Below are 115,343 nucleotides of genomic sequence, written 5' to 3'. Positions count from 1 at the left end.
CTCCGAACGCACGACCGAGCCGAACACCGCGACGTGCAGAACGCCGCGCTCACGAAGTTCTACTTCGTGGGCGCGGAGCTTCGCGAGGATGTTCGTGAGGAGCGACATGAGAAGAACCTACTCCCGAGGGGGCTGGCCTACAACACGCCCACGCGCCAGCTCGGTTCCTTCGAGCGGGAGGCGCGCGGGTGCGCGGCGAAAGCCCTGCGTTCGCGCCATCCGACGTCGCGCCAAAGGCTTCCTATGTGCTTCCTACAAGCAAAACGCCCAGCGAGTGAGTCGCCGGGCGTCTTGTTATAACATCATGTAAATCAACCACTTCCATCAGTCGGGGCGAGAGGATTTGAACCTCCGACCTCCTGCTCCGAAGCAGGGGACGCGTACGCAAGTGCCGGTAACATCGTGAGTTACTCGCAGGCTGGTCAGTTTCTTCCGCAGATTGCCAAGAGGCACCGAGTGCAATCTGTCCCGCTTGTGGGTGCCGTGTGGCCCCGGTCTTACGCGATCACGCCTGCTCGTGCCGAGCGCCTCCTTACGCCGCGAAGCAATGCCGTCACGGTAACTCGGGCACTCTGCCCCGGATCGCGTTGCCCCGAGTTTCTATGCCACCGCAAGCAGAGGGAATCCGGGACATCGGCTCGCTTTGCTCGTCGACCCACGCTCCGCGCGATGCCCGGCGGAAACCGCTACGGCCTGCGCTTCTCTCGGTCGACGATGGTGTGTCTACCGCCGCCGACCTGCCCAGCCTGAGTCCTCGCGCGGAGAGCGATCCGCACGACCTTGCTCGCGTCGACAAGAATCGACACCGTGTCGTCCCTCAACACAATCTGGTCTCCAAGCCGCGTGCAGTATTTCAACTGTTCGGGAATGCTGCTCTCAAACGTGATGCTGGCGTCACGACAAGTCTCAAGCGTGGCGACGGCGGCTTCGTGGCCATACTTCGTCATCGCGGCAGTCTCATGAAGGGCCACGAGAAGCGCCACCGCCACGCCAGCAAAAGCCGCCAGTTGCCGCAAGGCGTGCGTGCCCACGCGCTCCACCTGTATGCGAAGAACCGTGAGCGCGAACGAATGCGTCCCGTGATCTGCTGCTGGTGTTTCTGCCTTGCGTGAGCGCGAGGCGACACGGAAGCCGTCAAGGGCCGACCATACGTTTGTGATGAATGCGGCGAAGACGACAAGGAGCATCCCCTGGAGACCGGTGATGCTCGCGCTCGCAAGCGCTCGCCATGAGGCAATTAGGTAAGCGGCCGTGTCTAGTCGCGGCGCGCCCTCCCGGAACCCAAGTCCGGTGAGATAGCTGTCGTAGTATGCCGCACCCCAGAAATACAGCACGGCGAAGGGAATACTCGTCTTCACGAGAGATCCCCCGAGAGTCGTGACACTTCGGCTCAAGTGAGAGCCAATCGGACGGCGCGATCGCCTGGAGTTGGACTGGCGTTCGGGCTGCGTCGTCTCTGCGATTGCTCGCGGTAGCATATGCATGGGGATTGAATGGAAGCGTCGTGGTCGTGCTGGCGAGTCTGACATCGAGCGCCAGAGTATCACCCCACAGACTGCGGGGAGTCATCACACATCGCTCGACCGCAGGTCAGCCGCCGGGTCCTCTTCGAGCGGCGTCAAGTCGTCGACCGAACTCCGTCCAATCGACCCCGAGTGCTCTGAGCACCCGATCGACGGAGTCCACACGAGGATGACGCCGGTTCTGTTCGACGAGACCCACGAAAGTCCGATGGACCCCGGCGAGATCCGCCAGCGCCTCTTGCGAAAGGCCCGCTTCCACGCGGAGCGCTCGGAGGCAGGGGCCGATGGGTAGGCGACTCGGACGCCGACTGGTCATGCCGATGTATCTCACGGTGTCGCGAATTCGTCTACAGACAAAAGAACGACAGACAAAACACAGCAATTCGGCTTGTCTCGTTGCTGTCTGTCCCTTGTCTGACACCTTCCGCCGAGGGAGGTCCCGTGAGCGACGAGTCGTTTCTCGCGTTGCTGCGAGCGTCGGCAGCAATCGACGCGGAAGCATCGGCGTTCGAGCAGCGCGCGCTGATCGTGGCTGCCGAAGTCATCGTCAGACGCACGCTGCGGCGCTGGGTCGACGGAGTACTGCTCCGTCGGGGCCTACTGGATGATGTTGTGCAGGAGACCCTTCTGCGTCTGTGGGTCAACCGGGCGAAGTGTCGGGCGCAGTCCGATGCCCAGGCTGTAGGCTGGGTCACGGCAATCGCGCGCTGCACTGCGGCGGACGTGCTGCGCCCAGAGAGGCGAATGCCAACCATCTCCGTCGAGATCGAGAACGCGTTGCGCTCGTCGGCGGGTGTCGAGGATGACGACCCCGGGCTTGCGGGACGCATCGCGTGGCTGTCTTGGACGCTGCGCGCACAAGACTCCGCACTCCTGTGGCACCGCCTAGTGCTCAGCCAAGAGTGGTGCGAGGTCGGCGCGAGCCTCGGCATTTCGTGGACGGCTGCGCGCCGACGATATCAGCGGGCCATCGTGCGCCTTCGCGCCCTCGCCGTCCTCGACCCGGAAGTCCAGCGCATGTTCGGCGCTTTGGCGAAGGCCGAGCTCGGCCGGCACGCAGATTGATCAGCCTGGCCGCCAGCCTCGTTCCGGACGTGTGCGCGAACCGACGGGGGTCACGATGGACCATCACGATGCCGAGCGCCTCAATGGTCATCTTGTGGCTTGGTGGGAGACGGGCACGGAGGGCGTCTACTGGTCGTTGGTGACCGACTGGAGCGCCACGGAACGCTCGTACGACAACCTGTACGTCCTGGAGGAGGGCGACGTTCTGACGATCTTCGAGGAAGACGGTTCCGTCGCTTGGCACGGGAGAATCGCGTGGGACTTACACACGCGTCGACTGAGGTCCCCGTACAATCCCGATCGGATCCAACAAGAAGTCGGCGGCCTGTGGGTGCACGGTCTCCAACGCGGCGTCGACGCCGAAAGGTGGGCCGACTTCTTCATGGGACACGAGATGCTGCTGCCAGGCATTAGACAGCGGCTTCGACCAGCGCCGCTTCGAGCGCTTTTATGTCGTTCGAGGCCTGAGGCGAGATAACATCGCCCGACGACGGGAACGCAGGGTCGACCTAGGCTGCGGCCGCAGAAGCACCGCCGACCAAGCTGCGACTGGCCGACACTCGGCACGTCAGCACGCTACAACATTGACATGGACCGTCTTCATGTCGACGTGCGCGTCTCTTGTGACCACTCAGTAAGGCGGCGGGAGAACTGCGGTGACCGTGCGCGGCGGATACCGCCGGTGCGGACGCGCGAGCCCGTACGCTCTTTCCCAGTCCATCGAGGCTGCGGCCAGTGCACCGCATCCGGGTGTCAGGGGAAAGACCAATGAGACAATCGCGCCCGCCAGGGCCCTCCGTCATTGCCGCCGCACCCATCCGCGATCTCGCAAACCGACTTCGTCAGTTGGCCGAGGCGGCGAACGAGCTAAACCCGAGCAACCCGATGGTAGAGACGCTGCAGGGAGTATGTCGCGAGATGGACCGAGCATTCCAGCAGGCAGCCGCCGAAGAGGCCTGGTTGACGGTCGCGGAGGTGGCCGCGAGGCTCGGTGTATCGGACGAGGCTGTGCGCTGGCAGATTCGCCAGAAGAATCTCGAGGCCGAGCGCGCCGGGAAGCAATATCGCGTCAGCATGCCGGCGCTTCAGGCTTTTCTCACGAGCAGCCGATCCCAGCGCGGAAGGACCTCGTGACGCGACGCTTGGGCGTTCGCGCGCGCCGCGCCGCGCGCGCCGCCCCATTCCGCTATTCCTGCGGTGCGCACGGCGCGCGCGTCATCATTGAGGAGCGTGCCGATCGATCCGGGAGACTACAGCTTCGCTACTCCGATCCGCGTCGCAGCGGTCGAGATCGGCGGGTGAAGGTCCGAGTGGCGCTCACGATCCGCGACGCCAAGGGTGAACTGGTGGAAGCGAAGATCGAGCGAGCACGAGAAATCGCGAACGCACAGTCCGCGCGATTGGCGGCGGTTCGGGCGGGGACTTGGAGGGGGCAGGTATTCGCGGCACTCACGCTCCGCGAAGGCGTCGAGATTGCACTCGCTACGGACCCAGGCGGTGTCTACCTCGGCGCTGCGCGACAGCATGCAGACGCTGCGCGCCTCGTGCGCCGCCTCGCCAAGGACTTCCTGCCCGGCGATGCCCTTTGGGACGCTGTACGTTCCGACGACGTGATGGCAGGCGTCACTGCTTGGATTGCAGCGAGCGCCAGACAGCACCAGGCGCGGTTGACCGCTGACGCGGCACCCTCGTCCGTCCCGTCTCCGACACCGAGCCCACGGTCGCTGGAAATCGCAGTGGCCGCGCTGACGAAGATCGCGCGGTGGCTCGTGGAAAGCGGTCGCGTGTCCAGAGACCATGTGCTCGTGCCCGCGGACTGGCATGCCCAGCTCGGCCGCGCGTGGGAAAAGCAATTCAAACAGAAGCATACTCCCCGTCGACCTCGTCACGAAGCTGCCGATATTGCGAAACTGCTTCGCGCCGCGGACGAATACGGCGACCCACGCTTCAAGTTGCTGTTCGACGTTGGTGCTGAACTTCGCTTGGGGCAGCTGCTGGCGTGCAATCGAACCGACCTCAACACCGAGCGGCGGGGTGCGAGTTTCCGCATCACGCTGCACATTCCGCAGCAAGGCAGCAAACCGGGCACGGACATCGAGCTCGACGACGCCCAGGGTGAGCGGATACGCGCGATTCTCGCGTCGGGGTATCTGTGCAAGTTGGAACGAGAGTACCAGATGGCTGGCCGGCGGGACTACCCGCTCTTTCCCGGCGGAAAGCTGCGCGAGGGCGTCATCACCCCGCGAAAGCGATTGTCGCGCTGGAATCGGCGATCCGCGCTTGACGCCTTTCACGAGCTCGAGAAGCACGTGGGAATCACTCCGGTGCCCGGCCGCGGTTGGTACGGTGTGCGCCGCACGATGATAGACGTCGCAGCCCTTCATTACAACGATGACCTGCTCCTCGAGAAGATCGGGGCGAACAGCCGCGAGACACGTGATCGCGTCTATAGAGACCGCGAGAACCGGGAACTTCTCGGGCGAGCAAAGGAGGCACGAAATGCGGTGCGGGCGAAGATGAGTGATGAGAGGACTTCGGAACCGGTTGTCGCATCCGTGCCGAGGCGTTGGCCAGACCGCGCCGCAGCGAGATGAACGCCGATTGCCGGACGCCGACGCCAGCCCCTTCATCGGCGCCTCCAATGGGATGGTTCGTCCTGAGCGACGCGCGACCACGGCGCGGCGAGCCCGGCGCCGATGGTTGGTATGCACCACAGGTTCGCACCGATCGGCTTTACTTGCGTTGCCTGCGGCGCCGCTGCGGAGTCTCCGCCCCTGGCCGGAGGCACCCTGATCGCCTAGCACTACTGCGCCACTCTTCTTCTCGTCGATGGGTTCACTAGAACGGATGTTGAGCGAAGATGGACCGCTCTGGCACGGACGTCGCCCTCGAGGCGTGCCGTTAGTCCGCGTGCTTTCAAGAGATGAGGCCGCGCATGCGAGGCCAGTGCATCGCGGCGTGGTGATCTCGATCCGAGCTCCAGGCATGGAACAGCCGGAGATGCTATCCGGCTGGAAGTCGGTGCTGTCGCTGGAGATCGAGGATGTCGACCTCCACGGCAACTTGGAGCCAGGCGTAGATGTGCGCCTGCCAGCCGCGGCCATCGCCGCCTTTGTGCGAACACACCGACGTGCGCCACAGATGCTCCTCCACTGCCACGCCGGAGTGAGCCGAAGCAGGTCCGTTGCCGCCGCCATCTGCGAGGCATTCGGCTGGCCCTATCGGTGGACGGTTCTACATCAGCCGCTCTACGACGCCGTACTGGCGTGCCTGAGGGAACCGCGCCGTTGAGCGGGACCCTCCGGCAGTGTCGGCGCGGGATGCCGGCGCGCCGCCGCTTCGCCGAAGGAAGTGGCGAAGTCGTGCTAGGTGCTGTCCGCCTTTCCTGCGACGCTTCACCGGTGCACGGCGTTCGCCAGTGCTGACGAGGTGACCTTATCCCGCGACACGTGACGCGACGGGAGCAACAGCGACTCCCAGCGTCAGCACCGCATGCGAGTTGCAAAAAGACTCAACGGTGAAGTGCCACCCAACCCCGTTCACGTCACGCAGTCGCGTCTCGATCTCGAGAATCGGGCCGCGGCGCTGATAGGTCGCGTGCGTCGAGAGAATGCGATACGCGTCGTGCGCCGTGACATGCGAGAACTGAGTTTGGAAGGCAGCCGACCGGATGAAATAGCGCCACGGGTCAGGGCCATCGTGCGCGCCGATCGTGGGGACGTTCGGGTGCACACTGATCATGCCGAACGACGCCCCACTGGGATTCCGCTGCTCTACGAATCGCCACAGGGTGGAGGTGATGGAGTTCGCGTAGCGACCGGCCAACAGATGGACGGAGGAGAACGTCGCGGGCAGGTCTCGTGCTTCACGGCCGAAGCGATCATGCAAGAAGAGGAGCTGACCCGCACCATAGTTCGCTTCTGCTTCGATGGTCGCATGGCACTGCGGATCGAGTGTCGCGGCGATGTCGCCCAATAGGAAATCACGATGCCAGTCCGTCAGGCTGTGCGCGATCTCGTGCCCTTCGATCCATCGATGCTTCGGCTTCGGCGCGCTCTCGTCGATCAAAACGCGCTTACCGTCCGGCACCCAGAACGCTAACAGCTTCGACTGTCGTAGCGTCTGCTGCAGTTTGGCGCCGAGGGCCGGAAGCCGTTTCTTGGCGAACAGCCGGTACTGGTGCGTAAACGCCTTGATGACGCTCCGGTCGGAACCGTCATAGTACTGCAGGTCGAGCGCCAGCAGCTGCCGCACGTCTTCGAGCTTGAGCGGCGGCTCCGGCGTTCCCAGATCCCGAAGGACGCGCGCCACGGCATCTGCAATGGACCGGCGCTCGCGCACACCTACCACGGGCGCGTCGAGGCTCATCGGTGGGTACGTTCGGTGAGAAACCGGACGAAGGCGAATAGGGCTTCGCGACCCTCGTCGTCGACGTCGCTGAGCGTGGCGGATCGCGCCGCGAACTTTAGCGCATTGTCAGCCAGGGTGTGATCCGTCACCCGCGTCGCACCTGCGAGCATGGCAAGTTCGCTCACCGGGAGTTGAAAGTGCTTTGCCACCAAAGAGAGCGTGCGGGGCGGAACGATAAACGCCGGGTCCTCCTCGAGTCCCTTCAGGTCCGCAGGTTCCACATCGAGGCGCTCGGCCAGGGCCTGCACGGTTGCGTGAGATTGGACGCGCAGCGCTTTCACCACACGGGCGAGCGCAAGGCGAAGGGCCCGTGGGTCCTCCGTGGAACTGGAGCGTACGCCCGGCAATCCTTGCGGAGCGACGGCATCGGCGATCAGGCCGTCGAGACGGGCCACGGAAAGCCCCGCGTCGGTTTCCATGTCAGGATCCGACGCGATGCGTCGACGCAGCCACTCCTTCGACACAATCAGTCTCATGCGGTGCCTTCCTCGTCCTCGGCCACGAAGGCCGCGGCTTGGGTTTCCGTCATTTCGAAGTAGCAGAGGTTCGCATAGGCGCGATCCGGACCGAGATCTTCCATGCCGCACACCTCTCGGTACCACGACTCCGCCTGCGGCAAGGCGTGCAATCCCAGACGTCGGTGGAATCCCAATTCATCGCTCAAGCTCATGGCGGCGATCAACAAGATGCGACCGACTCCCTTGTACACCGGCGGTCGTGCGCCACCGAGCCGGTTCCACGGCGCCGTCGCGAGGCGATCAACATAGATGATCTCAAGGCCCATGTTCCCGGGGGCGCGACCAAACGCCGCCGTGGCCACCAGGAGCAGCCCTTGGGTGCTTCCTGCGCACTCAAGGGCAAACGACTCGTAATCAAGCCGTCGGGCGTACTTCTCGACCAAGTCGCGCCAGTCCCAGCGACAATCCTGGAGTTGCTCGGGGATGCCGCGGCCGCCGCGGGTCGCATGAGCTTCGAATCGCCGATCGAACTCCGGCATCCAGCGGGCATCGAAGTCATCGAGATGTGAGCGATCGACCGGCTGGTAGAGTCGAGCTTCCTCAAACGCGCCCGTCTGTCGATTGTAGAGCGGGACGACGTTGATCAACTCCGTCATAGCACGACGAGCTCTGCCTTCTCCTTCGTGTGCGGGTGTTCCATGAAGAGCTTGTCGCCGGAGGCAATGCGCTCGGTGATCGACTGATAAAGCCTCAGCGCCTGACGAACGAGTGCGGTCTTCGACATCCCACGGCGCGCAGAGAGCTCATCGAGCACCGTCATTTCGCGGTCGCTTAGCATCAGCGTCATCTGTCGGCGATCCATACGTCCCCCCCTGTGAGCGACCTGTAAGGTAACAACAAATGGCCCATTACGCAAGACAAATAGTGTGAAAACTGGCCATTGACATATGTATAAACTGGCCATAAACTACAGTACCATCATTTAGCGTCGGAGGTTCCGTGAGCGATCTTGCGCAGTCCCACCTGAACGCGGCGGTCGAGCGGGCCGAGAAGGTGCAGGTCTCGGTTTCCACGACCGCCGGACTCTATCCCGAGGAAGGGTACCAGGAGATTCCGCCGCACCAGAAAGTGTCGGTGGTGCTCAAGGCAGCGGCGCACGCCCTGCACCTCACGAGCACCGACGGGTGGCTCGTCACGGTCTCCGATGATGGCGGCCTGCGTCAGGTGGATCCCACGAGGAGTTACCTCGAGAACCACCTCCAGGGACGGGTGGAGCTGGATTGGGGCCCCCCGGAAGGCGGGGGAGGGTAGCCGTGCACCCCGAAGCTGCCAAAGCCCGCTTTCGCGAGGAGGTCGCGCGCATTCCAGCGTCGCTCCTCGCGCAGCGCGGCTGGATCTTGCATACCCAGGAGTTCCCTGATCTTGATTGTTCCTTTGCGGCCGCTGGGCGCACGACGCTCCGCGTGCGATTGACGTGCGACGATTGGAATGACACGCCCGCGTCCATCGCACTCCTCGACGCGACGGGGACGGCGCTATCGCAACTCCTGCCGAACCCCACCGGCGTGTTCAACAACAGTCCACATCCCACGACCGGTCGACCCTTCGTTTGCATGCGCGGGTCGCGCGAGTACCACTGCCATCCGAGCCATTTGAATGATCCGTGGGAACCGTTGAAAACACTGGACGAATACTCGCTTGGCGGATTACTGACAAAGCTTTGGCACGCCTGGCGAAAAGGAGCCGGCTGATGCGAGTCCGGGTGAACGCGTCGCTGCGCGCGACAACGCTCTCAGTACTTCAGGAGACGGGACGCACGCGCGTGGAGTGCGTGGTGCTTTGGCTTGGTCGACGAGCGGGCGACTCCATCGTGGTCACCGAATGCTATCGGCCAATGCAGGAAGCGCGCGCGGATCTCTTCCGGATTCCGCCAGCGAGCATGCGCGAGCTCAAGGCACATCTTCGACGTGAACGATTGATGGTGGCAGCCCAGGTGCACACGCATCCGCGCGACGCATTCCATTCAGTCGCGGATGATACGTGGGCCATCATTCGCCATGAAGGGGCGCTCTCGCTGGTCCTGCCCCAGTTCGCCCTCAACACCGAGGACCGGACTTTCGCGGACGATGTGAGGGTCTTCCGCCTGAACGCCAGCAATGTTTGGTGTGCGGTGCCCGCACGGGAGGTGGACACATGCCTGGATCTCTCCTGACGCAGGAGGCCCGATCAGAGAATGCTCGCACGCTCGCCCGCGCCGCCGGACTCAGCGTCGATGAGGCTGAGCGCACGCTGGACCGCCATGTGCTGGTCAGCGCTCCAGCGAGCGACGCGACCGCCTTCGCCCTCGCGCAGGACGTGATCGAGTTATTGGCGCGTTCCGTGACCCACGTCAGCATGACGTCTGAGGGCTTCGTGCCGGAGCTTGAGGTCGTTGTGGGAGCGACCACACCGAGGAGCACGGCACCACGCCGATTCGCGGTCCTCGATCGTGCGGGCCTCACGATCGACGACGCGAAGCTCCCCGCGGCTCTCGACGTTCCCGTGTCGCGACCCTACGTGGCGCTCGCGGCGTGTTACATCGCTGCGGCCGCCATCCGCGCGCTTCTGCCCCAAACCATGCCGCAATCGGGTCCGGTGCCGCTGCGCCTGCCGTTTCGTCTGTCGTTCGCCGTGGTAGGGCTCGACGATGTGCAACTTACCACCCCGTTTGATGTGGGGACCGCGTATCTGGCAGGCGCGGGCGCCATCGGAAACGGATTTCTCTGGGCGCTTCGGCATCTCCCGGTGTCCGGAGACTTGGTCATCGCGGACGACGATGTCGTGGCGTCAGGTAACCTGAATCGACAGCTCTATTTCAATCCGCCCAATATCGGCCAAGCGAAGGCTCTGTGTCTCGCCGAGAAGGCGCGCGCGGACTTCGCGCAATTGACGCTTCGGGGCTACAGGGCGCGGCTCCAGAACCTCCCAATGAAGACGAATGGCGCATGGTTACCTCGTCTCATCGTCGCGGTTGATAGTCGTCGCGCGCGACGCGAGCTGCAGAATGAGTGTCCAGGCGAGGTGTTCGACGCCTCGACCACCGGCATTCACGAAGTGGTCATCCATCATCACCGCCAACCGACGACGGCCGCCTGCTTGGCGTGTATCTACCGCGCCGACGAAGCGGAGTATTCGCTTGAACAACATATCGCGGATCATCTCGATGTCACAGTGACGGATGTTCGAGAATCACGCATCAGTTCGCGGGCCGCCGCTCGGATTGCGAAACGTCACCCGCACCTTGTCATCGCCGATATCGAGGGGGCGGCCTACGACACGCTGTTCAAGCAGTTGTGCGCCTCGGGAGCGCTGGCGGCGACGGCGGACGAACGCGTGTTGGCGCCCTTCGCCTTCATCAGTGCGCTCGCCGGCACATTGCTCGCCCTGGAGCTGGCGCGGCGCTTGACGAGTGGCCCTCCTAGAAGCGACAACTACTGGAGCGTCAGCGCCTGGCGGCCGCCTCTCGCGTCTCGCCGTCGGCGACGATTGGCAGACGCAAACTGCGTGTTCTGCGGCAGCGCCAGCATGCGGCAGGTGAATCGGTCACTCTGGGGTTAGCGCTGGCAGTCGCGGTGGTACAGCACACGCAGAGGGTCGTGGTAGCTTCGCGAGCGGCGGACACGGCATCCCGCAGGGAACCCGCGTTGTCTCGTAGGCCGTGGCACTCGGGACCTGTTCCAGGTCGTCGACGAGGTGCGTCAGCGCACGGGCACACGCTGCGAGCGCGTGTCGGTCTCGCGCTGCGCGGTGCAACCGCTCGTCGGCGCAACCTTCCCGATGGGTCGCTCGATATGGCCCAGCAGTCGATACATCATGGTCATCGACTCGTCGACCTTCGAACTCCGGTCCGCGTTGCGGTTGCGGCGGTCGAGCCGTGCCGCCATTCTTGGCACTATCACCCTGAGCCGGAGCGCTCGATGCCGACCAAGATCGAGTGGACCGACGAAACGTGGAACCCGATGACGGGGTGCACGAAGATCTCCGCTGGTTGCGATCACTGTTACGCGCAGGTCGTGGCCTATCGACGCACACGGCAGCTCTACCTACAGCAGCCGCCCGTGCGGGAGTCCTCCGCGAATCGCGACGATCCGTTCGCTCCACGCTTCTGGATCGATCGCCTCGAACTGCCGCGGAAGTGGAAGGAGCCCCGTCGCGTCTTCGTCAACTCGATGAGCGACGTCTTTCACGCGCACTTCTCCCTGGAGCACATCCAGCGGGTCTTCGCGGTGATGAACGAGTGTGGCCAGCATCAGTTCCAACTCCTGACGAAGCGACCGGAGCGCGCGGTGCGCCTTGCCGACCGGCTGAACTGGAGCCCGAATATCTGGATGGGGACGTCGATTGAGAACATGGACGTGGCGCACCGCGCCAACGCGTTGCGCGCGATCCCTGCCGCGGTGCGGTTCATCTCCGCGGAGCCGCTGCTCGGACCGCTCGATGACCTCGACGTCAGCGGGATCGACTGGATCATCGGCGGCGGGGAGAGCGGACCAGGGTATCGCCCGGTCGACATCCGATGGGCGCGTGGGTTGCGCGCGTTGTGTCGCCGACGGAGGATCCGCTTCTTCTGGAAGCAATGGGGCGGTTTTACCCCGAAGGCCGGTGGCCGTGAACTCGATGGCCGCACGTGGGACGAATACCCGCGTGAACGCGCGGTCATCTAGGGCGACGCGCGCTGTACCCTCGTGCGGGATGGAAACTCACCGTGTCGGCGGCGCGTCGAAGGGTCGGCCACGATTTGGCCATCGCGCTCCAGGTCTTTGAGGGCAGTCTTCAGTTGCCCCGGGTGGAAGCGGGTGCGATCTGATCGCAGGTAGATCTCGAGCTCCGCCACCATCGTCCACGCAGGGGAGGGCGGGATCCGTTCGAGCAACTCTCGGCACAGCGCCTCACTCCACGGCCGCGGTCCGAACAGGCTGAGCTGATCCACATCCCCGCGTCCACGAAACTGGAAACGCCCGCTCGGGTCCAGCGTCCAGATCGCCTGCTTCATGCGTTCGCACGCCCGTTCGTGCCGCGACGCGTGAAAGATGGTGTACTTGTAGACGTTGCCGTCGTAAAGATCAAAGCGCAGGACCAGCAGACCCGGCCTCGCCGTGCGCAACTGCCGCTCATACAGGTTCAGCAGCGCCACTCGCTTCTCCGGGTGCGGCAGATCGGTGAAGTCGTGCCAGGCGTGGGTGCCGTAGAGCGCGTCGAGTGCTTGCTCGAAGCTCTCCGTTCCTTCGAAGCGTGTGATGAACGATGCCATCAACGACACGTACAGTTCGCATTTGGGATTCGATATCAGCCAAACCAAATCCGACATCGGCGTGTCCGCGATGCCGAACGGATCAACCATGACAAACGCCGGCTTCAGGTGCAGCCGGCGCTCCGTGAGGTGATCGCGCAGCGAGGCCAGCACCTCGTGGAATGTGCCGTGTTCCACGTCGTACGGCGGAGGAGAGGCCACGCCGTCGAGCGTATGCTTCACCTCCGCTTCCAGCGCGGCAGCCCGATCGCAGTCACCCTCGATAAAGGCGAAGTACGGAGTGCCGGTGAAGTGCGGCCGTGCCCTATGCTCCAGATAAGCACGCAAGGCGATGATGGGTGAGCCTTCCTCTCCGGTCGAGTAGCGACCAGGGCCCGCGAAGCCGTCCACAAAGAGGAACGAATCCTCCGAAAAGGCCGATATCGGCAGCCACGCCTTCAGGTACTCTCGAAGGACGGCGTGCTTCGCGTGCGAATGCTCATCGAGAGCCCATCGAAGGGTTCGCGGCTTCTGACTCATACTCAACCTCCCACACGCGCGGACGCGCGAGTGATGGTGGCGACTTGCTGTGTGCTGCAGGGGAGTAACCGGTGAGACCTTCGCCCTCGCGCTAGACTCGACGAAACGCGGTCGGTTGTCCAGAGGCGGCCAGATCCGGGCCGCATCCTGCGAGGTGACGACGGTTCGGTTCATCCCACACGAACGCCACGCGACGGTGCGGGCAAGAGCTGCGCGCCCGATACTCACCGAGGGAACACTAGTCGTCGATGAGTGGAAGATCGTCCACCCGCTCGTAGGCCGTCTTCTCCCGAGCCTCCATTTCCCCCAGCACGATGCCTAGTACTACAGTTGCGGGTCATGTCTGTGCGGGCGGAAGTGCGCCCGACGGGCGGCTTCTTGATGGCGGCGTTGCCAGCGGGAGCACGCGATGACGCGCTGGGGATCCGGCGGGCGTTGCTGGAAGACGAGGCGGGCCAAGAGGTGCTGAATCGCTGGCACGCTCCGGTCGACGTGCGTAGTGCCGGGCGGAGCCCCCTTTGTCGCGGCGTCTGCCGCGCGCGCCCGGCTGGTCAGACCTGAAACTGTGGTACTAAGCGCCGTCGCTTCGGCGCGCTGCACGGCGAGGTCGGTGACGGACAGGAGGACTCTGGATCGCTACCGAACGACGAGCTCGCCGTTAATACCTGACGGAGACGCCTGTTGGACGACGTGCGCCGGGGCACACGAAGCCGGCTGCGTCGTCTTGGCTGCTGCCGTCGCGCGCAGCCCCCCATGTATCGAACGAGTGGCCTTCCTGTCGCCATAGCCTCTCGAGCACCACGCTACGGCGACAGCTGGTCGCGCAGATGCGTGGTCAGCACCGACAGCACGGCGTACGCCGACGCCGTGATATGCTCTCCTCGAAGCGCGTCGAGTTCGGCCGCGAATGCGCCCAACGCACCGGCCGTCGCCGATGCCTGTCCGCGCGTGAGGGAGGCGTCCATCGCGTTGAGCTTAGCCTGGAGACTCTGACAGATGCCGGACGGTCCGATGGCTGCGAGCGGCCCACAGGCGTAGGCGAGATCTTCGTTCAGGAGATGCAAGGTCTCGACCGGCGTCGACGCCGCACTGGGCGGCCGCCGTGGGCTCAGACTCTGGACCACGGCCCAGCCGCCACGGGTACCGTCGAGTAAATCGATGACCGCGCGTGCCGGCCTGTTCCTGGGGTCACTCGCACATTCGCCGCAAGGCCACACCGCATCGGGGGCATCGCCGATGGCATGTAGCGCGTCAAAGCCCGGCAGGTTCGCACTCTCAAACGTCACCACGAGCGAATCCCCGGGCGATAGTTCCGGTCCGGTGGCCTCGCAGATCCATCGGTCACCCGTGAGTTGCTGCCGTGCCACCGCGTTCCAGGAGCCTTCGCGCGCGCTGAACCCAAGCCCCTGGATGTTGTGGATGACAGCGCTTTCCGGACACGGCACCTCGAAGAACATCAGACGCTGCGTGCTTCCGGCGCGTACCCGCACCAGAAACCGGTACTTCCACGCACCTCCGCCAAGCTTCGTCACCTCAGGGATGACGTCTGCATTGATGCGATCCGCCGGCGTGACCAGCACTTCACCAAACGAGCCATCGTCGAGCAGCACGCTAACGTACACGATGCCGTTTACGGGGTCCCGACGCTGAGATCCGACCTGGGCGGCCAGTAGCGCAGGCATCAAGAGTCCGACAAGGACCGTCCCAGTCGTACCTCCGAAGAGCTTGGCGAGCGTCATTGAAAACTCCGTTCGAAGTCGATATGAAAATGCTGCCCCGGCTGCCTTGGGAGTTCGAGCACGCAACTCAGGGCGCGGCCGTTGTATCGGACCTGCTCGCACAGACGCTTCATGCGCCGCTCCGCAGTGGGCCCTGATTCCGCGCCGCTATCGGTGACGTCATTGAAGTCTACATCGAGACCCTCGCGATGACTCGCATGCGGCGGCGCCCAGGTCGCCTTGTAGTCGTACAGACCGCCTCGCGGCAATCCGAGCGCAGTCAAGAGGAACCTCCCCCGGTCGCCGATGAAGGGATACTGAGTGGCGAACTGCCGGTTGAGCTCCAAGTACCGCGCGAATAGATCCATCGTTGCCTCGATCACGCCAGCTTGAGCGAAACTGTCCGCGGGGAAATGGTTGCTAGTCGGAACGATCAAGTAGTTGCTCCCGCTGCGTCGGACGGGCACAATTCCCGGCATGGCGAGAACCAAGCGAAGGTCGGTTGAATCAGCGCCCTGGGCATTGGCGCGGATGCGTTCCGTCCCACCGACGATAGAGGCGACGTACGTCGCCCGCGCATTCCCATCCGCGCCGGTCACTAGGGAGACGACGGGACCGGCTCCGGCAAAATGGCCTTTCGGTCGCGCGCCGCGCGCCGTTGGCGGGTTAGGATGGTCGTGGGTATGCCCGCCGGATATGGAATCATTAAGAAGCTACAGGATTGGGTCCACATACATCGCGGCCGCTACCTGATCGAAGATCGGTTGCACGGTCATCGTGACTGGGGCTAACGGATATCGGTCTGTTCCTGGGCGAAGAGTGAGCGCACGGAAGGATGCGCGCCAGCGGTCCTTCGTATCGTGAGCTCGTCTGCTGCCGCGCGCCAGAGTAAGAAACGCGCGCTCGTCCGCCTCGATACGACGAGAGAGGATGTCCGCACCCATGCACACAACTCGGTGACTCCAGCCCGCCGCTGAGGCGCGACCACAATCCGTCGAGACATCGCAGGCTGCTGCGATGCTTCGGCGGATCGCCGCGTCTGGCCCGTCCCGCAACGACAACGGAGCCTCTACGGCCGCCGGCAATCGTATCGACGCGCACCGCATAGCCTCATTCTTGCTCCGCGTGCGGAGGCAAGGCGTGGAGTAGCGTCTCAACGCGTAAGTGTTGATGGTCCAAGAGTTTAACCAAAAGAAACTCCGGCACGCTACTCTATCAACAGGAACAGCAATCGCTGCGAACTCCGCATCACGTCGACCGGAGTCACGTCGACGATTCACCAAGAAACACGCGTCTCAAGAAGCATGTCTCTCGGTGCACCGACTATTTCGGATATTCCGAATGCCTGAAGTGGGCTCATCCCAACATTCGAAGGGTCAGCGGCGCCGGAGTCGCCGCGTGACGCTCTTTCCGAAGGACCACAGCGCATTCGGCACCGAGTTCAAGGCCGGGATGTTCCGGGTATGCGGCTCAATCAAACCCGAGAACGTGATGATTACACCGCCGTGGAACCTCAGTGGGTTTCGGGACCTCAGTAGATCTCTCAAGAGCTGGGAGGACGAACTCGAAGCGAAGGCCAAAGGTGTCAAGCAGACGACTGGAGAAACGACTCCACCGGCTCTCGACACTGACTTCGATGCATCGGTGCCTGCGACATCCACCGCTCAATCCCCATCGTCCGGGCTCATTTCGGCACCTGAGCGGTCCCCGTGACACGCTCCCCGTCCCGCGCGGCGTAGCAGCTCCGATGATTGCGATTCTCGCAGACTGCCTTCTCGTCCGCACGCAGTCCACCGCGCTCCGAGGTGCGTTGTCCCTGTTCGCGAGCAGAGATGAGTCAAGTTCACTTGAACCGGAGGAGAGCACCAGCCAATGACGTTCGATCCCTACCTGTCCCAGTCTGTCAATCCGTTCCAGGCCGCTCGTGCATCGATGAACTGGGCGCAGCCCACGGTCGTGGATGATCGCGTGCGCTTGAGGGCGGCGGCAGAGCGCGGCGCGTTCGTGGTCATCCGCCAGAGCAGCCTGACGCAAGCTCGCGAGTCTAAAGGTAGTCCGGAGATGCAACGATCGCAGTGCGTTGGCCAAGTGTTGGACCTCGGTGTCTCTCACGAAGTGGTGACGCTGCTCGAAGCGTTGGGCGAGCAGGCCTCCGCCAGCGAGGGACGTCGACTCTTCACCTATCTGCTGCAGCAGATCCAGGCCAACAAGGTCGGACTGATCGTGACGTCAGCCACGCATCGCCTCTCTCGGCACGTTGGCGACATGGAGGAGCTCCTTCGCCTGGCCAAGCGGCACGGCGTCATCTTCATGATGGGCGCTCGGCTGTTGGATCCGGCCAATCCCGATCATGAGTACGAACTGACGACTGGCAGTGCGGAGGCGCGGCGGGAACTGCGGGTGGCCGTGTCGTGGCGCATGAAGTCCCGGCGCACCCTCGCCCGGAATTTGGCTGCCCGCATTCCGCTTCCGTCGGGACTGGTCTGGGCCGATCCCCACAATCGCGAGTATCTCCATGCATTGGAGAAGCACGGACTCCGCGACTGGGTACGGGACTTGTCCCGGCATCGCGAAGGCAGCGTGCTCGACGCGCGAACCCTGCGGATCTTGCCGTTTCCGGACGCTGAGGTGAGTGCGACCGTTGAGTTGCGGATGAAGTGGCTCCTGGAGCTTCAGGATGTCCAAGCGGTCGTCGCGCGCATTCGAGCGGGCGAGCTGGGGTGGCCGAAGGCACGGAGAGGGCTTGTGCCGTGCACAACGGGAGCGCGCTGGCGTCCGGGTCAGCGGATGCAGTGGCGGAAGGTCAACCGGCAGGCCCTTCGTCGCTGGTTTATGCTGCCCGCCCTATACGGCATCTACGCCTTCTATGCCGAAGGCCTGGTGCACGAGACTCTACGCGCCGATCGCGCCGAGCAGCACAAGGGCGCGCACCTCAACCGCGCCCTGGAGCAGGGAAGGCCTGCTCTGCCGGGCGTCGATGATCTGCTTGCTGGGGATATGATGTAATGCGAATCGTGCGAGTTGACGGGCGCGAGGAGGATCTCGGCAATCCGAAGATCGACGAGGAACCTGAGACGGGCGCTGGAGACGGCGGCGTCGTGGGCACGTCCGTTGACGTTCTGACACCATTGGGTCGTCGCGATCGCGATCCGCACCGGCACGGCGTGGCGGATCCGCGCGCGCTCGTGTGGAAGATGGACGCCTTTCCGTCATTTGCGCCTTCCTCGTCATACGAACTCATGCGGCGTCTACTGAGCCAGGGGACGCGCCGCGGCGCGCGTCGCGCGAGAGCGCCGTTGGATCCGAAACTGCCGGCCATGCGGTGTGGCTGGCTGGACGCGTCGCACCATCGTTGCGGGATCACGGTGCGCGCGCGACGTCGTGCCGGAACGACGTATGAGTATCGGTCCACACATTGCATTGAGAGTCTGGAGCCGCATGCGGCGAGGTTCTCTCCCGTTGTCGAAGGACCGATCCTGTCGGCCATCGCCACGGCCTATCGCGCGGTGCCCCTCGAAGAACTCGGACACCTGGTCGAGGGTCTCGAACGTGAGAAGATCCGCCAGCTGGCGGGACTGCAGGACAAACTCGCCGACGTGGAGCAACGTATTCGACTGATGGTGCACGCGAATCTCGAAACGCGCGACAGGCTGCGGGAGGCGCTTGTCCTGACGATGGAACATGATCTCAACGAGCGCGAAGCCCTTCGTGCGGCACTCATGGAGGCGCGTGAGGCGCAGATGTCGACAGGCGATCCCGTGTTGCGGCGACGCGTTCTCAACGCGTTACGTTCCTTGGCCGGTCGTGTGGAGCAGCTCTTCGTCCTCGCCGCCCCGGTGCCTGGTGCCACGCGCCGACTCGTTCGCTTGTTGACGACCACGATCGCGCTCCGGCGCATCGCGCCGAAATTGGCCCTGGCGGAGATCACGTTCCCGCACGGCGTTACGACGGAACTGCTGATCCTCACGGGACCCGTCTGGACCACGCAGCCGCAACGCTTGTGGGCGTACACGCAGCGGCAACGTGGTCGCGAACGGAAGGCAATCGCCCGAGAGTTGGCGGCGGGCCGACTCAAGATCATCGGTTCCCGCGAGTTCACGCCGGATGAGGTCGACTCGGTGGCCCTCTTGCACAGGTACTTCGAAGAGGTGCCAGCGATCGTCAGCGGTCAAGGCGAAACGATCAGTGTGTTGGCTCATCGCACGGGCGCTGACGAGCGGGAACTGTGGCACCGGGTGATGCAGGGCGTCCTCGGACCGGCCCGAGTCGACGCGGACGGTGCGCTGGTCGTGGCGCCGGACGAGGCGTGTCTCGAGAAGGCGTTCCCGGAGTATGCGCGACAGCAGACGGCGCGACGTGCGGGATGGGCGTATGAGGATACCCGGGCGGCCGAGCAGCAGCCGGTACTCAGCACGTCGCAAACGCGCGTGATTGAACGGTTGATTCGACAGCGGACACCGATCGTAGCTTACGATCTTGTCGGGCGCCGCTATCTCAACTGGCCCACGGTCGCGCAGGAGATGGAACGGGCGGGTGTGCCCGTTACACAGGCGTCACGGCAGGAGGCACAGGATCGCGCGTTCGCCAATGCCGTGCTTGCCGCGGGATTCCCCGCAACGTGGATTCCTCACTTCCACTCGGCGCGAGACTTGGTGGAGCACTTCCGGAAGCAGACCCCAACGTTGCGAGGCCCACTGATGCAGCGATCCGCCACCGATCGCCGGCTGCTGATCATCCCGTGCCGAGCGCCTCGACTGTCGCGGCACGGTCGCGCCACACACCAGCTGATCTACTGTCCGCCGGAGGTCTTCTCGTCGGTCGATGTGTCGGTGGTGAGATCGTGGATGCGGGGGGAGTATCCGATTCCGGAGCCACCAGGGACACGCAGCTCGGGAGGGGGCCCGGCTCAAACGACCCGCTGAGCGCGTGAGTGAGCCCTGCGCAGCAAGAAGTTGGCGCCACGCGATGGCGAGGACGCGGTGGCCAGAGCGTCCGAGCGTCGAGGCGCAGGTGGTGTTTGCCTTCTGAGGTGCCGCGCGAGCGGCTGCAGGACATCGTCACCAACGCGGGCGTGACTGCGATGCGCTTTCGCATTATGCGTGAGCAGGCGCTGCACCGTGACGCCACGCCGGGCGTACCAGCGGACGGCGCGAGCAAAAAAGCCGCGGCAGTCTCCGCCGGCTTCATCGGGCAGGAGTGATTGCCATGCATCTGATTGATTGTCCGGGGCATCCAGGTCGAGCACGATCTCGCCGGGGCACGGGATGTCCCGGCAGAAAGACGTCCCCGAGCAGCCGGTCGACCGCTGCACAGCAAACGCTGCGCAGCGGCAGACCAGTCTACTTGTGATAGAAGCGCTCGCGGATGATCCTCCCATCCTTCCAGCGACGGACAGCAACCTGAGCGATCGTGAGCGGACCCATACCCTCGATCACCATGCGGAACTCCCACTCGGAAAAGGAGATGTCACCATTCGACCCGTGTGCGAGGACACGTGCCTCGAAGGACGTGATGTTCTTCTCCATCTCCTGGCGGGCGCGCAGCCATGCGTCGCGGCCAACGCGTTCTGGCTCGTCGTTCTCTTGCGCGATGACGTCCTCGGCGTAGAACCGCTGGAACGCGTCCACGGATTTGCCATCGACAATCATCGTGTTCAATTGCTGATCCAACGCGAGCGTGTCCATATGCTGCTCCTTGAGGGGGGGGAATTCACCGCATCGTGGGCGGCGCCGGGGACTGCACGCGCCAATTACGGTTTCGTTTGTCGCTGTCCGAGAGCGTCAGTGTGCGATGCAAGGAATGATCGCACGCTCATCGGTGTCGAGCCGGTCAACTCCTGGACAGCGCCCGATACTGTCGCGAAGAGGCCGCGCTGCATGCCGGCGTCGAACGAAGCCATGAGGCGGGCCACCGGCGCCGGCAGTCCGCTCCCGACCATGCCGGCAATGAGTGCGTCTGTGTCAACGGGGACAAAGACGACGTCCGTGCCGGACAACTCGCTTGCGAGCGCGGCGAGTTCGGCATAACTGACCGCCTCTGGGCCCGTGATCTCGAGCTGCCGCGTGCCATCGAACCGCGAACGGAGCGCCGCAGCGGCGGCGTGCGCGCAATCCTCACGGGTGACATAGGCCGCACGTCCGTCTCCTGCCGCAGCGAACAGCCGCCCTGACGCAATCGCCGCCGACAAGCTCATGGGCAGAAAGTCGGTGTACAGGTTGTTGCGCAGCGCGGTGTACCCCACGCCGCTCGCCGCCAGCGCGTGTTCCGTTTTCGCGTGATCAGGCGCGATGAGGACCGGCGAATCCTCCACATGACCCGCCAGCGAGGTGTAGACGATGTGCCGCACGCCCGCGAGGGCGGCGGCCTCCACGGCCCGGTTGGCTTGCTCGTAACGGCGACCGGGCCGATCCAAGGCGTCGGTGCTGATCAGCAGCATCCGATCGGCGCCCCGGAAGGCTGCGGCCAACTGGCGCGGAGCCTGCTCAAAGTCGGCCTGACGCACCTCCACCCGGCTACCAGAAAGGCCGGCCAGTGAGTCTGGATTGCGGGTCGTCGCGATGATCGCGTTATCGCCGTGCGCGAGTAGAAGTTCGAGCACTCGGCGGCCGAGACGGCCGGATCCGCCGGTCACGAGTAACGTGGGGCTTGCGTGTCGACTCAATGGACTACCTCAAGAATTGGGGATTCGTGCATTGCGCTCAAACGGCGGCGTGGTTCATCGAGCATCATCCATACATCGATGCGATTGGCCAGCCTACCCGATCCTTCTGCCGTGCTCCGTCGCCTGCTCTTCCTAGATCAGGACTTTTTCCAGCAAACGGCTGCTCAGGGCCTCAAGGTACTTCTCGAATGTCGCCTGACCGGGCGAGAAGTACCCGAACTGCCCCTCACGCCGCACACGTACCAGGCCCGCTTCTGTCAGCAACCGGAGATGATGCGATATCGTCGACTGGCTGACCGGGAACCGATCGGCCACCTGGCCGCACGAGATCTCGCCGGCACCGATGATCACCTTTAGAATCTCAAACCGCCTCGGATCAGCCAGTGCCTTGGCGATCCGACTGAACTCGGCGTCCTTCATGAGCACTTTGCGGAAAGCATTCGATATATCTACGTATATCGAAGTGCTCTGTCAAGGTCCGTTGGCATAAGGTCGTTGGGCGAGCCGCCGAGTGAGTGCGAACGCGTGGTCACGTGGATCGGTTTTCCGCGATTGAACGACAGGATAGGGGGAGTGTCCATGGGCCTGCCGGGCCGCGTGATGCCGTGGCGGTGCCGCCGGTCTTCTCAATCACGCGCGACCATCGGCCGTCGGTGTGCAGGGTGGATTGGGTTGGCCATCGCTGGGCGGGTCACCCAGGAGCTGCTTGCTTCCCGAGATATGCGCTTGCGTACGCTCGTCGACGCTGCGTAGCCACAGCCGAGGAACGTTCCCGGCCACATCGCCAACACCCGAATCGTCAGGAGAGTGTTCGCTTAGCAACGTCGCGCTCGAAGTCAGCGGTCGTTAGTTGATGGGCCGCCGAACGCCAGCCGGAGTACACACGCACGAAGTCGGCCAGTATCCGTTTCAGCGGGACGTCGTTGAAACTGCCATGATGACGCAGGTACTCCATGTGACGCTGGCCACTGCGGTCGAACAGATGGTAGAGCGAGTCATTCATGCCGTTGAACTCCAGTGGGACCAAGCCGAACTTCTCGCACAGGTCGGTGTTGAACGCGGGGGTGGCCTTGCGCCACGCACTGTCCAGCCAGATCTCCGAGAACCCGTGCCACACGAACACGTCCGTCTGCATGGCTTGGCGCAAGCGTTTGGTGGACAGGTGATTGCGTACGTCGGCGAATCCTAGCCGAGCCGGGATGCCCACGGCGCGACAAGCCGCCGTCAGCAGCGTGGCCTTCGTCACGCACCAGCCCGCTCCCACGGCGAGCACGGTACTGGCGCGCATGCCATGGACGGTCAGGTCTGCGGCACGATACGGGTCGTAGCGAAACCCGTCACGCACGGCGTTGAAGAGCGACACCGCGCGCTCGCGGTCGTTCGCCCCCCGCGCGTACTCATGCGCAAAGCCCTGCACGGCCGGATGGTCGCAATCCACCACCGCGGTGGGCAGCAGCGAACCCTCCGACGGACCTGCGTCGGGCGGCAGGGGCGGGGCGTCGTCGGTTTCTGTGCTCATGATACATCTCCCTGATGAAGAACCGTGGTACGCGAGTTCATGATCCCGGACTTCGGCGCACTGGCGGCCCGTCCGCGACGACCGACGTATCCGATGTGGAGTGCGCGACGAACGCATGTGTCGGTCCCAACGCACGAAACACCGCTAGGCCACAGGCCGAGCCCGCCCGACTGAACAGCACGCCCTTAAAGAGGGACGTCGTGCCGGAGCCGCCGGACAGAAAGGGCCCGGTGGGCAGGAGCCTCCGTGTGCCTTCATAAGAATTTCGTTCGTCCAGCACCATTCCGATGTCACGGACATGCGGCATGTGTTGATCGAACAGGCGGGCCAGTTCCTCGACTGAAATAGGGTGCTGGGAGTCCTTCATGATGCGCCAGTTCTGGTGGGACGCAGGTGTGCGTCCTGGTGATTCTTCGGCTCGATTGGAACTCATCGGGCGAGCAGTGTTACTTCTTATGGATAGTACTCCAACCCAAGATGGGTGATCTGCTCCTCCCCCATCAGGTGGCGGAGCGTGTTCTTGAGCTTCGTCTGCTGAATGAAAAGATCGTGCTCGGGGAGAAGTCCTGCGGCAGCCATGGGTGACTTGTAATAGAAACTCAGCCATTCCTGGATCCCATTCATCCCGGCACGCGAGGCCAGGTCGCTGAACAACGCGAGGTCGAGCACAATGGGCGCCGCGAGAATCGAGTCACGGCAGAGGAAGTTCACCTTGATCTGCATCGGATAGCCCATCCATCCGACGATGTCGATGTTGTCCCAGCCTTCCTTGTTGTCGCCGCGCGGCGGGTAGTAGTTGATGCGCACAACGTGCGAGAAGCCCTCGTACAAGTCGGGGTACAGCTCCGGTTGCAGGATGGTGTGCAGCACGCTGAGCTTCGAGGCCTCCTTCGTCTTGAAGGACGCGGGGTCGTCGAGCACCTCACCGTCGCGATTGCCGAGGATGTTGGTGGAATACCAGCCCTCAAGGCCGAGCATGCGCGCCTTGATCGCAGGGGCGATGACCGTCTTCATCCACGTCTGGCCGGTCTTGAAGTCCTTGCCGGAGACCGGCACACCCTCGCGCTGGGCGAGGGCCAACAGCGCTGGCGTGTCGACGGCAAGGTTCGGCGCCCCGTTGTTGTACGGGACGTGCTCCATGATGCAGGCCCACGCATACAGCATCGACGGGGCAATCTCGGGAGCGTTCTCATCCATCCCGGCCTCAAAGGCCTCGATGCTGGCATGCACCGCCGACGGGGCGATGTAGATCTCGGTCGAGCCGCACCAGACGGCCACGAGCCGGTCGCAGCCATTGGCCACGCGAAAGTTGCGGATATCCTGCCGGATCTGCTCGGCGAGGTCGCGCTTGGTCTTGCCGGTCTTGACGTGCGTGCCGTGGATGCGCGTGACATAGTGCTGATCGAAGACCGCCGTTATCGGCGTGATCGCCTGTAGGAAATCCTTCAGCGGCTCGAGGTGCCTGCCCTCGAGCACGCCGGCCTTCTTTGCCGAGGTGTACGCGTCATCGGGAATCGGATCCCACGCGCCGAACACGAGGTCCTCGAGGCTGGCGAGCGGCGCGAAATCGCGAATTAAGGGCGCCCGATGCTCGGTCCGCTTGCCAAGCCGAATCGTGGACATCTGGGTCAGCGACCCGATGGGCTTTGAGAGCCCTCGACGCACGCTCTCGACACCGGCGATGAAAGTGGTGGCGACAGCGCCCAATCCGGGCGTGAGAATGCCCAGCTTCCCTTGGGCGCTGCGAATGGCCTTTTTGGGCGGCTGGCTCATTGGTTCACTTGGTGGTGTCGGGAGGCGAGAACAGGGCTGGCCCGAGCAAAGCGTAGTCCACGGTGTGGGCGGAGGACGGCGCCAGCCCCTGCGCGGCCAGGTAGTCGTGCGCAAGTTGCCTGACGGACCTCGCAATAGCTGCGGCCGCGAACAGCACGAAGACGAAGCGAAGCAGCAGCCCGTCGAACGCCAGCCCGAAGAATGCCTGCGGCAGTGCCAACAGGAGCAAGCGAGCCGGACGCTCCAGGACGCCGATTTCTTCCATGGAAACTCCGACAAACTCGGCGCGAGCTCCCGCGTACGTCGATATCAGCGTCGCAAGCAATCCCGCAAGACCGACCGCAACCATGGGCAGATAGCGGTGCCATGCATCGGCGGCAAAGAAGAACGTCAGGCCTCCGAACAGGAAGCCATCGGCGATGCTGTCCATCGCAGTGCCGTGAACCATCGCAGTGCCGGGTACACCGCTGTCCGTCTGCGTTGGATTGATGCTGCGCGCCAACAGGCGACCGATCAGGCCAAGGACCGCCGAAGCCCCGAGCAGCCACGCCGCAAGGCGGATGGTTCCAGCGGCGAACAGCGCGCCAGCCACGCATGAGCCCACGACGCGGATCGTCGCGATGAGACGCGCACCGATCAAACGCCGCGCCAGGAACTCGGCCACGGGTTTCGGCAGGAACATGAGAACCGGTTTTGCGGACGCCAATGACGAACGAATCAGAGGTGGAATGAACTGGAAAACGACCAAGAGACTCTATGCCGAGGTGCAAGTCGAGCTCGATGCAACCCATTGGCGGTAGCACGGCCGAGCGACTGCTTCCGGAGCGCCTCTTCGTCATTGCGGCACTGAGGAGTGAACGTTAAGATAGTTCTAAACGATCTTAAGCAACAGCCTTCGGGAGCGCGATTCGTGAATGCCGCGACAAGCCGTATCATCGAGCAGTTCGGCGTCATCCTCCACCTCGAGGGCTATTCGCGTGTCGCCGGACGCGTCTTCGGCCTGCTCCTGCTGAGCGAGGCTCCTCGAGCGCTGGGCGAACTGGCAGACGAGCTCGCGGTCAGCAAAGCGAGCGTGAGCGTAAACGCGCGGCTGCTTGAGCAACAGGGTATCGTCGAGCGCGTCGGACAGTCCGGCGACCGCCAGGACTATTACATCATCTCACCAGACATCCTGACGCGGACCGTCGAACAGCGAATCGCACGGTGGCAGCGCCTGCTCGACGTCATCAGCGCCACGAAGGAGACAGTCGCTAGCCAGAGCGACGTGCTCCGTGCGCGACTCGAAAATCTAGAAGCAGCGCACAGGTTCCAGCTGGCTTCCATGACCGATGCGCTGGAGCAGTGGCGGTGTAGGCCGCGTCACACGTCAGCCGTGAAGCAGGCGGAATATGCATAGCCTGTGCTCGCGGGGTGTCGCGCCCTATGCCCGGCGTCGCGGCTGCCGCCGCCTCTTCGATCGAAGCGGCAATGTGGGCGTCACCCTGGGGGTCGAATAGGGCATGAATCGCACGCATTCGTTTCTGCTCACCTGTGCTGCCTTCCTCGTGGCTGGCGCCACGCTGCCGGCGCGAGCGCAGCCGCCTGTCACTATCAAGATGGCCACGCTGGTGCCGGAGAATTCGGCCTGGTTCCTGGTGTTGAAAGACGTCGCCGACCAGTGGGGACGGATCTCGAACGGCAAGGTGCGGGTACTGTTGTATCCCGGCGGACGCCAGGGCGACGATCCTGATGTGGTGCGCAAGATGACGTTGGGTACGCTTAACGCGGGATTGCTGACGTCGGTGGGGATCGCGGAAATCGACCGTTCGGTGTACGCCATGGGCATCCCGATGGCCTTCGATGGGTACGATGAGGTCTATGCGGTGCTCGAGAAAATGCGCCCCAGGCTCGAGTCTGCGCTCGAGGCGAAGGGCTACGTCGTCCTCAACTGGGCCGACGGCGGCTGGACCCAGATCTTCGCGAAGCAGCCCGTCGCGCAGCCAGACGACCTGAAGAAGCTGAAGCTGTTCAGTTGGGCCGGAGACCAGAAGACCACCGAGATCTGGAAGCGACTCGGGTTCGATCCAAGACCGGCACCATCGACGGAACTGACCACCGGGCTGCAGACGGGGCTTTTCGAGGCGTTTCTCGCGCCGCCGCAGGTGTCGGTCATCACACGCTATTACGAGCATGCACAGTTCATGACCGACCTGCAATGGCAGCTGCTTCTGGGTGCCACGGTGATCAAGAAGGACGCTTGGGAGCGAATCCCCGTCGACCTCCGGCCGCAACTACTCGCGGTCGCTCGTCATGCCGGAGCGAAGCTTCAGCAGTCGATCCGTAGCAGCGGTCAGCGTGACATTGAAGCCATGAAGAGGGCCGGCTTAACCGTCGTGCCGGTCGACGCGAGGAAGCTCGAGCTATGGCGACGCGCGGCAGAATCGGCGTACCCGCTGATTCGCGGCGGCGTCGTGCCCGCGGACGCGTTTGACGACGCGTTGCGCTATCGTGACGAGTATCGCAAGCAACGGGGCGCCGCCAGGAAGTGAACAGCGAACGAACGCAAAATGGGCAGTTCAGTCGGCGCGCCCCGAGCACCCGCTTCATCTCGCTGACTGGGACTGCTGCCCCGATCACGCCCCACCCGCGCGTCGGCCGGTCGACCGCGTGCCGTTTTCGATGAGACATTCATGCCGTCTCCCCACCGTGCTAAGCGGCCGGCCAACTTGGTAAGCGGCGGAACCGGCGCTGCATGCGGCGGTGCAGCCAGCGCCATGTTGTCCAGGCTCGCCTGATTCGCGATGCGCCAAGTCGGGAGAATTCTAGTCTACCTGCGGACTCGAAGGCTTGCAGCCGCTGCATGTAAGCCTCAACCTGATCCGCTTGCAGCCATCGTGCGTCGATCCGTCCGTATTCGCTCACGAGTTGGTTGAAGAGCGTTCGCAGGCGGCGCGCGGGGGGGGAAAGGAGGCTCTCCTCGGCGTGCTCGGTAAACAGCCGGGCGATTTCCTGGCCGCGATTGATGAGACGGCGGAGTTCATGCGCGGAGTAGCGATCACTGAAACACCCGATCGTTCCGGCCGGCAGTCGTGCGTAGGTTGCCAGTAGGCGCCGCAGGTCTGCCAAAAGGGCTCTTTCCAAGTTTCGGTCTGGTCGGTCAAGGACGAACGGATCGTCGAGTCCGGAGGTCGACCCGCGCGCACGCAAGTCCTCGACCACGAGCCGGCGGTCGCCGAGATACGCGGTGATCTGTCTGGTCACCGCTTCTTCGAGCGGATCGCGAGGCGCTTCGCTCAACACCCGCGCCATGGAGCGCAAGGGTTGCCCGAGCGAGAGTGGAAACCGGGAGAACCGATAGCTGGCCCGCGATCCGGGCACCAGTCGGTACGCCACGAGATCCACCCGCAAGGACACGTCTTCCTCGAACCGCGCTCGCGCTCGCTCGAAGAGGTCCAGCGGCATGGCAGGCAGTGCCAGCCGGTCAAACAGCGAGTGGACACCATAGCCGCCAGCCTCAAGGATCCGCGCGACGACGTGCGCACAGTTGAACTCGCGCCTGTCCCACTGGACGGAGCCATCCCGGAACCGTTCCTCGATGCGGGTCGCTTCGGCAGCCATGGCCGCCGTGCAATCTGCCGGGATATCCGCCACCCTGAGCGCGAGCGTTTCCCGGCCATACGCCACACCGTAGGTACTGACATGCACCTGCGAGCCCGACGGACGCCGAACGCCATAGAGGTAATCCGCGAGGCTCAGGTGCTGCAGGAGTTTCGCGTCGATGGAGCGGTCGGCGACGTGGTTGGCGCTATACACGGTGTCGCCGACACGGATGGCCACATGCCCGAACGGGTTCTCGCGCACGATGCGCTGCGGCGACTGAGAGGTCGAGTACGAGAGCAGCAGTTCGACCTCGGCCGGAGCGTCGACGTCGAGCTGCGCCAGGACCTGATCGATATCGAGGGCAGGCAAGCCGTCTTCCATCCCAAAATCGGCGGACGGGTCGGCCGGAGTGAACGATGCGTCGAGTGCGAATTGCGCGATGCTGGCGATATGGGCATCGTCGCGGAACTCACGCTGGGCATTGAGCATGCCCTCCCTGATCTGCGGATTCGCGAGGAAATCCGCCACCAGCTCGCCCACCAACGACGTGTCCGCCGCAAGCTCGGCCAAACCCAGCCGGACAAAAAGCGCGGCGTTTTCCCGTTCGTGCCCGCTCACCACGTCGAGGAGAATCGTCGGTGTGCCCATGGCGAATGCTTCAGCCAAGGTCATGCCGCCGGCCTTGGTGATCAGCAGGTCGGCGGCGCGCATGCACGATACCATTTCGTGCTGGGGAAGGAGCCCCAGCACCCTCAGCGCCACCCGCGGCGATAAGTGTTCCTGCAAGTCTGCAAGCAAGGCCTGCTGTCTGGCGTTTGTCCCGCAGACGGCGATGATCTGCACGTAACGCTGGCAATGGCGGACGACGCTCTGCACCACTTCGCGATAGTCACCCGCGCCCTCCCGACCGCCGGTGAGCAACAGCGTGGGAATGTCCGGGTTCAAACCGAACCGCTCGAGCGTGAGCTGTCGAGCCCCGGGTTCGTCCGCCGGAATGCGCACCGGCATGCCGCTGGTGACAATCCGGTCGCGCGGCACGCCGGCAGCCAGCCAGCGCGATTCGAGCTCGGCGTGGGCGAGAAAGGTGCGGTCGATCCGCTGTGAGATGCGCGGAAAGTACCCCTCAAAGAAGTCCGTATGCAGCCAGCCGATCCTCAGTTTCGGCAGCAGCCCCCGCTGCCGCAGCGTGCCGAGCACCTGCGCCGCCCCGTAATGCGTAGCAAGCACCGCATCCGGCGCCTGCAACGCCAGATACGCGAACACTTTGTCTTCCGGATAGTCGTTGGGCAGCAGGGCGAGCAAGGCGGTGCGGTTGCCGCGCGCTTGCATCGAGCGAAAGAGACTCTCGAAACTTTCCGGGAGGTGGTTGGCAACGAACCAGTACAACCTCTCGTCGACTCGGCGCCACAGCGGATGCATGAACGCACGGATGTCCTGCAGGGCCACCTCGGCGGCCGGGGACTGCCTCTCGATCTCTTCCTGGATGGCGTGCGCGGCGCTGATGTGTCCGTAGCCGATGGAAGAATAGAAGACGATGATCTTCGTGGACCGAGGCGATCGAATATCGCGCGTCGGTGACGCGCATGTCCCCTGGCACCGAGTCCGGCCCCGTCGCCTCCACACGGCAATGGCAAAGACGACGATGGCGGTGACGGTCACGAGTATGCACGCCACGACTGCGCCGGAAACGGACAGCGCATGCATCGGTACCCAGCTGGTCAAGTGCTGACCGACCAGAATCGGCCGATCGTTTGGAGATTCGCGTTTGGCGCGATCATTCCCTCCCCCCGCTGCGCCAGATGGAGGTCAAAAGCCATATGCCGCCGACCACCGCGCCGAGGAACCCCAGCAGGCCGAACGAAGGCAGGCCCAGCATCTTGGGGCCTCCGGGCACCGTCATGACGATGGAGGAACCGATGATGAGCGCCGCAACGACGATGCCGACCACCAGCCGACTGGCGGCGCGATCGAGTTGATTGCCGACGCGTTTCAAGTGCGTGACATCAACGTGAACTTCGAGCCGACCGCGCCGCGCGGCACGGAGTAGCCGGGAAAGATCCTGGGGCAGACCGTCCATCAGCGAGAGCGCCTCGCTCGCGCTCCACCAGCCGCGCTTGATGAGGGCGGCCGGGGAATAGCGGGCGCGCATCGCCTGTTCCAGCAGAGGCATGGCTTCGCCGACCAGGTCGAAGTCCGGATCAAGCTCGCGCCCCATGCCCTCGAGTGTGACGAACGCCTTGACCAGGAGCGCCAAGTCCGGTGGCAGCGCTAGCCGGTGCTGTCGGAGGATCGCAACGAGGTCGGCGAGCATGGTGCCGATCTTGAGCCGCTTCAACGGCACGCCGTGGTATTGATCGACGAAGACCTGGATTTCCAACGTCAGATCGTCCTCGTTGACCTCGCCGTCGCCGGTCCAGTCGAGCAACACCTCGACGACGCGTGCGGGTTCCTGCTGCACCAGTCCCAGCAGCAGGCGAATCAGCTGACCGCGGCGTTGCTCCGTAAGCCGCCCAATCATGCCGAAGTCGATAAAGGCGATACGGCTGCCGGGCAGATAGAAGATGTTGCCGGGATGCGGGTCGGCATGGAAGAAGCCGTCCTCGATCATCATCTTCAACACCGCGTGCGCACCACGCCGGGCAAGTATCTGGCGGTCGAGGCCCGCAGCCTCAGCTGCGGCCAGATTGCGTCCGGGAATGCCGTCGATGAATTCCTGCACACACACGCGCTCCCCCGTCCATGGCCAGTAGACGCGGGGGATGACGATGGGCGCAGTCGCTGGGTGTGGTTCGACTGGGGTGTCAGCGATGGCACTGCCGGTGGGCACATCGCGCGGGGAGTCAGCGTCGGAATACTCCGCAAAATTCGTAGCGATGCGCTCGGCATTGCGACATTCGACGCCGAAATCAAGCTCGCGCAGCAGCGATTCGGTGAACTGACGCACCACTTCTCGCGGACGGTAGCGGCGCAGTTCCGGGCTTCCCGTCTCGGCCAGTTCCGCCAGTCTTGAGAGCCAGCGCAGGTCGGCCTCAATGATCGGCCGGATGCCCGGCCGACGCACCTTGACCACGACCTCACTGCCGTCGGCAAGCCGCGCGCGATGCACCTGCGCGATGGAGGCGGCGGCTAGCGGCTGGGGATCGAAGGCGACGAAGATCTCCTCGGGCGGCGCGCCCAGGTCATCGGAGAGCTGCTGACGTATCTCGGCGTACGGAGCGCTGGGGGCACTGTCCTGCAGCTTGCTGAATTCGGCGATCCACTCGGGTTCAAACAGATCCACACGGGTAGCGAGCACTTGCCCGAGCTTGACGAAGGCCGGTCCCATCTCCTCGAGCGCCCGCCGCGCCCGTGCAGGCGGGAGCATGTGCGCGCTATCCGACGAACTGCTCAACCGTAATGACTGACCGGCTCGTTCCAGCGCATTGGCGAGTCCCATCCGGCGTACCATGTCGCCGAACCCGTAGCGAATCAGAATCGAGGCGATCTCGCGCAGTCGTCCAAGATCGCGTGCCGCCGTCAGCGCCTGCCAGAACATCAGTCGCTCTCGCTCGCAGGCCGGTGGGAGGGCTTGACGCGATCGGCCAGTCCGCTGAGCACGCCGGCAGTGATTTGGCGCAACAGGTCGGAAGTAGCTTCTGCCAGATGCAGACCCGCCCCTGCCTGCGTCCGTCCCGCCTCGTAGCCCTGCTTCCCGACTACGACCAAGGCTTCCTTCAACTGCGCTCCGACGGCAGAACCATGGATGCGCGCGTGCGCTGCAAGGTCGGCGAGAATTTCCTCCGCCACATCCTTGCCACTCGATGCCGAGCGTTGCAGGCTGTCCAGGAACAGCGCCTCCAGGGCTCCCAAGTCAGTATAGGCGCGGGTCAGATCCTCATGGGAAAATTGCCGAGCCCGGCCTGCTGCCTCTTTCAGCGCCAGTGTCGACGCTGCGACGAACTGCGCCAACGCCGCGTCCAGCCCGGCGACTGCCTGGGTGAGACGTCCTCGCGTGATTTCGATCTGTGCGGCGGACTGGTGCAACTCCTGTTGCGCACCCGCCCGCGCGCCGCGCAGCACGGCACGAATGATCAGCCCAAGGGAGGCGCTATCGAGCGAATGCGCGCTGATCGCGCGCAAGGTGAGCCGCTTCACCAATTCCTGCACATCATCACCCGCTCCGACAGCGCTGCTCACTTCAGCTTCGAACTCGACGGTATCGTTGCCGTCGCCCGTCGTGTTGCCTGTTTGGTCTTGCATGATGGTGATTCTCCAAGTGGGATAACCTCAGCAACTGCGCGAAGACCGTGAGAGACGGCGGCCCCGGATCTTACCTCACCCTCGCCTCCGCCGCAGGCAACTCGTCCGCCCCCATTGCGCGGAGGAAAGCAGACCGAGCCAGCCAGTAGTCCACCCGCGCGTCGGTCTGCCGGTCCAGCGCCTGACGGTGTAGGACCTGCGCCTCAAGAAGGTCGGACAGCGTAGCGAGTCCTCCCGCCGAGCGGTCGGATGCCTCCTTCAAGTTCACCGTGGCCTGCCGCACGCCGAGATCCGCGACCCGCGAGGCCAGCCAGGCGGACATGACGTCGTCGTGTCGCTTCGAAATCTCGAGCGCCACGAGATCCCGAGCCTCGGACAATTGCAGCGCGGCCATGCGCTCTCGCGCCTGAAGCCCACGCACCTCATGCGCCGTCTTCCACGCGCCGCTGAGCGGGACGCTGACGGTGGCAAAGACCAGCGCATCCCCGCGTGTTCCGAGGCCGCCAAGATCGTAGCGCAGCAACTGCGCTCCCACCGAGACCGCAGGCAATGCGCTTCCGATCGCCATCGAAGTCTTTAGCGCCTCCGCGCGAACAGCCAGTCCCAGCAATCGAAGCTCCGGGCGTCGCACCAGTATGTCCAATCCCGAATCGCCGAGCGAGGCTTCGTCGGCCGCGGGTTCCGGGACGGTATCCGTTACCTCTGTCGGCGCCGACTCCGACAATCCCAAGTGCAATCGAAGATCGCGAGTTGCCAACCGGCGGCCGCTCTCCAGCCGCGAACGATCGACATCGGCTTCCTGCAGCTTCAGCCGCACCTTGAGGAGGTCGTTGGAAGTCACCAGTCCAGCCGCCACGGCATCGCTCGCCTGCCGTTCCAGATCAGTGAGCAGCGCCTTGTAAGCACGCAGCGTCTGGCCTTTCTGGCCCAGCGTCACCAGCCGCCAATATTTCTCCTCCGCCTGGGCGACCGCGTCGCGTCGAGCGAGGGCGGCCTTGTCATCGGCCACCGCCACGCCCAGCGCGGCCAGTCGATTGCCATTGACGACTCGCCCGCCGACGTAGAGTGGCTGCACCGCGGTCAACGAGAGCACGCGAACACGGTCAGCCAGCGCCATGCTGACTCCCGGGAAGTCGGTAACGTTCCCCGTGGATGCACCCCTGGCATCGTTTACGGGCAAGTTGCCGCCAGGAATGTTCACGTCAACAAGCGGCGTGCGCGCCGCCACAGCCACGGCGGCGGATGACACCGAAGGGAAGAAATTCGTAAATGCAGCGCGACGTGTCTGAACGGCTGCCGTCGTTTCCTCCAAAGCCTGCCGAACCTTGGGCGCATTTCGCGCGGCCAAACGTCGCACCTGGTCAAGCGTCAGCGTTCCCGATTGCGCCCCCGCCGTGATGGGAAATGCGCACAGTGACACCAACAAGAGGACGCCGCTCGCGGCCGCGGTCGAGGCATGCCGGATCGGGACACTCCGCGCCATCAACCAGTACGCAACCGGCAGCACGATCAAGGTCAGGAGCGTCGAGAAGATCAGGCCAAAGAAGGTCACGGCGCCGAGCGGACCCCAGAGCGTGGAACCACTCAGGATCATCGGCACCACGCCGACGGCGGCCGCTGCCGCCGTCAGCACGATGGGCCGCATACGACGCATACCAGCGGCCAGGGCAGCGTCCCGACTAGACATTCCCTGCGCGCGAAGCTCCTCGGCGAATCCCACGAGGATGATTCCGTTTCGGACGACGATGCCCATGAGGCCGATGACGCCCAGAAACGACGTGAATCCGAAGGCGTTTCCCGTGAGCATCAGTCCAAGTACGGCGCCGAACAGCGCGAGTGGCATCGTGACCATCACGAGCAGAACCAGCCGATGCCGTCCGAACTCGAAGAGCAGGATCAGGTAGATGATGGCCACGCTCGCGGCCATTGAGACTGACATGGGTGTGTAGTTCTCCACGGTGCCCTCCCGTTCGCCGCCCCAGCCGATCCGGATACCGGGCGTCGGCTCCATCAGCTTGAGGGCACGGTCCAGCTTGCGCTCGACGTCCGACGCCAGGATCCCGGGTCCGACATCGACACGCACGGTCAGCGTGCGCACCCCGTTGCGGTGCACGATCGCCTCCTCGTTCCAATCCGGCCGAATGTGAGCCACCTCTTCGATGGGCACGGCGGCGCCGAGCAGCAGCGACGAAACGTACTGCCGGCGGAACCCCTGCATGGTCTGGGACTCGCGCGGATCCTCGCCGAGGATGACCCGTATCGGATCCGCGTGCTCCCAGAGGGTGGCGATCGGCAGGCCGAGACTGCTTCCTGCCATGAGCGAGGCCTGGAGGCTGGCGGACGACACTCCGAGGCGCGCGGCGTTGTCCGCGTCTGGCAGCACGCTCACTCCCTGTCGCGGCTCGCCGAAGTCGTTGCGGATCCACGTGACGCCGGGGATCGCGCGGGCTGCTGTTTCGAGGCGCAGCGCCAGCTGCCGCAACTGCGGAATGTCGCTGCCGGAGAGGCGGACTTCGATCGGCGCACTTGTGGCCTGGAGGTCGAGCTGCTTCCAGCGCACCCAGCCTTCCGGGAAACTATTCCGGTGGCGTTGTTCGTATTCGTGCAGAACTTCGACCGTCGCTTCGTCACTCACCGTGCACACCAGGAGCTGGGCGAAATTCCGCGACGGCATGTTGGGTATGTACGTGGTATGGAAGCGCGGCGAACTCGTGCCGATAAACGACGTGACGTGCGTCACGCGCGGGTCTCGGAGCAACTCCCGTTCCACGCGGCGGGCGACGTCATCCGTCTGTGCCAGCGGACGACCACTGGGCAGATAGATCTCGACCGCGAACTGGTTGCGGTCGACCTTCGGGAAGAGTTGCCGCGGCATGAAGAAGCCGAGCAACGCCGCGGCGAGCACCGAGGCAACGCCGGTCCCGATTGCGAGACGTGGCCGGCGGAAGGCCAGCTCGAGACTCCGACCGTAGATCCCTCTCAGGCGATCCAGAACGGTTGCGCGTTCATCTCCATCAGGCCGGTGGAGCCCGTGACGAATGAACCGGAGGTTGAGAATGGGAAGGAGGAAGACGGAGACCAGCAGGCTGGCGCCGAGTGCCACGGCGATGGTGACGGGCAGGCTCCCGACGAACTCGCCACCCATTCCCTTCAGAAACCACGCCAGCGGCACGTACGCCATGATGATGGCCAACGTGGCACTGAAGACAGGGCCGGCCAGGCTGGTCGCGCTTTCCCTCGCCGCGGTCCACACGTCGGCGCCATGGTCGAGCCGTTCGACATGATCGTCGATGATGACGATCGCATTGTCCACCACCATGCCGAGGACGACGATGAGGCCCGCCAACGACACCGTCTGCAACTGCACGCCGAGGGCATTGAGCACGCCCAGGGTGATCAGGATGGAGATCGGGATCGAGACGGCCGCCACCATCGCGACGCGCAGCGGCAGGAGGAGCATGGTCATGGCGATGACCGCCATGATCGCCAGGCCAAAATCACGCAGGAAGTGGCCCACTGCGACCGCCACGACCTGTGGCTGATCCACCACTCGGGCGATCCTGACCGTCGGCGGAAGCTCTCGGCGCGCCTCGGTCAACGCCTCGTCTACCTCCCGGCCGAAGGTGGCGATGTTGTGCCCCTTTTGCATCTCGACCGACAAGACCACCGCCTGTTTACCATCAAAGCGGACGAACGCGTCGTCGTGCCCGTATTCGCGGCGAATGCTGGCGACGTCAGCCAGTCGCACGTGCGAGCCTGTTGGAGACGAGAATACGATGGTCTGTGCAAGCTTGTCCTCGGATCGCAGCACCGCGCCCACATGCACCGACAGTTCGAGTGTCTTGGTGTCGAGGCGGGCGGGCGCCGGCTGGCCCGCCGTTCCCTGTAGTGCCAGCCAGACCGTCGCTGGGCGCACGCCGTAGTGTGAAAGGCGTTCGCTCGAAAGGGTGACGCGAATCACCTCGCGCTGCATGCCGAAGCGGCGGAGCTTCGAGGTTCCGGGAAGCCGACGCAATTGCGCCTCGACAACCTCCAGCTGGGTCTGCAGGTCGCGTGCGCTGTGCCCCTCCGAGGTCAGCGTGAGCAGCAGCGCGCTCGTGTCTCCGAAGTCGTTGTTACCCACGAGCGCCACGACCTGGGGCGGCAGGCTCTGCTCCCGCAGTTCGGTGAGGCCGAGGCGCAGCTTTGCCCAAAAAGCGTCCGCAGCCAGCCCGGCCACCCGGTCATTCAGTTCGACAAAGACGATGAGCTGCCCTTCCTTGGACAGCGAGTACGTCTTCAGCTTGTTCACCTCTGCGAAGCTGAACAGGAACGCCTCCACCGGCTTGGCGAGGCGTTCCTCGACCTCGGCGGAGGTGGCCCCCGGCATGATCCCCACCACGAGTCCCTGTCGGACGGTGAACTCGGGAAACTCCTGCCGCGGCATGGTCAGGAACGAGATGGTACCGAACATCGCCAGACCGGCGACGAGCGTGACTACGATGCGCCATTCGATCATGGCGCGCTCGACGAGGTTGTGGGCCTTCATCGGGCGCGCGCTCCACTGTCTGGCGTGGCAGCCACGCGAATCTTGATGCCGTCCGCCAGCATCGGCGTGCCCGACGTGACCACGCGATCGCCAGCGAAGAGCCCCCGCGAGATGGCGATGTACTCGCCGCGGTAACCGGCGACCTCGACGGGCTGGTACCGAACCACGTCCCCACGAACGACGTAGACGACGGGCTCTCCACTGCCGTCCACCCGCACTGCCTCACGCGGAACCACCACCGCGCTCGCGGCTCCCGCAATCCGCACTCGGAGCTTGGCTACCATGCCGACGCGCAAGGCGCCATCAGTGTTGGGAAGGCGTACCTTCACGGGGTAGGTCCTCGTCAACGGATCGGCGACCACTCCGATCTCGACGATTTCCCCCGATCGCTCCGTGCCGACCGCATCCACGAGGACCGAGACGACCTGGCCCATCCGGAGGCGGGCGACTTTCCCTGATGGCACCGGCGCGGTCGCACGGACGACCCGAGTGGAGACAAGGACGAGCACCGGTCGCCCAGGCATGGTGGTCATGCCGGGCTCCGCGCTCCGGCTGGTGACCGTGCCATCGACCGGCGCGCGCAAGACGCAGTCATCCAGGTTCTTCTGGGCCAGTGAGCGAGCGTGCCTGGCTTGCTGCACCCCCGTCTGGACCTCGACCCACTTCACGTCGGCGATCGTGCGATTGCGATGCATGGGTTCCAGCCGCCGAAGCGCATCCTCAGCCTGATCCGCCTTAGCGACGGCGATCGCGAGGGCATCCTCGTATGCGCGCGTCTTGAGCCGTCCCAGCACCTGACCGCGTTGGACAACCTGGCCTTCGTGAACCGCAAGCTCCTCGATGGTTCCAATGACGCCAAAATCAAGCGGCGTCGTCCGTTCGGCTTCGATGGTACCGCTCAGGACAATATCTTCGCCTGAGCCGTCAACCACCGCCGTTGCCAACTCCACGAGTGGCAGCGGCGGTGCGGCGGACTGCTCCCCGCGGCAGGCGGCCGCTCCGGCCACGGCCACGGCGAGAAAGACCGACCGAGTGGTCAAGTGCCTCCGGCAGGGGATTCGCGTGTCGCCGACGCATGCGGGCACTGTCTTTTCCTCTCTGGATTTCATCATTCGTCCTTGTGCAGCTTCCCGGGTGGGTGGTAGCGGGGGGGTAGGTACCATGGTGACTGAATGGTCCTATCGGGTTTTTTGGTCAATCTCAGGCGCAATATTGAGTTCGCGCCGCCTACCTGTGATTTACCTCATGCTCGGTCGGGAATCAGACCTGCACTCGAGGTAATTCCGCGGACCAACACGTCCAGGAGATCGTCGATGGCCCGGCGAAACTCGGGGCCATTCTGCGGGTCGATCATCGACCGCTCCAGCCCACGCACCACGGTTTGCATGGCGAGTGCCAGGGCGTGAGGATGTCGCACAACGAAGGTGTTGGACGCGTTCCCCTCGACGAGGATGCCCTCGAGCAACGCTCGCTCCGCTTCCCAAAGCTCCTTGAGATAAGGAGCGGCCGCCTCCTGCAACTCAAGGGCGAGGTCATGCTGGACCTTCAAGTCCTTGGTCACACGGATCAGCTGATGGGCGCGACCTCGCATGTACGCTCGGAGCTTCGCCTCCGGCGTCCGGGCACGTTTCACGGCTGCGGTTAGTTCGCGCAATACGTTTCCCCAGATCTGGTGCGCGATTTCGCCGAACAGCTCTTCCTTGCTCGCGAAGTAGAGGTAGATCGTGCCCTTTCCAATACGCACACGCTTCGCGACGTCCTCGATGGACGTCTTCCGGTAGCCGAAACGAGCGAAGAGCTGCGCCGCGGCCGAGAGAATTGCTTCACGCTGATTAGTAGAACTCATTGTCCGAATATAGTACTATAGTCATCTCGGCCACGCTAGTGCCAAGTTCCGACGAGTCGCACCAATCCCTCGTGAAGGGGCGCATCGCGCCGTGTCGGATTCTCCTCGTTGACCTCCGATCGCCTTTCGTTGCGTCCGAAGCTCGACTCGCTGTCGGTTGTACAGCCGGTGGTCCGCCAAGCCGGGTGGCCACCGAAACTCCCTCACCAGAACCTCGATTGAGTGGAGAAAGAGTGTGCTCCTCGACGTGCCGTCCCGGTCAAACGTGCATTTCCTCGGGTGGACAAGGAAACTGACGCGCTCGGTGGCAGTCGGACTTTGAGGGCTAGCTTCTGCCTGCACGGCCGCTGCCGTCCGAATAAGCATGGACAATCTGGCGGTCTTGGGGAAGTACGCCCGCCGATACCAACCGGCGAGGGCTAGCTGAAGACCTTCGCTGTCCAGCCAGTGGCTGCTTGGACCGCGTACGCTCGCTCGAAGGTGTGTCGATCGTGGGCAGCACCGCTTACGTGCCGGGCCGTCGAACCAGGTCACGCGGCTTGATACAGAGGCTGATTCGGAAACGGGTCGGTCAGGGGGCCAACAACTTGCGGACTCGCGTCGGCAACAGCGCGGAGGTCCCAACTTCTCTTCTTCGTCATCTTCAGTTCATCAGGCGCTGGCAACGGAACGCGGGTCGGAGTAGCTGGCGGCATGGTCATCAGAGGGCACCGGCCACCGTTGACACGCAATTTCAGCCCTTCAAAGTGGCCACGAAGTGGCCCCGGAAGTTGCAGCTTCTCGGGTGAAAATGAAGAACGCAACCCCTTATCACATAAGGGGTTGCGTTCCAGTCGGGGCGAGAGGATTTGAACCTCCGACCTCCTGCTCCCGAAGCAGGCGCTCTACCGGGCTAAGCTACGCCCCGATTCGGTAAAGTCTCGTTCTGTCTTACTCTGTCTTACTCTGCCCCACATGCGCCCGGAGAGACTCGAACTCCCAACCTTCTGATCCGTAGTCAGATGCTCTATCCAATTGAGCTACGAGCGCAAACCGATCGCGTCTGTCGTTCTCTGTCCTAATCTGTCGTTCTCTGCCCCTCACGACACCGACGCCGGCGCAACCACGCGCCGGCGAGACTCACAATATACCCGGCCAAGAGCCGCGGGTCAATCAGGTCGACAACAGCGCCGAGACCTTTTCCAGCAACTCTTCCCGCCCGAACGGCTTGGCCAGGATCGCGTCGGCGCCGAGCGTCCGCGCCGAGTTGAGATAGGCGTCCGGTCCCACCCGCCCGCCCCCCGAAATCGCCATCACCTTCACGGGGCGGCCACTGTGCCGCAGCTGCATCAGCGTCTCGAGCCCCTCCTGCTCCGGCATCACCACATCGGTGATCACCAGGGCAGAAGGTTGCTCGTGAAACCGCCGCATCCCGGCACGCCCGTCTTCCGCCGAATCCACGTCGTACCCGGCGCGCTGCAGCATCTCCACCAGCATGCCGCGCACCACCGGGTCGTCATCGATCACCAGAATCCGGGCGTTCATCGGGACGCCGTCGCCCTTACTTGAGCGAGTAGCGCCAAGCCGCAATCTTCGCCTTGTCCGACTTGACCTCGAAGGCGCTCGTGGCATTGGGACCCACGTTCTCCACCTTCGCCACCTGCGTGTCCACCACGGCGCCGGCGAGGTCCAGCAGCTCGAACGTGACCTCGAACGACTTCGCGGCCTTCGTCCGATTCTCGATCTCGGCCTTCACCACGGCGCGGTCGGCGTAGCGCACGAACTCCACGACCACCAGGCGCTGCGGCATGTCGTCGTTGATCTTCATGTACTTGGCCACGGAGTCGGCGAACGGGCTCGGCGGCGGCGGCGGCGGGGCGACCGGCCGAACACCGGGCTTCGTCGGGGCCGGCGCCGGCGGCGGCTCGGCCGGCTTCGACTGGTCGTTGAGCACGTTGTACGCGTAGGCGTAGAGCGCGACGTTGTCCGGGTTGCCCGGGTCGATCGAGACGAGCTTGTTCACCACCGGGATCATCTCGCGGCCCTTGCGCAGCTCGTACATCAGCGCGGCCGCGTTGTAGAGCGCGTCACGCGAGTTCGGGTTCTTCGCCAGCGTCGCCTCGAACAGCTTCACGGCTTCCGTCGTCTTGCCCATGCGGTTGGCGCAGATGGCCGCCTGCAGCACCGACATGTCGCTGTACTTGTCGAGATGCTTGTCGACCAGTTCGTAGCACGTCTGGAACAGCGACGAATCCTTGAGCGACGTCGCGGCCATGCCGAGGCCCGACAGCGCGTACGGCGTCGACTCGGCGTCCGGCATCTCCGTGGCGAGGCGCAGCAGCACCTCGGCGGCGCGCTTCAGCGTCTTCGTGCGGTTCGGCTCCGGCTGGATCTCGGCGTACTCCAGCCCGACCTGGCCGATCTGGAACAGCACGGCGCGGCGGTCCTCGGCGTACGTCGTGTCGTTCTCGGTCAGCTTGAGCGCCTCTTCGAGGTGCTTCATCATGTCGGCCTGCGACCCGCGCACCTGCGCGATCGCGGCGAAGACGCGCGGCGCATACGGCGACCAGCGGTCGAGCACCTGCGACGACTTGGCGTAGAACTCCGCCGAATCGACTTCATTGGCGGCCATGAACTTGAAGGCGGCGTTGATGCGGTCCTGCCACGGCTTCGCCTGGCGGAACGGGCGCGTCTCCGAATGGCACGCCGGGCCCATCGCTTCCACCGTCGTGAACAGCGAGTCGGCCATCTTGGCGAGGTCGACCACCTGCTCCTTGGGCGTGCCCCAGTTCAGGTCGGCGCGCGTGGCGGTGGCGGTGGCGTTCGGCTGCATCGCCCACAGGATCAGCATCTGCCCGGCGATGAGGTTGGCCCCCTGCGGGTTCGCTGACGCGACCTTGGGGTTGCCCACCGTCTTCATGATGTCCTTGATGGCCTTCGCGCGCTCATCGCCCGGCGCCAGCTGCAGGGCGCGCATGCGGGTGATGTTGTAGAGGGTGACCAGTTCCTTCGGCTGCGTGAAGTCGACGGGGCAGGTCGCGGCCGCCGGCTCCTGCGCGGCCAATGGGGCCGCAACGAGGGCGGCGAGAAGCGTAAGACGAGGAATAAGCGTCATTGTTCGCTCGGAAATGGCCGGAGACCCGGCAGGTGACGCGGGGAAGTTAACAAAAAGCCCCACGAGGCGCACTCGTGAGGCAATGGGCGGTACAAGACTCGAACTTGTGACCTCCACGATGTCAACGTGGCGCTCTAACCAACTGAGCTAACCGCCCGAAACCAGCGGGATGACACCGGAAGGCGCACAGACCAGTCCCCACATTGGCGCTGCCTTCCCTACGTACCCCGCCGCAGAACCGCTGTGCCGCAGGTGCGGTGCCTGTTGTCTCTCTGTTGTCTGTCTGTTCCTTCGCTGTTGTCTCTCTGCTTCAGAGCGGGAAACGGGACTCGAACCCGCGACCCCAACCTTGGCAAGGTTGTGCTCTACCAACTGAGCTATTCCCGCATGTCCCGGATCGGGTTCCGGCAATGGGCCCGCCGATGCGCCGACGGCCCCCCGAGTGGAGGCGAGGGGAATCGAACCCCTGACCTCTTGAATGCCATTCAAGCGCTCTCCCAACTGAGCTACGCCCCCTCGTCCGTCCGGCGCCGCGCGGTCTCCCAAGCGTTCCGTCAGGAACCAAAAAAGCTATCCAGACGTATCACGTGGGTCAAGCGGTCTCTCTAGCGTAAATCGCCAATCGCGCTATTTTTAGCTCCCTCACACATCGCTCAGCATTGGCGGCGCCGCCAGCGTTACTCTGTGGCGAGCGCGCCGTGGTTGCACCGGGTCAGGCCCGCCTCCGGGTCCCCCGCCTTAACGATTCACGTTCGAGCCCCCTGGCTCGTCGAGGCATAGTCCATGGCCACTGAAGTCAAGCGCCGCCGTCGCCGCGCGGTCCCCGCAGGGATCGCGCCCAGCGAGCCCGAGCGCGACATCCTCGACCAGTACCTGTACGAGGTCAGCACCTACCCGTTGCTCAAGGGCAACGAGGAGATCGAGGTCGCGCGCAAGATCCGCGCGGGCGACCAGGATGCATTGCAGGAACTCGTCAAGCGCAACCTGCGCTTCGTCATCTCCGTCGCGAAGAAGTACCAGAACCGCGGCCTCCCCCTCATCGATCTCATCGGCGAAGGGAACGTCGGCCTCCTGACCGCCGCGCGAAAGTTCGATCCCGACCAGGGCGTGAAGTTCATCTCGTACGCCGTCTGGTGGATCCGGCAGGCCATCCTGTCCTCGCTCGCGCGGCAGGGACGCACCGTCCGCGTGCCGCTCAACCGCACCGCCGACCTGTCGCGCATCATCAAGGCCTCGGAGATCCTGCGCCAGAAGATGCGCCGGGAACCCACCCCCGAGGAATTGGCCAAGGTAACGGGCCTCTCGGTGGACGTCGTCTCGTCACTCGCCGCGCTCAACAGCGGCGACGTGCGCCTCGACGCCCCCATGGATCCCGACGGCGACCGCTCCCTCATCGAACGCTTCGTCGCCGACGAGATGCCCGACACCGAGGAAGAGGCGATGAACCGCTTCCTCACCGACGAGATTGAGCAGGCGCTCGGCACGCTCCCGCCGCGCGATGCCAAGGTGCTGCGCCTCTACTTCGGCCTCGAGGGCGGACGCGAGCACACGCTCGAGGAAATCGGCTCGATGCTCGGCGTCACCCGAGAGCGGGTGCGGCAACTACGAGACCGGGCGCTTAAGAGGCTGCGTGAGGGCGACGTAGGCCGGGCGCTTCAGTCGTTCAGCGCTTAAGAGAGACAACAGAGAGACAACAGAGAAACAACAGAGAAACAACAGAGAGACAACAGCGAAACGACAGCGGCCGGGAGAGCTTGTGCTCCTCGGCCGCGCTCCTTTCTTGGGGGCGCACGGGGCGAGTTTGAACGCCAAACGCTGACAGTCGTCCAGCGAGAAGCGTACAGCCGCTGGACGACGCGGCGACCGAGAAGGTCCGCCGCTTCGTACGGGAATCCCGCATCGCCGTCCGCGATCGATGTTCGCGTCAGGCACCGGACGAATGCCCCTCGCCGCACATGGGGTGGCGCTTCATATTCTCCCGCACCCGCCCTCCTCCTTCGATTATTTGTGATCTCCCTCCAAGGCATCCACAAGGCCTTCGGCGCCAAGCAAGTGCTCAAGGGCTTCACCCTCGAGGTGCCCGAGGGCGAATCCGTGGCGATCATCGGGTACTCCGGGTCGGGAAAGTCGGTGGCGATCAAGCACATCGTGGGGCTGCTCGAGCCGGACCAGGGGACCGTTTTCGTGGACGGGCTCGAGGTTCCCACCCTCGACCGGCCGGCGCTCTTTCGCCTCCGCGCGAGGATCGGATATGTCTTTCAATTCGCGGCGCTCTTCGATTCGCTCACCGTCGGGGAGAACGTCGCGATGGGGCTGCGCCGCCAGGAGGCCCTGACCGGACGCGACATCGCCGCGCGGGTGCGCGAGGTGCTGGCGCTCGTCGACCTCCCCGACGCGGCCGAGGTCATGCCCAGCGAGCTCTCGGGCGGCATGCGCAAGCGCGTCGGCATCGCGCGCGCCATCGCGCTTCGCCCCAAGTACCTGCTGTACGACGAGCCGACCACCGGCCTCGATCCAGTGACGAGCGCCGTGATCAATGACCTGATGCTGCGCACGCAGCGCACGCTGGGGGTCACGTCCATCGTCATCACGCACGACATGAAGTCGGCCTACGCGGTGGCGTCGCGCATCGCGATGCTGCACGAGGGACGCGTGCGACAGGTGGGGACGGTGGAGGAAATTCGGCAGACCGCCGATCCGGTCGTTCGCGGCTTCATCGAAGGGCGCGCGGACCTCGACACCGGACGCGCCGCGTGAAGCGCCAGCCGCGGGCGCCGCGAGAGGAAGTCTCGGCCGGCGGCGTCGTCTTTCGCCGTTCCCCCGACGGCGTGCGATTCCTGCTCATCCGCGACAGCTACCGGAACTGGGGCTTTCCCAAGGGGCACCTGGAGGCCGACGAGTCGCCCGACGCGGCGGCGGTGCGCGAGGTGCGCGAGGAGACGGGACTGTCGGCGGTCGCGCTCAAGGCGCCCATCGACGTGATCGACTGGAGCTTCCGGTTTCGGGGCCGGGTCGTCCACAAGATCTGCCACTTCTACCTGATTGAAGCCGAGAGCCACCGCGCGCGTCCGTTGCGCCGCGAGGGGATCACCGCCTGCCGCTGGCTCCGCTTCGACGAAGCCGTCGCGCTCGTGTCGTACGAGAATGCGCGGGCGGTGCTGGCGCGCGCCAAGGCACTGCTCGAATCGGAGCCGCACGCATGACCGGCGCGGCGCCCGTCTTCCTGCCCACGGTGCTGGCGTACACCACACGCGATCGCAGCCGCGACTTGCTGCGGCGCGCCTTCACGCGCCGCCGCGCGCGGCTGCAGCTGGTCCGCACCGCTGAGGCCGTCGACAGCGCCCTGCGCGGCGCGCTCGTGGATGCCGTCGTGGTGGACCTCGGAGTCGGCGGCGACGACGCGTGGGCCGCGGCCGCGATGGCCCGCGAGTTCCCGAGCATCCCGTTCGTGGCGCTCGTTGCCCCGCGGCTGGCCGACGCCGGCGTGCTGGGCCGCAGCGCCGCGCTCGAGATGGCCGACCTGCTCATCGAGGGGGTGGACGACGGCGCGCTGCGCGAACTGATGGCGCCGCTGGCCTTCACGACGCGGTTCGCCGCCGCACTGCGGGACGCGCATGTCGCGCTGGGGCTCGACACCCCGCTGCAGCAGGCGGCGTGGAACTGTCTGGTTGCGGGCGGGGGCCGTCCGGTGCGCACGGAGGCCATCGCCGAGACGCTCGGCGTGACGCGTGAGCACCTCAGCCGCGCCTTCGCGGCCGCCGGGGCGCCCAACCTGAAGCGCGTCATCGACCTCGTGCGGCTGATTGCCGCCGCCGAGTTGGCGAAGAATCCCGGTTATGACCTGGCTGATGTGGCCACCGTGCTCGGCTTCGCCTCGCCGTCGCACCTGGCCAGCACGGCGCAGCGGGTTGCGGGCATCCGGGCCGCGTCGCTCACCCGCCTCCGGACGAGGGATCTGCTGACGCGGTTCTGTCAGGGCCGGTCGCGCAGCAGGGTCTAGCGCCGTCAGGGTCTACCCTACAGAATAGGCGTGGGTACCCTGATGTCCGGGAATGCGAGCCGGTTCGCATACTCAGTACCCATAACCCATTACGAGGTTGCGGCAAATCCGGGAGCCCTTTTCGGTGACGCCGTGGCGTCTCGCGGGGTTGTTGTGGTTGTAGGCGTAATGCGTCCTTTTTCCGCCCCTCTCTTAGGAGGATACAGAATGAACATCCGACAGGCCCGCGCATGGTTCGCGGGCGTGGTCGGTCTGGGCATGCTCTTCGGTGTCAGCACCGTTGCGCAGGCCCAGGCGTCCACCACCATCAAGGGACGTGTGGTGTCAGAAGCCGGCGCGCCCCTCGCCGGCACCAGCGTCTTCATTGACGCGATCAAGGCCGGCGCCCAGACGGGCGAAGATGGCCGCTACACCATCACGGTTCCGAGCCGCAACCGCGGTCCGGCGGTGCTTGTCGCCCGCCGCATCGGGTATCGGCGCGCGCAGAGCAACATCGACCTGAACGGCACCACGCTGACGGTGGACTTCACGCTGCAGGCGCAGGCCGTGCAGCTCACCGGCATGATGGTGACGGCGCTCAGCGTGCAGCGCGAGAAGTCGACGCTTGGCACTTCGCAGCAGGCGCTCGACAACACGAGCCTCACCGCGACGCGCCAGCAGAACCTGATCACGGCGATGTCCGGCAAGGCCTCGGGTCTCGCGATCCAGTCGACCGGTTCATTCGGCGGCTCGACCCGCATCGTGATCCGCGGCGCCGGCTCGATCACCGGCAACAACCAGCCGCTCTTCGTTGTCGACGGCATCCCGGTCTCGAACGCGGGCTTCTCGACCGTCGGCGCGTACAGCGGCCGTGACTACGGCAGCGCCATCTCCGACCTGAACCCCGACGACATCGCCAGCATCACGGTGCTCAAGGGCCCGAACGCCGCGGCGCTGTACGGCTCGCGCGCGTCGAACGGCGCGGTCGTCATCACGACCAAGACCGGCCGCGGCTCGGCCGAGGGCGTGCAGGTGCAGATCCGCAGCTACGCCACCGCCGACGTCTTCTCGGTGCTGCCCAAGTACCAGAACGCGTACGGCCAGGGCTTCGGCGGCGAGTTCTCGTACGTGGACGGCGCGGGCAGCGGCGTCAATGACGGCGCGGACGAGTCGTGGGGTCCCAAGCTCGACGGCCGGCTCATCGACCAGTTCACCGGTCCGAAGATGCCGTGGGTCGCGCACTCGAACAACGTGAAGGACTTCTTCCAGACGGGGACGACGGTCTCGAACAGCGTCGCGGTCACCGCGAACGGCTCCAAGACCTCGGCCCGCCTGTCGCTGACGAAGGACAACGTCAAGGGCATCGTGCCGAACTCGGCGCTCGCCAAGCTCGCCGCGTCGCTCTCCGCCACCGCGGCCGTCACCGAGAAGTTCAACGTGTCGGGCTCGCTGCAGGTGGTGCAGAACCAGGCGTTCAACCGCCCGGAAGTCGGCTACGCGGAAGGCAATCCGTTCATGGGCTTCTCGTGGTTCGGCCGCCAGGTCGACATCGAGGCGTTGCGCCGCAAGTACTACAACGCCGATGGCAGCCTGTTCAACTGGAACACGAACTACCACAACAATCCGTTCTGGCAGGCGTACGAGAACGACAACTTCGACACGCGTGACCGCGTCATCGCGCAGACGACGCTGAACTACCAGGCGGCGTCGTGGCTGAAGGGCATGGTCCGCATGGGCCAGGACTTCTTCCGCTACACGGCGACGGAGAACTACGCCGCGGGCCAGATCGACCACACCGACCCGGCCGGCAACGGCGCGTTCACCAACAACAACAACCGCGCGTCGGAGTCGAACGTCGAAGGGTTGCTGACGGCCAACAAGTCGTTCGGCCGGCTCGACGTCACGGCGAACGTGGGCGGCAACATCCGCCGCAACAACAGCTACAACAATTATTACGGCACCAGCAACATCGTCGTGCCGAAGATCTACAACCTGTCCAACTCCGGCGTCACGCCGACCGCGACCAACTCCGAGTTCCACTCGGGCGTGAACTCGGTCTACGGCTCGGCCGTCATGACGTGGAACCGCGTGGCCACCGTCGAAGTGACGGGGCGCAACGACTACTCGTCGACGCTGCCGAAGGAGAACAGTTCGTACTTCTATCCGTCGATCAACGGCTCGCTCGTGATCTCGGACCTCTTCCCGGCCATCACGAAGGGCGGATGGATCAGCTACGCCAAGCTGCGCGGCGGTTACGCGCAGGTGGGCGCCGACGCGGGCGCGTACCAGCTGCAGACGACGTTCCAGGGTTCGTCGTCCAAGTTCGGCGGCCGCACGCTGTTCACGCTGCCGAATGCCTCGGCCAACGCGAACCTGAAGCCCGAGCGCACCATCGGCTCCGAGGGCGGCATCGAAGTCTCGCTGTTCGATGACAAGCTCACCGTGGATGCGACGTACTACGAGAAGAAGACGAAGGACCAGATCTTCGCCATGTCGATGGCGCCGGCGATCGGCTACAGCTCGGCGTTCATCAACGCGGGCCAGATGAGCAACAAGGGCATCGAGGCGCTGGTGACCCTCAAGACGCTCGACCTGCGCAACGGCTTCTCGTGGCGCACGACGTTCAACTACACGCGCAACCGCAACAAGGTGGATGACCTGGCGAAGGGCGTGGACAACATCATCCTCGTCAGCCAGTGGAACGCGCGCATCGAGGCGCGCAAGGGACAGCCGTACGGCAGCATCTACGGCCGTGCCTGGCAGCGCGACTCGGCGACGGGCAAGATCCTGACGTCGGGCGGCCTGCCGATTCGCCAGTCCAAGTACACCAAGCTGGGCAACGTCAATCCCGACTGGACGGGCGGCGTGAACAACGAGTTCCGCTACAAGAACTACACGTTCAGCTTCCTGCTCGACATCCGTCAGGGCGGCCAGAACTTCTCGTCCGGCAACTGGTTCGGCAACTACGCGGGCGTGCTGGCCTCGACGCTGCGCGGCCGCGAGCAGGACTGGAACAAGCCGGGCATCGTGGTGGACGGCATCGACAAGGCGTCGGGCAAGCCGAACACCGACAACGTCACGTCGGAAGACTACTTCCACAACTGGTTCTACTCGATCGAGGACGGCATCTACAACACCGGCTTCGTCAAGCTGCGTGACGCCCGCCTCGGCTGGGACGTTCCGGCCAAGTACCTGACCAACCTCAAGATTTCCGCGCTGAACCTGTCCCTCGTGGGCCGCAACCTGCACACGTGGACGAAGTTCCCGAACTACGATCCGGAGAACTCCACGAGCTCTGGAAACACGGGTCAGGGCTTTGACATGGGTGCGCTGCCGACCACCAAGTCGATCGGCATCAACGTCACCATCACTCCGTGACCGTCAACCGGGAGAACCGAATCATGAAAAACACTCGGCTTTCGGTCGCGCTGCTTGCCACGGTCGCCTTCGCGACCACGGCCTGCTCGACCGACCTTACGGGGCTGAACAAGAACCCGAACAGCCCCTCGATCGACACCCCGCCGCCGGCGGGGACGATCTTCACCCAGGCAGTCGCGAACTCGACCGGCTACGTCGGCGGCGCCGGCTACCAGAACTCGGGCGTCTCGCTCCTGGCGCAGCACACCGCGCAGGCGCAGTACGTCGACGAGGACCGGTACGCCTATCGCTCCACGACGGTGGACGGCTGGTTCAATGGCCCGTACACCGGCGACCTGATGGACTACCAGCAGGTCTACGCCGTGGGCCAGGCGAAGAAGGATCCGAACATCTGGGGTCCGGCCCGGGTCATGCAGTCGCTCATGTTCGCGACCCTGACGGACATGTTCGGCGACATCCCCTACAGCGAGGCGCTGCAGGGGACGGCCGGCACGACGCTCAAGCCCAAGTACGATGCCCAGAAGGACATCTACTATGGGATGCTGAAGACGCTGACCGAAGCCAGCGCGGCGATGGGTGCCGGCACTGGGCTCGGCAACGGCGACCCGATCTACGGCGGGAGCGCGGCGAAGTGGAAGAAGTTCGCCAATGCGCTGCGTCTGCGCCTTGCCATGCGCCTGCAGAAGGCGGATGCGGCGAAGGCCTCCGCGGAAATCGCGGCGGCCATCGCGGGATCGGGCGGGCTGATGACGTCGAACGACGACAACGCGAAGCTGTCGTGGCCGGGCGACGATCAGTTCAACAACCCGTGGGCGAACAACTTCGCCGGGCGTGACGACTACCGGATGAGCAAGACGCTGATGGATGTGCTGGTCGCCAACAACGATCCGCGCACCCCCATCTTCGCCCAGCCGACGGTGGCCGATCCGACGAAGTATGCTGGTGAGCCGAACGGGCTCGACAATGCGTCGGCGAGCAGCTACATGACGGCCGCCTCGCGCATTGGCGCCATCTTCTATCCTGGCAAGACGGTTTACGGCACGTACGGCACGTCGGCGGGCAAGGCGACGCCGACGTACCTCGTCACGTTTGCCGAGCAGAATTTCATCCTCGCCGAAGCGGCCAACCGCGGCATCGGCGGCTTGAATGCCGGGCAGGCGGCGGCGTACTACAACGCCGGCGTCACGGCGTCGATCACGCAGTGGGGTGGCAGCGCGGCCGCGGCCGCGGCGTACCTCGCCCAGCCGGCGATCGCCTATCAGGGCGGCGCGGCGGGACTGACGCAGATCCTGACGCAGAAGTGGATCGCGTTCTTCACGCAGGGTCAGGAAGCGTGGAGTGACTGGCGCCGCACGGGCATCCCGGCGAACATCGTGCCGGGGCCGAAGTCGACGCTCAGCTACATTCCGCGCCGCATGATGTACGCCACCACCGAGCAGACGGTGAACGCTGATGCGCTCGCCGCCGCCATCGCCCGCCAGGGCGCCGACGCATTCAACACGCGCGTGTGGTGGGATAAGTAGTTCTGACGGCTCGTTCGCGTCGCTTGCGGGGCATCCGAAAGGGTGCCCCGCAAGTCTTTTGTGGGGGACGGTGATGGCGGAAGGCTGATGGCAGATGGCCGATGGGGGCGCTGGGGTCCCTCGGGCCACATCTGCCCTCCGCCTTCCGCCATCCGCCATCACTTTCTCCCCAAATGACTCCTTGAAGTCATGGGGGGCATGTGACTAATTTCACAAGCTGTACCAAAACGGCGCCCCGCTTCGCGGCGACGCCGAGTGGGTGTGCCCCCGGCTCCCCGGTTCTCCCGCACCCCGCACCACACCCTGTACTCTTCCCCTGCACCCTGCACTCGATATGTCTACGTCGCTGCGCCCCGGTGAGATCAAGGACATCCTGCTTCGCGAAATCGAAGCCGCCGACCTGAACAAGCTCGACGTCGAAGAGATCGGCACGGTGCTCGAGGTGAAGGACGGCATCGCCCGCATCTACGGCCTCAAGAAGGCGATGGCGGGCGAAATGCTCGAGATCACCGCCGTCGCCACCGGCGAGCGCATCACGGCCCTCGCGCTCAACCTCGAAGAGGACAACATCGGCGCCGTCGTCCTCGGCGACTACCTGCAGATCAAGGAAGGCGACGAAGTGCGCCTGACCGGCCGCGTGCTCGAGGTGCCGGTCGGCCACGAACTCGTCGGCCGCGTCGTCGACCCGCTCGGCCGTCCGATCGACGGCCTCGGCCCGATCCATGCCAAGCACACGCGCAAGGTCGAGTCCATCGCCCCGGGCATCATCGTCCGCCAGCCGGTGAAGGAGCCGCTGCAGACGGGCATCAAGGCCGTCGACTCGATGATCCCGATCGGCCGCGGCCAGCGCGAGCTCATCATCGGCGACCGCGGCACGGGCAAGACCGCCGTCGCGGTCGACACGATCATCAACCAGAAGGGGCAGGGCGTCATCTGCGTCTACGTGGCCATCGGCCAGAAGGCGTCGACCGTCGCCTCCGTGGTGGAGAAGCTGAAGGAGTCGGGCGCGATGGAGTTCACCATCGTCGTCGCGGCCACGGCCTCCGACCCGGCCCCGATGCAGTACATCGCCCCCTACTCGGGCGTGGCGATGGCCGAGTACTTCATGTACAACGAGGGGAAGGCGACGCTCGCGGTCTACGACGACCTGTCGAAGCAGGCCGCGGCCTACCGCCAGATCTCCCTCGTGCTGCGCCGCCCGCCGGGCCGTGAAGCCTACCCGGGCGACGTCTTCTATCTCCATAGCCGCCTGCTCGAGCGCGCCGCGAAGATTTCCAACGACCCGAAGGTCGTGGACGGCGTGCACATCCTCGCCCCGGGCGGATCGCTGACGGCGCTGCCGATCATCGAGACGCAGGCCGGCGACGTGTCGGCGTACATCCCGACGAACGTCATCTCCATCACCGACGGCCAGATCTTCCTCGAGTCCGACCTGTTCTTCTCGGGCGTGCGTCCCGCCATCAACGTCGGCATCTCGGTGTCGCGCGTGGGCGGCTCGGCGCAGATCAAGGCGATGCGGTCGGTCGCCGGCCGCCTGCGCCTCGACCTGGCCCAGTACCGTGAGCTCGAGGCGTTCGCCGCCTTCGCGTCGGACCTCGACGCCGCCACCAAGCGCCAGCTCGACCGCGGCGCCCGCACGGTGGAAGTGCTCAAGCAGGGACAGTACCGGCCGATGCCCGCCGAGCAGCAGGTGATGATCATCTACGCGGTGACCAACGGCTACATCGACGACGTGCCGGTGGCCAAGGTCCGCGAATGGGAGGCGGGCTTCCTCGCCTACATGGCGGCGAAGTTCCCGCAGGTCGGCGACGCGCTGCGCAAGGAGAAGGTGCTGTCGAAGGAAATCGAGGCGCAGCTCAAGCAGGCGATCGACGCGTACAAGAAGTCCCTGGCCTGATGACCCGTTCATCTGCCATCCGCCATCTGCCATCAACCATCTGATCCATGGCCAAGGGACGCGAACTCGTAGGGCGCATCAAGACCACGGAGAATACGCGGAAGATCACGCGTACCATGGAAATGGTGGCGACGTCGAAGCTGAAGCGGTCCTCCGACCGCGTGGCGGCGACGCGCCCGTACGCGCGGGCGCTCGGCGACGTCATCTCGAACCTTTTCAATGCCGAGTTGGCGGAGCGTTTTCCGCTCCTGCGGCAGCCCGTCGCCGAGCGGCGCGCGGTGGTCCTGCTCATCACGGCCAATCGCGGCCTGTGCGGCGGGTTCAACGCCAACCTGATCAAGGAGGCGCGAATGACGGTCAACGCGCTCGAGGATCGGGGCGTGGACGTGGACCTGCACGTCGTCGGCCGCAAGGGCCTCGGCTACTTCAAGTACGTGGGCCGCGAGCTGGCCTCGTCGCGCACGGACATCGGCGACGTGCCGACGCTGCATGACGCGGCGCGGCTCGTGGACCAGCTGATGGCGGACTTCGCCGCCGGCGTGGTGGATTCCGTGTATGTCGTGCACGCGAAGTTCAACTCGGTGTTGTCGACGCCGCCGACGACCGACCGCGTGCTCCCGGTGAAGGCGCCGGAGCGCACGGGCGCGCAGCGCGACTACCTGCTGTTCCCGTCGGCTGACGCGATCCTGACGGAACTGCTTCCCTCGTACGTGCGCAACGCGGTCTACCGCGCGCTCGTCGAGACGGCCGCCGCGGAACAGGCGGCGCGGCGCACCGCCATGAAGAGCGCCACCGACAACGCGGGGGAGATGCTGAACATCCTCCGCCGCACCTACAACCGCGCCCGCCAGGCCAACATCACGCAGGAGATCGCCGAAATCGTCGGCGGCGCTGCGGCACTCCAAGGTTGACCCCTATCATGACGACTGCCACTGACACGCACATCGGGAAGATTGTTCAGATCATCGGTCCCGTGATCGACGTCGAATTTGCGCCGGACCACCTGCCCGACCTGTACAACGCCCTCGAGGTGAAGGTCACGAATGACGCCGGCGAGCACATCCGGGTCGTCGCCGAGGTGCAGCAGCACATCGGCCGCAACCAGGTGCGCGCGGTGGGCATGAGCACCACCGACGGCGTCGTCCGCGGCATGGATGCCGTGGACCTCGGCCACGCGATCTCGGTGCCGGTGGGAAGCGCCGCGCTCGGGCGCATCCTGAACGTGCTCGGCGAGCCGGTGGACAATGGCGCGCCGATCGGCGCCGAGGTCGAGCGCTGGCCGATCCACCGCAAGCGCCCCGACTTCGTGAACCTCGAGCCCAAGACCGAGATCTTCGAGACGGGCATCAAGGTCATCGACCTGATCGCGCCGTTCGTGAAGGGCGGCAAGATTGGCCTCTTCGGCGGCGCCGGCGTGGGCAAGACGGTCGTGATCATGGAGCTCATCAACAACGTGGCCAAGGGCCACGGCGGAAAGTCGGTCTTCTGCGGCGTGGGCGAGCGCACGCGCGAGGGCAACGACCTGTACCTCGAGATGCAGGAATCGGGCGTCATCAACTCGACGGCGCTCATCTACGGCCAGATGAACGAGCCGCCGGGTGCGCGTCTTCGCGTGGGACTGGCCGGCCTGACGGTCGCCGAGTATTTCCGCGATCGCGAGAACGCCGACGTGCTGGTCTTCATCGACAACATCTTCCGCTTCACGCAGGCGGGCTCGGAAGTGTCGGCGCTCCTCGGCCGCATGCCGAGCGCCGTGGGCTACCAGCCGACGCTGGCGACGGAGATGGGCGACCTGCAGGAGCGCATCACCTCGACGCGCGACGGTTCCATCACCTCCGTGCAGGCCATTTACGTGCCGGCCGACGACATCACCGACCCGGCGCCGGCGACGGCCTTCGCGCACCTCGACGCGACGGTCGTGCTCTCGCGCGCCATCACCGAGCTGGGCATCTACCCCGCGGTGGATCCGCTCGCGTCGGGCTCGCGCATCCTGGACCCGCAGTTCATCGGCGAGCGCCACTACAAGGCGGCCACCGAGGTGCAGCGCATCCTCCAGCGCTACAAGGAACTGCAGGACATCATCGCGATCCTCGGCATGGACGAGCTCTCGGAAGACGACAAGAAGGTCGTCGGCCGCGCGCGCCGCATCCAGCGCTTCATGTCGCAGCCCTTCTCGGTGGCCGAGCAGTTCACGGGCATCGCCGGCAAGTACTGCAAGATCGACGAGACCATCTCTTCGTTCGAGCGCCTGTGCGCCGGCGAGTTCGACCACCTGCCGGAGCAGGCCTTCTTCATGGCCGGCGGGATCGAGGACGTGGTGGAAAACGCCAAGAAGCTGCAGGCCTGACCCATGCTCAAGGTCTCGGTGGTCTCGCCGGAAGCGACGCTGTACGAGGGGGACGCCACGTCGGTCGTGGCGCCCGCGTTCGACGGCGAGGTGGGCATCTTGCCGAGCCACGCGCCGATGATCACGGTGCTGGGGCAGGGGACGCTGCGCGTGGAGGGCGCGACGCCGGCGCGGTTTGCGGTGTCAGGCGGCTTCGTGCAGGTGGTGGACAACGTGGTGCGCGTGGTGACGGAGCAGGCAAAAGCCGTCTAGCTGGTCGGTGCGCGAATGCCCGGGGCCGCTCCGATGGGGGCGGCCTTTTGCGTGATAGCCGATGGCTTCATCACCACGGAGGAACGCTGGGCTTCTTCACCACGGAGGCACGGAGGAGAAGCTGAGGGCCACGGAGAACTGCAAACGCCGGGGTAACAGCAGCGCGCCACTAAAGCCCTGCGTGGCGAGGGTTGTTACTCCAAGAAGTTGCAGTTCCTCCGTGGCCCTCAGCAGTTCTCCGTGCCTCCGTGGTGAAAGAGGCCAGCGTGCCTCGGCGGTGAAGAAGTCCGAGGCAATACCGCTGAAATCGGGGGCGCACGCGGCTAAATTGTCCCGATGCGATTCAGCGCATTTCTGCTCGGCGCGGCGATCAGCGCTCACTCGGCTCTTGGGCAATCGGCCCGGCCGTCCGTTGCGATTCCGCGGATCGACGCGCGCGTCACCGTGGATGGCGTGCTCGACGAACCGGCCTGGGCGCAGGCCGCGGTGCTCGACGGCTTCCGCCAGTACATGCCCGTCGACAGCCGCCCGGCGCAGGAACGGACGGAGGTGCGCCTGTGGTACGCCCCCGACGCGCTGATGGTGGGGATCCGCGCGTTCACGGCCGACGCCGCGTCGCTGCGCGCGACACGCGCCGACCGCGACAAGATCGGCAATGACGACCGGGTGCTCCTGTACCTCGACACGTTCAACGACCAGCGGCGGGCGTTCATGTTCGGCGTCAACGCGCTGGGCGTGCAGCTGGACGGCGTGCGCACCGAAGGCGGCTACAGCGCGACGACGATGATGGGCGGCAGCATCGACTACAACCCCGACTTCTACTACGAGTCGCGCGGCCGCCTCACGCCGCAGGGCTATGAAGTGGAGCTGCGGATTCCGTTCAAGAGCCTGCGCCTGCCGGGAACGGGCGCGCAGACGTGGGGCTTCAATGTGCACCGCTTCTCGCCGTCCTCGGGCTACGAGGACACGTGGAGCGGCGTGCGCCGCGCCGGTGCGTCGTTCCTGGCGCAGTCGGGGACGCTGACCGGGCTCCACGACCTCGAGCGCGGCGTGGTCACGGAGGTGCAGCCGTTCGTCACCTCGTCAGCCGCCGGCCAGCGACAGCCGGATGGGTCGTTCACCCGCAGCGATGCCGTCACCAGCGCCGGGGCGAACCTGCGCCTCGGCTTCACGCAACTCTCGCTGGACGCGACCTTCAACCCCGACTTCAGCCAGGTGGAGAGTGACGCCGGGCTGGTGACGATCAACGAGCGCTTCGCGCTGTATGTCCCCGAGAAACGTCCGTTCTTTCTCGAAGGGATCGAGCTCTTCGCCACGCCCAACCAGCTGGTCTACACGCGACAGCTCAAGGATCCATCCGTCGGCGGGAAGGTGACGGGGAAGCTTGGCGCGTACAGCGTGGCGCTGCTCAGCGCGCGGGACCATCAGGGGGCGGGGAACGCGCAGTTCCAGATTGGCCGGCTGCGCCGCGACCTGGGCGCGGGCTCGAATGCCGGCCTCACTGTCACCGACAAGGAGCAGGGCGGGGCGTACAACCGTGTCGCGGCGGCCGACGTCCGCCTCGTCTACCGCAAGCTGTACTTCTTCGAGGCGCAGCTCGGCACTGCGGCGACGCGCACCGATGGGCTGCCCGGCCGGCAGGGCGAAATCTGGAAGGTCGAGAACGACCGCACCGGGCGTCACTGGGGATACAACATCCAGTGGATCGACATCGGACGCGGGTTCGAGAGCCAGGCGGGCTTCGTGCCGCGCAACAACATCACGAGCTTCCACTGGTTCAACCGGCTGTCGTGGTACGGCGAGCCGGGGGCGCGGGTGGAGAGCTTCACGACGTTCTTCAGTCCGACGCGCATCTGGCGTTCGGGCGGCGGCTTCACGAGCGCGCCGCTCGAGGGGAAGGACAACGTCAACTTCATGATCCGGCTGCGCGGCGGCTGGAACGTGAACACGTCGGTGGCGCGGCAGTTCTTCTATGTCGATCCCGCGGCCTACTCCCGATACACGATCGGCGGCGGACCGACGGCGCTGCCGTACCGTCCCGCCACCTGGCAGTCCGGCCTGGCCGACGTCAGCGCCACAGTCTCGTCCCCCGTGCTGCAGCGGGTCAACGCGTCGGTCTCGGTGCAGCGGACCACCTCGCCGATCTTCGCGGAAGGGTCGCGTGGCACCGACCTCCGCCTTTCCGGGTCGCTGACGCTGCGTCCGACGAGCGCGGCCCGCGTCGAGGCCACGCTCGCGTCGTCGCGCATCACGCGGCGCCTCGACGGTTCGGAGTATGCGCGGACGCTGATCCCGCGCGTGAAGGCGGAGTACCAGCTCACGCGAGCCATGTTCGTCCGCGTGGTGGGCGAATACCGCTCGGAGCGCCGTGACGCCCTGCGCTCGGCCGATGATGGACAGACGCTCTGGGTGAACCAATCGGCTTCCGTGCCGACCGCCGCCAGCCGCCTGCGCGTGGACTGGCTCGCCAGCTACCAGCCGACGCCGGGCACGGTCGCGTTCTTCGGGTATGGCACCGGTCTCGACGCGCCGCGCGCCGACGAGTTCTCCGACCTGCGCCGCGCGGACGACGCGTTCTTTGTGAAGCTGGCGTATCAGTTCCGGCGCTAGCTCGGGTGCGCGACGTCCGGGCTTTTTCACCACGGAGGCACGGAGGACTGCTAGAGGGCCACGGAGGACGACAACTTCTTGGGTTACAATGCGCGCCACGCAGAATTCTGCGTGGCGCGATGTCGTTACCCACTTTGTAGCAGTTCTCCGTGGCCCTCAGGCAGTCCTCCGTGCCTCCGTGCTGAAGAAGTCCGCGGACACCCACGAAAGCGAGCGCGTGACCGGACACTTCCGCGTTCGTCTGGGGTAGGAAACCCCGTCCCCAGTCGGAGAATTGATCGTGAAGCGCCTGGTTTTCGCCCTGATGATCCTCCCTGCCGTCGCGCAGGGACAGTCGTATACCTACCCGTCCTTCCAGCTGCCGACGCTCGTCGAGCGCGAGTACAACTTTGCCGCGGCTGATGCCGGGAGGGCGGGGACGTCGCTGCTCTTCCAGTGGCGCGAGGCCGTGTCGCCGCTCTGGCAGTTGGGCGTGGATGCGGGGCTGGCCGATCCAGATGGCAATGCCTCGTCGCGCCTGGTCCTGGGCGGTCACGTGGCGCGGGAACTGACGCGGGCCACGACCGACTTCCCATTTGATGTCGCCCTGACCGGCGGCATCGGATTCTCGGGTGTCGACGGCCACAACGTGCTCCGCATCCCCGTTGGCGCCTCGATCGGTCACCGCTTTCCGCTCGACGGCGACATGAGCGTGACGCCGTTCGTGCACCCGCGGCTCTCGTTCGACCGATGCAACGATTGCCGCGCGGGCAACGCCGACCGCAAGCTCAATGTCGCGATTGATGTCGGCGGCAGCCTGCAGATGACCGAGCAGGTGGCGCTGCGCATCGTGGCCACCGCGGGCGGCAGCGACTATCTCGGCTCAGGCAATGGCCTGGGGCTGAGTGTGGCGTGGACACCAAAAGGGCTGCGGAAATAGCACTGAGGGTCAGGAATTCGGCGTACGATCGAGGAATCCGCATTCGGATTTCGACTGGCGATCAAGAGCGAGAGGCCGGGGAGCGATGCTCACCCGGCCTCTGTTGTTTCTCTGTTGTCTCTCTGTTGTTTCTCTGTTGTCTTTCTAGAGCATCTCCACGACCATCTCATAGGATCTCTCCGCCGCTCCCGTTCCACCCTGCACGAGCGCGCGCGCCCGCTGACCCGCCGCGGAGCGAGCGGCGGCGTTGCTGAACCACTCGATGAGCGACGACTGGAGCGCACGCGCGTCGGGCACAGCGCGTCCGCCCCGCGCCGCCATCAGCAAGCCGGCGTCGCGGCTGCCGACGCAACGCGGGCCAAAGAGGACGGGTGCGCCGAAGGCCGCAGGCTCGATCACCGAGTGCAGCCCCGCTGCATGGAAGCCACCGCCGACGTACGCCACGTCCGCCAGCGCGTACAGGTCGCCCAGGACGCCGACGCGATCGACGATCACCACCTCGGCGCTGCCGACATCGTGCGCGCCGAGTCGCGCGGCCGGCAAACTTTCCCGCGCTGCCCACCCCTGAATCGCGTTCACATGCGTCGGCGTGGGTTCGTGCGGCGCGATGATGAGCCGCGCGGTCGGCACGCGGGCGCGGAGGCCGCGCCAGGCCTCAGCGAGCACCGTCTCATCGGCGGGCCAGGTGGAGCCGGCGACGAGCGTGGGCCGAGCGCTCGCGAGCGGTGCGAGCAGTCCGGAGTCCCGGTCCACGCCCGCGGCGCGCGCCCAGACCTGATCGTACCGGGTGTCACCCGTCACGCGCACGTGCGCCTGGTTCACGCCCAGCGCCACCAGGCGCTCGGCATCGTCGGCGTCGATCGCGCCGATGGCGCCGATGGCGGCGTACGCATCGCGCAGGAAGGCGCGCGCCATCATGCCGCGCCGGCCCGATCCTTCGGCCATCGTGGCGGCGATCATCGCCACGCGCACCCCGGCCCGGGCCGCTTCCTCCACGAGCACCGGCCAGACATCGAGCTTGCTGAACACCAGCGCGGTGGGGCGAAGCGCGTGCACGAGGGCGCGCGCCGCGCGCGCGGTGTCGAACGGGAGGTAGTCGGCGTAATCGGCGCCAACGCGCGCGGCAAAGCTCACTGCGCTGCTCGAGAAGTGCGTGTAGACCACCTGCACGTCCGGCCGATGCGCGCGCAGCAACTCGATGACCGGGCGCGCCTGCAGCCCTTCGCCGACCGACGGGGCGTGGAACCAGACCAGCGGACGGACCGGGTCGCGATGCGCGGCGCCCCACCGGGCGAATCGTTCGATCACGCCGCGCCGTCCCGCCAGCGACGCCATCGTCTTGCCGCCGCCGTGGTGGCGAGCGGCCGACGACGCCCACTCCGCGAGCGTGCCCGCAGTGGCGTAGGCGGCGCGCAGCGCGGGGTTCACGCCGTCGTCAGCCTACTTTGCGGCGGGCTTGGCCGCCGGTTTCGTCGCGAGCGCGGCTTCTATGGCGCCGCGAAATGCCGCCAGCGGCTGCGCCCCGATCATCGGTTGGCCGCCGACGAAGAACGTCGGGGTCGACTGCGCTCCGGCCCGCATGGCGCGATCGATGTCGCCCTGAATGAGCGGGCGCGTGGCCTTGGACGTCACGCAGGCGCGCAGGGTGTCGACGTTCGCGCCGGCATCCCCGGCCAGCTTCTCGAAGAACGGCTGCGCGTCCGCGAGATCCTTCCACGCCTTCTGCGTCCGGAAGATGGCATCCTGCACCGGCCAGAACTTGCCCTGCACGGCGGCGCACATGGCCACCTGGGCCGCGGGCATCGCATTCGGGTGCATCTCGAGCGGCAAGTTCACGTACGCGACGCGAATCCTCCCCGTCTCCACGTACTCCTTGCGGATGGCTTCCCACGACTCCTCGTGCCACTGCCGGCAGTACGGGCACTGGAAGTCGCTGATGATGATCAGCCAGACCGAAGCCTTGGGGTCTCCAAGGATGCGTCCCGCGTCGGCCTTCGCCAGCAGGGCATTGGCGGAGTCGCCCGGGACGACCGACGACGGCTGCAGCGTGGCGGCGTCGGCGGTGCGGGCGGCTCCCGCGCTGTCCCGGTTCGCGCAGGCGAGCAGGGTGAGCGCAAGCAGGGACGAGGTGAGGCGAAAGCGCATCATCGGAGGGGGAAAGCGGAGCGAAAGCGATGCACGGCGGGCGCCGTGCGATCCAGTACATAAGTGTAGTCGCCCTCTTCTCCGAGCGCGACGGCGAAGCCCACCCGGCGCGCGAGGCCCAGCAACGTGCCGCGCGCGGCGCGCGCGTCGAGCAACAAATGGCCCCTCGCCGCGCTCCCGGCCACGTAGCGGCGCGCGCGTGATGCGGGTGATTCACGAAACGCGTCCCGGTCCAGACGCAGCGCTCGCGCGCCGTGGCGGCGCCGTCGAGATCGAACAGCACCAGGCGCGCTCGCCGGTGAGCGCGCAGGCTATCAACGCGGCGCTTTTTCTCCGTCGGGGTCTGGGGCAGGTGACGCCGTTAGATGGCCGTCATTCCATGCAACCGTCGACCGCTAAGTCCAATTGCGGCACGGGCATCCGTGACTTTGCGGCGAGTAGGGGTTTCCCTGAGATTGCGTCTTGCACAAAGATGGCCCCTTCCGTAGGATTTCCGGCTGTGACAGAAGTCACGCTTCCTAGGTAGAGGGGGTGTGCAGCCCTTGGGCCGTAAGGCTCAGGGGTGTGGTGCATTTGTGTGCCGATGCGGTGCGTGCATGCCGCGGCGGCCCGATGACGAATCGGTTGTTCTCGCGGGATCTGGCGGTGATATACGCCGCAGACCCTGCTGAAGTTCCGCTCCGCTCCGGCGGGGCAGCAGTGCGAAGCTCCTGATGTCGGTAGTTCCCAGTTCTTCACCTTTTGTAGAGGGAGTCCGATGACCATGAGTACTCGGTTTCGCTGGATGACGACCGCAGTACTGGCTCTCCTGTTCGGCGTCTCGGCAACTGCGATTGCGCAGAATGCCACCATTACCGGCAAGGTGCTGTCGGACGCCGGTCAGCCGCTGTACGGAGCCAACGTTGTGATCGAAGCGCTCACCATCTCGGTTGGTACGACTGCCCAGGGCACGTACACGATCGTGGTGCCTGGCGCCCGGGCACGCGGCCAGACGGTCGTGCTGCGCGTCCGCGCGATCGGCTATCAGCCGGTGGTGCAGAACGTCGTGCTGAATGCGGGCACGCAGACGTTCAACTTCGAGATGAAGATCGACGTCAACCGCCTGAACCAGGTGGTCATCACGGGCGTGACGGGCGCCACCGAGGTGAAGAAGCTCGCCTTCACCGTGGCGCAGGTGTCGCAGGCGGACGTGCCGGTCGCCGGTTCGAACCCGCTCTCGCAGCTGCAGGGTAAGGTGGCGGGCGCCAACATCGTGTCGGCCAGCGGCCGCCCGGGTTCGGCGCCGTCGATCATCCTGCGTGGCCCGCAGTCGATCAACGGTTCTGGCCGTGGCCAGGAACCGCTGTACATCATCGACGGCGTGGTTTCGCAGGGCGGCCTGCAGGACATCAACCCGCAGGACATCGAGAACGTCGAAGTCGTGAAGGGCGCGGCCGCATCGTCGATGTACGGCTCGCGCGCCGGGAACGGCGTCATCCAGATCACGACGCGCTCGGGCAAGAACTCGCAGGACGGCATCAAGTTCCGCGTCAACGCGGAATACGGCTCGTCGGATGTTGAGCACATCCTCAACATCCCGAAGGCCACGATGATGCTCATGAACGAAGACATGACGCGCTTCTGCGTGGTCACGAGCGGCGCCCCCGATTGCACGCGCACGGCGGACATCTTCGCCGAGGCGTATCGCATCAATGACCAGGGCACGGATTTCTCGCTCCCGCCGCTGAACTTCGTGAATGACGGCGGCATCTCGCGCAACCCGGGGCAGGTGAACCTGCGTGCGCTGTACCTGACCAACCCCTGGCCGAAGGCCGGGACGCCGATGCGCCAGCTGCTGACGCACGGCCAGCAGTACAACAACACGCTGGACGCGACCGGCCGCGTGGGGCGCACGAACTTCTTCGCCTCGGCGAACATGTTCCGCCAGCAGGGGTCGCTGCGCTTCATGGACGGCTACTCGCGCAACTCGATCCGCCTGAACCTTGACCAGCAGATGGCGGGCAACTGGAACTTCGGCGTGCGCACCGCCTTCACGGACGCCATCGACAACGACGGCGGCGTGCAGTGGCTGTACCTCTCGCGCCAGCCGGCCAACGCGCAGCTGCTCAAGCGCGACTCGAAGGGCCGTCTCTATGTCCGCTCGGTGCCGCAGGCGCAGGGCGCGCAGAACTACAACCCGGCGTACTACGCCGAGAATTATCGCCCGCGCAACCGCATCAGCCGTTTCGTGGGCGCCCTGAACGCCAAGTGGCAGCCGCTGACGTGGCTGGACGCCTCGGCCGAGTTCGGGTTTGACTCGCGCAACAACCACCGCGAGTCGCAGGCCGACCGCGGCTTCCGCACGACCGCGGCCAATTCGAACAACTTGGGCTACCTCGACTGGAGCGACAACAAGTCGTACGCGCTCAACACGGCCGCCATGGTGACGGCGCGCCACTCCTGGCTCGACAACGCGCTCGACACGCGCCTCACCCTGCGCACCTCGTACGAGGCGTCGGACGACCGCGGCGGCAGCTACGGCGGCGTGAACCTGGCGGTGCCGGGCCTGGAAGATCCGGACGCGGTGGTGACCGGCCAGTACATCGGCGGCTACTCGCAGCAGGTGCGCGCCCTGGGCATGTTCGCGAACATCGATGTGGACTACAAGGGTCGCTACATCCTCGGCGGCCTCGTCCGTCGTGACGCGGCGTCGCTGTTCGGCGCGGCGCAGCGCTGGCAGACCTACGGCCGCGGCTCGTTCGCGTGGCGCGTCAGTGAAGAGCCCTGGTTCAAGGTCTCCAAGATCTCGGACCTGAAGCTCCGCATCTCGGAAGGGACGGCGGGCAACCGCCCGAACTACAGCGCGCAGTACGAGACGTTCTCGATTGGCGCCGGCGGCGCGCTGTCGCCGTCCAGCCTGGGCAACAAGAACCTGCGCCCGGAAGTGTCGCGCGAGATCGAGACCGGCATTGATATCGAGGTCATGAACAAGTACGGCCTCACGATCACCAATGCCAAGAACGTCATCAACGACCAGATTCTCCCGGTGACCCCGCCGGCCGCGTCGGGCTTCGGCACGCAGTGGCAGAACGCGGGCGAGCTGACCAACAAGACGTGGGAGTTCTCGCTCAACGTCCCGATCATCCAGAAGCGCGACCTCGGCTACTCCGTGCGCTTCAACTATGACGCGACGACGTCCGTGATCACCCGCCTCGACATGCCCGAGACGTTCTACTCGGCCGCCGGCCAGCAGGGCGCCGAGCAGATGTTCAAGATCAAGCAGGGGCAGACGTTCGGGTCGATCTGGGGCCGCAGCTTCGTCAAGAGCTGCTCGCAGCTGCCGGCGGCCTTCCAGGCCAAGTGCGGCAATGGCCTCGACTACGTGAAGAACCAGGACGGCTTCATCGTCTACGTCGGCCAGGGCAACACGGTGAAGGACGGCATCACGAAGAACCTGTGGTTCACGCGCCTTCCGAAGGATCAGGCGCCGTGGGGCATGGACATTCTCCAGTGGGGCGGCCCGATCCTGTACCGCGACTCGACGGGTGCGGTGCCGCTGGTCAACATTGGCCACGCGCTGCCGACCTTCCACTGGTCGTTCAGCCAGAACTTCAGCTTCCACAAGTTCACGGCCTACGCACTGCTCGACGCGACGGTCGGCAAGTCGGTGTGGAACGAGCAGCGCCAGTGGTCGCTGGGCGACTTCCAGGTCTCGGAAGTTGACCAGTCGAAGCACAGCATCGGCGACGCGAAGCCGCTCGGCTACTACTTCCGCGCCGCCTCGACGGGCGGTATCGGCGGCCTGTACGACCTGCTGGCGCCGAACAACAACACGGTGGAAGACGCCAGCTTCATCAAGCTCCGCGAAGTGTCGCTCGGCTACCGTTTCGGCAAGCTCCCCGGCGTGGGCGGCGACTGGACCGTGTCGCTCATCGGGCGCAACCTGAAGACGTGGACGGATTACCGCGGCTACGACCCGGAAGTGGGCCTGGGCGGCGGCAACCTTGGCTCGGGCGCGCTCAACGCGATCGATGCCTTCACGTTCCCGAACCTGCGGCAGCTCACCTTCTCGATCGGCACCAGCTTCTGACGACCCGGGTCGCCGGGGGGACCGCCGAATGGCGGCCCCCCCGGGAGACCGAAATGAGGACTTTCAATGCGCAAGCATTTTCTCTGGATCGGGGCATCGCTGGTGGCGCTGACCGCCTGCGGTAACAACCTCGAAGTAGTCAATCACAACAACCCGGACGTCGCCCGCGCCTACGCCACGCCGGCGGGCGTGGAAGGCGTCGCGGGTGGCCTCGGCGTGCAGCTGAACAACACCCAGCGCGCGTCGGAATCCATCAACACGCAAGCCAAGATTCTCTCGGGCGAACAGTTCGCCACGGTGGCGAACTTCGGCATGGCGGCCCGCGCGATCATTCCGCGCAACCCCATCTCGAACGACCTGGGCAACGACAACTCGGTCGGCAACCGCGCGAACTGGGATACGTTCTCGCGCACCGGCCGGTCGGCCGCGACGGCCATTCAGGCCATCCAGGCCTATCAGGCGAAGGGCCTGACGATGGGAAGCAAGGCGCAGGATGCGCGCGCCAAGGCGTTTGCCTACATGATCCTGGGCAACGCGCTCGGCTACCTGTCCATCGGGTATGACTCGGCGGCCATCGTGACGCCGCTGACGGGGAGCTCCGAAGTGCCGCCGCTCTCCGCCTACAAGGATGTGAACAAGGTGGCGCTGGCCATGCTCGATTCGGCCATCGCCGTCGCCAACTCGGCCGATGCGTCGAACGGGGCGAACGGCTTCCCGCTGCCGAGCACCTGGATGAGCGGTCAGGCCAACCTGTCGGCGGCCAACTTCGTGCGGCTCGTGCGCTCGTACAAGGCGCGCATTCGCGCGGGCGTTGCCCGCACGCCGGCGGAGCGCGCCGCAGTGGATTGGGCGGCCGTCATCAGTGACGCGACGAACGGCATCACGTCGGACTTCACCGTCAGCATCGGTGGCAGCACCGGGTGGACGGCGAACTTCGACGAGAACCAGTCGTACGTGACCGGCGGCTGGCACTCGCTGCCGATGTTCTACTACGGTATGGCGGACGTGTCGGGTGGTTATGATGCCTGGCTGAAGGACGGCCTCAACACCCGCAAGGCGTTCCTGGTGATCACGCCGGACAAGCGCTGGCCGGTGGGTGCCACGCGGGCCGCGCAGGGCGCCAACACGCCGACGGTGGCGCTGCCGGCTGGCCAGTACATCCGCAACCGTCCGCCCGGCGAAGATGTGCCGGTGTCGGGCTGGGGCGACTCGTTCTACGATCACCGCCGCTATGGCGTGGTGAATCAGGCCAGCCACCAGGGTCCGTACGTCGAGATGTCGGCGACGGAAATCGACATGCTGGCGGCCGAAGGCTACATCCGCACCGGCAACCTCGCGGCGGCGGCGGCCCTGATCGACAAGACCCGCATCAAGAACGGTCTCGAGTCGGTCGGCGTGCCAGCCAGCGCCTCGGTGCCGTACTCGACGTCCGCCACGTGCGTGCCGCGCGTGCCGCAGGCGCCGAGCTTCACGTCGACGGCGTGCGGCAGCCTGCTGGAAGCGATGAAGTACGAGAAGCGCATGGAGACGTCGTTCACGGGTTACATGATCTGGTTCGCCGACAGCCGCGGCTGGGGCGACCTGGTTCAGGGAACCGCGATCGAATGGCCGGTGCCGTATCAGGAGATGCAGGCTCGCTACGCGCCGTTCCACAACGGAACGAACGTTGCCGCGAAGGGCACGTACGGGTTCTGAGGCTGACGGAATGACGACCCTTTCGATGAACTCGCGCTTCTGGCGTCGGTTTGTCGGCGGTCTCTCCGCCGTTGCGCTGGCCATGCAAGTCGGGTGCTACAGCTTCCTGCCCTTGCAGACCAGCGTGCCGGCGACGGGGAAGCGGATCGCGGTGGTGCTGAATGACCGCGGCCGCTCCCTCATCAGCGATCGACTAGGGTCTGCGTTGGATAGAGTCGACGGACTGCTGGTCCAGGGTGACGACGCGAATGTCACCCTGGAGGTGTACCGGACGCTCGACCTGAAAGGCAATGCTGCCTCATGGACGGGTGAACGGGTCCAGGTGCCCCGTGATGGCATTACGGGTTACCAGGAGCGCCAGTTCAACAAGCGCCGCACCATCCTGCTGTCCGCCGCAATTGTGGGTGCGATTGCAGCCTCAATGCTCATGGTGAACTTCGACTTGTTCAGCGGCTTCACCCGGGCAGACCCCGGGACGGTGCCGGGTGGCGAGTCCAGGTAGGGGCGGTTGGCCCTCCCTGCTTTCAACGACGTTCTCTTACGGAGTCCCAACTTCATGCGGATCAACAAGGTTCCAATGCTGGTAGCCGCGCTTGCCATTGCGGCCGTCGGATGCTCGACGGACGATGGGCAGCCCACGGCCACCGCTGCAAAGCCGCCGCTCGCGTATGTGCGGTACATCAACGCGCTGCCGGATACCCAGAACACGACGGTTCGTTTCGTGGACTACATCGAGTTCACGCCGCAGACCTTCGTGAACGTGGCGTATCGCGGCGTCGGCCAGGGGCTGTATCAGGGCCTCAAGGCCGGCTCGCGGCAGTTCAAGATCTTCAACGCCGACGCGGTGAACTTCTCCACGGCGGGCAACACCGCCGTGCTGACGGAGCAGACGTTGTCGTTCGAGGCGAACAAGTACTACACCATCCTCTTCACGGGCTATGCCCGCAACGGCTCGAAGAAGATCCTGGTGTTCGAGGACGTGTTCCCGGCCGCCGGGAGCAACGTCGCGGTTCGCGTGCTGAACGCGAACACGGGCCTCGGCTCGGTCGACGCGTACAAGACGGCGGCAGTCGGTGATGCGATCACCGGCGCGCCGTCCATCGCGGCGGTGGGCGAACAGAAGTTTTCGGGTTACATCACTGCGGCACCGGGTGCGTTTGCGATTCGCACGACGAAGGCCGGCGACGCGACGACCATCCTGGCGAGCGGCGCGGCGCCGGCGGGCACGGCCGGAACGACCTCGACTGACCCGATCGGTGGCGCCACTGTGGCGGGCACCGTGATGACCGCGATGGTCTTCCCGGCGTCGGTCAGCGGCTCCATGGCCGCCACGGCGGCGGCGCCCAGCGTCGTCTACGTGGTGGACAAGCAGCCGCCGCGTACGACCTCGCCGTAAGGCAGTAGATTTCGGATTGGCAGGACGACACGACCGCTGGCGTTCCGCCAGCGGTCGTGTCCAACATCCCGGAGCCTTCCGTGAACAAGTCCCCCCGGCTGATCACGTGTCTCGGTGCCGCCGCAGCGTTGCTGCTGGTGACGCCCGCGCACGGCCAGGTCATCCGGGGGGTCTTGCGTTCACAGGTGACGTCGCGCGCCATCGAGCGCGCCCGGGTGACGGCGATGGACCGCAACGGACGCGTGCTTGGCGAGACGATTGCCAGCGATGCCGGGAGCTTCACGTTGCGAGTGGACGCCGGGAACGCGCCGTTCACGCTCACGGTGCGCCGCATCGGCATCGAGCCGTCCACGACGCAGGAGTTTACGCTGGCCCCGCACGACACGGTGGAGTACGAGCTCACCATGCCGGAAACGCCCGTGATGGGCGACACCGTGCGCATCACGGGGCTGCCTTCGTACAACGAAGTGAAGTATCAGGAGGCGGTGCGACGCGGCTGGCTGGTATTCTCGCCGGCGGAAGTGGCCAAGCACCGGGAGATGGTGAACAACGTGTACGACCTGCTGCGCTGGTCGGGCGCCAACAGCCTGGTGATTCCGACGCGGCACACCGACTGTGTGCGCTCGGCGCGCTACGTGGCGGGCGATCGCCGCAACGACCGCTGCATGGTCTGGGTGGTGGACGGTCAGGTGCTCGGCCCGCTTCCCGTGTTGAACCCGCGTGACACCTACTTCATGGCGGTGCTCACCGCGTCGCAGTCGCTGATGCAGTACGGCGACAAGGCACCGTGGGGGGCAATCGTCATCTACACGCGGATGAATGGGGATCAGATTCATCCTTAGAGGGGGAACGGGGACGGGATTGGGGGCAAAGGGACGGGGGACGAGTGCAGGAACGGGAGCGGGGCGCCGGTCTGGTGCCCCCTTTATAGTTGCGGAGGCCTCCGCGCCACTGTCCCATCCGCCTGCGTGGGCACGTAACTTTCTCCTGCCGCGTTACGTATGGCACTGAAGCGCCGTCGGTCGGCGCTATTCCCCACCGGAGATACCCGATGTTCCTGGCGGTGCACGCCGCCCTGTTGTCGACTGCGCTGCTGCTGCAGGATCCCCAGATCCCGGCGCCACGCGGCTACGTGAACGACTTCGCGGGCGTCATTGGCGCCGAGCGGGCGGCGCGTATCGAGCGCATCATCGCGGACGTCCACGACAAATCCGGGGGCGAGATCGCGGTGGTGACGCTCGCCGACATCGGCGACCGTCCAGTCGGTGATGTGGCGCTGCAGATCGGCCGTCAGTGGAAGGTTGGCGCCGCGGCCGCCGTGGGCGACCGCCAGCGGAATGCCGGACTCGTCATTCTCGTGGTGCCCAAGGAAAGCAGCTCCGACGGACGCGGACATATCAGCATCCAGACGGGGAACGGCGTCGAGGGCTTCATCACCGACTCGCGCGCCGGTGACATCCGTCGCGAGGCGCTCCCGTTCCTGCAACGGGCGGACTATGGCGCGGCGCTGGAGCTGATGACGCTGCGCGTGGCGGAGTCGTACGCGCGTGAGTTCGGCTTCGCGCTGGACACCTCATTCGCGGCACCGCGTGCGCCACCGCAACGCCGGTCGCCGGGGATTCCGCCGGGACTGTTCGTCCTTGGCTTCCTTCTCTTCTTCATGTTGCTGGCGGGCGGGCGCCGCCGGGGTGGGAACGGGTTGCTCTGGTTCCTGCTTGGCCAGGCGCTCAGCAGCGGTGGTCGAGGCCGCGGCGGATTTGGCGGCGGTGGGTTCGGCGGCGGCGGGTTCGGCGGGTTTGGTGGCGGCGGCGGTTTCTCTGGCGGCGGATCAAGCGGGAGTTGGTGACATGGCCAAGATGACGCTGGACAACCTGGTGGAGCAGCTGCGCGCGGCGCATGGCGACGCGCTCGAAGCAGTGGTGCTCTACGGCTCGGCGGCCCGGCACTCCGGCCCGCCGACGGGGACCATTGACGTGCTGGTGATCGTGCGGACGCTCGCCGACCAGGCGCTGCCGGCCGCGGGCGCCGCCACGCGCGCGTGGATGCAGGCTGGCCACCCGGCCCCGCTCACGCTGACGTCCGCGGAGTGGCGCACAAGCGCCGACGTCTTCGCCATCGAGTATGCCGATATCCTCTCGGCGCATCGCGTGCTGCACGGCGCGCTGCACACCGAGGGACTGTCGGTGTCACGTCACGACCTGCGGCTGCAGCTCGAGCGGGAAGTGATGGGGAAGCTGATCCAGTTGCGGCGCGAGATGCAGGCGCGGCATGGGGAAGGTGCGGCGCAGCGCCAGCTGCTGGAGGCGGCGCACGGCACCATCTTCGCGATCTTCCGGGCGGCGCTGCGGCTCACGGACGGGCTGTCGGCGCCATACCTCGATTCCGAGCAGGTGGCGCGAGACGTGGCGGCGAAGGCCGGCTTCGATGCGGCGCCGTTCCTGGCGCTCATCGCGCACCGGCGCGGCATGGCGAAGATCGGCGACAAGGCGGCGGCGGGCGTGGTGCGCGGATGCCATGATGGGCTGGAGAGACTGGCCGCCTGGCTCGATGGTGTTCAGGCGGATGGCTGACGGCGGATGGCTGATGGCGGATGGCGGATGGCTGATCGCGGATGGCGGATGGCGGATAGCGGATGTTGACCGGGTGATTTGACGGCGCGGTGCGCCGAGTGAGATATGGTGGCGGAGCGGCTAGCGAGCCGAGCGCTGCCAGGCAGTTCCCCTTTTCCTTTACGGAGTGAGAGACAGATGCTACGTCGCGGTTGGTTACTCCTGCTTCCCTTGTTCCTCGCGGGGTGTGGGTACAACACGATCCAGAGCTACGACGAAGCGGCCGCGAAGGCCAAGCAGGACATCGAAGTGCAGCTGCAGCGTCGCGCCGACCTGGTGCCGAACCTGGTGAACACGGTCAAGGGTTTTGCGCAGCAGGAGCAGGATGTGTTCGTGAAGGTCACGGAAGCGCGGGCCGGGCTGACGGGCGCGATCAAGGGCGGCAACATGGCCCAGATGGCGGACGCCAACCAGGCGCTCACCGGCGCGCTGAGCCGGCTGATGGTGACCGTGGAGGCGTATCCGCAGCTCAAGTCGGACCAGAACTTCCTGCAGCTGCAGGATGAGCTGACCGGCACCGAGAACCGCATCGCGGTGGCCCGCAAGGACTACAACGACGCGGTGGGGACGTACAACGCGTACATCCGGAAGTTCCCGCAGGTGCTGACCGCCAAGGTGACGGGCGCGAAGGCGCGCGATTATTTCGAGGTGACCAGCGCGGCGGCGAAGGAAGCGCCGACGGTGGACTTCACGAAGAAGCCGTAGTCAGACGTCGTGGTGGGAGGGGGCCGCGTCCGCGAGGGCGCGGCCCTCATGCTTTTCTGCTGACCACCAACGGATGACACGGTCGAACACGGCGGAACACGGATACAAGAACGGCAACAGCTCGACTGGGGAGCAACGACGGCGCGCGATGAAATTCGGCGTTCGGGTTTTCTACGGAGCCCGCGTTGCCGGCGTGCGCCGGTGGGCTAAATTGCGCCGATGCCTCGTCGCTGGACCATTCTCATCGTGCCTGACGGCACCGACTCGCCACGAAGCTTCGTGCTGGGCGAGCGACGCCTGCGCGTGTTGGTCGGCGTGGCCGTCGCGCTGCTTCTGCTGATTGGTTCGGCTGCGGCGGTGCTCTTCACGCCGTGGGCGACGCCCTCGGCGCGAATGGCGGCGCGGGAGAACGAACGGCTCAAGCAGGAGTTGGCGTCCATCGATGGGCGACTGCAGGCCCTGGTCGATACGATCGCGCAGATCGAGCAGCAGGATCAGCGCATTCGCACACTGGCCGGCATCGATCCCGACTCGACCGGCGAGGTGGCGCAGAAGGAGCTGGCGACCGCCGACGCGGGAACGATCACGGAGGGCGCGGTGCCGGCAAAGCCAATGGGTCTGGCACCCGAGAAGCCGCAGCGGTTCGCGAGCCGGCCTTTCCTGGGCCGCCTCGGCTTCGGTGGCTCGCGCCCCGATCTCGAAGGAATGATTCGCCGCGCGTCGGAACTGTCGGCCAGCTTCCGTGCAGTGAGCGACACGCTGGTGCTGCACGCCGAGCGCATGGCGAACCTGCCATCGATCATGCCGACGGCCGGGTGGCTCACGAGCCAGTTCTCGAAGAGCCGGTTCCATCCCATTCTGCACGTGTCGCGCGCGCACGAGGGCGTGGACGTGGTGGCGCCAATGGGGGCGCCGATCGTCGCGCCGGCCGCGGGTCGCGTCATCAAGGCCGGACGCGAGCAGGGCTACGGCCTGATGGTGCAGATTGACCACGGCAACGGACTCGTCTCGATCTACGCGCACGCCTCGAAGCTGATGGCGTCGGTCGGACAGCGCGTGGTGCGCGGGCAGATGATCGCGAGGGTCGGCAACTCGGGACTCAGCACCGGACCGCACCTGCACTACGAGATCATGCGCAACGGGAAGCCGATGGATCCGCTGACGTTCGTGATGCCGGCGGGGAAGATTACGGACTGAAGTTCAGAGTACGACAGAGTACGACAGAGTACGACAGAGTACGACAGAGTACGACAGAGTACGACAACGGGGCGCCGAGATGGATCGGCGCCCCTCTGTGGTCCTCCGTGGTACTCTGTCGTACTCCGTCCTATTCTGTTTCTGTGGTACCCTCCGAAACCAACGGTTTCGGAAAGAGCGGTCCTCCCTTCTTCACCTGCCAGCCGTTGACCACGATGGGCTGGTCGAGGCGCACCTGCGTGACGTCACCGGTGCCGCCGAGCTGCTCCCAGAGGGCCTGCATCTTCTGCGGCATCACGGGGGCGAGCCACGCCGCGCACTGCGCGAGCGAGGCAATGAGCGTGGTGAGCACCACATCAAGCGGCGCTGCATTCGCGGGATCCTTGGCGAGCGCCCACGGCTGCGTGCGCTGGATGTACTCGTTGGTGCGGCGCGCGGCGTCCATCAGCGCGCCGATCACCTCGTTTGGGCGATGGCGACGGGCGCCGTCGACGGCGGCGCGCGCCTGCGCGAGCGACGCGTCGTGCGCCGCGAACAGCTCCGCATCCGGCGCGACCGACGGGACGACCCCGCCGCGGTACTTCTCGACCATCGCGATCGAGCGGCTGCCGAGGTTGCCGAGCGTGTTCGCCAGGTCGCTGTTGTAGACCTCCTCGAAGCGCTCCCACGAGAACGAGCCGTCGCCGTCATACGGGACATCGCGCAGCAGGTAATACCGGAACGCATCCACGCCGTACCGGTCGATGGCCTCGCCCAGCGTGAGCTTGACGCCGGCCGACTTGGAGAAACGCTCGCCGCCGAGCGAGATGAACCCGTGCGCCCAGACCTGCGCGGGCAGTGTCTCGCCCGCCGCCATCAGCATGGCCGGCCAGATGACGGTGTGGAACCGCGTGATGTCCTTGCCGATCACGTGCAGGTGGGCCGGCCACGCCGCCTTCTGCTCGAAGCCCGGGAAGAAGCGCGCCGTCCAGTAGTTGGGGAGCGCGTCGAACCAGACATACGTGGTTTGCACGTCGCCGTTGGAGAGCGGACGGGGGAACGGAACGCCCCAGTCGAAGCGAGAACGGCTGGCCGATATGTCGTCGAGCCCCTGCTCGAGCAGCTGCAGGATTTCATTGCGGCGGCTTTCCGGCTCGAGAAACGACGGATTCTCCGCGAACAGCTGCTGCAGGCGTCCGGTGTACGCGGAGAGCCGGAAGAACCAGTTGTGCTCGGTGACTTCCTCCAGCGTGCGCGTGGGATGCGTGGCGCACTTGCCGTCCACGATGTCCGCTGGCTGCTTGAAGCTCTCGCAGCCGACGCAGTACAGCCCGGTATAGGACCGCTCGTAGAAGTTGCGCCTGTCCGCGGGGAGCGACGCGTCGGCGGCGAAGATCTGCTCGATCAGTTTCGTGACGCCGGCCTTGTGCGCGGGCGACGTGGTGCGAATGAACTGATCGTACCGCACCCCCAGCTGCGCCCACATCGCCTGGAACAGGGCGGCAATGTCGTCCACGAACTGCTGCGGCGGCACGCCCTGCTTCTCGGCGGTCTGCGCGACCTTCTGGCCATGCTCGTCCATGCCGATGAGGAAGTGGACGTCATAGCCGAGCTGCCGGTGAAAGCGCGCGATGGCATCGGCGCCGACCTTTTCCAGGGCATGCCCCAGGTGGGGCTCGCCGTTGGCGTAGTCGATGGCGGTGGTCAGGAAGAAGCGGGGCACTGGTCAGTCGTTCGGGTTCGACGACGGCGCGTCGTCAGCGCCGCCGTTGTGGTCATTGCCACCCGGAGTGCCCGGGTTGCGGTCACCGCGATGGCGGCGACCGCCGCGGCGGCCGCGGCGGCGGCGTCCACGGCGCTGGTCGGCGTCCTGCGCGGCGTCCTGGGAGGCCGCGTCGAGTGGCGCGCCGGTTGCGGGACGATCTCCCGCCGGTGCGCCCGTCATTGGTGCAGACCCAGACTGGCCTGGCTCCTGGCGCGCCGGAGTCTGGCGATTCACGTCGCGTCGCGAGGCATCAGGGCGTGCGGCGTCCGGGCGCGCGGCATCAGCGCGCGTGGCATCGGCGCGCGGCGGCTCGGGACGCGCACTGCGCGGGTCGCCTTCACCGCCGGACGGTGTGCGCCGATCGCCGCGTCCATCGAAACGCGTCGGTGACGGCGCGGTCGGACGCTGCGCCTCCCGGCGCGACTCGGGCCGGGCGGCGGGACGTGTCGGGCGCTCAGCGGCGCGCTGCAGCGTCACGGCGCCTTCCAGCGACTCGCGGTCGTCCGATGACTCGTCTTCCGACTCCGGTTCCATGTCCTCCATCGACACGGGCTCCCCGGCGAGTTCGCGCTTGAACTGGGCGAGCGGAATGACGCGCACGTCACCGGCGGGATTGCGCAGCGTCACGAGGTCGCGGAAGATGTCGGTGGCATCCACCTTCTCCTCGCCCTGCAGCGTCTGCACGATCTTCCCCTGCTTGGGGAAGCGCTTGCGCGCCTGCACGTAGAACTCGTGCTCGTAGCGCAGGCAGCACATCAGGCGGCCGCAGGCGCCGGAGATCTGCGTCGGCGTGATGGTGGACAGCCGCTGTTCCTTGGCCAGCGACGTCTTCACCGGGAGCAGTTCGGGGAGCCAGGAGGCGGAGCAGAGCTGCCGCCCGCAGTGGCCAACGCCATCGAGGCGCTTGGCCTCGTCGCGAGGCCCGATGTGCCACATCTGGACGCGGACGCCGAAGTGGGCCTCAAGCTGGCGCACCAGCGTGCGGAAATCGACCCGCTCCTCCGCCGTGAAGTAGAAGGTCAGGCGGCGGCGGTCCCACTGCCACTCCGCATCCGAGATCTTCATCTGCAGGTTCAGCGCGCGCGCCTTCTGCACGGCGAAACGCCGCGCGCTCTCGTCGTCGGCGCGCAGTACATCAGCGCGCGCAATATCATCCGCCGTGGCGAGGCGCAGGGCGGCGCGCAGCGGTTCGCGCTGCTCCTTCCCGTGCGTCGTCCCCGTCTTGCGGCGCTCCGCGAGCTCGCCGGTGGCATGCACGCGGCCGAGGTCCTCGCCGCGCTCCACGTCGACGATGATCGCCGCCCTGACCGGCGGCGGCGCCTCGAACGCCCAGCGGAAGAACTCGCGGCGATTGCCCTTGAAGGCGACTTCGATCAGGTGCTCCACCCTACTCCTCGAACTGGCCCATCTTCATGAACTTCTCGCGCCGGCGGCGGACGAGCTTCTCCGGCTTGAGCTTGCGAAGCTCCTCGAGATTCTCGAGGAGGCGTTCCTTGAGCGTCGCGGCGGCTGCGGCGTGGTCGGCGTGCGCGCCGCCCTCCGGTTCGGGGAGGATCTCGTCGATCACGCCGAGCTCCAGGAGTTCCGGCGCGGTGATGCGCAGGGCGCTGGCCGCCCGCTCCCGCATCTCCGGACTCTTGCCGTCCTTCCAGAGAATGGCGGCGCACCCTTCGACGGTGATCACCGAGTAGACCGAATGCTCGAACATCAGGATGCGATCGGCGACGCCAAGCGCGAGCGCGCCGCCGGACCCGCCCTCGCCGATCACCGTGGCGATGATGGGCACCTGCAGTTCCGACATCACGAACAGGTTGCGCGCGATGGCTTCGCTCTGGCCGCGCTCCTCGGCGCCGAGTCCGGCCCAGGCGCCCGGCGTGTCGATGAAGGTCAGCACCGGCACGTGGAACTTCTCGGCAAGCCGCATCAGGCGCAGCGCCTTGCGATACCCCTCGGGATGGGGCATGCCGAAGTTGCGGTGGATGTTCTCCTTGGTGTCGCGGCCGCGCTGGTGGCCGATGATCATGACCGTCTCGCCCTCGAGCCGCGCCCAGCCGCCGACGATGGCGGCGTCGTCGCGGAAGGCGCGATCGCCGTGCAGTTCGATGAAATCGGTGAAGCAGAGCTTCAGGTAGTCGAGGGTGAACGGCCGGCGCGAGTTGCGCGCGACCATCACCTTCTGGACCGGCGCCAGGTTGCGGTAGACCTCGCGCCGCAGCTCGGAAAGCTTGTGCTCGAGGGGCGCCAGCTCCGCGGTGATGTTGATGCTCTGCTCCGTGGAGCTGCGGCGCATCTCCTCGATCTGTCGCTCCAGCTCGAGGATCGGCTTCTCGAATTCCAGCGCTGAACTGCCCATGTCAGCTCCCGCGCACCAGGCGCACACGCTCCTCACCGAGGAGCGCACGAAGTTCCAGCAGCGACGCACCGGCCGTGGAGACGTGCAGCGACGACGACCGGAACCGCGTCGTCGCGCCATCCGCTCCCCGCCAATGCAATTCCAGCGGCGCCGCGCCCGGATGCGACTCGGCCACGGCCCGCACGTCCTTCATCACCGCGCCAGCCAGGTCGCTGCCGGCGGCCAGTTCGATGGCTACCGCAATCTGGCCCGTCGTCCGCAGTTCGGCGAGGCGGGTGACGCTCTCGACGATAAACGTCGGGTTGTCCACCCCTTGGTCCCGGCGGGAATAGCTCCCCTTGAGGAGGACCGGCACGTCCGTCTGAACCCGCTCGCCAAGGGCGGCCCAAGCCTCGGGGAAAACGAGGACCTCACCCGCCCCCGAGAAGTCCTCCACCACGAGGCGGGCGAACTCAGCGCCCGACTTCTTGCTCACCTGCCGCCGAATGGCGGTGACGACGCAACCAATGGCGACGGGCGCATCGGTCCACTGGCCGAGTGCCGACACCGTGTGGGAGGCGAGCAGCTCCACCTCGGCGCGGAACGGTTCCAGCGGGTGGCCCGAGATGTAGAACCCAAGGATCTCCTTTTCGCGCTGCAGGCGCTCGCTCTCGGAGAGCGGCTTGATCGTCGGCAGGGTCGGGGCGATCTGCTGCTTGGAGTCGGCGGTGGCGCCACCGTTGTCGCCAAAGAGCGATCCCTGTCCCGACGTCCGTTCGTGCTGGACCAGCGACGCCGACTGCATGGCGCCGTCGAGCGCCGCAGCGAGCTGCGCGCGGTGCCCGAGGCCGTCGAGGGCCCCCGCAAAGATCAGCGCCTCGAAGACGCGCTTGTTGCAGGTGCGCAGGTCCACGCGCTCGCACAGCTCGTAGAGCGTGGTGATGGGGTGTTCCCTGCGCGCCGCGATGATCGAGTCAATGGCCGAGCGGCCGACGTTGCGCACCGCGCCAAGACCGAAGCGAATGCGCTTGTCGCCGACCACCGTGAACTTGTAGCCCGACTCGTTGACGTCGGGCGGCAGGATCTGGAGGCCGAGGTCGCGGGCCTCATTGATGTACTTCACCACCGAGTCGGTGTCGCCGATGCACATGGAGAGCAGCGACGCCATGAACTCTTCGGGGAAGTGCGCCTTGAGATACGCCGTCTGGTAGGACAGGACGGAGTAGGCGACCGAGTGCGACTTGTTGAAGCCGTAGCGGCCGAAGGTCTCGATCTGCCCGGCGAGGTCGTCGATGATGCGCTTGTCGTACCCGCGCGCGAGCGACTTCTCGACGAACTTGCCGATCTCCTTCCGGATGAGCTCGGCGTCCTTCTTGCCCACCGCCTTGCGCAGCACGTCGGCTTCGGCGAGCGAAATGCCGGCCAGCCGCTGCGCGATGCGCATCACCTGTTCCTGGTAGGTGATGACGCCGTATGTGGGGGCGAGGATCTCCTCGAGCTCGGGCAGGGCGTACGAGACGGGCTCCTCGCCCTTCTTGCGGCGGCAGTAGACCTTGTGCATCCCCGCGTCGAGCGGACCGGGGCGGAGCAGCGCGTTGGAGGCGACGAGGTCGTCGAACCGGTCGGCGCGCATGGCGCGCACCATGTCGGTAGCGAGCGGCGATTCGAACTGGAAGACGCCGGCGGTGCGGCCCGCGCGCAGCATGCGGTAGGTGGCGTCGTCGTCGTACGGGATGGCGTCGAGGTCGATGACCGTGCCATGGCGCGCCTTGATGGCGGCGAGGGCGTCGTGGATGACGGTGAGCGTGGTGAGGCCGAGGAAGTCCATCTTCAGCATCCCGGCCTTCTCGAGCATGTTCATGTCGTACTGCGTGACGACGACGCGATCGTCGGCGCCGGCGCCGGAGCCCTTGGACTCCTGGGTGCAGACCGGCACGTACTCGTCGAGCGGACCCGGCGCGATGACGATGCCGGCGGCGTGGATGCCGGCGTGGCGCGACAGGCCTTCGAGAGCGATCGCGAAATCGAACAGCTGCTGGTGGCGCTCGTCCTGCTCGTAGAGCTTGTGGACCTCGGGAACCTTGGTGATGGCTTCCTTGACGGTCAGCGAATAGTTGGGCGCGTTGGGGATCAGCTTGGCGATCGCATCGGTCTCACCCGGGGTGAAGCCGAGCACACGGCCGACGTCCTTGATGGCGGCGCGCGACTTGAGCGTCCCGAAGGTGATGATCTGCCCCACGGAGTCGCGGCCGTACTTTTCGCGCACGTACTCGATGACCTCGCCGCGCCGCTCTTCGCAGAAGTCCACGTCGATGTCGGGCATCGAGACGCGTTCCGGATTGAGGAAGCGCTCGAAGAGGAGGTCGTACTTGAGCGGACAGACGTCGGTGATGCGGAGGGCGTAGGCGACGATGGACCCGGCGGCCGAGCCGCGTCCCGGCCCGACGGGAATGCCCCGGTCGCGCGCCGCCTTGATGAAGTCGGCGACGATCAGGAAGTAGCCCGCATAGCCCGTCGTGGTGATGACGTCGAGCTCGTAGTCGAGCCGCTCCTTCACCGGGCTCGGCACCGGGTTGCCGTAGCGCTCCGTGATTCCCGCCGCGGCCAGCCGCACCAGCAGCTCGTTCTCGGTCTTCACGCCCTTGGGGAGCGGGAAGGACGGCACGTGGTACTTCTTGCCGAACTGCACGTCCACCTGATCGGCGACGGCGAGCGTGTTCTCCAGCACGTCGGGGCGCCCGGGGAAGAACTCCTGCACCTCGGGCGCGCTCTTGAAATAGAGCCCGCGGTCATAGCGCATCCGGTCGGCGTCGGTGCGGTCCTTCTTGAGGCCGATGCAGAGCAGGATGTCGTGCGCGTCGTGGTCCTCGGCGCGCAGGAAATGCGCGTCGTTGGTGGCGACCACCGGAAGGTTCAGCGTGCCGGCGAGGGCGAGCACGCGTTCGTTGAGCCGTTTCTGCTCACCCGAGTTGTGCGCCTGCACCTCGAGGTAGTACCGGTCCTTGAAGACGTCGGCGTACCACTCGGCGGCGTGGCGCGCCTCGTCGGCGCGGTCGGCGAGGAGGTGCGTCGCGATCTCGCCGGCCATGCAGGCCGAGGAGACGATGATCCCCTCGTTATACTTGGCGAGGATCTCGCGATCGACACGCGGCTTGCCGTAGAACCCCTCGGTGTAGGCCAGCGAGGACAGCTTCACCAGATTGCGGTAGCCGGTGAGGTTCTGCGCGAGGAGGATGAGGTGGTAGTAGTTGCGTTCGCCGGGACCGCCGCGGGTGCGCGCGCGCCGATCGCCCGACGCCACGTAAGCCTCCATGCCGATGATGGGGCGGAGACTGGCCTTTCGGGCCTTCTCCTGGAACTCCCACGCGGCGTGCAGGTTACCGTGATCGGTGATGGCGAGCGCGGGCTGCTCGAACTCGAGCGCGCGCTCGATCAGGTCGTCAATCCGGTTCGCTCCGTCGAGCAGAGAGAACTCGGAATGGCAGTGCAAGTGGACGAACGACATAGAATTCATAAGGATAGCGCCAGCACACCGTGGCGTCAAAGCAATTCTGGGACTATTGCGGAGCGTGTAATCGCTTGTCAATCAAGGATTTAGTCGGGCACACGCGAGTTCGGGTGGCCGCTTTCGTGGCCTTGGCGCTTGCGGTGGGGTGTTCGCACGATCGTGTTCTCGCGGTCGGGCGTTCCTATTCGCTGCGTGTCGTCGCCGGTGACCAGCAGGTCGCGCCGGCTGGGAGCGTCCTGCCGGTGCCACTGGCGGTCGAGGTACGGGACGTTTCTGGGACCCCGGTGAAGGCGGCGGTGATCATCTTCCGCGTCACGTCGGCGCGCAACGACGGCGCTGTCATACTGGACTCGATCGCGGTGACGGACGACAACGGGCGCGCCGTGGCCGAGTTGCGGCTGGGGGCGAGCGCCGGCGCCGTGGAGGTTCAGGCCCTGCCGCTGGGCGCGCCCGATCGCGCGGTCACCCTGACCGCGACGGCGAGTGGCGGCGCGTCCATCAGCGGCGTGCTCCCGCTGGCCGTGGGGCCCGGTGACACGCTCGCCATCGCGGGGAGCGCACTGGGCGGAGCCGGAACCACCGTGGCCTTTGGCAATGCGCGCGCGAGCGCGGTGAGCGGCTCGGCGACGCTCTTGCGCGTGGTCGTGCCCGACTGCCTGCCGAGTGGCAACGTCGAGGTGCGGATCCTCACCGGTTCGGCGTGGACGGCCGCGCGCACGATCACCTACACGCCGCGCCGGCGGGCGCTGACGCTGGCGCGGTACGCGGCCACGGTGATTGGCGCCGGCGAGCTTTCGACCTGCGCGGCGCTCGCAACCGATGATGGGGCCGAGTATGTGCTAGTCCCGCAGCTCGCGACGCACGGGGCGACGCCCGTCGCGACCGTTGCGCGTGTGACGGCCGGCGGCGTGACGATCGCGTCGCTGCTGGGCGGCGGCACCGATGCGAGGGTTGGCGCGTTGGCGCGGCCGCTGGCCCAGGAGCTGCTCGACGCGCGCCTGCGCGACGAGGAACGCCGTCTCGCCCCGCTGGCGCGCGGTGGGGAACCGTACCAGCCGCCGATGCTCGCCCTCACGGTCGGCAGCACGCGGAACTTCAAGGTGATCACGTCCCTCGAAGGCGATCAGTTCACGACGGTGATGGGACAGTTGCGCTGGGTGGGGGAGCATCTCGGCATCTACCTCGACACCGAGGCGTACCAGGCGTATACGACCGCGGAGATCGAGCAGCTTGGGCGGCTGTTTGACCGCGAGCTGTATCACACGGTGGTCGAGTCGTTTGGCCCGGAGTCGGACATCGACAAGAACGGCAAGGTGCTGGTCTTCCTCACGCCCAAGGTCAACGCGCTCGTCGCGGCCAATGATTGCGGGCAGAAAGGGTTCGTGACGGGCTTCTTCTACGGACGCGACCTCGTGCCGTCGCTTCCCAACTCGAATGCGGGAGAAGTGTTCTACGCGATGGTCCCCGATCCGGTGGCGCGCTACAGCTGCGCGCACGCGAAGAGCGACACCCAGCGCCTCGTCTCGGGGACGTTCATCCACGAGATGCAGCACATGATCTCGTATTTCCATCACGTCGTGGCCCGCGGCGGCGAGGCGGAAGAGTCCTGGCTCAACGAGGGACTGAGCCACATCGCGGAAGAGCTGGCGTCGAAGGTATTCGAGGCGCGATATCCGGCGCCGCTCGGCCGGTCCACGGCCGAACAGATCTTTCCCGACTCCGCGCAACCGTTCATCGCGCCGCAGTTGCTCAACGCCTTCGTGTACCTCAACAACACCGCCGCCCATTCGGTGACGACGTTCGCGGGCGCCGGCTCGCTCGAGGAGCGCGGCGCGTCCTGGCTGTTCCTTCGCTGGCTGGGCGATCAGAAGGGCGATGCCATCTTCCGGCGGCTGGAGCAGACGTCGCGGCGTGGGATCGCGAATGTCGAGGCGCAGGCCGGCGAGCCGTTCGCCACGCTGTTTGGTGATTTCAGCGTCGCGATCTGGGCGGACAGTTTGTCGGGGGTGCCGCGCGCGGCGGTGGCGCCGCGGTATCGGTTCCTGAGCAGGAATCTTCGGCAGTTGATGGCGCGTCAGGCGCTGATTGCGGGATGGGAAGATCCTTTCCCGGTGAAACCCGTGCGCGTGCCAGTGGGAGGTTTCGCGGAGGGGTCGCTCATCCAGGGGACGATGGTGCATGCGTCGCTGGGACCGTTCTCGCCGGGGCAGCCGCCCATCCAGCTCGGGTTTGGGAAGCGGGACGGCAGCGCGTTCAGCGCCGCCGATGGTGCGCAGCTGGCGATTCTGCGGGTAAAGTAGGGCGAGTGCAGGCGGACGGGCGCGGGATGGCGCCTCGTGCCTGGTTGCGCCATGGCGATCGGGAAGCGCAGGCGGTGCAGTTGTCGGGGTTACGCACGGGATGACACATTGAGCGTGATGACGGGACGGGCCTTTCTACTTGCCGCGGTGGCGAGCGTGCTGTGCACTCCGGTGCTTGGGGCGCAGTCGTCGATGGTCGTGCTCACGCTGCCGGCGAGCGCGCGCGCAGCGGGGGGCGGCGACGCCTCGGTGTTCGCCACGGATGCCGCGGCGCTCTTCTATGGCGCGCAGCGGCTGCCCAACGAGCGGGCCACGACGCTCAGCGCCGGGACGTGGATTGGCGATGCGCAACTGGCGACGCTCGCGTTCGCGACCCCTGTGGCGTGGCAACGCCGGGCGCGGACAGTGCTGGCCCTCGGCGTCCAGTCGCTCGACTTCGGGAACGTCGACGAGATTCTGCCGGACCCGCTGACCGGCGGGACGCGCGGCACGCCGACGGGCAATCGCGTCGGTGGCAGCGAACTGGCCCTGACCGCGGGCGTCAAGCAGCAATCGTCGCGGATGCGCACGGGCGTGGCGCTCACCTACATGCGCGAGCAAATCGCCGACGTGAGCGCCTCGGCAGTGACGCTGAGCGGCGCGAGCGGCGTCACGGTGCGCGGTTGGGATGCGGACCTGTCGGTGGAGCACGCGTCCACGTCGTCGCAGAATCCGGCGCGGCCGACGCTGACGATTCCCTCCACGTGGCGCGGGAGCATCGCGACGCCGACGTGGACGCTGGCCGGGGCCAGCTGGCGGGGCGTCGGCGAGGTGCGTCGCACGCAGCATCAGGGGACGACGAGCGTTTTCGGCGCGGAAGCCGCGTTCAAGACCGCGGCCGGCTGGGATCTGCGGGTGCGCGGTGCCGGGCTGGCATACAGCGAGGAAACCGTGCGAGCCCCATGGTCGGCCGGTGGGAGCGCGGCGCGCGGCCACTGGTCGCTGGACTATGCGTATCAGGGCTTTGGCGCGCTCGGCGCGGTGCATCGAATGGGGATCACGTGGCGCTCCGGCGACCCACGAAACCCCTCCCGCTAACGGGGGCCGGCATGCGCCTGCGCTGGGGGAGCGTGGGGGTGGCGCTGCTCATCGCCTGCGGCGGCGTTGCGCTGGTCACCGCCGGCACGCGCACGGGACGTTATCTCGTGCGAGCCGCGTGGGCGGAGGGGAAGATCCTTCGCGGGCGCCGAGCGATCGCCGACCTCGTGCGCGATTCGACAACGGACGCGGTGACGCGCGGCAAGCTGCAGTTGGTGCTCGCGGCGCGCGCGTACGCGGCCGACACGCTCGGGTTCCCCGCCAAGGACGCCTTCACCAAGTACACGCGGCTCAAGTCGGACACGCTGGTGCTGGTGCTGAGCGGCGCGGCGCGGGACACGCTGGCCCCCGTGACGTGGTGGTTCCCCATTGTCGGGCGCGTGCCGTACAAGGGGTTCTTTGACGTGAAGCAGGCGCAGCGGGAGGAACAGCGGCTGCGCGACCGCGGCTTCGATGCCTACCTGCGGCCGGCGCCGGCGTTCAGCACGCTCGGCTTCTTCAACGACCCCGTGCTCTCGACGACGCTCAGCGCCGACTCCGCCGAGGTGGCGAACACGGTGGTGCACGAGCTGACGCACAACCGGTACTACGCCGCCGGATCCGCGGTCTTCAACGAAAGCTTCGCGAACTTCGTGGGAGCCCGCGGCGCGGCCGCCTTCTTCCGCTCGCGGGGTGACACGCTCAACGCGGCGCTCTGCGATCGTCGCTGGGAGGACCAGAAGCGGCTCGGCGCGTTCTGGACGCGCGTTGTGGATTCGCTCGAGGTCGCGTACGCCGCGCATCCGGGTCCGGCAGGCAAGCCGGCACGGCTCGAAGCGCGCGACCGTGTGTATGCATGGGCCCGTCGGCTGCTCGTGGACAGCGTTGGTCCCACGCTCACCACCTACCCGACGTGGTACGCCGCACGCGTGCGGCTCGACAACGCGGCGCTGCTCGCACGGCGGGTGTACATGACCGATCTCGGCCGGTTCGATGCGGTGTGGGAGAGTGAGGAGAAGGACCTGCGGCGGACGGTCGAGCGGATTGTCAGAGAGCACCGGGCACTGCGTTAGGTGCAGGGGGCAGGGAACAGGGTGTGGTGCGGGGGGCGGGGTGCGGGGGGCGGACGAGGTTAGCTGCTGAACTTGCCGCGCAGGAGCGCTCGCAGGTCCACGACCGGTGGAGCTTTCGCATCGGGGGGCGGTAGTTCGCCAATTGGCGGTTCCGCGACGATGCGCTGCATGGTGGCGCGCACACCGCGATCGAGGAACCGCGAGACCTGGTCCAACGTGTAATCGGCGCCGCGGCGCGTGTCGTAGACATTCAGCGGATACGACACCGCCAGATGATTGCGCGCGCGGGTGAGCGCCACGTACATCAGGCGCCGCTCCTCGTCGATCTGCTCGTCGCTGCCGAGCGCGCGTGAGAGCGGAAAGTATCCGTCCACTGCCCAGATGACGAAAACGGCATCCCACTCGCGCCCCTTGGCGCTGTGCGCGGTGGAGAGCACGAGGGTGTCGTCCTCTCTGTCCGAGCCGAAGCCCAAGTCCTGCGTGCCCTGCGGCGGCTCGAGGGCGAGCGCGCTCAGGAAGGCGGCGCGGCTGGGGTAGCCGCCGGCGATCACCTGAAGCTGGTCGAGGTCGGCGAGCCGCGGATCGGGACGGTCGTATTTCTCGCGCAGGATGTCGTCGTACAGCACGCGCACGCGGGCGATCTCGCGGGCCACCGCCCCGTCCTCGTCAAACGTGCCGGTGCGCAGGCCATCCAGCAGCGAGACCAGCGCCTGATGCGCGGCGCGGGCGCGCGGCGGCGGGGTGAATTGCCCGAAGGCGGAATGGTTCCACGCGTGCTCGGCCATCACTTCCATGGCGTGACGCGCCGTCACCTCGCCGATCCCGGGCATCAGGAGGAGCAGGCGATACCAGCTGACTTCATCGCGCGGGTTCTCGAGGACGCGCAGGAAGGCGAGCACGTCCTTGACGTGCGCCGCCTCGAGGAACTTGAGGCCGCCCCATTTGTCGAACGGGATGTTGCGCGCGGTGAGCTCGATCTCGAGGTCGGCGCTGTGGTATCCGGCCCGGAAGAGGACCGCGATCTCGCGCAGCGGAATTCCCTCCTCGTGCAGTTCGAGCAGGCGGTCCACGACGAAGCGGGTCTGCGTCGGTTCGTCCTGCGCGGTGACGAGCCAGGGCCGGTCGCCACCGGTGCGCTTCGTGTACAGGCTCTTCGTGTACCGTTCGCCGGCGCGGGAGATCAGCTGGTTGGAGGTGTCGAGGATCGGCTGTGTGGAGCGGTAGTTCTCCTCGAGCGCGACGATGGTGGTGCCCGGAAACTCGCGCGGGAAGTCGAGGATGTTGCGGATGGTGGCGCCGCGGAACGAGTAGATGCTCTGCGCGTCATCCCCGACCACGGTCAGGTTGCGGTGCGTGCGGCACATCCCGCGCAGGATGCGCGCCTGCAGCAGGTTGGTGTCCTGGTACTCATCCACCAGGATGTGGTCGTAGAGCGCCGCGATCCTGTCGGCGAGGGCCGGCACCTGCTCCAGCAGCATCGCCCAGAAGAGCAGCAGGTCGTCGTAGTCGACGAGGTTGCGCTCCTGCTTTCGCTGCGTGTAGTCGGCGTAGACCTTGGCGATGTCGTCCTCGTACTCGACGAAGCGCGGGTATTCCTCGCGCAAGAGCGCGCCCACGGGGATGTCGGTGTTGACGTGCCGCGAGTAGACGTGGTGCAGCGTCTCCTTCTTGGGGAAGCGCTTCTTCTTGTCGCCGAAGCCCAGGCGGGCGCGCGAGAACTGCATCAGGTCCTCGGCGTCCGACTGGTCCATGATGGTGAAGTCGGGACGAATGCCCGCCTGCTCGCCGAAGCGGCGGAGCAGCCGGTGGGCCGTGGCGTGGAAGGTGCCGCCATGCACGTGCCGGCTGCTGCTGCCGACCAGGCGCTCGACGCGCGCGAGCATCTCCTGCGCGGACCGCCGCGTGAACGTGAGCAGCAGGATGCGCTCGGGACGCACGCCGCGCTCCAGCAGCACCCCCACCCGGTGCACGAGCGTCCGCGTCTTCCCCGTGCCGGCCCCCGCCACGATGAGCAACGGACCGTCGCCGTGCGTGGCCGCGCGCCGCTGGGCGTCGTTCAGGCCATCGGCGGCACTGGTCTCGCTGGCGCGCGGCGCGACGCTGCGTTCGCGCTTGGGATAGAGGCGGGGATCGTCGGACACGGTCCCAAATATACACCGAAGCCAGCCGGCATTCTTGCGGGATGCCGCGGGATCGCGGACGTTGGAGACGTAAGCCGGCGTTCGCGGACTCGGGAGCCCTGATGCGACACCTGCTGGCGGCTGTTCTGGCACTTCTGGTGAACGGAAACGCCGTGGCGTCGCAGGCGCCGCCGGCCGGCCAGGATTCGACCGTTCGATTGCGCGAGTTCTGGGTGCGCCGGTCGATCGGCATCGGGGTCTTCATCACGCGCGCGGAGATCGAGCGCCGGCATCCGCAGTCGAGCCTCGACATCTTCCGGGGCGTCATTGGCATCCAGGTGGTCACCAGCACGCAGGGCGCCACGAGACTGGTGACGACGCGACGGGCCGCGACGCCGGTGCGCCTGCGCAAGACGCCGGGCGCGGAGTGCCCGCTGCAGTTCTATGTGGACGGACACTTCCTGTCGTCGGACATCTTCTCGATCGACGACCTCACGCCCGACGCGATCGAGGCGGTCGAGATCTTCCGGGGGCCGTCCGAAGTGCCGACGCAGTTCCGCCAGACCGACGTCGACTGCGGCCTGGTGGTCATCTGGACGCGAGGGGCGCCCCCGTCGTCTCGGCGCGACCGCTAGCGCCGATCGCCGCGGAACCGGTAGAACGTCAAGCCGTCCTTCGTCGAGGGCAGCAGCCGTCGCTCCGCGGGCGCCTTGCCGTCGGCGAGCAGCATGGCGAGGTCGGCCAGGAAGCCCTGATTGCCGAAGAGCGTATGGCCGAGCACGTCGGCGGTCACCCGGCTGGCATCGATGGTGTCCATGCCGTCGATGACGGCGAGTGAATCGCCGCCAAGGCCAAGCCGGCCGGCGCCGTTGACGACGCGCGAGGCGCGCAACGCGTCATCATCGCTCGACGCGTACAGCGTGATGCGCGCGGCGTGCGGGGCGAGGCGCGGGAGGATCTCGCGGCGGAAGACGCGGGAGTCGACGTCGGGGGCCGCCAGCACGACCTCGGCCAGGCGTGGCGTCGAGTCGGTGGCGGCAGTCAGCGTGATCGCCTTGCCGATGACCTCGACACCCATCGAGTGGCCAAGCAGGTGAATGCGGTCCGGCTGCGCGGCCACGGCGTGGTTGCGCAGCACGCGAAGCAGTTGGAAGCCCGCATTGCGGGCCGACTGCTGATCGCGCACGTAGGCCGTCACCGAGGCGGCGGACGGCCAGGAGAAGAGCAGGACCGTGCCGTCGAAGTTGAGGTCGGCCGCGACCTGCGCGGCGCGCACGGCGGCATCCTCGAACGAGACGTTGTAGCCGTGCACGAAGACGAGCAGGTCGCGCGAGCGCGTGGTCGCGAGGTCGGCGGCGAGCCGCTGCACGAAGCGCGCGCTATCCACCGGAATCGTGGTCGTGACGAAGAAGTCGCGTTGCGGGTCGGGACGGTACGTGAGCGCGTTGTCGCGCAGGGTGCCGGGGCGGGGAAGATCCCCGGTGCCGCGCACGCGGTACGACGGGACGTTCACGCTGACGGCGGCGAACTGCAGCGAGTCGCCGTCCTCGGGGCCGAAGCGAAGCCCCGGGCGATCGCTCGGCTGCGAACGCCGCGTCGTGGCGAGCAATATGTTCACGCGCACGGGGCCCGTGTCGAGCGCTGCATACGACCGGGGCTCGGCCGCGCGGGGCAGCGGCGCCGGTGGCGCGACGGGTTCGGGCAGGGTGGCGGGCGGCGTGCCGCGGCCGCAGGCGGAGAGGACGAGCGCGAGAAGGCAGGCGCGGCGCATCATGACGCGATGGTTGTCCGCAGCGCCGCCAGGTCGGCGGGCTCTGGTGTCAGGGCGAAGAGGGAACAGAACGCGGCGACGGTGCGCTCGCGAACGTCCTCGAAGAGCGCCGGCGACGGCGCGAGGCACGGGCCCGTGGCCGCATCGAGCAGTTCACGCTCGACACTCGTCATCACCACATCCTGGATGCCGCACGGCACCATCAGGTCGAAATACGAGAGGTCGGTCGTGACATTGAGCGCGAAGCCGTGCCACGTCACCCACTGGCGCGCGTGCACGCCGATGGACGCAATCTTGCGATCGCGCACCCAGACGCCGGTCTTGCCGGGATTGCGCGCTGCGACGATGTCGAACGTCGCGAGCGCGCGGATCATCGCCTCCTCGAGCTGGCGCAGGTACCAGTGCAGGTCCTGCGTATGCCGCTCGAGGTTCATGATGGGATAGCCCACCAACTGGCCCGGCCCGTGAAAGGTGACGTCACCGCCGCGCTCCACGTCGAACAGTTCGACGCCACGCGCCGCCAGGTGCTCCGACGAGACGAGCAGGTTGCCGGCTTTCGTCGACCGGCCGAGCGTGATGACGGGCGGATGCTGCACGAGGAACAGCACATCATCGGCGAGCGCGCCGGACAGCCGCGCCCTGGCGGCGTCGCGCTGGAGCGTGAGCGCGTCGGCATACGGCATGGAGCCGAGCTCGGCGACGAGGAGGCGGCGGTCGTTCACGCAGGAAAGATAACGGCGTCCGGCGTCAGGAAAGTCAGGACGCGTTGCACGGCATCCGCGCACAGCGCCCGATGACACAGGCGCGTATCGTACAGCGAGTCCCTGACCGAGCCATCCATGAAACGAACGATACGCGTCTTCGCCGCCTGCGCCACCGTTGCCTTCGCCCCTGCGCTGCTCGCGCAGGGTGCGCCACCCCAGTCGGGCATGGATGTCATCGCCCGCATGCGCTCCCGTCACGCCGGCGACTGGTACAAGACGCTGGCCTTCCGCCAGACGACGACCATACGCCAGAGCGACGGGCGCGACACGGTGCAGACGTGGCATGAGACGCTCCGCTACACGCCAGAACGCGGCACGCAGCTGCGCATCGCGGTGGCGCCGCTCGCTGCCGGGAATGCCTCCATCTCGACGTGGGATTCGACGTGGGTCATTCGCGCCGACACGCTCGCGGCGGTGCGTGCGAGCGGGAATCCGTTCCTCGCACTCATCGAGGGTGCGTACGTGCAGCCGGTCGGCGAGACGATCCGGCAGCTCGCGCCCCTCGGCTTCGACCTGGCGAAGCTTCGCACGGCGGCGTGGAAGGGGCAGGCCGTCTGGATTGTGGGTGCCTCCAGTCCCGCGGACACCACCTCGCCGCAGTTCTGGGTGGAGGATCAGCACCTGATGGTCGTGCGCATCGTCCTGGCCGGCGGCGCTGGGCGCCCGCCGCTCGACATTCACCTCGGCGCGCTCGAGCCGTGCGGCAAGGGGTGGCTGGCGACGAAGGTCGAGATGTTCCGCGGCGGCCAGCGCCGGCAGCTCGAGGAGTACCATGAATGGCGGTGCGATGAGCCGGTTGATGAGAAGCTGTTCAGGTCTCAGAAATAGAGAAACAACAGAGAGACAACAGACAAACAACAGAGAGACAACAGAGGGCGGCGCGATGGTGCGCCGCCCTTCTGGTTGCCGACTCCGACGCTCGCGGACTGGCCGCGTCAGGGCTGCGTGCCGAACTCCCGCACGAGTTCGCTTGCGGCGTCGGGTCCGCGACGCAGGGTCATCTGCACCGTCGTCCCGGTGCGCAGCCACAGCTTGCCCCCCTGCTCGGTCAGCATCGCCGGCGCGGGGTGGATGAACAGTCCGGCGGCCGAGACGGTGTCGAACGCCACCACCTCATCGAGGTCGCCGACTTCGCGCACGCGGGCACGCCCCTGGCGCAGCGCGTCGTCGTAGTTGAACGAGAGGTCGACGCGCGCCGGTGCCTGGCCGGGCATCACCAGCGAAGCGCCGCGGATCACCACGTCCACCGCCGAGCCGCTGTTGACCGGCATTGCGGTGTAGGTATCGGCGTTCTCGTTGCGGAAGTCGCCGGACGCAATCGCATCGAGCGCGCTGAGAATGCCGACGACGTTGACGCGCCGCAGGCGCTGCTTGTCCGGGTCGTCCGGGAGCGCCCCGCTCTCGATAAGCACGAGGCGCGTGCCCCACGACTGCATCAGGTCACCGAAGGCGCGCGGATTGAACGTGTCGTCGTAGCGGGCAACGCGTCCCGGGATCTCGCGTTCGAGCACCGACCGGATGCGCGCCGCGACGAGCCGCGCGTCGGCGCGCCCGGGACCGAAGCTGTTCGTTGCCTCAGCGGCGGGGGCCAGCAGCGCGATGCCGACACGCTGGTTGCCCGGCCGGCCCAGCGTGCGGGCGTTCTGATCGTGGAGATTGAAGCCGAACTGCGGCTTGATGGAATCGCGCACCGCCTTGAGCACGCGCGCCTCCGCCGTCGACATCCGGCGGACGTCGCGATTGATGTCCACGCCGAAGGCGTTCTCGCGCTGGAAGAGTTCCGCGCCGTCGGGATTGAGCATCGGCAGCATCACGACCGTGAGTTGTGACGCGAGGCGGTCGCGCACCGGGTCCCGCTGGGTGTCGGCGAGCGCGAACCAGGCCAGCAGGTCGGCAAGCGCCATCGTCGCCGTGGACTCGTCGCCGTGCATCTGCGACCAGAGGAAGACGGTGGTGGGGCCGGTGCCGAACGTGATGGCCCGCAATGGCCGGCCGTGGGTGGAGGCGCCGACCGGCGTCACGCGCAGCGCCTTCGCCGTCAGCGACGGCGCGATGGCCGACCAGTATTGCGCGTGGTTGAAGCGACGGTTTTCCAGGGCGCCGACGCGCTGCTCGGTGGCAACCCGGCGTCCCAGCTCAAGGCAGCACTCGGCCGCGGGCGCGGGGCGCGTAGACGGACGGGAGGTAGCGGTGCAGGCCGCAACGGTGGAGAGTGCCACAACAGCGATTCGGCAAGAACGCGGGGACATGCGTGCTCCAGGAGATGGCTGGCGGCCCCCGGCAGCGGCCGGCGGTCTCGATCGCAGCAACGCTCAAACAGAGGAAAAAGGAGAGGCGCCCGCAAGTCGCAGGCGCCTCTCTGTTGTCTCTCTGTTGTTTCTCTGTTGTTTCTCTGTTGTTTCTCTGTTGTCTCTCTCACGCCTTACGCGTGTATCATCTTCCCCATCGAATCCAACACCGCCTCCGCGACCGCCTCGCTGAGCGTCGGGTGCGCGTGGATGGCGAGATCCACCTCTTCCACGGTGAACTCGTTCTCACGGGCGACCAGCAGTTCGTGAATCATCTCCGTCACGTGCGGGCCCACGAGGTGCGCGCCGAGGATCTCGCCGTACTTGGCGTCGCGGATGATCTTCACGAAGCCCTCGGTCTCGCCCGCCGTGCGGGCGCGGCCGTTCGCGCTGAAGGGGAACTTGCCGACCTTGTAGTCGAGCTTCTTCTCCTTGCACTGCGCCTCGGTGAAGCCGATGGACGCCACTTCGGGACTGCAGTACGTGCAGTTGGGGATGTTGCCGTAGTTGATGGGGTGGTGATGATGCCCCGCAATGATCTCGGCGACGATCACGCCCTCGCGTTCGCCCTTGTGGGCCAGCATCGGCGGCCCGGCGACGTCACCGATGGCGTAGATCCCCTTGGCCGTCGTCTCGAGCTTGTCGTTCACCTTGATGAAGCCGCGGTCGGTCAGCTGCACCCCCGCTTCCTTGAGCCCGATGTTCTCGACGTTCGCGGCACGGCCGGCGGCGACGAGCACCTTCTCCACCGTGAGCTCCTGCTTCTGGCCCCCCGCCTCGACGGTGAGGGTGACGCTGTCCTTGCCAATCTTCGCGCCCGAAAGCTTCGCGCCGGCGTAGACGTCGATGCCGCGCTTCTTGAACGAGCGCGCCACCTCGGCCGAGCTGTCCTCGTCCTCGAGCGGCAGGATGCGCGGCATCACCTCGAGGATGGTCACCTTCGTGCCGAACGCATTGAAGACGTCGGCAAATTCGCAGCCCACGGCGCCGGCGCCGACGACGGCGAGCGTCTTGGGGGCCTTCTCGAGCACCAGCGCCTCGTCCGACGAGATCACCGTCGTCTTGTTCAGCTCCAGCCCCGCCTGCGGCAGGCCCTTCACGCGCGAGCCGGTGCCGATGATGAGCGCCTTGGCGGCCGTGTGCGTCTCCGTCTTGCCGTCGGCGGTCGAGACCTTGACCGTCTTCCCGGCGCCGATGACGCCCGTGCCCTTGATCCAGGTGACCTTGTTCTTCTTGAAGAGGAACTCGACGCCCTTGGAGTTCTTGATGGAAACATCGCGCGAGCGCTTCATCGCCACGCCATAGTCGAGCGTGATGTCGCCGACCTTCACGCCGAATTCGGCCGCGTGCTTGAGCCGGTTGGCAATGTGCGACGACTCGAGCAGCGCCTTGGCCGGGATGCATCCCCAGAGCACGCACGTGCCGCCGAGTCCCTCGCGCTCGATGACACCGACGGTCAAGCCAAGCTGGGCCGCGCGGATGGCGCCGACGTAGCCCGCCGGGCCGCCGCCCAAGAAAATCACATCGAAGTTTGCCATGGGAGTGCTCTATATGATGGGAGAGATGGGGCGCTCGGATAGTGATGGCAGATGGCGGGTGGCGGATGGCAGAAGGGCGGAGTCCGCCAGCGGCCATCCGCTTTCCGCGATCTCTAGAAGACCAGCATCAGCGGGTTCTCCAGCATCCGCCGCAGCGTCTGCAGGAAGCGCGCGCCCACCGCGCCGTCGATCACGCGGTGGTCGCAGCTCATCGTCACGCGCAGGCGCTTGCGCACCGCGATGGCGTCGTCCACCACCACGGGCGTGTCCTCGATGGCGCCGATGGCGAGGATGCCGCACTCGGGCGGGTTGATGATCGCCGTGAACTGGTCGATCTGCATCATCCCGAGGTTGGACACCGAGAAGGTCGAGCCGGTGTACTGCTCGGGCGTGAGCTTGCGCTCACGCGCCCTCTTGGCGAGGTCGCGCGACTCGACGGAGATCTCGCGCAGTCCCTTCCGGTCGGCGTCGAAGATCACCGGAACGATGAGTCCGTCATCCGTGGCCACGGCCATGCCGAGGTGCACGCGGTTGAAGTAGCGAATCTTGTCGCCAAGCCAGTGCGCATTGACCTCGGGGTGCGCGGCGAGCGCCGTGGCGACGGCCTTCAGGAGGATGTCGTTGACGGACACCTTGAAGTCCTCGCCGAGCGCGGCGGCCTGCGCGCGCATCTCGACAACGCGGGTCAGGTCGAACTCGGCGGTCAGGTAGAACGTCGGGATCGGGCCGATGCTTTCGCCGAGGCGCCTGGCGATGGTCTTGCGGATCTGGGTGAGCGGCTGATCGGTGTAGTCGGCGGCGGAGACGGCGGATGACGGACGGCTGATGGCGGAAGCGCCGCCGGCCATCGCCGCCTCGATGTCGCGCTTGATGACGCGGCCGCCGGGGCCGGAGCCGGGGATGGCGCCGACGTCGAGGCCGCTCTCGCGCGCGAGACGCCGCGCGAGCGGTGAACTCTTGGTGCTGACGGCGCCCGCCACGGCCGAGGGGGCCGCCGGAGCCGGAGCGGCGGCCAGGACAGCGGCCGGCGCCGGGGCGGCGGCCGGCGCGGCAGGAACCGCAGCGGCAGGAGCCACCGCGGCAGGTGCCGCGCCAGCGCCAGCCACGAGCGCCGCTATGTCCTCGTCCGCACCCGCAATGACACCCACCAGCGATCCGACGGGCGCCGTGACGCCCTCGGCCACGAGCTGCTTGCGCAGCACGCCGTCGCCGCGCGCCACGAGCTCCATCACGGCCTTGTCGGTCTCGACTTCGGCGAGGACATCGCCCGACTTCACGGCGGCGCCCTCGGGAATGTTCCACTTGACGAGGCGGCCCTCTTCCATGGTGGGAGAGAGCGCTTCCATGAAGATCTTCGTTGCCATAAGACTCGTGTCGTCGGTGAGTGACGGTAGACGGAAGACGGAGGACGGGAGATCCTACGTCCGGTACATCACCTGCTTGACTGCCGCGATGGTCTTGGCGACGTCGGGCTTGGCGATCTTCTCGAGCCCCTTGGCGTACGGCATCGGGACATCCGCCTGATGCACGCGGAGCACGGGCGCGTCGAGGTGATCAAAGCAGTCGCGCTGGATGAAATCCACCACCTGCGCGCCAATGCCGCAGATCTCCCATCCTTCCTCGACCACCACCGCGCGCTGCGTCTTGCGCACCGACGCGTAGATGGCCTCGACGTCCATGGGGCGAATGGTGCGGAGGTCCACCACGTCGATGTGGATGTCCTCCTTTGCCAGCTGGTCGGCCGCCTGCATGGCGACCAGCACCATCTTGCCGCTCGTGATGATCGAGCAGTCCTTGCCTTCGCGCTTGACGTCGGCCACGCCGAGCGGAACCAGGTACTCGGTGTCGGGCACCTCGCCCTTGGTGTTGTAGAGCATCTCGCCCTCGAGCACCACCACCGGGTTGTCGTCGCGAATGGCGCTCTTCAGGAGTCCCTTGGCGTCGTACGGCGTGCCGGGGACGACGACCTTGATGCCGGGGATGTGCGCCAGCCAGCTCTCGAAGGCCTGCGAGTGCTGCGCGCCGAGCTGCAGCGCTGCGCCATTGGGCCCGCGGAAGACGATCGGGACGGGAAACTGGCCGCCCGACATGTAGAGCATCTTCGCGGCGGAGTTGACCACCTGGTCGATGGCCAACAGGGCGAAGTTCCACGTCATGAACTCGATGACGGGGCGCAGGCCGGCCATCGCGGAGCCGACGCCGATGCCGGCGAAGCCGAGCTCGGCGATGGGGCTGTCGACGACACGGTTCTCGCCGAACTCCTCGAGCAGTCCCTTGGAAACCTTGTAGGCCCCGTTATAGACGCCGACTTCCTCGCCCATGATGTAGACGCGGTCGTCGCGGGCCATCTCTTCGCGCAGCGCCTGATTGAGGGCTTCGCGGTACGTGATGATTGGCATGGTCAGCTCGTCGTGTCCACGAGGACGTCCTCGTACAGCGCCGCCGGCGGCGGCTCCGGGCTGGCGTCCGCGAAGTCCCACGCGTCCTGCACGATGTGGGTGATCTCCGCCTCCATCGCCTCCCACTCGGCCACGGTCAGCGTGCTGGCCAGCACCATCGCGTCGCGCAGGGAGAAGACCGGATCGTACGCCTGGTACTCGTCCAGCTCGTCCTTGCTGCGGTACGTGCCGCTCACCGCGTCGGACATCGAGTGTCCCCGATACCGGTACGTGCGCACTTCGAGCAGCGACGGGCGCGACTCGGTGCGCGCGCGCTCGATCGCCTTGCAGGCCGCTTCGCGGACGGCGTGCACATCCATGCCGTCGATGACGATGCCGTCCATGCCCGTGTAGCCGTCGGCGCGCTTGGACAGGTCGTCGACGGCCGCCGCGCGCTCGACGGAGGTGCCCATGCCGTACCGGTTGTTCTCGATGACGAAGAGCACGGGGAGCTTCCACAGCGCGGCCATGTTGAGCGCTTCGTGGAACGCGCCGATGTTCACCACCGAGTCGCCCATGAAGCAGACGCAGACCTGGTCGCCGCCGCGGTACTTGATGGCGAAGCCGACACCGGCGGCGATCGGCACGTGCGAGCCGACGATGCCGTGCCCGCCGAGGAAGTTCGTCTGGCGGTCGAACAGGTGCATCGAGCCGCCCTTGCCGTGCGAGCAGCCGTCGATGCGGCCGAACAGCTCGGCCATGACCGCGCGCGGGGTGACGCCGCGCGCGAGCGCCTGGCCGTGGTCGCGGTACGTGCCGATCACGTAATCATCGGGGCGCAGCTGTCCGATGATGCCGGTGGAGACGGCTTCCTGCCCGATGTAGAGGTGGCAGAAGCCGCCGATCTTGCCGAGGGCGTACGCCTCTCCCGTCTTCTCCTCGAAGCGGCGCTGGAGGAGCATCGAGTGCAGCAGTTCACGGTCGAGCGCCGGATCGCCGGCGGTGCGAACCGCGCACGGCGCGCCCTTGGCGGCAGTCTTCTTCTTGGTTGCCATGAGGTGATTGGGGATCAGACGCCGGCCGCCTGGACCTGCTCCCAGGCGTGATAGCTGGAGCGGACCAGCGGGGCCGATTCGACGTGCCGGAAGCCGAGCGCCATCCCCTGGTCGTAGAACCAGCGGAACTCGGCGGGGGTGACGTAGCGGTCGAGCTCGATGTGGTCGTTGGAGGGGCGCAGATACTGCCCGATGGTGAGGATGTCGACGTCGACGCGCCGCAGGTCCTTCATGACCTCGACGATCTCCTCGTTGGTCTCACCCATGCCGACGATGACGCCCGTCTTGGTGGGAATGTCCGGCGCGAGGCGCTTGGAGGTGCGGAAGATCTCCATCACGCGCTCGTAACGGCCGCCCGGGCGCGCCTTCTTGTAGAGGCGCGGCACCGTCTCGGTGTTGTGGTTGTAGATGTCCGGCCCCGCCTCGAGAACGGTGCGGATGGAATCTTCGTTGCCCTGAAAATCCGGGACGAGCACTTCCACCGAGGTGGACGGGTTGTCGGCCTTGATCTGGCGGACGGTCTCGGCGAAGGCCCACGCCCCGAAATCGGGGAGATCGTCGCGGTCCACGGAGGTGAGCACGACGTGCCGAAGGTTCATCTTGCGGGCCGCCTCCGCCACGCGCGACGGCTCGGCGGGGTCAAACTTCGGCGGTCGGCCATGGGCCACGGCGCAGTAGGCGCAGTTCCGCGTGCAGACGTCGCCGAGGATCATGAAGGTGGCCGTGCCGTGCTGCCAGCACTCGCCGACATTCGGGCAATGAGCCTCCTCGCAGACCGTGTTGAGCTTGAGGTCGCGCATGAGGGTCTTCAGATGGAGGTAGTTGCCTCCACCCGGCGCCTTCACTTTCAGCCAGGACGGCTTCCGATCGGGGAGTGGTTCGGCCCGATGCCGGCCCATGATCTGGTACAGATGCTCGCTCATGCTCCAGTCGGCGAGAGGGGCCCGCGCCCCGGCAGTCGGGGTAGGGATGATGAACCTAGTGGAGTGGCCGGGCGGAAGCCAGCATTAGTAACTGTTAAAATAGTCTTTAACGGTTATCACAACATGGACGTAATGGCGCTGCAGATAGAGGTTCTGAGTGCAACAACAGGCGATCGGAAGGCTGCGGTCTGGTACGGAGCGCGTGTCGGTCGACTGCGGTCTTGGACCGGGCGCCGGCCGGACGGCGGCGAGTTCGTTCCAGCAGCCCGAAACCTCTGCGTACCCTGGCGCGTATGGCCTACAGCACCCGCGACGAGGATCTCATGCTTCGCACCATCTTTGGAATTGGCGCCCTGGCCCTGGTTGGCCTGTTCCTGCTGAAGGTCTTCTTCGGCCTTTTCGGTTTCCTGTTCGCGCTGCTCTGGGTCCTTCTGGCGTGGGCGATTCGCATCGCCATCGTCGGTGCGATCATCTACCTGATCCTCCGCATCTTCATGCCGGAGACGGCGAAGAAGATCGAGGAGCAATTCACCAAGTAGACGCGAGCCCAAGTTCGCTGGGCGGGTGATGGCAGATGGCGGAAGGCAGATGGCAGACGGGGCGCACTCCGAATGGATGGCGCCCCGTACTCTTTCCCCCTCTCCACACTCCTCCCCCCCCTCACCAAGCCCCCGCCCCCCGCCCCCCGCCCCCCGCACTCCTATCCCAACGCGTCGACGATCGCCCAGGTCAGCAAGGGGAGCATCAGCTCGTGGTGGCCAGTCAGTTCGTAGCCAGCGCCACCCGCCAGCGTGGGGCGCTGCACGACGTTGACGTGCGGACGGTAGTGACGCTGCATGTCTATGTCGCACGTCACGAAGCCGGTCGGCTGGCCCGCATTCAGGTTGCGTGCAACGGTCAGCGCCTTGAGGAAGACCTCGGGCATGATGACCGCGCTGCCGCAGTTGAGCACCACGCCGCCGTCGTGCAGCCGTTCGATGCTGGCGGCGAGCCGGCGGAAATCGCGGTGGCTGGTGTCGCCAATCGCGGCGCCGTTCGCGGCGGGATGCTGGTGGATGATTTCCGCGCCGAGCGCGGCATGGACGGTCACGCCGACGCCGAGCTGGTGCGCCTGCCGGATGATGCTGAGTTCCGGATGCGCCAGGGCAGGTTCGGCGGCGAGGGCGCGCGCCACGCTTTCGCCCATCCCCCATCCCTCGGCAGACCCTCGCACGAAGGCGTCATTCAGCCCGCGCCCCGTCTCCTCGGCCATGCCGAACGTGCCATCGCGCAACCCGGCCGCCACGTCCTCGCTCGTCGCGCCAAAGCGCGCGATCTCGTAGTCGTGAATGGCGGCCGACCCGTTCATGGCCAGATCGGTGATGACGCCGCGGCGCATCAGGTCCACGAGCAGCGGGCCGATGCCGGTCTTCACCACGTGCCCGCCGAGCATGACGATGACGGCGCGCTTGGCGCGGTGCGCGTGCACGACCGCCTCCACCACGCGGCGAAAATCGCCGGCCTTGAGGACGTCCGGCAGGGCGCGGACGAAGGCGCCGAAGGAGCGCTCGTCGCCGGGCGGCACGGCGAACTCGCCCGCAGTCACCTTGTTGGGGCGGCCGGCCACCGGAATGGTGCGCACCTTCGACAGGTCGGCTTCGCGAGGCGAACTCACTTGGAGGACTCCGGAGCGGGGCGGACGGACATCGTGCGGAGATAGAGGTTCAGCGATCCGAACGGGAGCTTCGACTTCATCTGCACCATGATGCGCCGCTCGTCGTCGGTCAGCCAGACTTCCGCCTGTCCGTTCTCGGAGAAGATGCCCTTGGCATTGATGATGGGCTGCAGCACGATGCAGTCGAACGTGCCGGCCGGCACCTGGACGCGCTCGCGACGCAGGACGCGGATCCGCACCGGGTTGCGGTCGGGGATGAAGTAGCGATTGAACTCGTACGACGCGCCAACGACGAGCGGCACTGTGCGGATGAAGTAGAGGAACGACCCGTCGTCGAGGGGATCGGCCACCGACGGCTTCTCGATCTTGCCGAGCTGCAGGTACGCCTTGCGCTCCGGAAAGATCTCGAAGGTCTTCTGGCGTTCGCGGCCGATCTCCTTGAAGTCCTGCGCGAAGCGGAGCGAGGACAGGGTGGAGACATCCATCCACGTCTCGAGGACGTCGTCCACGCGCAGCGCGAGGTAGCCGCCGTGCACGGTAAAGCGGCCGTGCCACGCCGGGCGGCCACGCACGGACTCGATGCCCATGATGGCCATCTCGCCGCTGCCGGCCTTGATGAAGCCGAAGCGGACATCGTAGCCAAAGCGTTCGCCGATGCTCCACGGCACCTTCGCGGGGGAGGGCGGCAGCGCGCCGTCCTGGGCCGAGAGCGGCGTGGCGAGCAGCGCGAGCGCGCCAGCGAAGGCGCGCGCCGCGCGGCCGACCGCGGCGCGCGCCTTCGCTGGCGCGGAACGCAAGCGCGTCACGCCGCGGCGACGGCGCGCCGCTTCCGGGCCGCCCAGCCGGCGCGAAGGATTGCCTTGAGGTCCGGCCAGAGCTGCACACGCGTTGCGCGCGGCCGGAGATCGTAGCGTGGCTCCACGGACACCGCTTCGACCCGGCGCGCAAGCGCCGCCGCGCGCCGCAGCAGCTCGAGGTTCGCGACGCGGACCGGCCCCTCGGTCACCGGCGCCTCGCCGGCGGCGCGCACCACGTCGCGCACGACGGTGATGCGGAAGACGCGATAGGTGCCGAACGGGTCGGCCACGCCGCCGATGCTGAGATGCGCGCGCACCGGCCAGAGCTTCGCGACGCGACGCGCCCATGTGGCGAGCTTGCGCACGGCCGTTGGTGCGGTCGGCACCGCGGCCGACTCGGCGACGACCACGTCGGCGCCGCCCTCGAAGCGCTTGATCAGCTCGGGCAACTGCTCGGGCTGGTCGGTGAAGTCGCCCTGCATCAGCACCACGGCATCGCGTCGCGGGTAGCGTGTCCGCTGGCCTGCGGCCCGGAAGAGCGCATCCACGGCGCGGGCGTAGCCCACCTGCCGTTCGCCGCGGATGACCGTGAGGGGGAGCACCGTGTGGTAGGGCTCGAGCACCGCCGACGTCTCATCCGTGCTCGCGTCGTCGTAGACGAGGATCTCGTACTCGCGCGAGAACTCCCGGAAGACCTTCCGGATGCGCCACAGCAGGACGCCAATGGTGGGCGCCTCGTTGCGGGACGGGATGCAGATGTAGAGCACGGGCGTCGGGAGGGGGCAGGGGGAGGAAGATGAACCTACAAGATAACCGGAACGGCGCCGGAGGCGCCTACCCGGTGGTCTGCGCCAGGCGGAGGGCGCGGGCCGCCAATAGGGTGTCATACACCGCGGCCGTGCCGTCGACCATGCGCGCGACGCCAAATTGAGCCGCGCGCTGGCGGCCGCCGGCGGCCAACGCGCGCCGCAGAGCGTCATCGGTGGTCAGGCGAACGACTTCGTTCGCAAACGCCGCGACGTCACCCGACGGCGCGAGCAGTCCGGATTGGCCGGGTTCCACGAGCTCGGCCAACCCACCCGTCGCGAACGCCACCGGCGGGACGCCGAGCGCCATCGCGTCAATCACGGCAGTGCCGAGGCCCTCGGCACCCGAGGGGTGCCAGAGCATGTCGAGCCCCGCCATGGCGTTGTGAATGGCGTCCACGAATCCGGCGCGATAGGCGGCGATGCCGCCGAACGTGTCGGCACCCACGGCCGAGCCGCCGAGCAGGACCAGCCGGAGGCGATTGCGAACGTCCGGGGTGAGGCGCTGCGCGATCTGGTGGAGTTGAGCCACGCCCTTCTCTGCAGTCATCGCGCCGACGACACCGCAGATGAGCACGTCCGCGGGCCATCCCGCTTCGCGCCGCCAGTCTCGCGGATGGCTAACCGTCGGTGTGGGGACGCCGGAGTAGACGACGGTGCAGCGATTCGCGTCGACGCCTCCTTCCTGCAGCGCTCGCGCCACGGCCTGGCTGATGGCGATGAAGTGCGTCACGCGCCGTCCGTACTTGACGCGCCCGCGGGGGACGAAGGGGACCCGTCGCGTGACGAGCAGCGGCACGTCCACGCCGATGGTCGCGCCGAGCGCGATGGCGTGCGCCCGTGCATCGTGCGCGTGGACGACGTCAGGGCGCCAGCGCGAGACGAGCCGGCGCACGCGGCGCATGGCGATGAGGTCAAAATCGGCGCGCATCGCGACGGCGGCGCTCGCGATGCCCTGGGTCTTCAGCCGGCCGGCCAGCGGTGAATGCGGCGCGGCGACGACGAGCGGCTCGAGACCGCGCTCCCGCTGCGCCGCGGCGAGCAGGAAGACCTGCCGCTGGCCGCCGCGCCAGTGGCGGCCGCTGTCCAGATGAAGAATGCGCACGCCTAGAATATGGCGAACCGGGGGCAGGGGCACAGGCGCGGCGACGTGCAAATGGACGCGGGAACCCGCACCCGGCAGCTGCTAAGCTGTCGCCCCGTCCGTCGCGCAGGCCGTCGCAAAGGCCTCGAAGATGGCACGATCCCACGGAGCCTGATCATCGATCAGTTCCTCCGGATGCCATTGCACGGCGATGACCCACCAGTCGTCGGTCGTTTCGCAAGCCTCTATCACGCCGTCGGTGGCCAGGGCCGTGACTCGCAAGCCCGAGGCCAGGCGGTCCACCGCCTGATGGTGGAGCGTGTTGACGTCGATTCGCCGCGCCCCCGTGGCGCGCGCGAGCCGCGTTCCCTCGACGATCTCGACGGCATGCACCCGCTGCGTGCGCGCCGCTTCGCGGGGGTGCACGATGTCACTCGGCCGTTCCGACGCCAGATCCTGCACCAGCGTGCCGCCGAGGGCGATGTTGAACAGCTGGAGGCCGCGGCAGATGCCAAGGACCGGGCGCTTCGCGCGGCGCGCGGCGTGGACGAGCGCGATCTCCGTGGCGTCGCGGCCGGCGTGTGCGTCCTGCGTCAGCGGATGCCGTTCAACGCCGTAGCAGGCGGGATCGACGTCCTCTCCGCCCGACAGCACCACCCCCGCCACCTGGGCGACGACTGACGCCGCCGCGTCCGGCGAGAGCGACGGCGGAACGATCAGCGGGACAAGGCCGACGGATTGGATGGCCCGCACGTAGGCTTCGTTGACGCCGACCCGCGCGTACTGCCCTTCGGCAGCGGCCGGTTTGGAGGAGGAAGACAGGGCGACGAGGCGTGACGGCATGCAGGGAAACTATGCGCCCCCTCTGCGCCGCGCCTCCTGTGTGGTATCGTGCAGGTATGTGGAACGAACGGTACAGCGCTCCGGGCTATGCGTACGGCACCGAGCCCAACGACTTCCTCGCCGGGAGCGCCGCGCAGATTCCGCGCGGTCGCGTCCTCTCGCTGGGCGACGGAGAAGGACGCAACGGGGTCTTTCTCGCGACGCTCGGGCAGGCGGTGACGTCGGTCGACGCGTCACCCGTGGGGCTTGCCAAGGCGCATGCGCTGGCCGAGACCCGTGGGGTGGTCATCGAGACCATCACCGCGGATCTCGCGGAGTTCGTCATCACGCCCGACGCGTGGGAGGGGATCGTTTCGATCTTCTGCCACCTGCCACCATCGCTGAGGCAGCGCGTGCACGCGCAGGTGGTGCGCGGGCTCGTGCCGGGGGGCGTCTTCGTGCTGGAGGCGTACACCCCGGCGCAGCTGGCGCTGGGGACCGGTGGTCCGTCGGATCCGCAGATGATGCCCACCCTCGCGTTGCTGCGCGACGAGCTCGCGGGCCTTGAAATGCTGCATGCCGTGGAGACCGAACGGCCCGTGCGCGAGGGGGTGTTTCACGACGGGCGCAGTGCGGTGGTGCAGGTCGTGGCGCGTCGGCCACGCTAGCGGGCCATTGGGCGCAACCGTCCGATTGCAGTAACGTAGTGTGGACTGAATGGCGCTCCGGAGTGCCCGGCGCGCCGCGCTCCAGAACCGTTTCCCGCCTGCCCGTGTTCGAATCCCTCAAGACCACCATCGCCGATCTGCTCGGCGGCCGCGTGAATCCCAGCGACCGGCGCGCCGTGATCCACGACATGAAGCAGGCGCTCGTCTCGGCGAAGCTCGGCGTCGAGGATCTCGAGCAAGGCGTCGAGGTGACGCGCCGCAAGCTCGAGGTGGAACGGCAGGGACTCGAGACGGTCGCGCGTCGCCGGGGACTGGCCGCCGGCATCAACGATGCGGAGACGGTGGCGATCGCCGAGAAGTTCGAGGTCCAGCATCGCGAGCGCATCGCCGTCCTGGAGCGCAAGCTCGAGGCGCAGGAAGCCGAGGCGGCGCTGGCGCGGCGTGACTACGACGAGATGCTGACTCAGCTGAAGGCCGCGGCGGCGGGCGCGGGCAGTGTCGGGGGCGGCGGCGCGCCGGCGGGCACGTCGCGCGAACCCAGCGACGCCGAGCTCGGACTGCCCGATGACGGCGCGCTCAATGCGCAGCTCGACTCGCTCAAGCGCCAGGCGGCGCGCGAGGCCAAGGATGCCGACGCCGCGGCGCGGCTCGAGGAGCTCAAGCGCCGGATGGGGCAGCCGTAGACGCGCCGTCGCGACGGGGCCATGCGGCCGCCCCACGCGGCACCGGAATCTGTTTGACGAACGGCTCCCCAACCGCTACATAAAACCATCCGCGAAGGCGCGCGAAAACCGCGTCGGCGGCCCTGTGACGTCACGTTCAACGCCCTTCCCAATTCTTGGAGAAGACGCATGAGTGGTGGAGCCGATACGAACCGGGACGGCACGGTCCTCCCGGAGTTCAAGCAGCTGATGGGCCATCCGCAGCCCCTGTGGATGCTCTTCATGTCGGAGTTCTGGGAACGCTTCGCGTTCTACGGCATTCGCTGGGCGCTGGTGCTGTATATCGTGGCCCAGTTCCACGGCGGCTCGCCCACGGGGCAGGCCGAGGCGAACCTGACCTACGGGTCCTACCTCGCGCTCGTGTATGCGGTGGCCATCTTCGGCGGCTACGTCGCGGACAAGGTGATCGGCTACCAGCGTTCGATCCTGACGGGGGCCGTCTTCATGGCGACGGGCCTGTTCCTGATCACGCTGCCCGACCCGACGATCTTCAAGCTCGGCCTCTCCACCATCGTGGTCGGCAACGGGCTGTTCAAGCCGAACATCTCGACGATCGTCGGCAAGTGCTATTCGCAGGGCGACGAGCGCCGCGATTCGGGCTTCACGATCTTCTACATGGGCATCAACGCCGGCGCGTTCCTCTCGCCGCTGCTCACGAGCTGGCTGGCCGAGAACATGTTCGGCACCGACGCGATGCCCGCGTACAAGGTGGTCTTCCTGACGGCCGGCATCGGCATGCTGATCTCGCTGGTCTGGTTCTACATCGGCCGGCGCCAGCTGCAGGGGATCGGCGCGCCGACGGCGGACCAGCAGAACCGGATGCGCGTGATCTACGTGGCCATCGGCGCGGCGCTGTGCGTGCCGGTCGTCTACATGCTGCTCGCCGTGGGCGGCAAGAACCTGCAGTGGGTGCTCACCGCGATGTTCCTGGGTCTCTCGGCGATGCTGCTGCTCGAGGGGATCCGTGAAGGCGCGGTGGCGCGCGACAAGACCATCGCGATGCTGCTGATCTTCGTCTTCAACATCATGTTCTGGATGTTCTTCGAGCAGGCCGGCAGCTCGTTCACGTTCCTGGCCGACCAGATCGTGAACCGCCAGTTCGGCTCGTGGACGTTCCCGACCGGCTGGTTCCAGAGCGTGAACGCGGTGGCGATCATCCTGTTCGCGCCGATCGTCGCGTGGGTCTGGGTGGCGCTCGCGAAGGTGAATGCCAATCCGTCGATCCCGCGGAAGTTCGGCCTCGGCCTGATCTTCAACGGCCTCGCGTTCCTGCTGCTGATGTATGCGCTGTCGAGCCTGCTGGGCGCCGACAACAAGATTCCATTCTGGACGCTGGTCGCGGTCTACCTGATCCAGTCGATCGGCGAGCTCTGCCTGTCGCCCATCGGGCTGTCGATGGTCACCAAGCTGGCGCCGGTGAAGCTGGTCGGCCTCGGCATGGGCGGCTGGTTCCTCTCGACGGGCATCGGCAACAACCTGTCGGGCATCTTCGCCAGCGAAGTCAGCGGCGCGACCGGGATGACGACGGCCTCCGCGCTCAGCGGCTACACGTTCGGCTTCTGGGCGCTGTCGATTGCGGGATTGATCCTGCTCGTGGCGGCGCCGAAGGTGCAGAAGCTAATGCACGGGGTGAAGTAGGCGACGCAGGCTGAGGGCTGATCGTTGATGGCGGATGGCTGATGGCGGATGGCAGATGCGAACGGCGGCCTTCGGGCCGCCGTTTCGCTTTTTTGCTGGGCAGTGATGGCCGGCGCGGTGGTGCGCGGCTACCAGGGAATGCGCGGGATGGCGGCGAGGAGCGCCTGCGCGGCGCTCGACGATGGGGCAGCGAACAGCGCGGCCGTGGGCGCGACCTCGACCAGGCGTCCCCGTTGCATGACCGCGACGCGCGTGGCGATGCGTTCGACGACCGCGAGGTCGTGCGCGATGAACAGGTAGGTCAGCGCCCGTCCGGCCTGCAGCCGCGCCAGGAGGTCGAGCACCTGGGCACGCACGAGAACGTCGAGCGCGGAGACCGCCTCGTCGAGGACGAGGAACTCCGGCTCCACGGCGAGCGCACGGGCGATGGCGATGCGTTGGCGCTCACCGCCCGAGAACTCATGCGGATATCGGGTGGCATCGGCAGCGGAGAGCCCGACCTCTCCGAGCAGGCGGGCGACGCGGAGGTCCGCCGCGTCGCGCGGCGCCAGGCGATGAATGTCGATGCCCTCGCGCACGATGTCGCCCACGCGCATGCGCGGATCAAGGGATGCCTTGGGATCCTGGAAGACGATCTGCGCGCGCCGGCGGAATGCCGCGAGTTCCCTCGGCGCGAGGGACAACACATCCGCGCCATCGAAGCGCACGTGTCCGACGGCGGGAACAAGGCGCACAATGGCACGGACCAGGCTTGTCTTGCCGCTCCCCGATTCGCCCACGAGGGCGAGAGTTTCGCCGCGCTCGACGTCGAGCGAGACGCCATCCACGGCGCGCGCGCGAGATCCGCGTGCGGCGTACTCGACCACGAGGTCGCGCACCTCGAGCAGCGCGCTCATCGGTGCGCTCCCGCGGGCCGCACGGCATTCACGAGCGCGCGCGTCTGGGCGTGCTCGGGTGAGCCGAGCAGCTGCCGCGTCGGCGCATCCTCGACGAGGCGACCCTCGTGCAGCACCAGCGTCCGCTCGCAGGCGGTGGCGATGACGCCGAGGTCGTGGCTGACGAGCAGCAGCGCCATTCCGCGCTCGCGCTGCTGCGCGCGCAGGAGTTGCAGCACCTGCGCCTGCACCGTCACGTCGAGCGCCGAGGTCGGTTCGTCGGCGATGAGCAAGGCCGGATCGAGCAGGAGCGCCAGGGCGAGCAGGACGCGCTGCCGTTCGCCGCCCGAGAGCTCGTGCGGGTAGCGTTGCGCACACTGATGGGCGTCGGCAAGGCCGACGCGATCGAGCATCGCCAGGGCCGCCCGCCGGGCCCGCGACGCATCCCGCTCCCCGTGCGCGAGCGCCACCTCGGCCACCTGGGGGCCAATGCGCTGGCGCGGATTCAGCGCCGAGAGCGGTTCCTGGAAGACCATCGAGACGCGGCGGCTGCGCAGCGTGCGGCGTGCGCCGCGCGACGCCGTCAGCAGTTCGTGGCCCTCGAAGTAGACGCGACCGCGTGCCGTCAGGGCATCGGGCAGCAGGGCCATCAGCGCGAGGGCGAGCGTCGTCTTGCCGCTGCCGCTCGCGCCGAGCAGGCCGACCGTCTCGCCGGGTCGCAGCGAGAATGTGACGTCGCGCAGGATCGGAACCGGCGCGTGCTCGCGGGCGCTCGAGGCGTCGATGTGCAGGCCCTCGACCGTCAGCAGCGCGCTCACCGCGCACGCTCCTCGCCGGCGATGGCGACGCGGAGCCGGTCGGCGAGCACCAGCGCCGAACCGACCGTGAGCGTGATGGCGCCCACCGGGAAGATCACGAGCCACCACGCGCGCGTCAGGAAGTCGGTGCCGTCGAGCAGGATGTTGCCCCAGCTGGGGAGCGGCGGCTGGATGCCGAGCCCGACGAAGCTCAGCGCCGCCTCGAGCGGGATGACGGCAGCGAGGGCGAGCGCGGCGGCGACCGCGAGCTGCGGTGCGACCGCCGGCAGCAGGTGACGCCAGACGACGCGCCACGATGACGCGCCCAGGGCGCACGCCGCCAGCACGTACTCCCGCTGCAGATGGTCGCGGAACTCGGCCCGCACGATGCGCGCGGTGGTCAGCCATCCGCTGCCGCCAATCAGCAGCACCAGCCACCACGGAGAGAGCGTCCCGAAGGTCGCGACGAGGGCGATCACGACGAGCAGGCGCGGCATCGCGATCAGCACGTCCACGAGTCCCGCCACGACCGTGTCCACCCATCCGCCGAGCACCGCGGCCATGGCGCCAAGGGCGGTGCCGAGCGTGACCGAGAGCAACATCGCCCCGGCGGCGACACCGAGCGAGATGCGCGCGCCGTGCAGGATGCGGCTGAGCACGTCGCGCGAGTACGGATCGGTGCCGAACGGGTGCGACCACGATGGCGCGACGAGGCGAAGCGCGACCGGATCAGGCTGGGCGGTGGGATCGTACGGCGCGAGCCACGGGGCGAACAGCGCGGCCAGGGTGACGGCCGTCAGCACGCCGCCCGCGACCCGCGCCACGCGGTCGCCGTGCAATCGCTCCCAGGTGGGCGACGCCACTAGCGCTCCGGCGCGCGCCGCGGCGCGACGAGGTCGGCGATCACATCGGTGAGCGTCCGCGCCACGATGGCGACGAGCGTGGCCAGCAGCACGACGGCGAGCACCAGCGGATAGTCGCGCGCGAGGAGGGCATCGAAGAGCGTGAGCCCCATGCCCGGCCAGCCGAAGATGCGTTCAATGAGCACGGCCCCGCCGACGAGCGAGGGCAGGGCGAGTCCGAGGAGGGCGATGACGGGGCCGATGGCGTTGGGGAGGGCGTGACGGCGCAGGACGTCCCATTCGCCGAGCCCCTTGGCGCGCGCCGTGCGGATGTAGTCCTCTCGCATCACGCCGAGCAGTGCGGCACGCTGATGACGGGCGACGCGCGACGCGACGGCGAGGGCGAGCACGGCCGCGGGGAGCGCCAGGTGCCAGAGTAGGTCGATGAAGCGTTCCCAGAGCGGCCATGCCGCCGCGTCGCCGAGGCTGCCGATGCCGGCCACCGGGAAGATGCGCCAGCGAGCGCCCAGCCACGTCATGGCGAGCAGGGCGAGCAGAAACTCGGGGAGCGCCACCCCGGCCAGCGTGAGCGCGCCGAGCAGATGGTCCTGCCAGCGGCGATGGTGGCGCGTTTGCACCAGCGCAATCCAGACACCGGCGGCGAATCCGACGACGAGTGCGGTGCCGATCAACAGGAGGGTGCGCGGCACGGCGTCGGCCACGACGGCGGCGACGGGCCGGTGCAGCGACGCGGAGTAGCCGAGCTCACCCTGCACGAGCGCGCCCGTCCAGCGAACGAACCGTTCGCCGGGCGGCAGGTCGAAGCCATACCGGGCACGCCATTCGGCCCGCACGGTGGGCGGGACATCGGCGCCATCGAGCGCCGTGGCGAAGGGATCACCGGGCGCGAACTGGAGCAGCACAAAGACCGACGTCGCGACCACCGCACAGACGGCGGCGGCCTGCAGCACTCGAAGGGCGAGGCGGCGCGCCACGCCTCAGGGTGTGCCGGCGGCGCGTCGGTCGCGCGGGAGCCGCTGCGCCGGATCGATGGACCAGCTCGCGACGCCCGACCACCAGGCGTCGGGGCGCAGCGGGCCGACGGTCAGCCGGCGATGCAGTCCGGCGAAGAGGCGCGGCTCATAGAGCCAGATGGCCGGCGCGTCATCGATGGCGGCCTGGTAGGCCGCGCGAAAGTGGGCGCGCACGGCGGCGGTGCTGGTGGCGGCGAGCGCACTGTCCACCTGCGCGTCGAAGGTCGCGTTGCTCCACCGCCCCCAGTTCTGGCCGCCACGCGCCGGGCCGGGCGTGCCCCACAGGTCGCGCACGCCGCGCGGACTCGGACTCGTGCGGACCCCACCCACGAGCGCGTCGAAGGCGCCGCGGTGCGCGCGGTCGAGGAAGGCGTTGAAGTCGGCCTGCTCGATGGTCACGGCCGCGCCGACGGCCTTGAGCTGCGCCTGCAGGAGCACGGCGGCCGCCTGGCGCGTGCGGCTGGACGCCGGCACGAGCAGTGAGAAGGCGAGCGTCCGGCCGCCGCGCTCGCGCACGCCATCGCCGTTCAGGTCGCGCCAACCCAGCGAGTCGAGCAGCTGCGTCGCGGCGGCGCGGTCGAACGGAATGCCGCGCAGCGTGGTATCGGCCGTCCACTGGGTGCGCGAGAACGGGCCGATGGCGGGGTGCGCGAGGGTATCGAAGACGCTGCGCACGATCGCCGTGCGATTGACCGCCATGGTGAGCGCGCGGCGCAGGGCCACGTCGCCAAAGAGCGCATGCGGCAGATCGCCCGCGCGCGCATCGCGGAGGTTGAACTGCACGAAGGAGTAGTCGAAGCCGCCGTAGGCGCGGGCGCGCACCTGTCCGTCGGCCGGCAGTTGCGCGAAATCCGGCGGCGCGAGCTGCTCGAGGAAATCCGCCTCGCCGGCGAAGAGGCGCGCGGCGACCGTCGCGCCCTGCGCGGCGACGACGAAGACGACGCCATCGAGGCGCGGGCTGCCGCCGTAGTAGGCGCGGTTCGCCGCCAGCTCGAGGCGGGCGCGCGGCGTCCACGAGACGAAGCGGAAGGGTCCGCTGCCCACCGGGGCACGCACCTCGGGCGCATCGTGCAGCGCCGTGTCGGCGATCGCCGAGAGGCGGTGCGCCGGGAGCGGAATCAGCGTGTAGACGAAGGCGTAGAATTGCTCGGGCGTGCGTTCGCGAAAGTGCACGCGCGCGGTGCGCGGATCGGGAGCGGCGATGGTATCGACGCTCGCGAGGGCGACGCGCTGCACGGCGCCCACGGCGCTGTCCGTCCAGACGCGAAAGGCGTACTGCACGTCCGCCGCCGTGACGGGACGTCCGTCATGCCAGCGGGCGCGTTCATCGAGGTGGAACGTGATGGTCAGCGAATCGGCCGACCACTCCCACGACTTCGCGAGCTTCGGCACGAATCCGGCGTCGCCGATGGTGTTCAGCGACGGGCCAATGTCGGCGAGCTTGTCGTAGAGGAGTTCCGTGACGGCGCGGCCCTGGCTGCCCACCGCGAGGGGCGGAAAGAGGGTCTCGGCGTCGGCGCCGGCGGACACCACGAGCACGCCGCCGCTTGGTCCGAGGTCGCGGCTGCGGCAGCCAACCGCGGAGACGGTGAACAGGACCAACGCGAGTCGGCGCACGACGCTTGGGGTCACGACGGGAAATGTTAGAGGCTAACGGTCAGCGGCGCCACGTCCATTCGGGATCACGAAACTGCGCGAGAGCGTCGTCAAGTGCCCCCGCCTCGGGTAGTGCGGCCTCCCGCGATAGGACGAGTTCCTCCGGCGACCGGGCACCGGCATCGGCGGCCACCACCCGGAACAGGGCGTCGCGAACCGCGTCGTACGACGCCTGGTCACCGAGGGCGTCGCGCAGCGACGCCGCCGGGGCGGACGGGAGATAGGGGCCGACGGCAAAGCGGGCGATGCGGCCCTGATCATCGTCCAGGAGAATCGAGCCGTGCTGCAGAAGCGCGCCGTCCCGCCGCACTTGCGCGCTCCCGACCAGCTTGCGGCCGTGCAGCGTCAGCTCCCCCGCACTTGGCACGGCAAAACAGGCTGACCCCTCCGGACGCATGGCGCGCGGTTCCGCCGCCTCAACGGCGGGGACGCCGAGCAGATGCAGCGCGCGAAGGAGCAGCTGATTGAAGTGGCGGACGCTTTCCGTCAGCGGCACACGCTCGTCGAGGGGCGCGGTGATGGAGTACGTGACCTCGTGATGATGCAGCAGCGCCCGCCCGCCGGTGGGGCGTCGCACCAGGTCCACGCCGGCCGCTGAAATGGCCGCGGCATCATAGTGCTGGCGGGCCGCCTCGTGTCGTCCGAACGAGAGGGTGGGCCGCTGCCACGCATAGACGCGGAAGACCGCTTCGCCGAGGCGTCGGGCACGGTCCATCAGCGCGACGTCGCACGCCATGTTCCAGGCGCCGTCGCGCGCTCCCGTGTCGAGCAGCTGCCAACGCGTCACGTCAGCGGGTCATGGCGTAGTAGATCACGTAGAACCACGACAGCACGCCGTGCAGCATGGCCCAGAGAATCGACTTGTTCACGCTCCACGAGATGGCAATTGCCAGGGCCGAGCCGAAGCTGATGCCGGCGCGAGTGGCTTCCTGTCGGGCAGACAATGTGGGCTCCGTGAGGTGGATAGATGAACTTACGGGGTGCAGGGGGCAGGGAGCAGGGTGTGGTGCGGGGGCGGGGTGCGGGGTGTGGTGCAGGGGAAATAGAAGCGGTTTTGCGCTGTGAGGGCCGCCCCTGCAAATGCTAGGGCAATCCCTTTCCATCGCGGTGCCCCAACGAAGCAAGCGGCTCGTTAGTTTTATGAACGTCGCGCGCCGCACCGCACCCGCGTCGGGGGCGCCCGCAGGCGCGCCGCACTGGAGAAGCGCGTACCGTGACTTCGACTTCGATTCCGCAGCCGGACGTTTTCACGCCCCGGCACCTTGGCCCGTCGGACGCTGACGTTGAGGCCATGCTGCAGGTCCTTGGCTATCCGTCGCTCGACGCGCTGATCGACGCGACCGTTCCCGCCAACATCCGCTTTGGCCGTTCGCTGAACCTGCCGGCCGCCATGTCGGAACAGGATGCGCTCGCCGCGTTCAAGGCGCTCGTCGCGCCCAACCAGGTCTGGCGCACCTTCATCGGTCAGGGCTACTACGCCACGCACACCCCCGCCGTGATTCAGCGCAACATCCTCGAGAATCCGGGCTGGTACACCGCGTACACGCCGTACCAGGCCGAGATTGCCCAGGGGCGCCTCGAAGCGCTGCTGAACTTCCAGACGACGGTCATCGATCTCACGGGCCTGCCGGTGGCAAGCGCGTCGCTGCTGGACGAGGCCACGGCCGCCGCCGAGGCGATGCAGATGGTGCATGCCGGCAAGTCGGGGCGCGACGTCTTCCTGGTCGCGGACGACTGCCATCCGCAGACGATCGACGTCGTGAAGGCGCGCGGCGCCGCCCGCGGCATCACGGTGAAAGTGCAGCCCGCGGCGTCGTTCACGCTCGACGCGACCGTGTGCGGCGTGCTCATCCAGTATCCGAACACCTTCGGCGTCATCGAGGACTGCCGCGCGCTGGTGGAGCGCGTGCACGGGGCGGGGGCGATGGTCGTGGCCGCCACGGACCTGCTCGCGCTCACGCTCATCGCGCCGCCGGGCGAGTGGGGCGCGGACATCTGCGTCGGGAACGCGCAGCGCTTCGGCGTGCCGTACGGCTACGGCGGCCCGCACGCGGGCTTCCTCACGACGCGCGACGAATTCAAGCGGCTGATGCCGGGACGCATCATTGGCGTTTCGCGCGACAGCAATGGACAGCCGGCGATGCGCATGGCGCTCGGCACCCGCGAACAGCACATCCGTCGCGAGAAGGCGACGAGCAACATCTGCACGGCGCAGGTGCTGCTGGCCGTGATGAGCGGCATGTACGCCGTCTGGCACGGGCCGCACGGCCTGCGCCGCATCGCGCAGCGCGTGCACCATCGCACCGAGACGTTCGCCGCGGGCGTGCGGGCGCTGGGACACGTCGTGCTGCACGATGTCTTCTTCGACACCGTGCACGTCGCGCCCAAGGGCGGGGCGGCCGCCGTGAAGGCGGCGGCCGAGGCCCGGCGCCTCAACCTGCGCTACTTCGCCGACGGCACCATCGGCGTGTCGATGGGCGAGACGACCACCGTGGAAGACGTCAGCGACCTGCTGTCGGCATTCGGCGGCAAGGGCGCGGCGCAGCCCGCGGTGGACGCGCGCTTCGACGAACGGTTTGCCCGCACCAGCGACTTCCTGACGCACCCGATCTTCAACACGCACCACTCCGAGACGGGCTTCCAGCGCTACGTGCGCTCGCTCGAGGCGAAGGACCTGTCGCTGGTGCACTCGATGATCTCGCTCGGCTCGTGCACGATGAAGCTGAATGCGGCGGCCGAGATGTTCCCGGTGACGTGGCCCGAGATCGGCAACATCCATCCGTTCGTGCCGGTGGAGCAGGCGCAGGGGTATCGCGCGCTGTTCGACAAGCTGGAGGGGGCGCTCGCCGAGATCACGGGCTTCCACGCCGTCTCGCTGCAGCCGAACGCCGGCTCGCAGGGCGAGTACTCGGGGCTGCTGGTGATCCGCGCCTACCATGCGTCACGCGGCGAGGGACACCGCAACATCTGCCTCATTCCGCAGTCGGCGCACGGCACCAACCCGGCCAGCGCGGTGATGGCGGGGATGGAGGTGGTCGTGGTGAAGACCGACCCGAACGGCAACATCGACGTGGACGACCTCAAGGCCAGGGCGGCGCAGCACGCCGCCAACCTGGCGGCGCTGATGGTGACGTATCCGTCGACGCACGGCGTGTTCGAGGAGGCGATCACCGAGATCACCAAGGTGATTCACCAGCACGGCGGCCAGGTCTACCTGGACGGCGCCAACATGAACGCGATGGTCGGCCTGTGCCGGCCGGGTGACATCGGCGCGGACGTCTGCCACCTGAACCTGCACAAGACGTTCGCCATTCCGCACGGCGGCGGCGGCCCGGGCGTCGGCCCGATCGGCGTCGCCAAGCACCTCGCGCCGTTCCTGCCGGGACACGTGGCGGTGAAGACGGGCGGTGCGCAGGCGATCGGCGCGGTGGCGGCCGCCCCGTGGGGAAGCGCCAGCGTGGTGCCGATCTCGATGATGTACATCATGCTGCTCGGGGCCGAGGGGCTCACCAAGAGCACCAAGATCGCGATCCTCAACGCGAACTACGTGGCCAAGCGACTCGACGCCGAGTATCCCGTGCTCTACAAGGGCAAGAACGGGACGATCGCGCACGAGTGCATCGTGGATCCACGCGCCTTCAAGGCGACGGCGGGGGTCGACGCCGGGGACATCGGCAAGCGCCTGATGGATTACGGCTTCCACGCCCCGACGATCTCGTTCCCGGTGCACGACACGATGATGATCGAGCCGACGGAGAGCGAGCCGAAGGCCGAGCTGGACCGCTTCGTGGATGCCCTGCTGGCCATCCGCGCCGAGATTGCGCTCGTGGAGTCCGGCGCGCTGCCGCGCGGCGACAATCCACTGGTGAACGCGCCGCACACGATGGAGGCCTGCACGGCCGACGCGTGGACGCACGCCTACTCGCGCGAGACGGCGGCGTTCCCGCTGCCGTGGGTGCGGACGCACAAGTTCTGGCCGAGCGTCGGCCGCGTGGATAACGCGTGGGGCGATCGGAACCTGGTCTGTGCGTGTCCGCCGACGGACGCGTACGCGTCATAGAGAGACAACAGAGAGACAACAGAAAGACAACAGAGAGACAACAGAAAGAGCGCGCCACGGCATCCGGCCCCGGCGCGCTCTGTTGTTTCTCTGTT

General features: G+C 66.7%; 98 protein-coding genes and 5 tRNA genes (1 of these 103 running past the window's edge). 45 read left to right on the top strand and 58 right to left on the bottom strand.

Features of this window, described 5'->3' with window-relative positions; genetic code table 11:
* The 3 genes from VGJ96_07835 to VGJ96_07825 all read right to left on the bottom strand — a co-directional run.
* Positions 1 to 108, bottom strand: the 5' end (the start) of a protein-coding gene (locus VGJ96_07835) for a nucleotidyltransferase domain-containing protein (GenBank protein ID HEY3287014.1). It extends 192 nt beyond the left edge of the window; 108 of the gene's 300 nt are visible here — the first part of the coding sequence; the start codon lies at positions 106 to 108; its stop codon lies off the left edge, out of view.
* 578 nt (positions 109 to 686) lie between these two features.
* Positions 687 to 1,358 carry a hypothetical protein gene (locus VGJ96_07830; GenBank protein ID HEY3287013.1) on the bottom strand — a complete coding sequence of 224 codons (672 nt, stop codon included), beginning with the start codon at positions 1,356 to 1,358 and terminating at the stop codon, positions 687 to 689.
* Between the two features lie 232 nt (positions 1,359 to 1,590).
* Positions 1,591 to 1,839 carry a helix-turn-helix transcriptional regulator gene (locus VGJ96_07825; protein HEY3287012.1) on the bottom strand — a complete coding sequence of 83 codons (249 nt, stop codon included), beginning with the start codon at positions 1,837 to 1,839 and terminating at the stop codon, positions 1,591 to 1,593.
* A gap of 125 nt (positions 1,840 to 1,964) precedes the next feature.
* On the opposite strand from VGJ96_07825, the gene VGJ96_07820 reads away from it, so the two are divergent.
* From VGJ96_07820 to VGJ96_07810, 3 genes are all read left to right on the top strand, one after another.
* On the top strand, positions 1,965 to 2,588 hold the full coding sequence (locus VGJ96_07820; protein ID HEY3287011.1) for a sigma-70 family RNA polymerase sigma factor: 624 nt from the start codon (positions 1,965 to 1,967) through the stop codon (positions 2,586 to 2,588).
* 885 nt (positions 2,589 to 3,473) lie between these two features.
* Complete coding sequence (locus VGJ96_07815) at positions 3,474 to 3,722, top strand: helix-turn-helix domain-containing protein (protein HEY3287010.1); 249 nt, start codon at positions 3,474 to 3,476, stop codon at positions 3,720 to 3,722.
* Entirely contained in the window at positions 3,719 to 5,182 is a 1,464-nt protein-coding gene (locus tag VGJ96_07810; GenBank protein HEY3287009.1) for a hypothetical protein, read from the top strand. Before VGJ96_07815 ends, VGJ96_07810 begins: the two co-directional genes overlap by 4 nt.
* An 841-nt stretch (positions 5,183 to 6,023) precedes the next feature.
* On the opposite strand, the gene VGJ96_07805 is transcribed toward VGJ96_07810, so the two are convergent.
* Genes VGJ96_07805 through VGJ96_07790 form a run of 4 tightly spaced genes read right to left on the bottom strand, consistent with a single transcriptional unit; the run spans position 6,024 to position 8,303 of the window.
* Entirely contained in the window at positions 6,024 to 6,956 is a 933-nt protein-coding gene (locus VGJ96_07805; GenBank protein HEY3287008.1) for a hypothetical protein, read from the bottom strand.
* Positions 6,953 to 7,474, bottom strand: coding sequence for a hypothetical protein (locus tag VGJ96_07800; protein HEY3287007.1), 522 nt, complete (start codon positions 7,472 to 7,474; stop codon positions 6,953 to 6,955). Before VGJ96_07800 ends, VGJ96_07805 begins: the two co-directional genes overlap by 4 nt.
* Positions 7,471 to 8,112 carry a hypothetical protein gene (locus tag VGJ96_07795; GenBank protein HEY3287006.1) on the bottom strand — a complete coding sequence of 214 codons (642 nt, stop codon included), beginning with the start codon at positions 8,110 to 8,112 and terminating at the stop codon, positions 7,471 to 7,473. The genes VGJ96_07800 and VGJ96_07795 overlap by 4 nt, the downstream gene beginning before the upstream one ends.
* Entirely contained in the window at positions 8,109 to 8,303 is a 195-nt protein-coding gene (locus VGJ96_07790) for a ribbon-helix-helix protein, CopG family (GenBank protein ID HEY3287005.1), read from the bottom strand. Before VGJ96_07790 ends, VGJ96_07795 begins: the two co-directional genes overlap by 4 nt.
* Positions 8,304 to 8,455: 152 nt before the next feature.
* Between VGJ96_07790 and VGJ96_07785 the strand changes: the two genes are divergently transcribed.
* Genes VGJ96_07785 through VGJ96_07770 form a run of 4 tightly spaced genes read left to right on the top strand, consistent with a single transcriptional unit; the run spans position 8,456 to position 11,053 of the window.
* Complete coding sequence (locus tag VGJ96_07785; GenBank protein HEY3287004.1) at positions 8,456 to 8,767, top strand: hypothetical protein; 312 nt, start codon at positions 8,456 to 8,458, stop codon at positions 8,765 to 8,767.
* Between the two features lie 2 nt (positions 8,768 to 8,769).
* Positions 8,770 to 9,207: a putative metal-binding protein gene (locus VGJ96_07780; GenBank protein ID HEY3287003.1), complete on the top strand. Its 438-nt coding sequence runs from the start codon at positions 8,770 to 8,772 to the stop codon at positions 9,205 to 9,207.
* A gap of 11 nt (positions 9,208 to 9,218) precedes the next feature.
* On the top strand, positions 9,219 to 9,668 hold the full coding sequence (locus VGJ96_07775) for a hypothetical protein (GenBank protein ID HEY3287002.1): 450 nt from the start codon (positions 9,219 to 9,221) through the stop codon (positions 9,666 to 9,668).
* Entirely contained in the window at positions 9,650 to 11,053 is a 1,404-nt protein-coding gene (locus VGJ96_07770) for a ThiF family adenylyltransferase (protein ID HEY3287001.1), read from the top strand. The genes VGJ96_07775 and VGJ96_07770 overlap by 19 nt, the downstream gene beginning before the upstream one ends.
* 140 nt (positions 11,054 to 11,193) lie before the next feature.
* Here VGJ96_07770 and VGJ96_07765 read toward each other — a convergent pair whose 3' ends face one another.
* Positions 11,194 to 11,379 (bottom strand): hypothetical protein, encoded by a 186-nt coding sequence (locus VGJ96_07765; protein ID HEY3287000.1) that lies wholly within the window; start codon positions 11,377 to 11,379, stop codon positions 11,194 to 11,196.
* A 33-nt stretch (positions 11,380 to 11,412) separates the two neighbouring features.
* Here VGJ96_07765 and VGJ96_07760 point away from each other — a divergent pair, with 33 nt between their 5' ends.
* Positions 11,413 to 12,159 carry a phage Gp37/Gp68 family protein gene (locus VGJ96_07760; protein HEY3286999.1) on the top strand — a complete coding sequence of 249 codons (747 nt, stop codon included), beginning with the start codon at positions 11,413 to 11,415 and terminating at the stop codon, positions 12,157 to 12,159.
* Here VGJ96_07760 and tcmP read toward each other — a convergent pair.
* From tcmP to VGJ96_07745, 3 genes are all read right to left on the bottom strand, one after another.
* Positions 12,156 to 13,265 (bottom strand): three-Cys-motif partner protein TcmP, encoded by a 1,110-nt coding sequence (tcmP, locus tag VGJ96_07755; protein HEY3286998.1) that lies wholly within the window; start codon positions 13,263 to 13,265, stop codon positions 12,156 to 12,158. The two genes, VGJ96_07760 and tcmP, sit on opposite strands and share 4 nt — an antisense overlap.
* A gap of 803 nt (positions 13,266 to 14,068) precedes the next feature.
* A complete protein-coding gene (locus VGJ96_07750) occupies positions 14,069 to 15,004 on the bottom strand; it encodes a hypothetical protein (GenBank protein HEY3286997.1) in 936 nt (311 codons plus the stop codon).
* Positions 15,001 to 15,582 carry a hypothetical protein gene (locus tag VGJ96_07745; protein ID HEY3286996.1) on the bottom strand — a complete coding sequence of 194 codons (582 nt, stop codon included), beginning with the start codon at positions 15,580 to 15,582 and terminating at the stop codon, positions 15,001 to 15,003. Before VGJ96_07745 ends, VGJ96_07750 begins: the two co-directional genes overlap by 4 nt.
* A gap of 799 nt (positions 15,583 to 16,381) precedes the next feature.
* Here VGJ96_07745 and VGJ96_07740 point away from each other — a divergent pair.
* The 4 genes from VGJ96_07740 (at position 16,382) to VGJ96_07725 (ending at position 20,183) form a co-directional block, all read left to right on the top strand.
* Positions 16,382 to 16,696: a hypothetical protein gene (locus VGJ96_07740; GenBank protein ID HEY3286995.1), complete on the top strand. Its 315-nt coding sequence runs from the start codon at positions 16,382 to 16,384 to the stop codon at positions 16,694 to 16,696.
* Positions 16,697 to 16,855: 159 nt separating this feature from the next.
* Positions 16,856 to 17,989: a recombinase family protein gene (locus VGJ96_07735; GenBank protein HEY3286994.1), complete on the top strand. Its 1,134-nt coding sequence runs from the start codon at positions 16,856 to 16,858 to the stop codon at positions 17,987 to 17,989.
* 290 nt (positions 17,990 to 18,279) lie between these two features.
* Positions 18,280 to 19,905 carry a hypothetical protein gene (locus VGJ96_07730; protein ID HEY3286993.1) on the top strand — a complete coding sequence of 542 codons (1,626 nt, stop codon included), beginning with the start codon at positions 18,280 to 18,282 and terminating at the stop codon, positions 19,903 to 19,905.
* A 95-nt stretch (positions 19,906 to 20,000) separates the two neighbouring features.
* Positions 20,001 to 20,183, top strand: coding sequence for a hypothetical protein (locus VGJ96_07725; protein ID HEY3286992.1), 183 nt, complete (start codon positions 20,001 to 20,003; stop codon positions 20,181 to 20,183).
* A gap of 139 nt (positions 20,184 to 20,322) precedes the next feature.
* Here VGJ96_07725 and VGJ96_07720 read toward each other — a convergent pair whose 3' ends face one another.
* The 6 genes from VGJ96_07720 to VGJ96_07695 all read right to left on the bottom strand — a co-directional run bounded on the left by VGJ96_07720 (position 20,323) and on the right by VGJ96_07695 (position 25,618).
* Positions 20,323 to 20,667, bottom strand: coding sequence for a nuclear transport factor 2 family protein (locus tag VGJ96_07720; protein ID HEY3286991.1), 345 nt, complete (start codon positions 20,665 to 20,667; stop codon positions 20,323 to 20,325).
* Positions 20,668 to 20,732: 65 nt separating this feature from the next.
* Positions 20,733 to 21,614, bottom strand: coding sequence for an SDR family oxidoreductase (locus tag VGJ96_07715; GenBank protein HEY3286990.1), 882 nt, complete (start codon positions 21,612 to 21,614; stop codon positions 20,733 to 20,735).
* Between the two features lie 162 nt (positions 21,615 to 21,776).
* Complete coding sequence (locus tag VGJ96_07710; GenBank protein HEY3286989.1) at positions 21,777 to 22,064, bottom strand: metalloregulator ArsR/SmtB family transcription factor; 288 nt, start codon at positions 22,062 to 22,064, stop codon at positions 21,777 to 21,779.
* A gap of 379 nt (positions 22,065 to 22,443) precedes the next feature.
* A complete protein-coding gene (locus tag VGJ96_07705; protein ID HEY3286988.1) occupies positions 22,444 to 23,163 on the bottom strand; it encodes a transglutaminase family protein in 720 nt (239 codons plus the stop codon).
* 453 nt (positions 23,164 to 23,616) lie between these two features.
* Positions 23,617 to 24,936, bottom strand: coding sequence for an inositol-3-phosphate synthase (locus VGJ96_07700; protein HEY3286987.1), 1,320 nt, complete (start codon positions 24,934 to 24,936; stop codon positions 23,617 to 23,619).
* A gap of 4 nt (positions 24,937 to 24,940) precedes the next feature.
* Positions 24,941 to 25,618: a hypothetical protein gene (locus VGJ96_07695; protein HEY3286986.1), complete on the bottom strand. Its 678-nt coding sequence runs from the start codon at positions 25,616 to 25,618 to the stop codon at positions 24,941 to 24,943.
* 228 nt (positions 25,619 to 25,846) lie between these two features.
* Here VGJ96_07695 and VGJ96_07690 point away from each other — a divergent pair, with 228 nt between their 5' ends.
* A complete protein-coding gene (locus VGJ96_07690; GenBank protein ID HEY3286985.1) occupies positions 25,847 to 26,332 on the top strand; it encodes a MarR family transcriptional regulator in 486 nt (161 codons plus the stop codon).
* A 103-nt stretch (positions 26,333 to 26,435) separates the two neighbouring features.
* Positions 26,436 to 27,464 carry a TRAP transporter substrate-binding protein DctP gene (gene dctP / locus VGJ96_07685; protein ID HEY3286984.1) on the top strand — a complete coding sequence of 343 codons (1,029 nt, stop codon included), beginning with the start codon at positions 26,436 to 26,438 and terminating at the stop codon, positions 27,462 to 27,464.
* A gap of 160 nt (positions 27,465 to 27,624) precedes the next feature.
* Here the strand turns inward: dctP and VGJ96_07680 are convergent, their stop codons facing one another.
* The 13 genes from VGJ96_07680 to VGJ96_07620 all read right to left on the bottom strand — a co-directional run bounded on the left by VGJ96_07680 (position 27,625) and on the right by VGJ96_07620 (position 42,738).
* On the bottom strand, positions 27,625 to 30,174 hold the full coding sequence (locus VGJ96_07680) for a glycosyltransferase (GenBank protein HEY3286983.1): 2,550 nt from the start codon (positions 30,172 to 30,174) through the stop codon (positions 27,625 to 27,627).
* Positions 30,175 to 30,289: 115 nt separating this feature from the next.
* Positions 30,290 to 32,050, bottom strand: coding sequence for an AarF/UbiB family protein (locus tag VGJ96_07675; GenBank protein HEY3286982.1), 1,761 nt, complete (start codon positions 32,048 to 32,050; stop codon positions 30,290 to 30,292).
* Positions 32,050 to 32,754 carry a DUF6781 family protein gene (locus tag VGJ96_07670; protein HEY3286981.1) on the bottom strand — a complete coding sequence of 235 codons (705 nt, stop codon included), beginning with the start codon at positions 32,752 to 32,754 and terminating at the stop codon, positions 32,050 to 32,052. Before VGJ96_07670 ends, VGJ96_07675 begins: the two co-directional genes overlap by 1 nt.
* Positions 32,755 to 32,824: 70 nt before the next feature.
* Positions 32,825 to 37,282 (bottom strand): efflux RND transporter permease subunit, encoded by a 4,458-nt coding sequence (locus tag VGJ96_07665; protein HEY3286980.1) that lies wholly within the window; start codon positions 37,280 to 37,282, stop codon positions 32,825 to 32,827.
* The gene (locus VGJ96_07660; protein ID HEY3286979.1) at positions 37,279 to 38,391 is read right to left on the bottom strand and encodes an efflux RND transporter periplasmic adaptor subunit; all 1,113 of its coding nucleotides are present in this window, start codon (positions 38,389 to 38,391) and stop codon (positions 37,279 to 37,281) included. Before VGJ96_07660 ends, VGJ96_07665 begins: the two co-directional genes overlap by 4 nt.
* A 134-nt stretch (positions 38,392 to 38,525) precedes the next feature.
* Positions 38,526 to 39,128 (bottom strand): helix-turn-helix domain-containing protein, encoded by a 603-nt coding sequence (locus VGJ96_07655; protein ID HEY3286978.1) that lies wholly within the window; start codon positions 39,126 to 39,128, stop codon positions 38,526 to 38,528.
* An 833-nt stretch (positions 39,129 to 39,961) separates the two neighbouring features.
* Positions 39,962 to 40,035 (bottom strand) — tRNA-Pro (locus tag VGJ96_07650).
* A gap of 48 nt (positions 40,036 to 40,083) precedes the next feature.
* Positions 40,084 to 40,157 (bottom strand) — tRNA-Arg (locus tag VGJ96_07645).
* A gap of 123 nt (positions 40,158 to 40,280) precedes the next feature.
* Positions 40,281 to 40,652, bottom strand: coding sequence for a response regulator (locus tag VGJ96_07640; GenBank protein ID HEY3286977.1), 372 nt, complete (start codon positions 40,650 to 40,652; stop codon positions 40,281 to 40,283).
* A gap of 16 nt (positions 40,653 to 40,668) precedes the next feature.
* Positions 40,669 to 42,222 carry an FxLYD domain-containing protein gene (locus VGJ96_07635; GenBank protein ID HEY3286976.1) on the bottom strand — a complete coding sequence of 518 codons (1,554 nt, stop codon included), beginning with the start codon at positions 42,220 to 42,222 and terminating at the stop codon, positions 40,669 to 40,671.
* 83 nt (positions 42,223 to 42,305) lie between these two features.
* A tRNA-Val gene (locus VGJ96_07630) sits at positions 42,306 to 42,379 on the bottom strand.
* Between the two features lie 157 nt (positions 42,380 to 42,536).
* A tRNA-Gly gene (locus VGJ96_07625) sits at positions 42,537 to 42,609 on the bottom strand.
* Between the two features lie 56 nt (positions 42,610 to 42,665).
* A tRNA-Ala gene (locus VGJ96_07620) sits at positions 42,666 to 42,738 on the bottom strand.
* A 267-nt stretch (positions 42,739 to 43,005) separates the two neighbouring features.
* Here VGJ96_07620 and VGJ96_07615 point away from each other — a divergent pair.
* The 12 genes from VGJ96_07615 to VGJ96_07560 all read left to right on the top strand — a co-directional run bounded on the left by VGJ96_07615 (position 43,006) and on the right by VGJ96_07560 (position 59,127).
* On the top strand, positions 43,006 to 43,896 hold the full coding sequence (locus tag VGJ96_07615; GenBank protein HEY3286975.1) for an RNA polymerase sigma factor RpoD/SigA: 891 nt from the start codon (positions 43,006 to 43,008) through the stop codon (positions 43,894 to 43,896).
* Between the two features lie 333 nt (positions 43,897 to 44,229).
* Complete coding sequence (locus VGJ96_07610; protein HEY3286974.1) at positions 44,230 to 44,979, top strand: ABC transporter ATP-binding protein; 750 nt, start codon at positions 44,230 to 44,232, stop codon at positions 44,977 to 44,979.
* Positions 44,976 to 45,425 (top strand): NUDIX hydrolase, encoded by a 450-nt coding sequence (locus VGJ96_07605; GenBank protein HEY3286973.1) that lies wholly within the window; start codon positions 44,976 to 44,978, stop codon positions 45,423 to 45,425. Before VGJ96_07610 ends, VGJ96_07605 begins: the two co-directional genes overlap by 4 nt.
* Positions 45,422 to 46,222 (top strand): helix-turn-helix domain-containing protein, encoded by an 801-nt coding sequence (locus VGJ96_07600; protein ID HEY3286972.1) that lies wholly within the window; start codon positions 45,422 to 45,424, stop codon positions 46,220 to 46,222. Before VGJ96_07605 ends, VGJ96_07600 begins: the two co-directional genes overlap by 4 nt.
* Positions 46,223 to 46,429: 207 nt before the next feature.
* The gene (locus VGJ96_07595; GenBank protein HEY3286971.1) at positions 46,430 to 49,579 is read left to right on the top strand and encodes a SusC/RagA family TonB-linked outer membrane protein; all 3,150 of its coding nucleotides are present in this window, start codon (positions 46,430 to 46,432) and stop codon (positions 49,577 to 49,579) included.
* Positions 49,580 to 49,602: 23 nt separating this feature from the next.
* Positions 49,603 to 51,102 carry a SusD/RagB family nutrient-binding outer membrane lipoprotein gene (locus tag VGJ96_07590; GenBank protein ID HEY3286970.1) on the top strand — a complete coding sequence of 500 codons (1,500 nt, stop codon included), beginning with the start codon at positions 49,603 to 49,605 and terminating at the stop codon, positions 51,100 to 51,102.
* Positions 51,103 to 51,436: 334 nt separating this feature from the next.
* Positions 51,437 to 52,999, top strand: coding sequence for a F0F1 ATP synthase subunit alpha (atpA, locus tag VGJ96_07585; GenBank protein HEY3286969.1), 1,563 nt, complete (start codon positions 51,437 to 51,439; stop codon positions 52,997 to 52,999).
* 47 nt (positions 53,000 to 53,046) lie between these two features.
* A complete protein-coding gene (gene atpG, locus VGJ96_07580) occupies positions 53,047 to 53,910 on the top strand; it encodes an ATP synthase F1 subunit gamma (GenBank protein HEY3286968.1) in 864 nt (287 codons plus the stop codon).
* Between the two features lie 8 nt (positions 53,911 to 53,918).
* Positions 53,919 to 55,346, top strand: coding sequence for a F0F1 ATP synthase subunit beta (gene atpD, locus VGJ96_07575; protein ID HEY3286967.1), 1,428 nt, complete (start codon positions 53,919 to 53,921; stop codon positions 55,344 to 55,346).
* A gap of 3 nt (positions 55,347 to 55,349) precedes the next feature.
* Positions 55,350 to 55,598 carry an ATP synthase F1 subunit epsilon gene (gene atpC / locus VGJ96_07570; protein HEY3286966.1) on the top strand — a complete coding sequence of 83 codons (249 nt, stop codon included), beginning with the start codon at positions 55,350 to 55,352 and terminating at the stop codon, positions 55,596 to 55,598.
* Between the two features lie 336 nt (positions 55,599 to 55,934).
* Complete coding sequence (locus tag VGJ96_07565) at positions 55,935 to 58,208, top strand: DUF5916 domain-containing protein (GenBank protein HEY3286965.1); 2,274 nt, start codon at positions 55,935 to 55,937, stop codon at positions 58,206 to 58,208.
* A gap of 280 nt (positions 58,209 to 58,488) precedes the next feature.
* A complete protein-coding gene (locus VGJ96_07560; protein HEY3286964.1) occupies positions 58,489 to 59,127 on the top strand; it encodes a hypothetical protein in 639 nt (212 codons plus the stop codon).
* Positions 59,128 to 59,271: 144 nt separating this feature from the next.
* On the opposite strand, the gene VGJ96_07555 is transcribed toward VGJ96_07560, so the two are convergent.
* From VGJ96_07555 to VGJ96_07545, 3 genes are read right to left on the bottom strand one after another with little or no spacing between them, the layout of a single operon-like run.
* Entirely contained in the window at positions 59,272 to 60,555 is a 1,284-nt protein-coding gene (locus VGJ96_07555) for a glycosyltransferase N-terminal domain-containing protein (GenBank protein ID HEY3286963.1), read from the bottom strand.
* Positions 60,556 to 60,567: 12 nt separating this feature from the next.
* On the bottom strand, positions 60,568 to 61,275 hold the full coding sequence (locus VGJ96_07550; protein ID HEY3286962.1) for a thioredoxin domain-containing protein: 708 nt from the start codon (positions 61,273 to 61,275) through the stop codon (positions 60,568 to 60,570).
* Entirely contained in the window at positions 61,272 to 61,427 is a 156-nt protein-coding gene (locus VGJ96_07545) for a hypothetical protein (protein ID HEY3286961.1), read from the bottom strand. The genes VGJ96_07550 and VGJ96_07545 overlap by 4 nt, the downstream gene beginning before the upstream one ends.
* Before the next feature lie 608 nt (positions 61,428 to 62,035).
* Between VGJ96_07545 and VGJ96_07540 the strand changes: the two genes are divergently transcribed.
* The 9 genes from VGJ96_07540 to VGJ96_07500 all read left to right on the top strand — a co-directional run bounded on the left by VGJ96_07540 (position 62,036) and on the right by VGJ96_07500 (position 72,943).
* The gene (locus VGJ96_07540; protein HEY3286960.1) at positions 62,036 to 65,341 is read left to right on the top strand and encodes a SusC/RagA family TonB-linked outer membrane protein; all 3,306 of its coding nucleotides are present in this window, start codon (positions 62,036 to 62,038) and stop codon (positions 65,339 to 65,341) included.
* A 66-nt stretch (positions 65,342 to 65,407) separates the two neighbouring features.
* Positions 65,408 to 67,036 carry a hypothetical protein gene (locus tag VGJ96_07535; GenBank protein HEY3286959.1) on the top strand — a complete coding sequence of 543 codons (1,629 nt, stop codon included), beginning with the start codon at positions 65,408 to 65,410 and terminating at the stop codon, positions 67,034 to 67,036.
* Positions 67,037 to 67,046: 10 nt separating this feature from the next.
* A complete protein-coding gene (locus tag VGJ96_07530) occupies positions 67,047 to 67,538 on the top strand; it encodes a hypothetical protein (GenBank protein ID HEY3286958.1) in 492 nt (163 codons plus the stop codon).
* Positions 67,539 to 67,592: 54 nt separating this feature from the next.
* On the top strand, positions 67,593 to 68,432 hold the full coding sequence (locus tag VGJ96_07525) for a DUF4397 domain-containing protein (protein HEY3286957.1): 840 nt from the start codon (positions 67,593 to 67,595) through the stop codon (positions 68,430 to 68,432).
* An 80-nt stretch (positions 68,433 to 68,512) separates the two neighbouring features.
* Entirely contained in the window at positions 68,513 to 69,274 is a 762-nt protein-coding gene (locus VGJ96_07520) for a carboxypeptidase-like regulatory domain-containing protein (protein HEY3286956.1), read from the top strand.
* Between the two features lie 209 nt (positions 69,275 to 69,483).
* A complete protein-coding gene (locus tag VGJ96_07515; GenBank protein HEY3286955.1) occupies positions 69,484 to 70,278 on the top strand; it encodes a TPM domain-containing protein in 795 nt (264 codons plus the stop codon).
* Between the two features lies 1 nt (position 70,279).
* A complete protein-coding gene (locus VGJ96_07510) occupies positions 70,280 to 71,002 on the top strand; it encodes a nucleotidyltransferase domain-containing protein (GenBank protein ID HEY3286954.1) in 723 nt (240 codons plus the stop codon).
* Positions 71,003 to 71,179: 177 nt separating this feature from the next.
* The gene (locus VGJ96_07505) at positions 71,180 to 71,746 is read left to right on the top strand and encodes a LemA family protein (GenBank protein HEY3286953.1); all 567 of its coding nucleotides are present in this window, start codon (positions 71,180 to 71,182) and stop codon (positions 71,744 to 71,746) included.
* A gap of 219 nt (positions 71,747 to 71,965) precedes the next feature.
* Entirely contained in the window at positions 71,966 to 72,943 is a 978-nt protein-coding gene (locus VGJ96_07500; GenBank protein HEY3286952.1) for a M23 family metallopeptidase, read from the top strand.
* Between the two features lie 130 nt (positions 72,944 to 73,073).
* Here the strand turns inward: VGJ96_07500 and VGJ96_07495 are convergent, their stop codons facing one another.
* From VGJ96_07495 to dnaE, 4 genes are read right to left on the bottom strand one after another with little or no spacing between them, the layout of a single operon-like run.
* Positions 73,074 to 74,645 (bottom strand): class I tRNA ligase family protein, encoded by a 1,572-nt coding sequence (locus tag VGJ96_07495; GenBank protein ID HEY3286951.1) that lies wholly within the window; start codon positions 74,643 to 74,645, stop codon positions 73,074 to 73,076.
* Between the two features lie 3 nt (positions 74,646 to 74,648).
* Positions 74,649 to 76,073, bottom strand: a complete 1,425-nt coding sequence (gene ricT, locus VGJ96_07490; GenBank protein HEY3286950.1) for a regulatory iron-sulfur-containing complex subunit RicT — start codon at positions 76,071 to 76,073, stop codon at positions 74,649 to 74,651.
* A 1-nt stretch (position 76,074) separates the two neighbouring features.
* The gene (locus VGJ96_07485; protein HEY3286949.1) at positions 76,075 to 77,040 is read right to left on the bottom strand and encodes an acetyl-CoA carboxylase carboxyltransferase subunit alpha; all 966 of its coding nucleotides are present in this window, start codon (positions 77,038 to 77,040) and stop codon (positions 76,075 to 76,077) included.
* 1 nt (position 77,041) lies between these two features.
* Entirely contained in the window at positions 77,042 to 80,524 is a 3,483-nt protein-coding gene (gene dnaE, locus VGJ96_07480; protein ID HEY3286948.1) for a DNA polymerase III subunit alpha, read from the bottom strand.
* A gap of 113 nt (positions 80,525 to 80,637) precedes the next feature.
* Here dnaE and VGJ96_07475 point away from each other — a divergent pair, with 113 nt between their 5' ends.
* From VGJ96_07475 to VGJ96_07465, 3 genes are all read left to right on the top strand, one after another.
* Entirely contained in the window at positions 80,638 to 82,827 is a 2,190-nt protein-coding gene (locus VGJ96_07475; GenBank protein HEY3286947.1) for a hypothetical protein, read from the top strand.
* A 108-nt stretch (positions 82,828 to 82,935) separates the two neighbouring features.
* Positions 82,936 to 83,904, top strand: coding sequence for a hypothetical protein (locus VGJ96_07470; GenBank protein ID HEY3286946.1), 969 nt, complete (start codon positions 82,936 to 82,938; stop codon positions 83,902 to 83,904).
* A gap of 11 nt (positions 83,905 to 83,915) precedes the next feature.
* Positions 83,916 to 84,956, top strand: a complete 1,041-nt coding sequence (locus tag VGJ96_07465) for an aminopeptidase (GenBank protein ID HEY3286945.1) — start codon at positions 83,916 to 83,918, stop codon at positions 84,954 to 84,956.
* Positions 84,957 to 85,015: 59 nt separating this feature from the next.
* On the opposite strand, the gene VGJ96_07460 is transcribed toward VGJ96_07465, so the two are convergent.
* The gene (locus tag VGJ96_07460; GenBank protein HEY3286944.1) at positions 85,016 to 87,097 is read right to left on the bottom strand and encodes an ATP-dependent helicase; all 2,082 of its coding nucleotides are present in this window, start codon (positions 87,095 to 87,097) and stop codon (positions 85,016 to 85,018) included.
* 101 nt (positions 87,098 to 87,198) lie between these two features.
* Here VGJ96_07460 and VGJ96_07455 point away from each other — a divergent pair, with 101 nt between their 5' ends.
* Positions 87,199 to 87,711 (top strand): Plug domain-containing protein, encoded by a 513-nt coding sequence (locus VGJ96_07455; protein ID HEY3286943.1) that lies wholly within the window; start codon positions 87,199 to 87,201, stop codon positions 87,709 to 87,711.
* Here the strand turns inward: VGJ96_07455 and VGJ96_07450 are convergent.
* Both VGJ96_07450 and lipB read right to left on the bottom strand, forming a co-directional pair.
* Positions 87,708 to 88,850, bottom strand: coding sequence for an alpha/beta hydrolase (locus VGJ96_07450; protein ID HEY3286942.1), 1,143 nt, complete (start codon positions 88,848 to 88,850; stop codon positions 87,708 to 87,710). The genes VGJ96_07455 and VGJ96_07450 overlap by 4 nt on opposite strands.
* Positions 88,847 to 89,569 (bottom strand): lipoyl(octanoyl) transferase LipB, encoded by a 723-nt coding sequence (lipB, locus tag VGJ96_07445; protein ID HEY3286941.1) that lies wholly within the window; start codon positions 89,567 to 89,569, stop codon positions 88,847 to 88,849. The genes VGJ96_07450 and lipB overlap by 4 nt, the downstream gene beginning before the upstream one ends.
* Before the next feature lie 117 nt (positions 89,570 to 89,686).
* On the opposite strand from lipB, the gene VGJ96_07440 reads away from it, so the two are divergent.
* Positions 89,687 to 90,439 carry a hypothetical protein gene (locus VGJ96_07440; GenBank protein ID HEY3286940.1) on the top strand — a complete coding sequence of 251 codons (753 nt, stop codon included), beginning with the start codon at positions 89,687 to 89,689 and terminating at the stop codon, positions 90,437 to 90,439.
* A 107-nt stretch (positions 90,440 to 90,546) separates the two neighbouring features.
* On the opposite strand, the gene VGJ96_07435 is transcribed toward VGJ96_07440, so the two are convergent.
* The 6 genes from VGJ96_07435 to lipA all read right to left on the bottom strand — a co-directional run bounded on the left by VGJ96_07435 (position 90,547) and on the right by lipA (position 97,793).
* On the bottom strand, positions 90,547 to 91,860 hold the full coding sequence (locus VGJ96_07435; protein HEY3286939.1) for a M14 family zinc carboxypeptidase: 1,314 nt from the start codon (positions 91,858 to 91,860) through the stop codon (positions 90,547 to 90,549).
* A gap of 173 nt (positions 91,861 to 92,033) precedes the next feature.
* Positions 92,034 to 93,437 carry a dihydrolipoyl dehydrogenase gene (gene lpdA / locus VGJ96_07430; protein ID HEY3286938.1) on the bottom strand — a complete coding sequence of 468 codons (1,404 nt, stop codon included), beginning with the start codon at positions 93,435 to 93,437 and terminating at the stop codon, positions 92,034 to 92,036.
* Positions 93,438 to 93,550: 113 nt separating this feature from the next.
* Positions 93,551 to 94,801: a dihydrolipoamide acetyltransferase family protein gene (locus tag VGJ96_07425; GenBank protein HEY3286937.1), complete on the bottom strand. Its 1,251-nt coding sequence runs from the start codon at positions 94,799 to 94,801 to the stop codon at positions 93,551 to 93,553.
* A 54-nt stretch (positions 94,802 to 94,855) separates the two neighbouring features.
* Positions 94,856 to 95,836 (bottom strand): pyruvate dehydrogenase complex E1 component subunit beta, encoded by a 981-nt coding sequence (locus VGJ96_07420; GenBank protein ID HEY3286936.1) that lies wholly within the window; start codon positions 95,834 to 95,836, stop codon positions 94,856 to 94,858.
* A 2-nt stretch (positions 95,837 to 95,838) separates the two neighbouring features.
* Entirely contained in the window at positions 95,839 to 96,870 is a 1,032-nt protein-coding gene (gene pdhA / locus VGJ96_07415) for a pyruvate dehydrogenase (acetyl-transferring) E1 component subunit alpha (GenBank protein ID HEY3286935.1), read from the bottom strand.
* A gap of 14 nt (positions 96,871 to 96,884) precedes the next feature.
* On the bottom strand, positions 96,885 to 97,793 hold the full coding sequence (gene lipA / locus VGJ96_07410) for a lipoyl synthase (protein ID HEY3286934.1): 909 nt from the start codon (positions 97,791 to 97,793) through the stop codon (positions 96,885 to 96,887).
* Positions 97,794 to 98,116: 323 nt separating this feature from the next.
* Between lipA and VGJ96_07405 the strand changes: the two genes are divergently transcribed.
* Entirely contained in the window at positions 98,117 to 98,332 is a 216-nt protein-coding gene (locus VGJ96_07405) for a hypothetical protein (GenBank protein ID HEY3286933.1), read from the top strand.
* A gap of 161 nt (positions 98,333 to 98,493) precedes the next feature.
* Here the strand turns inward: VGJ96_07405 and VGJ96_07400 are convergent, their stop codons facing one another.
* The 5 genes from VGJ96_07400 to VGJ96_07380 form a co-directional block, all read right to left on the bottom strand.
* Entirely contained in the window at positions 98,494 to 99,447 is a 954-nt protein-coding gene (locus VGJ96_07400; GenBank protein HEY3286932.1) for a hypothetical protein, read from the bottom strand.
* Positions 99,444 to 100,253, bottom strand: a complete 810-nt coding sequence (locus tag VGJ96_07395) for a DUF3108 domain-containing protein (protein HEY3286931.1) — start codon at positions 100,251 to 100,253, stop codon at positions 99,444 to 99,446. The genes VGJ96_07400 and VGJ96_07395 overlap by 4 nt, the downstream gene beginning before the upstream one ends.
* The gene (locus tag VGJ96_07390; GenBank protein HEY3286930.1) at positions 100,250 to 101,011 is read right to left on the bottom strand and encodes a glycosyltransferase family 2 protein; all 762 of its coding nucleotides are present in this window, start codon (positions 101,009 to 101,011) and stop codon (positions 100,250 to 100,252) included. The genes VGJ96_07395 and VGJ96_07390 overlap by 4 nt, the downstream gene beginning before the upstream one ends.
* Before the next feature lie 67 nt (positions 101,012 to 101,078).
* Positions 101,079 to 102,155, bottom strand: a complete 1,077-nt coding sequence (locus VGJ96_07385) for a glycosyltransferase family 4 protein (GenBank protein ID HEY3286929.1) — start codon at positions 102,153 to 102,155, stop codon at positions 101,079 to 101,081.
* An 81-nt stretch (positions 102,156 to 102,236) separates the two neighbouring features.
* Positions 102,237 to 102,977, bottom strand: coding sequence for a gamma-glutamyl-gamma-aminobutyrate hydrolase family protein (locus tag VGJ96_07380; GenBank protein HEY3286928.1), 741 nt, complete (start codon positions 102,975 to 102,977; stop codon positions 102,237 to 102,239).
* Positions 102,978 to 103,033: 56 nt separating this feature from the next.
* Here VGJ96_07380 and VGJ96_07375 point away from each other — a divergent pair, with 56 nt between their 5' ends.
* The 3 genes from VGJ96_07375 to VGJ96_07365 all read left to right on the top strand — a co-directional run bounded on the left by VGJ96_07375 (position 103,034) and on the right by VGJ96_07365 (position 105,984).
* Complete coding sequence (locus tag VGJ96_07375; GenBank protein ID HEY3286927.1) at positions 103,034 to 103,624, top strand: class I SAM-dependent methyltransferase; 591 nt, start codon at positions 103,034 to 103,036, stop codon at positions 103,622 to 103,624.
* Positions 103,625 to 103,728: 104 nt separating this feature from the next.
* Positions 103,729 to 104,307, top strand: coding sequence for a hypothetical protein (locus tag VGJ96_07370; GenBank protein ID HEY3286926.1), 579 nt, complete (start codon positions 103,729 to 103,731; stop codon positions 104,305 to 104,307).
* A gap of 168 nt (positions 104,308 to 104,475) precedes the next feature.
* Entirely contained in the window at positions 104,476 to 105,984 is a 1,509-nt protein-coding gene (locus VGJ96_07365; protein HEY3286925.1) for a peptide MFS transporter, read from the top strand.
* 128 nt (positions 105,985 to 106,112) lie between these two features.
* Here the strand turns inward: VGJ96_07365 and VGJ96_07360 are convergent, their stop codons facing one another.
* The 7 genes from VGJ96_07360 to VGJ96_07330 are packed head-to-tail and all read right to left on the bottom strand — an operon-like array spanning position 106,113 to position 112,132.
* Positions 106,113 to 106,880: a dipeptide/oligopeptide/nickel ABC transporter ATP-binding protein gene (locus tag VGJ96_07360; protein HEY3286924.1), complete on the bottom strand. Its 768-nt coding sequence runs from the start codon at positions 106,878 to 106,880 to the stop codon at positions 106,113 to 106,115.
* Positions 106,877 to 107,677 (bottom strand): ABC transporter ATP-binding protein, encoded by an 801-nt coding sequence (locus VGJ96_07355; GenBank protein HEY3286923.1) that lies wholly within the window; start codon positions 107,675 to 107,677, stop codon positions 106,877 to 106,879. The genes VGJ96_07360 and VGJ96_07355 overlap by 4 nt, the downstream gene beginning before the upstream one ends.
* A complete protein-coding gene (locus VGJ96_07350) occupies positions 107,674 to 108,519 on the bottom strand; it encodes an ABC transporter permease (GenBank protein ID HEY3286922.1) in 846 nt (281 codons plus the stop codon). Before VGJ96_07350 ends, VGJ96_07355 begins: the two co-directional genes overlap by 4 nt.
* The gene (locus tag VGJ96_07345; protein ID HEY3286921.1) at positions 108,519 to 109,493 is read right to left on the bottom strand and encodes an ABC transporter permease; all 975 of its coding nucleotides are present in this window, start codon (positions 109,491 to 109,493) and stop codon (positions 108,519 to 108,521) included. Before VGJ96_07345 ends, VGJ96_07350 begins: the two co-directional genes overlap by 1 nt.
* A 3-nt stretch (positions 109,494 to 109,496) precedes the next feature.
* On the bottom strand, positions 109,497 to 111,164 hold the full coding sequence (locus VGJ96_07340) for a peptide ABC transporter substrate-binding protein (GenBank protein ID HEY3286920.1): 1,668 nt from the start codon (positions 111,162 to 111,164) through the stop codon (positions 109,497 to 109,499).
* Positions 111,165 to 111,189: 25 nt separating this feature from the next.
* Positions 111,190 to 111,975: a hypothetical protein gene (locus VGJ96_07335; GenBank protein ID HEY3286919.1), complete on the bottom strand. Its 786-nt coding sequence runs from the start codon at positions 111,973 to 111,975 to the stop codon at positions 111,190 to 111,192.
* A 1-nt stretch (position 111,976) separates the two neighbouring features.
* Complete coding sequence (locus VGJ96_07330; protein ID HEY3286918.1) at positions 111,977 to 112,132, bottom strand: hypothetical protein; 156 nt, start codon at positions 112,130 to 112,132, stop codon at positions 111,977 to 111,979.
* 269 nt (positions 112,133 to 112,401) lie between these two features.
* Between VGJ96_07330 and gcvP the strand changes: the two genes are divergently transcribed.
* Positions 112,402 to 115,248, top strand: coding sequence for an aminomethyl-transferring glycine dehydrogenase (gene gcvP / locus VGJ96_07325; protein HEY3286917.1), 2,847 nt, complete (start codon positions 112,402 to 112,404; stop codon positions 115,246 to 115,248).
* Positions 115,249 to 115,343 lie beyond the last annotated feature (95 nt).

Source organism: Gemmatimonadaceae bacterium, from assembly GCA_036504815.1.
GTDB lineage: Bacteria > Gemmatimonadota > Gemmatimonadetes > Gemmatimonadales > Gemmatimonadaceae > PNKL01.
Note: the sequence above shows the minus strand (reverse complement) of the source record. Positions and strands in the feature narration are given on the sequence as shown.

Bases quoted from the DNA above. Each gene is read 5' to 3' on its own strand.
- VGJ96_07825 (HEY3287012.1), bottom strand. From the start codon at position 1,839: ATGACCAGTCGGCGTCCGAGTCGCCTACCCATCGGCCCCTGCCTCCGA.
- VGJ96_07815 (HEY3287010.1), top strand. From the start codon at position 3,474: ATGGTAGAGACGCTGCAGGGAGTATGTCGCGAGATGGACCGAGCATTC.
- VGJ96_07805 (HEY3287008.1), bottom strand. From the start codon at position 6,956: ATGAGCCTCGACGCGCCCGTGGTAGGTGTGCGCGAGCGCCGGTCCATT.
- VGJ96_07800 (HEY3287007.1), bottom strand. From the start codon at position 7,474: ATGAGACTGATTGTGTCGAAGGAGTGGCTGCGTCGACGCATCGCGTCG.
- VGJ96_07795 (HEY3287006.1), bottom strand. From the start codon at position 8,112: ATGACGGAGTTGATCAACGTCGTCCCGCTCTACAATCGACAGACGGGC.
- VGJ96_07790 (HEY3287005.1), bottom strand. From the start codon at position 8,303: ATGACGCTGATGCTAAGCGACCGCGAAATGACGGTGCTCGATGAGCTC.
- VGJ96_07770 (HEY3287001.1), top strand. From the start codon at position 9,650: ATGCCTGGATCTCTCCTGACGCAGGAGGCCCGATCAGAGAATGCTCGC.
- VGJ96_07765 (HEY3287000.1), bottom strand. From the start codon at position 11,379: ATGGCGGCACGGCTCGACCGCCGCAACCGCAACGCGGACCGGAGTTCG.
- VGJ96_07760 (HEY3286999.1), top strand. From the start codon at position 11,413: ATGCCGACCAAGATCGAGTGGACCGACGAAACGTGGAACCCGATGACG.
- tcmP (HEY3286998.1), bottom strand. From the start codon at position 13,265: ATGAGTCAGAAGCCGCGAACCCTTCGATGGGCTCTCGATGAGCATTCG.
- VGJ96_07750 (HEY3286997.1), bottom strand. From the start codon at position 15,004: ATGACGCTCGCCAAGCTCTTCGGAGGTACGACTGGGACGGTCCTTGTC.
- VGJ96_07735 (HEY3286994.1), top strand. From the start codon at position 16,856: ATGACGTTCGATCCCTACCTGTCCCAGTCTGTCAATCCGTTCCAGGCC.
- VGJ96_07720 (HEY3286991.1), bottom strand. From the start codon at position 20,667: ATGGACACGCTCGCGTTGGATCAGCAATTGAACACGATGATTGTCGAT.
- VGJ96_07710 (HEY3286989.1), bottom strand. From the start codon at position 22,064: ATGAAGGACGCCGAGTTCAGTCGGATCGCCAAGGCACTGGCTGATCCG.
- VGJ96_07705 (HEY3286988.1), bottom strand. From the start codon at position 23,163: ATGAGCACAGAAACCGACGACGCCCCGCCCCTGCCGCCCGACGCAGGT.
- VGJ96_07700 (HEY3286987.1), bottom strand. From the start codon at position 24,936: ATGAGCCAGCCGCCCAAAAAGGCCATTCGCAGCGCCCAAGGGAAGCTG.
- VGJ96_07695 (HEY3286986.1), bottom strand. From the start codon at position 25,618: ATGTTCCTGCCGAAACCCGTGGCCGAGTTCCTGGCGCGGCGTTTGATC.
- dctP (HEY3286984.1), top strand. From the start codon at position 26,436: ATGAATCGCACGCATTCGTTTCTGCTCACCTGTGCTGCCTTCCTCGTG.
- VGJ96_07675 (HEY3286982.1), bottom strand. From the start codon at position 32,050: ATGTTCTGGCAGGCGCTGACGGCGGCACGCGATCTTGGACGACTGCGC.
- VGJ96_07670 (HEY3286981.1), bottom strand. From the start codon at position 32,754: ATGCAAGACCAAACAGGCAACACGACGGGCGACGGCAACGATACCGTC.
- VGJ96_07665 (HEY3286980.1), bottom strand. From the start codon at position 37,282: ATGAAGGCCCACAACCTCGTCGAGCGCGCCATGATCGAATGGCGCATC.
- VGJ96_07660 (HEY3286979.1), bottom strand. From the start codon at position 38,391: ATGAAATCCAGAGAGGAAAAGACAGTGCCCGCATGCGTCGGCGACACG.
- VGJ96_07655 (HEY3286978.1), bottom strand. From the start codon at position 39,128: ATGAGTTCTACTAATCAGCGTGAAGCAATTCTCTCGGCCGCGGCGCAG.
- VGJ96_07640 (HEY3286977.1), bottom strand. From the start codon at position 40,652: ATGAACGCCCGGATTCTGGTGATCGATGACGACCCGGTGGTGCGCGGC.
- VGJ96_07635 (HEY3286976.1), bottom strand. From the start codon at position 42,222: ATGACGCTTATTCCTCGTCTTACGCTTCTCGCCGCCCTCGTTGCGGCC.
- VGJ96_07615 (HEY3286975.1), top strand. From the start codon at position 43,006: ATGGCCACTGAAGTCAAGCGCCGCCGTCGCCGCGCGGTCCCCGCAGGG.
- VGJ96_07600 (HEY3286972.1), top strand. From the start codon at position 45,422: ATGACCGGCGCGGCGCCCGTCTTCCTGCCCACGGTGCTGGCGTACACC.
- VGJ96_07595 (HEY3286971.1), top strand. From the start codon at position 46,430: ATGAACATCCGACAGGCCCGCGCATGGTTCGCGGGCGTGGTCGGTCTG.
- VGJ96_07590 (HEY3286970.1), top strand. From the start codon at position 49,603: ATGAAAAACACTCGGCTTTCGGTCGCGCTGCTTGCCACGGTCGCCTTC.
- atpA (HEY3286969.1), top strand. From the start codon at position 51,437: ATGTCTACGTCGCTGCGCCCCGGTGAGATCAAGGACATCCTGCTTCGC.
- atpG (HEY3286968.1), top strand. From the start codon at position 53,047: ATGGCCAAGGGACGCGAACTCGTAGGGCGCATCAAGACCACGGAGAAT.
- atpD (HEY3286967.1), top strand. From the start codon at position 53,919: ATGACGACTGCCACTGACACGCACATCGGGAAGATTGTTCAGATCATC.
- atpC (HEY3286966.1), top strand. From the start codon at position 55,350: ATGCTCAAGGTCTCGGTGGTCTCGCCGGAAGCGACGCTGTACGAGGGG.
- VGJ96_07565 (HEY3286965.1), top strand. From the start codon at position 55,935: ATGCGATTCAGCGCATTTCTGCTCGGCGCGGCGATCAGCGCTCACTCG.
- VGJ96_07550 (HEY3286962.1), bottom strand. From the start codon at position 61,275: ATGATGCGCTTTCGCCTCACCTCGTCCCTGCTTGCGCTCACCCTGCTC.
- VGJ96_07540 (HEY3286960.1), top strand. From the start codon at position 62,036: ATGAGTACTCGGTTTCGCTGGATGACGACCGCAGTACTGGCTCTCCTG.
- VGJ96_07535 (HEY3286959.1), top strand. From the start codon at position 65,408: ATGCGCAAGCATTTTCTCTGGATCGGGGCATCGCTGGTGGCGCTGACC.
- VGJ96_07530 (HEY3286958.1), top strand. From the start codon at position 67,047: ATGACGACCCTTTCGATGAACTCGCGCTTCTGGCGTCGGTTTGTCGGC.
- VGJ96_07525 (HEY3286957.1), top strand. From the start codon at position 67,593: ATGCGGATCAACAAGGTTCCAATGCTGGTAGCCGCGCTTGCCATTGCG.
- VGJ96_07515 (HEY3286955.1), top strand. From the start codon at position 69,484: ATGTTCCTGGCGGTGCACGCCGCCCTGTTGTCGACTGCGCTGCTGCTG.
- VGJ96_07510 (HEY3286954.1), top strand. From the start codon at position 70,280: ATGGCCAAGATGACGCTGGACAACCTGGTGGAGCAGCTGCGCGCGGCG.
- VGJ96_07505 (HEY3286953.1), top strand. From the start codon at position 71,180: ATGCTACGTCGCGGTTGGTTACTCCTGCTTCCCTTGTTCCTCGCGGGG.
- VGJ96_07500 (HEY3286952.1), top strand. From the start codon at position 71,966: ATGCCTCGTCGCTGGACCATTCTCATCGTGCCTGACGGCACCGACTCG.
- VGJ96_07485 (HEY3286949.1), bottom strand. From the start codon at position 77,040: ATGGGCAGTTCAGCGCTGGAATTCGAGAAGCCGATCCTCGAGCTGGAG.
- dnaE (HEY3286948.1), bottom strand. From the start codon at position 80,524: ATGTCGTTCGTCCACTTGCACTGCCATTCCGAGTTCTCTCTGCTCGAC.
- VGJ96_07465 (HEY3286945.1), top strand. From the start codon at position 83,916: ATGCGCCTGCGCTGGGGGAGCGTGGGGGTGGCGCTGCTCATCGCCTGC.
- VGJ96_07455 (HEY3286943.1), top strand. From the start codon at position 87,199: ATGCGACACCTGCTGGCGGCTGTTCTGGCACTTCTGGTGAACGGAAAC.
- VGJ96_07450 (HEY3286942.1), bottom strand. From the start codon at position 88,850: ATGATGCGCCGCGCCTGCCTTCTCGCGCTCGTCCTCTCCGCCTGCGGC.
- VGJ96_07440 (HEY3286940.1), top strand. From the start codon at position 89,687: ATGAAACGAACGATACGCGTCTTCGCCGCCTGCGCCACCGTTGCCTTC.
- VGJ96_07435 (HEY3286939.1), bottom strand. From the start codon at position 91,860: ATGTCCCCGCGTTCTTGCCGAATCGCTGTTGTGGCACTCTCCACCGTT.
- lpdA (HEY3286938.1), bottom strand. From the start codon at position 93,437: ATGGCAAACTTCGATGTGATTTTCTTGGGCGGCGGCCCGGCGGGCTAC.
- VGJ96_07425 (HEY3286937.1), bottom strand. From the start codon at position 94,801: ATGGCAACGAAGATCTTCATGGAAGCGCTCTCTCCCACCATGGAAGAG.
- VGJ96_07420 (HEY3286936.1), bottom strand. From the start codon at position 95,836: ATGCCAATCATCACGTACCGCGAAGCCCTCAATCAGGCGCTGCGCGAA.
- pdhA (HEY3286935.1), bottom strand. From the start codon at position 96,870: ATGGCAACCAAGAAGAAGACTGCCGCCAAGGGCGCGCCGTGCGCGGTT.
- lipA (HEY3286934.1), bottom strand. From the start codon at position 97,793: ATGAGCGAGCATCTGTACCAGATCATGGGCCGGCATCGGGCCGAACCA.
- VGJ96_07405 (HEY3286933.1), top strand. From the start codon at position 98,117: ATGCTTCGCACCATCTTTGGAATTGGCGCCCTGGCCCTGGTTGGCCTG.
- VGJ96_07380 (HEY3286928.1), bottom strand. From the start codon at position 102,977: ATGCCGTCACGCCTCGTCGCCCTGTCTTCCTCCTCCAAACCGGCCGCT.
- VGJ96_07375 (HEY3286927.1), top strand. From the start codon at position 103,034: ATGTGGAACGAACGGTACAGCGCTCCGGGCTATGCGTACGGCACCGAG.
- VGJ96_07365 (HEY3286925.1), top strand. From the start codon at position 104,476: ATGAGTGGTGGAGCCGATACGAACCGGGACGGCACGGTCCTCCCGGAG.
- VGJ96_07360 (HEY3286924.1), bottom strand. From the start codon at position 106,880: ATGAGCGCGCTGCTCGAGGTGCGCGACCTCGTGGTCGAGTACGCCGCA.